The 115,343-nt window shown below is 52.2% G+C and carries 109 protein-coding genes and 2 pseudogenes (2 of these 111 cut by a window edge); 18 read left to right on the forward strand and 93 right to left on the reverse strand.

The features are described from left to right. Positions 1-716 carry the 5' portion of an iron-hydroxamate ABC transporter substrate-binding protein gene (locus tag ET464_RS05890; protein ID WP_129439082.1) on the reverse strand. Its footprint begins 280 nt before the window's first position, so the window shows 716 of its 996 coding nt (coding positions 1-716); the start codon lies at positions 714-716; its stop codon lies off the left edge, out of view. Between the two features lie 146 nt (positions 717-862). Here ET464_RS05890 and ET464_RS05895 point away from each other — a divergent pair, with 146 nt between their 5' ends. Both ET464_RS05895 and msrA read left to right on the forward strand, forming a co-directional pair. After that, positions 863-1,348, forward strand: a complete 486-nt coding sequence (locus ET464_RS05895; RefSeq protein ID WP_129439084.1) for a GAF domain-containing protein — start codon at positions 863-865, stop codon at positions 1,346-1,348. 67 nt (positions 1,349-1,415) lie between these two features. Further along, complete coding sequence (msrA, locus tag ET464_RS05900; RefSeq protein WP_129439086.1) at positions 1,416-1,937, forward strand: peptide-methionine (S)-S-oxide reductase MsrA; 522 nt, start codon at positions 1,416-1,418, stop codon at positions 1,935-1,937. 118 nt (positions 1,938-2,055) lie between these two features. Here msrA and ET464_RS05905 read toward each other — a convergent pair whose 3' ends face one another. Beyond that, a complete protein-coding gene (locus ET464_RS05905; protein ID WP_129439088.1) occupies positions 2,056-2,937 on the reverse strand; it encodes a hypothetical protein in 882 nt (293 codons plus the stop codon). A gap of 164 nt (positions 2,938-3,101) precedes the next feature. Here ET464_RS05905 and cdaS point away from each other — a divergent pair, with 164 nt between their 5' ends. Both cdaS and ET464_RS05915 read left to right on the forward strand, forming a co-directional pair. Then, complete coding sequence (gene cdaS, locus ET464_RS05910) at positions 3,102-3,719, forward strand: sporulation-specific diadenylate cyclase CdaS (RefSeq protein ID WP_129439090.1); 618 nt, start codon at positions 3,102-3,104, stop codon at positions 3,717-3,719. Positions 3,720-3,968: 249 nt separating this feature from the next. Beyond that, positions 3,969-4,439: a C40 family peptidase gene (locus ET464_RS05915; RefSeq protein WP_129439092.1), complete on the forward strand. Its 471-nt coding sequence runs from the start codon at positions 3,969-3,971 to the stop codon at positions 4,437-4,439. A 74-nt stretch (positions 4,440-4,513) separates the two neighbouring features. On the opposite strand, the gene ET464_RS05920 is transcribed toward ET464_RS05915, so the two are convergent. The 6 genes from ET464_RS05920 to ET464_RS05945 all read right to left on the reverse strand — a co-directional run bounded on the left by ET464_RS05920 (position 4,514) and on the right by ET464_RS05945 (position 11,842). Continuing rightward, on the reverse strand, positions 4,514-5,533 hold the full coding sequence (locus ET464_RS05920) for an oxidoreductase (protein ID WP_129439123.1): 1,020 nt from the start codon (positions 5,531-5,533) through the stop codon (positions 4,514-4,516). Between the two features lie 69 nt (positions 5,534-5,602). After that, positions 5,603-6,556, reverse strand: a complete 954-nt coding sequence (locus ET464_RS05925) for a nucleoside hydrolase (protein WP_129439125.1) — start codon at positions 6,554-6,556, stop codon at positions 5,603-5,605. A 120-nt stretch (positions 6,557-6,676) separates the two neighbouring features. Then, positions 6,677-8,392 carry a glycerol-3-phosphate dehydrogenase/oxidase gene (locus tag ET464_RS05930; protein ID WP_129439127.1) on the reverse strand — a complete coding sequence of 572 codons (1,716 nt, stop codon included), beginning with the start codon at positions 8,390-8,392 and terminating at the stop codon, positions 6,677-6,679. A gap of 28 nt (positions 8,393-8,420) precedes the next feature. Continuing rightward, positions 8,421-9,911, reverse strand: a complete 1,491-nt coding sequence (glpK, locus tag ET464_RS05935; protein WP_129439129.1) for a glycerol kinase GlpK — start codon at positions 9,909-9,911, stop codon at positions 8,421-8,423. Continuing rightward, complete coding sequence (locus ET464_RS05940) at positions 9,908-11,011, reverse strand: GNAT family N-acetyltransferase (protein ID WP_165279922.1); 1,104 nt, start codon at positions 11,009-11,011, stop codon at positions 9,908-9,910. Before ET464_RS05940 ends, glpK begins: the two co-directional genes overlap by 4 nt. 147 nt (positions 11,012-11,158) lie before the next feature. Further along, on the reverse strand, positions 11,159-11,842 hold the full coding sequence (locus ET464_RS05945) for a cell wall hydrolase (RefSeq protein ID WP_244226689.1): 684 nt from the start codon (positions 11,840-11,842) through the stop codon (positions 11,159-11,161). Between the two features lie 268 nt (positions 11,843-12,110). On the opposite strand from ET464_RS05945, the gene xerS reads away from it, so the two are divergent. After that, positions 12,111-13,205 carry a tyrosine recombinase XerS gene (gene xerS, locus ET464_RS05950; protein WP_129439133.1) on the forward strand — a complete coding sequence of 365 codons (1,095 nt, stop codon included), beginning with the start codon at positions 12,111-12,113 and terminating at the stop codon, positions 13,203-13,205. Between the two features lie 36 nt (positions 13,206-13,241). Here xerS and ET464_RS05955 read toward each other — a convergent pair whose 3' ends face one another. Continuing rightward, entirely contained in the window at positions 13,242-13,766 is a 525-nt protein-coding gene (locus ET464_RS05955) for an ADP-heptose synthase (protein WP_129439135.1), read from the reverse strand. Positions 13,767-13,894: 128 nt separating this feature from the next. Here ET464_RS05955 and ET464_RS05960 point away from each other — a divergent pair, with 128 nt between their 5' ends. Then, on the forward strand, positions 13,895-14,893 hold the full coding sequence (locus ET464_RS05960; RefSeq protein WP_129439137.1) for a YpdA family putative bacillithiol disulfide reductase: 999 nt from the start codon (positions 13,895-13,897) through the stop codon (positions 14,891-14,893). Positions 14,894-15,067: 174 nt separating this feature from the next. Here ET464_RS05960 and ET464_RS05965 read toward each other — a convergent pair whose 3' ends face one another. The 11 genes from ET464_RS05965 to ET464_RS06010 form a co-directional block, all read right to left on the reverse strand. Then, positions 15,068-16,402 carry a hypothetical protein gene (locus tag ET464_RS05965; protein ID WP_129439139.1) on the reverse strand — a complete coding sequence of 445 codons (1,335 nt, stop codon included), beginning with the start codon at positions 16,400-16,402 and terminating at the stop codon, positions 15,068-15,070. Continuing rightward, entirely contained in the window at positions 16,399-17,544 is a 1,146-nt protein-coding gene (locus ET464_RS05970) for a DUF58 domain-containing protein (protein ID WP_129439141.1), read from the reverse strand. The genes ET464_RS05965 and ET464_RS05970 overlap by 4 nt, the downstream gene beginning before the upstream one ends. Before the next feature lie 3 nt (positions 17,545-17,547). Continuing rightward, complete coding sequence (locus ET464_RS05975; protein WP_129439143.1) at positions 17,548-18,507, reverse strand: AAA family ATPase; 960 nt, start codon at positions 18,505-18,507, stop codon at positions 17,548-17,550. Positions 18,508-18,611: 104 nt separating this feature from the next. After that, on the reverse strand, positions 18,612-19,544 hold the full coding sequence (locus ET464_RS05980) for a polysaccharide deacetylase family protein (protein ID WP_129439145.1): 933 nt from the start codon (positions 19,542-19,544) through the stop codon (positions 18,612-18,614). Between the two features lie 111 nt (positions 19,545-19,655). Next, on the reverse strand, positions 19,656-20,705 hold the full coding sequence (locus ET464_RS05985) for a phosphotransferase (RefSeq protein WP_129439147.1): 1,050 nt from the start codon (positions 20,703-20,705) through the stop codon (positions 19,656-19,658). Continuing rightward, positions 20,702-21,391, reverse strand: coding sequence for an MOSC domain-containing protein (locus ET464_RS05990; protein ID WP_129439149.1), 690 nt, complete (start codon positions 21,389-21,391; stop codon positions 20,702-20,704). The genes ET464_RS05985 and ET464_RS05990 overlap by 4 nt, the downstream gene beginning before the upstream one ends. A 253-nt stretch (positions 21,392-21,644) precedes the next feature. Then, entirely contained in the window at positions 21,645-23,249 is a 1,605-nt protein-coding gene (locus ET464_RS05995; protein ID WP_129439151.1) for an amino acid permease, read from the reverse strand. A 75-nt stretch (positions 23,250-23,324) separates the two neighbouring features. Next, the gene (locus ET464_RS06000) at positions 23,325-23,873 is read right to left on the reverse strand and encodes a response regulator (RefSeq protein WP_165279923.1); all 549 of its coding nucleotides are present in this window, start codon (positions 23,871-23,873) and stop codon (positions 23,325-23,327) included. Between the two features lie 41 nt (positions 23,874-23,914). Next, a complete protein-coding gene (locus ET464_RS20235) occupies positions 23,915-24,250 on the reverse strand; it encodes an RsiV family protein (protein WP_244226691.1) in 336 nt (111 codons plus the stop codon). Continuing rightward, positions 24,247-24,525 (reverse strand): PdaC/SigV domain-containing protein, encoded by a 279-nt coding sequence (locus tag ET464_RS20240; protein WP_244226692.1) that lies wholly within the window; start codon positions 24,523-24,525, stop codon positions 24,247-24,249. Before ET464_RS20240 ends, ET464_RS20235 begins: the two co-directional genes overlap by 4 nt. A gap of 117 nt (positions 24,526-24,642) precedes the next feature. Next, positions 24,643-25,371: a phosphonate ABC transporter ATP-binding protein gene (locus ET464_RS06010; RefSeq protein ID WP_129439155.1), complete on the reverse strand. Its 729-nt coding sequence runs from the start codon at positions 25,369-25,371 to the stop codon at positions 24,643-24,645. Between the two features lie 148 nt (positions 25,372-25,519). Here ET464_RS06010 and ET464_RS06015 point away from each other — a divergent pair, with 148 nt between their 5' ends. The 3 genes from ET464_RS06015 to ET464_RS06020 all read left to right on the forward strand — a co-directional run bounded on the left by ET464_RS06015 (position 25,520) and on the right by ET464_RS06020 (position 26,966). Continuing rightward, positions 25,520-25,744, forward strand: coding sequence for a hypothetical protein (locus ET464_RS06015; RefSeq protein WP_129439157.1), 225 nt, complete (start codon positions 25,520-25,522; stop codon positions 25,742-25,744). Positions 25,745-25,929: 185 nt separating this feature from the next. Further along, on the forward strand, positions 25,930-26,166 hold the full coding sequence (locus ET464_RS19760; RefSeq protein ID WP_165279924.1) for a hypothetical protein: 237 nt from the start codon (positions 25,930-25,932) through the stop codon (positions 26,164-26,166). Positions 26,167-26,228: 62 nt separating this feature from the next. Beyond that, positions 26,229-26,966 carry an HAD family hydrolase gene (locus ET464_RS06020; protein WP_129439159.1) on the forward strand — a complete coding sequence of 246 codons (738 nt, stop codon included), beginning with the start codon at positions 26,229-26,231 and terminating at the stop codon, positions 26,964-26,966. 150 nt (positions 26,967-27,116) lie between these two features. Here ET464_RS06020 and ET464_RS20245 read toward each other — a convergent pair whose 3' ends face one another. The 14 genes from ET464_RS20245 to pdhA form a co-directional block, all read right to left on the reverse strand. After that, a complete protein-coding gene (locus ET464_RS20245; RefSeq protein ID WP_244226693.1) occupies positions 27,117-27,449 on the reverse strand; it encodes a hypothetical protein in 333 nt (110 codons plus the stop codon). Between the two features lie 543 nt (positions 27,450-27,992). Next, on the reverse strand, positions 27,993-28,544 hold the full coding sequence (locus ET464_RS06030; RefSeq protein ID WP_165279925.1) for a hypothetical protein: 552 nt from the start codon (positions 28,542-28,544) through the stop codon (positions 27,993-27,995). Positions 28,545-28,722: 178 nt separating this feature from the next. Next, a complete protein-coding gene (locus ET464_RS06035) occupies positions 28,723-29,265 on the reverse strand; it encodes an HAD-IIIA family hydrolase (RefSeq protein WP_129439162.1) in 543 nt (180 codons plus the stop codon). 328 nt (positions 29,266-29,593) lie between these two features. Continuing rightward, entirely contained in the window at positions 29,594-32,008 is a 2,415-nt protein-coding gene (locus ET464_RS06040; protein WP_129439164.1) for a type IA DNA topoisomerase, read from the reverse strand. A 12-nt stretch (positions 32,009-32,020) separates the two neighbouring features. Beyond that, the gene (locus tag ET464_RS06045) at positions 32,021-33,181 is read right to left on the reverse strand and encodes a glucosaminidase domain-containing protein (protein ID WP_165279926.1); all 1,161 of its coding nucleotides are present in this window, start codon (positions 33,179-33,181) and stop codon (positions 32,021-32,023) included. A gap of 51 nt (positions 33,182-33,232) precedes the next feature. Then, positions 33,233-33,553 carry a hypothetical protein gene (locus ET464_RS06050; protein WP_129439169.1) on the reverse strand — a complete coding sequence of 107 codons (321 nt, stop codon included), beginning with the start codon at positions 33,551-33,553 and terminating at the stop codon, positions 33,233-33,235. A gap of 130 nt (positions 33,554-33,683) precedes the next feature. Beyond that, complete coding sequence (locus tag ET464_RS06055) at positions 33,684-35,171, reverse strand: glutamate synthase subunit beta (protein WP_129439171.1); 1,488 nt, start codon at positions 35,169-35,171, stop codon at positions 33,684-33,686. 251 nt (positions 35,172-35,422) lie between these two features. Continuing rightward, positions 35,423-35,914: a dihydrofolate reductase gene (locus ET464_RS06060; protein WP_244226694.1), complete on the reverse strand. Its 492-nt coding sequence runs from the start codon at positions 35,912-35,914 to the stop codon at positions 35,423-35,425. Positions 35,915-35,949: 35 nt separating this feature from the next. Beyond that, positions 35,950-36,915: a thymidylate synthase gene (locus ET464_RS06065; RefSeq protein ID WP_129439173.1), complete on the reverse strand. Its 966-nt coding sequence runs from the start codon at positions 36,913-36,915 to the stop codon at positions 35,950-35,952. A 66-nt stretch (positions 36,916-36,981) separates the two neighbouring features. Beyond that, positions 36,982-37,467: an acyl-CoA thioesterase gene (locus ET464_RS06070; protein ID WP_129439175.1), complete on the reverse strand. Its 486-nt coding sequence runs from the start codon at positions 37,465-37,467 to the stop codon at positions 36,982-36,984. A gap of 196 nt (positions 37,468-37,663) precedes the next feature. Beyond that, on the reverse strand, positions 37,664-39,079 hold the full coding sequence (lpdA, locus tag ET464_RS06075; RefSeq protein WP_129439176.1) for a dihydrolipoyl dehydrogenase: 1,416 nt from the start codon (positions 39,077-39,079) through the stop codon (positions 37,664-37,666). A 4-nt stretch (positions 39,080-39,083) separates the two neighbouring features. Next, the gene (locus tag ET464_RS06080; RefSeq protein WP_129439178.1) at positions 39,084-40,379 is read right to left on the reverse strand and encodes a dihydrolipoamide acetyltransferase family protein; all 1,296 of its coding nucleotides are present in this window, start codon (positions 40,377-40,379) and stop codon (positions 39,084-39,086) included. A 118-nt stretch (positions 40,380-40,497) separates the two neighbouring features. Further along, the gene (locus tag ET464_RS06085) at positions 40,498-41,475 is read right to left on the reverse strand and encodes an alpha-ketoacid dehydrogenase subunit beta (RefSeq protein ID WP_129439180.1); all 978 of its coding nucleotides are present in this window, start codon (positions 41,473-41,475) and stop codon (positions 40,498-40,500) included. 33 nt (positions 41,476-41,508) lie between these two features. Further along, entirely contained in the window at positions 41,509-42,576 is a 1,068-nt protein-coding gene (pdhA, locus tag ET464_RS06090) for a pyruvate dehydrogenase (acetyl-transferring) E1 component subunit alpha (RefSeq protein WP_129439182.1), read from the reverse strand. A gap of 294 nt (positions 42,577-42,870) precedes the next feature. Here pdhA and ET464_RS06095 point away from each other — a divergent pair, with 294 nt between their 5' ends. Continuing rightward, positions 42,871-43,611, forward strand: coding sequence for an alpha/beta hydrolase (locus tag ET464_RS06095; RefSeq protein WP_129439184.1), 741 nt, complete (start codon positions 42,871-42,873; stop codon positions 43,609-43,611). Positions 43,612-43,737: 126 nt separating this feature from the next. Here ET464_RS06095 and ET464_RS06100 read toward each other — a convergent pair whose 3' ends face one another. Next, a complete protein-coding gene (locus ET464_RS06100; protein WP_129439186.1) occupies positions 43,738-44,214 on the reverse strand; it encodes a low molecular weight protein-tyrosine-phosphatase in 477 nt (158 codons plus the stop codon). Beyond that, a complete protein-coding gene (locus ET464_RS06105) occupies positions 44,211-44,888 on the reverse strand; it encodes a trimeric intracellular cation channel family protein (RefSeq protein WP_129439188.1) in 678 nt (225 codons plus the stop codon). The genes ET464_RS06100 and ET464_RS06105 overlap by 4 nt, the downstream gene beginning before the upstream one ends. Positions 44,889-45,079: 191 nt before the next feature. Between ET464_RS06105 and ET464_RS06110 the strand changes: the two genes are divergently transcribed. Continuing rightward, positions 45,080-45,718, forward strand: a complete 639-nt coding sequence (locus ET464_RS06110) for a thiamine diphosphokinase (protein WP_129439190.1) — start codon at positions 45,080-45,082, stop codon at positions 45,716-45,718. Positions 45,719-45,797: 79 nt separating this feature from the next. Here the strand turns inward: ET464_RS06110 and ET464_RS06115 are convergent, their stop codons facing one another. From ET464_RS06115 to metH, 25 genes and pseudogenes are all read right to left on the reverse strand, one after another. Further along, positions 45,798-47,864 (reverse strand): endonuclease MutS2, encoded by a 2,067-nt coding sequence (locus ET464_RS06115; protein WP_129439193.1) that lies wholly within the window; start codon positions 47,862-47,864, stop codon positions 45,798-45,800. Between the two features lie 487 nt (positions 47,865-48,351). Then, complete coding sequence (locus tag ET464_RS06120) at positions 48,352-49,128, reverse strand: MBL fold metallo-hydrolase (protein ID WP_129439195.1); 777 nt, start codon at positions 49,126-49,128, stop codon at positions 48,352-48,354. Beyond that, the gene (locus ET464_RS06125) at positions 49,125-49,796 is read right to left on the reverse strand and encodes a GNAT family N-acetyltransferase (protein WP_129444138.1); all 672 of its coding nucleotides are present in this window, start codon (positions 49,794-49,796) and stop codon (positions 49,125-49,127) included. Before ET464_RS06125 ends, ET464_RS06120 begins: the two co-directional genes overlap by 4 nt. A gap of 38 nt (positions 49,797-49,834) precedes the next feature. Next, positions 49,835-50,509 (reverse strand): GNAT family N-acetyltransferase, encoded by a 675-nt coding sequence (locus tag ET464_RS06130; protein WP_129439198.1) that lies wholly within the window; start codon positions 50,507-50,509, stop codon positions 49,835-49,837. A gap of 13 nt (positions 50,510-50,522) precedes the next feature. Continuing rightward, positions 50,523-51,383, reverse strand: coding sequence for a carbon-nitrogen hydrolase family protein (locus ET464_RS06135; protein ID WP_129439200.1), 861 nt, complete (start codon positions 51,381-51,383; stop codon positions 50,523-50,525). An 11-nt stretch (positions 51,384-51,394) separates the two neighbouring features. Further along, positions 51,395-52,750 carry a HAMP domain-containing sensor histidine kinase gene (locus ET464_RS06140; RefSeq protein WP_129439202.1) on the reverse strand — a complete coding sequence of 452 codons (1,356 nt, stop codon included), beginning with the start codon at positions 52,748-52,750 and terminating at the stop codon, positions 51,395-51,397. Continuing rightward, positions 52,747-53,445 carry a response regulator transcription factor gene (locus ET464_RS06145; protein ID WP_129439204.1) on the reverse strand — a complete coding sequence of 233 codons (699 nt, stop codon included), beginning with the start codon at positions 53,443-53,445 and terminating at the stop codon, positions 52,747-52,749. The genes ET464_RS06140 and ET464_RS06145 overlap by 4 nt, the downstream gene beginning before the upstream one ends. A gap of 274 nt (positions 53,446-53,719) precedes the next feature. Further along, entirely contained in the window at positions 53,720-55,348 is a 1,629-nt protein-coding gene (locus ET464_RS06150; protein ID WP_129439206.1) for a serine/threonine-protein kinase, read from the reverse strand. Between the two features lie 142 nt (positions 55,349-55,490). Further along, positions 55,491-56,834, reverse strand: a complete 1,344-nt coding sequence (locus ET464_RS06155) for an ABC transporter substrate-binding protein (protein WP_244226695.1) — start codon at positions 56,832-56,834, stop codon at positions 55,491-55,493. A 236-nt stretch (positions 56,835-57,070) separates the two neighbouring features. Next, positions 57,071-58,104 (reverse strand): annotated as a pseudogene (locus ET464_RS06160) (glycoside hydrolase family 88/105 protein). 35 nt (positions 58,105-58,139) lie between these two features. Continuing rightward, a complete protein-coding gene (locus ET464_RS06165; RefSeq protein ID WP_129439208.1) occupies positions 58,140-58,976 on the reverse strand; it encodes a carbohydrate ABC transporter permease in 837 nt (278 codons plus the stop codon). A gap of 1 nt (position 58,977) precedes the next feature. Further along, on the reverse strand, positions 58,978-59,871 hold the full coding sequence (locus ET464_RS06170; RefSeq protein ID WP_129439210.1) for a carbohydrate ABC transporter permease: 894 nt from the start codon (positions 59,869-59,871) through the stop codon (positions 58,978-58,980). A 363-nt stretch (positions 59,872-60,234) separates the two neighbouring features. Then, positions 60,235-61,788 carry a response regulator transcription factor gene (locus tag ET464_RS06175; RefSeq protein ID WP_129439212.1) on the reverse strand — a complete coding sequence of 518 codons (1,554 nt, stop codon included), beginning with the start codon at positions 61,786-61,788 and terminating at the stop codon, positions 60,235-60,237. Further along, complete coding sequence (locus ET464_RS06180) at positions 61,781-63,523, reverse strand: cache domain-containing sensor histidine kinase (RefSeq protein WP_129439214.1); 1,743 nt, start codon at positions 63,521-63,523, stop codon at positions 61,781-61,783. The genes ET464_RS06175 and ET464_RS06180 overlap by 8 nt, the downstream gene beginning before the upstream one ends. A gap of 59 nt (positions 63,524-63,582) precedes the next feature. Further along, positions 63,583-63,786, reverse strand: coding sequence for a hypothetical protein (locus tag ET464_RS20690; RefSeq protein WP_341869755.1), 204 nt, complete (start codon positions 63,784-63,786; stop codon positions 63,583-63,585). A gap of 63 nt (positions 63,787-63,849) precedes the next feature. Next, positions 63,850-63,957, reverse strand: a pseudogene (locus ET464_RS20695) (SAM-dependent methyltransferase); the annotation flags it as partial. Beyond that, positions 63,930-64,598, reverse strand: a complete 669-nt coding sequence (locus ET464_RS06185) for a class I SAM-dependent methyltransferase (RefSeq protein WP_341869756.1) — start codon at positions 64,596-64,598, stop codon at positions 63,930-63,932. The pseudogene ET464_RS20695 and the gene ET464_RS06185, both read right to left, overlap by 28 nt. A gap of 155 nt (positions 64,599-64,753) precedes the next feature. Then, complete coding sequence (locus ET464_RS06190) at positions 64,754-65,104, reverse strand: cyclic-phosphate processing receiver domain-containing protein (RefSeq protein WP_129439216.1); 351 nt, start codon at positions 65,102-65,104, stop codon at positions 64,754-64,756. Further along, positions 65,101-65,934, reverse strand: a complete 834-nt coding sequence (locus tag ET464_RS06195; protein ID WP_129439218.1) for a deoxyribonuclease IV — start codon at positions 65,932-65,934, stop codon at positions 65,101-65,103. The genes ET464_RS06190 and ET464_RS06195 overlap by 4 nt, the downstream gene beginning before the upstream one ends. Before the next feature lie 6 nt (positions 65,935-65,940). Then, positions 65,941-66,753, reverse strand: coding sequence for a bifunctional DNA-formamidopyrimidine glycosylase/DNA-(apurinic or apyrimidinic site) lyase (mutM, locus tag ET464_RS06200; RefSeq protein WP_129439220.1), 813 nt, complete (start codon positions 66,751-66,753; stop codon positions 65,941-65,943). Positions 66,754-66,796: 43 nt separating this feature from the next. Beyond that, positions 66,797-67,612, reverse strand: coding sequence for a TIGR01457 family HAD-type hydrolase (locus ET464_RS06205; protein ID WP_208543902.1), 816 nt, complete (start codon positions 67,610-67,612; stop codon positions 66,797-66,799). Between the two features lie 98 nt (positions 67,613-67,710). After that, positions 67,711-69,147 carry a ribonuclease H-like domain-containing protein gene (locus ET464_RS06210; RefSeq protein WP_129439222.1) on the reverse strand — a complete coding sequence of 479 codons (1,437 nt, stop codon included), beginning with the start codon at positions 69,145-69,147 and terminating at the stop codon, positions 67,711-67,713. After that, complete coding sequence (locus ET464_RS06215; RefSeq protein ID WP_129439224.1) at positions 69,144-71,429, reverse strand: DEAD/DEAH box helicase; 2,286 nt, start codon at positions 71,427-71,429, stop codon at positions 69,144-69,146. The genes ET464_RS06210 and ET464_RS06215 overlap by 4 nt, the downstream gene beginning before the upstream one ends. Positions 71,430-71,675: 246 nt before the next feature. Further along, a complete protein-coding gene (gene rnz / locus ET464_RS06220) occupies positions 71,676-72,602 on the reverse strand; it encodes a ribonuclease Z (RefSeq protein WP_129439226.1) in 927 nt (308 codons plus the stop codon). Between the two features lie 162 nt (positions 72,603-72,764). Next, positions 72,765-76,205: a methionine synthase gene (gene metH, locus ET464_RS06225; protein ID WP_129439228.1), complete on the reverse strand. Its 3,441-nt coding sequence runs from the start codon at positions 76,203-76,205 to the stop codon at positions 72,765-72,767. 142 nt (positions 76,206-76,347) lie between these two features. On the opposite strand from metH, the gene ET464_RS06230 reads away from it, so the two are divergent. Further along, a complete protein-coding gene (locus ET464_RS06230; RefSeq protein WP_129439230.1) occupies positions 76,348-76,890 on the forward strand; it encodes a 1,2-dihydroxy-3-keto-5-methylthiopentene dioxygenase in 543 nt (180 codons plus the stop codon). 106 nt (positions 76,891-76,996) lie between these two features. On the opposite strand, the gene ET464_RS06235 is transcribed toward ET464_RS06230, so the two are convergent. The 4 genes from ET464_RS06235 to ET464_RS06250 form a co-directional block, all read right to left on the reverse strand. Continuing rightward, positions 76,997-77,785, reverse strand: a complete 789-nt coding sequence (locus ET464_RS06235; protein ID WP_129439232.1) for an HAD family hydrolase — start codon at positions 77,783-77,785, stop codon at positions 76,997-76,999. A 33-nt stretch (positions 77,786-77,818) separates the two neighbouring features. After that, on the reverse strand, positions 77,819-78,325 hold the full coding sequence (locus ET464_RS06240) for a hypothetical protein (RefSeq protein WP_244226696.1): 507 nt from the start codon (positions 78,323-78,325) through the stop codon (positions 77,819-77,821). 90 nt (positions 78,326-78,415) lie between these two features. Then, positions 78,416-78,607, reverse strand: a complete 192-nt coding sequence (locus ET464_RS06245) for a DUF896 domain-containing protein (protein ID WP_129439234.1) — start codon at positions 78,605-78,607, stop codon at positions 78,416-78,418. A gap of 215 nt (positions 78,608-78,822) precedes the next feature. Then, positions 78,823-79,353, reverse strand: a complete 531-nt coding sequence (locus ET464_RS06250) for a LysM peptidoglycan-binding domain-containing protein (RefSeq protein WP_165279927.1) — start codon at positions 79,351-79,353, stop codon at positions 78,823-78,825. On the opposite strand from ET464_RS06250, the gene lexA reads away from it, so the two are divergent. Continuing rightward, the gene (gene lexA / locus ET464_RS06255; protein WP_129439238.1) at positions 79,346-79,969 is read left to right on the forward strand and encodes a transcriptional repressor LexA; all 624 of its coding nucleotides are present in this window, start codon (positions 79,346-79,348) and stop codon (positions 79,967-79,969) included. The two genes, ET464_RS06250 and lexA, sit on opposite strands and share 8 nt — an antisense overlap. 274 nt (positions 79,970-80,243) lie before the next feature. Here the strand turns inward: lexA and ET464_RS06260 are convergent, their stop codons facing one another. From ET464_RS06260 to ET464_RS06355, 21 genes are all read right to left on the reverse strand, one after another. Further along, complete coding sequence (locus ET464_RS06260) at positions 80,244-80,651, reverse strand: hypothetical protein (RefSeq protein ID WP_165279928.1); 408 nt, start codon at positions 80,649-80,651, stop codon at positions 80,244-80,246. A 190-nt stretch (positions 80,652-80,841) separates the two neighbouring features. Continuing rightward, a complete protein-coding gene (gene glnA / locus ET464_RS06265) occupies positions 80,842-82,170 on the reverse strand; it encodes a type I glutamate--ammonia ligase (RefSeq protein WP_129439242.1) in 1,329 nt (442 codons plus the stop codon). A gap of 81 nt (positions 82,171-82,251) precedes the next feature. After that, positions 82,252-82,668, reverse strand: coding sequence for a MerR family transcriptional regulator (locus tag ET464_RS06270; RefSeq protein WP_129439244.1), 417 nt, complete (start codon positions 82,666-82,668; stop codon positions 82,252-82,254). Between the two features lie 62 nt (positions 82,669-82,730). Beyond that, positions 82,731-84,023 carry a methionine gamma-lyase family protein gene (locus ET464_RS06275; protein ID WP_129439246.1) on the reverse strand — a complete coding sequence of 431 codons (1,293 nt, stop codon included), beginning with the start codon at positions 84,021-84,023 and terminating at the stop codon, positions 82,731-82,733. 80 nt (positions 84,024-84,103) lie between these two features. Next, positions 84,104-85,390, reverse strand: coding sequence for a GTPase HflX (hflX, locus tag ET464_RS06280; protein WP_129439248.1), 1,287 nt, complete (start codon positions 85,388-85,390; stop codon positions 84,104-84,106). A 53-nt stretch (positions 85,391-85,443) separates the two neighbouring features. Continuing rightward, entirely contained in the window at positions 85,444-86,430 is a 987-nt protein-coding gene (locus ET464_RS06285; RefSeq protein WP_129444146.1) for an AAA family ATPase, read from the reverse strand. Positions 86,431-86,564: 134 nt separating this feature from the next. Beyond that, the gene (locus ET464_RS06290) at positions 86,565-87,230 is read right to left on the reverse strand and encodes a YdcF family protein (protein WP_244226697.1); all 666 of its coding nucleotides are present in this window, start codon (positions 87,228-87,230) and stop codon (positions 86,565-86,567) included. Then, positions 87,227-87,784, reverse strand: coding sequence for a ribonuclease FAU-1 family protein (locus ET464_RS06295; protein WP_129439250.1), 558 nt, complete (start codon positions 87,782-87,784; stop codon positions 87,227-87,229). Before ET464_RS06295 ends, ET464_RS06290 begins: the two co-directional genes overlap by 4 nt. Before the next feature lie 210 nt (positions 87,785-87,994). Beyond that, the gene (locus tag ET464_RS20545) at positions 87,995-89,104 is read right to left on the reverse strand and encodes a penicillin-binding transpeptidase domain-containing protein (protein ID WP_279630120.1); all 1,110 of its coding nucleotides are present in this window, start codon (positions 89,102-89,104) and stop codon (positions 87,995-87,997) included. Positions 89,105-89,115: 11 nt separating this feature from the next. Continuing rightward, positions 89,116-90,564, reverse strand: a complete 1,449-nt coding sequence (locus ET464_RS20550; RefSeq protein ID WP_279630121.1) for a transglycosylase domain-containing protein — start codon at positions 90,562-90,564, stop codon at positions 89,116-89,118. A gap of 165 nt (positions 90,565-90,729) precedes the next feature. Further along, positions 90,730-90,972, reverse strand: coding sequence for an RNA chaperone Hfq (gene hfq / locus ET464_RS06305; protein WP_129439252.1), 243 nt, complete (start codon positions 90,970-90,972; stop codon positions 90,730-90,732). Continuing rightward, entirely contained in the window at positions 90,969-92,003 is a 1,035-nt protein-coding gene (miaA, locus tag ET464_RS06310) for a tRNA (adenosine(37)-N6)-dimethylallyltransferase MiaA (RefSeq protein ID WP_244226698.1), read from the reverse strand. The genes hfq and miaA overlap by 4 nt, the downstream gene beginning before the upstream one ends. After that, positions 91,984-92,775 carry a class I SAM-dependent methyltransferase gene (locus ET464_RS06315; protein ID WP_129439254.1) on the reverse strand — a complete coding sequence of 264 codons (792 nt, stop codon included), beginning with the start codon at positions 92,773-92,775 and terminating at the stop codon, positions 91,984-91,986. The genes miaA and ET464_RS06315 overlap by 20 nt, the downstream gene beginning before the upstream one ends. Further along, a complete protein-coding gene (gene mutL / locus ET464_RS06320; RefSeq protein WP_129439256.1) occupies positions 92,772-94,901 on the reverse strand; it encodes a DNA mismatch repair endonuclease MutL in 2,130 nt (709 codons plus the stop codon). The genes ET464_RS06315 and mutL overlap by 4 nt, the downstream gene beginning before the upstream one ends. Positions 94,902-94,938: 37 nt before the next feature. Continuing rightward, positions 94,939-97,854 (reverse strand): DNA mismatch repair protein MutS, encoded by a 2,916-nt coding sequence (mutS, locus tag ET464_RS06325; protein WP_129439257.1) that lies wholly within the window; start codon positions 97,852-97,854, stop codon positions 94,939-94,941. 188 nt (positions 97,855-98,042) lie between these two features. Continuing rightward, positions 98,043-99,491: a putative amidoligase domain-containing protein gene (locus ET464_RS06330; protein WP_129439259.1), complete on the reverse strand. Its 1,449-nt coding sequence runs from the start codon at positions 99,489-99,491 to the stop codon at positions 98,043-98,045. 227 nt (positions 99,492-99,718) lie between these two features. After that, positions 99,719-100,282: an outer spore coat protein CotE gene (locus ET464_RS06335; RefSeq protein WP_129439261.1), complete on the reverse strand. Its 564-nt coding sequence runs from the start codon at positions 100,280-100,282 to the stop codon at positions 99,719-99,721. Positions 100,283-100,579: 297 nt separating this feature from the next. Beyond that, a complete protein-coding gene (locus ET464_RS06340; protein WP_425271756.1) occupies positions 100,580-101,368 on the reverse strand; it encodes an ABC transporter permease in 789 nt (262 codons plus the stop codon). Positions 101,369-101,447: 79 nt separating this feature from the next. Continuing rightward, positions 101,448-102,266 carry an ABC transporter ATP-binding protein gene (locus ET464_RS06345; protein ID WP_129439265.1) on the reverse strand — a complete coding sequence of 273 codons (819 nt, stop codon included), beginning with the start codon at positions 102,264-102,266 and terminating at the stop codon, positions 101,448-101,450. A 30-nt stretch (positions 102,267-102,296) separates the two neighbouring features. Further along, the gene (locus ET464_RS06350; RefSeq protein ID WP_129439267.1) at positions 102,297-103,304 is read right to left on the reverse strand and encodes an ABC transporter substrate-binding protein; all 1,008 of its coding nucleotides are present in this window, start codon (positions 103,302-103,304) and stop codon (positions 102,297-102,299) included. 155 nt (positions 103,305-103,459) lie between these two features. Next, entirely contained in the window at positions 103,460-104,977 is a 1,518-nt protein-coding gene (locus ET464_RS06355) for a carboxypeptidase M32 (RefSeq protein WP_129439269.1), read from the reverse strand. Between the two features lie 131 nt (positions 104,978-105,108). Here ET464_RS06355 and ET464_RS06360 point away from each other — a divergent pair, with 131 nt between their 5' ends. After that, a complete protein-coding gene (locus ET464_RS06360) occupies positions 105,109-105,444 on the forward strand; it encodes an iron-sulfur cluster biosynthesis family protein (RefSeq protein WP_129439271.1) in 336 nt (111 codons plus the stop codon). A 45-nt stretch (positions 105,445-105,489) separates the two neighbouring features. Then, on the forward strand, positions 105,490-106,062 hold the full coding sequence (locus ET464_RS06365) for a beta-class carbonic anhydrase (RefSeq protein WP_129439273.1): 573 nt from the start codon (positions 105,490-105,492) through the stop codon (positions 106,060-106,062). Positions 106,063-106,103: 41 nt separating this feature from the next. On the opposite strand, the gene ET464_RS06370 is transcribed toward ET464_RS06365, so the two are convergent. Beyond that, a complete protein-coding gene (locus ET464_RS06370; RefSeq protein WP_129439275.1) occupies positions 106,104-106,631 on the reverse strand; it encodes a DUF309 domain-containing protein in 528 nt (175 codons plus the stop codon). Between the two features lie 143 nt (positions 106,632-106,774). Here ET464_RS06370 and ET464_RS06375 point away from each other — a divergent pair, with 143 nt between their 5' ends. Next, the gene (locus ET464_RS06375; RefSeq protein WP_129439277.1) at positions 106,775-107,194 is read left to right on the forward strand and encodes a hypothetical protein; all 420 of its coding nucleotides are present in this window, start codon (positions 106,775-106,777) and stop codon (positions 107,192-107,194) included. Then, positions 107,194-107,472 carry a YxcD family protein gene (locus ET464_RS06380; RefSeq protein ID WP_129439279.1) on the forward strand — a complete coding sequence of 93 codons (279 nt, stop codon included), beginning with the start codon at positions 107,194-107,196 and terminating at the stop codon, positions 107,470-107,472. The genes ET464_RS06375 and ET464_RS06380 overlap by 1 nt, the downstream gene beginning before the upstream one ends. A 168-nt stretch (positions 107,473-107,640) precedes the next feature. Here ET464_RS06380 and ET464_RS06385 read toward each other — a convergent pair whose 3' ends face one another. The 4 genes from ET464_RS06385 to ET464_RS06400 form a co-directional block, all read right to left on the reverse strand. Beyond that, a complete protein-coding gene (locus ET464_RS06385) occupies positions 107,641-108,873 on the reverse strand; it encodes a beta-ketoacyl-[acyl-carrier-protein] synthase family protein (protein WP_129439281.1) in 1,233 nt (410 codons plus the stop codon). Next, positions 108,849-109,280, reverse strand: a complete 432-nt coding sequence (locus ET464_RS06390) for a hypothetical protein (protein ID WP_129439283.1) — start codon at positions 109,278-109,280, stop codon at positions 108,849-108,851. Before ET464_RS06390 ends, ET464_RS06385 begins: the two co-directional genes overlap by 25 nt. A 94-nt stretch (positions 109,281-109,374) precedes the next feature. Next, on the reverse strand, positions 109,375-110,520 hold the full coding sequence (locus ET464_RS06395; RefSeq protein ID WP_129439285.1) for an NAD(P)/FAD-dependent oxidoreductase: 1,146 nt from the start codon (positions 110,518-110,520) through the stop codon (positions 109,375-109,377). Continuing rightward, positions 110,513-111,205: a methyltransferase domain-containing protein gene (locus tag ET464_RS06400; protein WP_165279929.1), complete on the reverse strand. Its 693-nt coding sequence runs from the start codon at positions 111,203-111,205 to the stop codon at positions 110,513-110,515. Before ET464_RS06400 ends, ET464_RS06395 begins: the two co-directional genes overlap by 8 nt. A gap of 181 nt (positions 111,206-111,386) precedes the next feature. Between ET464_RS06400 and ET464_RS06405 the strand changes: the two genes are divergently transcribed. Next, on the forward strand, positions 111,387-113,318 hold the full coding sequence (locus ET464_RS06405) for a glycosyl hydrolase family 18 protein (RefSeq protein WP_244226699.1): 1,932 nt from the start codon (positions 111,387-111,389) through the stop codon (positions 113,316-113,318). A 97-nt stretch (positions 113,319-113,415) separates the two neighbouring features. Here the strand turns inward: ET464_RS06405 and ET464_RS06410 are convergent, their stop codons facing one another. Next, positions 113,416-114,636 carry an S-layer homology domain-containing protein gene (locus ET464_RS06410; RefSeq protein WP_129439289.1) on the reverse strand — a complete coding sequence of 407 codons (1,221 nt, stop codon included), beginning with the start codon at positions 114,634-114,636 and terminating at the stop codon, positions 113,416-113,418. 219 nt (positions 114,637-114,855) lie between these two features. Next, on the reverse strand, positions 114,856-115,343 hold the 3' portion of the coding sequence (locus tag ET464_RS20555; RefSeq protein ID WP_129439291.1) for a S8 family serine peptidase. It continues 3,475 nt past the right edge of the window; the window shows 488 of its 3,963 coding nt (coding positions 3,476-3,963); the start codon falls outside the window, past its right edge — the gene reads right to left on this strand; it ends in the stop codon at positions 114,856-114,858.

Here is a 115,343-nt window from a genome sequence, read left to right on the forward strand (position 1 = left end):
GTAAGCCCAAGGTCTTTATACAGCACTTGTCCGCTCGATTGTTCCTCGCCTACAATATAAAACTGCTTTTGGACAAGCCAGATGGCTGCCGCTTTTTTGCCTGCCGCTTTCTCCTGCAGCTTCTCTTTCACTTCTTCGGCTTTGTTGTCATACTGCGCAAGCAGCTGCTCGGCCTCGTCTTTTTGGCCCAGCAGGTCGCCAATGGTTGTCAGCGCTTTGCGCCAGTCCTTGTTCACTTCGTCGCCCAGCACGTATGTAGGCGCGATTTTGGAATATTGCGCATACAGATCGTTTTGCACTTCGGATTCGTTCGCAATAATAATCAAATCCGGGTTAAAGCTTGCCACTTGCTCTACAGGCAGATCGTAGCTGATCGTAGGCACGCCTTCGAGCGCAAATTGCAAATAATCCTGCTTGCCGTTAGGTACGGACCATTGCGCTACCGGCTTCACATTGAGCGCAACCAGATGATCTTCCAAATAAGAAGCAAGGACGTGCTGCGGATGAGCCGGAATCGTCACCTGATGGCCCATTCCGTCCGTAACGGTACGTTCGGCTGCTTCCGGAGCCGTGCTTTGATTGCCAGCCGGCGATTGACCGGCGGCATTATTGTTGTTGGCCGCGTTGTTGCTGCCGCATGCGGACAAAAGCACCGCAATGGCAAGCACCGCAATAAAGCCATGCCATTTTTTGCGAGTTGTTTTCTTGATGAACATGCTTTTCCTCCTAAATGTCTGTTCTTGCTGCTCAGTACATTAGATGATAATGATTATCACTAACATTGTCAAGCTGTTCATTGACTTCCGTTTCAGAAACCGTTACTTTTAACATGATGAAAAATGGCCAGCGGGGAGGTTGCCTTATGTTTGCAAAAACAACTTATGAAGGAACGCCAGAACAACGATACGATACAGTCATTAAGCAGCTTTCCGCTTTGCTGGAAGGCGAAACCGATCTGACCGCCAATTTGGCTAATGCTTCGGCATTGCTCGGCTCGTTTTTAGAGCAAATCAATTGGGTCGGGTTTTATTTGTGGAAAAACGGCGAGCTGGTGCTCGGCCCATTCCAAGGGCTGCCGGCTTGCGTGCGAATAGCTGAAGGCAAAGGTGTCTGCGGTACAGCTGCAGCCAGCCGTTCAACGATACGGGTTGAAGATGTGCATCTGTTTCCGGGACATATCGCTTGCGACGCCGCATCCCAATCTGAAATCGTAGTGCCGATTATTAAAGACGGGCAGCTGCTTGGCGTCCTTGATATTGACAGCCCGGTCAAAAACCGTTTCTCCGAAACGGATCAGCAATACCTCGAACAATTTGTTCAAGCGCTGCTTCCACATTTATCTGTATAACCGGATTGGTTCATTTTTATTTAGTCATGGCACAAAGAAATAGAAACGGATAGGAGCTGCATCCACAATGGAAAAAGCAACATTCGGCGGGGGCTGCTTCTGGTGCATGGTCACACCGTTCGACGAGCTGCCGGGCATTCACGGCATTGTCTCGGGCTACATGGGCGGTCATAAAGCAAACCCCGCATACGAAGAAGTCAAAACCGGTGAAACCGGCCATATCGAGGTCGTCCAAATTACATTCGACCCGGAGCTGTTCCCTTATGAAAAACTGCTGGAGCTGTATTGGCCGCAAATCGACCCGACAGATGCGGGCGGGCAGTTCCATGACCGGGGCAGCCAGTATACGACCGCTATTTTTTATCATAATGAAAAGCAGCGCGAAGCTGCACTGGCTTCCAAAGCCGAGCTTGAACAAAGCGGCCGCTTCGACAAACCGATCGTAACGGCGATCCGTCCGGCGGAAACCTTCTATCCGGCGGAAGAATACCATCAGGATTATCACAAAAAAAATCCGAAGCATTATAAGGAAGACCGCGAAAAGTCGGGACGCGATGAGTTTATTAAGCACAACTGGGCAACGAACTGACCTTGCTTCCGGTTCGCCGCTTCCGCACATGACCTGGAATTTAAAAAAAAACGACGAGAATCCGATTCAGCCGAATCGGATTCTCGTCGTTTTTTATAGGCGCAGATCCCCGCCAAGTTTAAGAAGCTAGAATACGCTGCTGGAGCAACGCGCCGAGCTGGCTCGCATCCTCCCAAACAATCGGACGGATATGGCTTATGCCGTTAGAAGCTGAGCCGGCCGCACTGCGGTGAACCGTCCATATAACCGGTATATGAAGCCCTTCCGCGTAACCTGCTGTCCAATAGACAGACGGCAGATTCCCGGTCAGCTCCGCAATGACAAGTTTGCTGGAGGATAGATGCAGCTCGGAATCCCCCTCTGCAGACGCCATATCCATCACTTGCGGGGCATAACCGCATTGATGGACTTTCGGCAGAACTTCGCTGGCCCATTCCTGCTCCAATTCATCCGGAAGCAGCACTGTGCAAGGCTTCAGCCTTTTTCCGTTAATCGTCGCTTCCGCCCGCAGTTTGCCTTTATCCGTCAGCGTAAAGGTCGAGCCGGCTCTCTCCAGCAGCCCGCCTTCCTTCAGCTGTTCCACAATATATATCAGTTCCTGCAAATTCATCGAGTACGTAATATTATAGCTTTCCGCTAGTTTATGCATCACAACCGGCGCTGCCTGGCCGTTTGTTTGGCGGTACAAATAATGCAGCAGCTTGTCCCCTTTGTCTTCAACCGTTTGCGGGCATCTTCCGGAATTGACGATCCTATCCCAATCATCCGATGCAAGCTGCACCGGCTGCCCGATATCGGTTAATTCACGGATGTAAGCGGATATAATCGGGAATACCGTCCGCTTGTCGCCATAATCACGCCCGTTATACCAATCGTAATCGTCGCGCAGCAGCGAATAGGAGCCTTCAGGCGCGCAAATGCAGCCCCAATACTCGTCATATTCCCCTCTCGTTTTCACTGGCACGATCCGATCGCAAAACACGCATCTTTTTGTCGGCATGGTCGTATCACCCTTTCGTTCGCCATTGTACCGCAAATAAATGCAGCGGAACGATTAATTAATTCTCATGCTTCCTTTACCTGCTTATGCTGGTCGAATTTGTATAGCGAAGCCTCGCTGCGGAAACAATGACAACGAAATCGATCAATAAAAGGTGGCAAGTTATGATTAATTTGCAGCAGGATTGTGATTTTTCACCCATGAGAGATCAGATCAAAACCAGCCTTCGGAACATTGCGGACGATATCGGCACGCTGTTGACCCAGATGGACTCGGAAAAACATTGCATGCTTTCGACGCTTGAAACGATCCAGCACCATTTTTCACGGATTCAATCCACGGCGGGCACGTTTTATTTGAATTGCTATTTGTCTCCCTACACGTCCAAATTTATGGAGCTTTCCACAACGCTGCAAAACTTATCGGAACGTAAAGTAGGCGCTTTAATCGTCGTGGAGCGCAATGACCCCGTCGAACAGCTGGTCAGGCATGGCGTCAGCATCGGTGCCGCCCTCTCCCATACGCTTCTGGAGTCGATATTTTATCCCGGCAATCCGCTTCATGACGGCGCGGTTCTCGTAAAAGGCGACCGGATCGAAACGGCATCCACCGTGTTGCCTCTATCGAATTCTATCGTCGACAAGCAAAAATTCGGCACAAGACACCGGGCTGCGCTGGGCATGTCAGAATTAAGCGACGCCATTGTACTTATTGTTTCTGAAGAAACAGGCAGCGCGTCATTCGCAGTAGAGGGGCATTTGTACCCGGTTATTCTGCATTAGACCGCCCTTGCGCCGGACATAAGCCGGCTGTCATCCATTAGCCCTGCGCGATGCGCAGGGCTTTGTTGTCGTCGGTGTTTCAACCGAATCACAGGATGAGAACTTTCTCATATGTTTTTAACAATTGGGGTGAAATGCCCATTATATATGATCCTTTGGACTCAGAGGAAACCTTTGGCTGATTAGTAGTATGGTATGGTGTTTTTAAGAGTTTTTACCTACACCAACAGCGAAAGGATGATTCTCACCATGAAACAAAAAAAACTCTTTAAAATGCTGGCAGCCTTGGCACTTACGTGTTTCGTCGCATTTGCATCCATAACGGCCGTATCGGACAAAGCGTTCGCCGCAACGACCAGCCAAAAAAACAAAATCGTATCGACCAGCAAAAAGTTTGTAGGCACTCCTTATAAGTATGGCGCGTCCACGAGCACTACCCGCTATTTTGACTGCTCTTCGTTTACGCAATATGTGTTCAAGCAGCTTGGCGTTAAACTGCCGCGGACATCACTGGCGCAATCGAAAGTAGGCAAATACGTATCGAAATCGAATCTGCAGGTTGGCGATCTGGTCTTCTTCTACTCGCCGGTCCATCATGTCGGCATTTATATCGGCAACGGTAAAATGATCAACACCTACGGTTCGCCGGGCGTAACCATATCCAGTCTTAACTCCAGCACCTGGAAGAAGAATTACAAAACCGCTCGCCGCGTTCTGTAATCGGACAAGCCAATCTTCTTTTACTTACAGCCAAGCCCCCGCCATCTAAGATGGCGGGGGCTTGGCTTCTTTCTTTAAAGGATAGACACAACCACCCGGCCGAGCGAACCGCCGGCCAGCATGCGTGAAGCTGTCTCCTGCGCCTGCTCCAGCGTAATGTCACGGGTGATCAAATCCAGCTGTTCCGCTGACAGCGACCGGCTGATCCGCTGCCATGCTTCCTGTCTTTGCTGCATCGGACAATGAACCGAATCAATGCCAAGCAGCGCAATGTTGCGCAATATGAAAGGGTAAATGGAAGCTTCCACTTTATTGCCGGCAGCCATGCCGCAAGCGGCAACCGCTCCTCCATACCGGATACCGGCCAGCATCGAAGCGAGCGGCTGCCCGCCCGCCGTGTCGATGCCGGCGGCCCAGCGCTCCGAGCCAAGCGGCTTAGCGGCAAGCGCGGTAAATTCCTCCCGGCTGATGATAGAACTGGCGCCAAGCTGATGCAAATAATCCGCTTGCTCCAGCTTTCCGCTTACCGCAGCTACCGAATAACCCGCAGCCGCCAATATTAGAATGGCAAAGCTTCCGACGCCTCCCGTTGCGCCTGTGACAATAATGTCGCCCTGATCCGGACGGATGCCGTGACGCTCGAGGGCGGATACGCACAGCATAGCGGTTAAGCCCGCCGTTCCAACCGTCATGGCATGGCGCATGGACAACCCGGATGGCAAGGCGATCAGATGTTCAGCCGCCATTACTGCATATTCGGCATAACCTCCCCATTGCCGCTCGCCAGCTCCCCAGCCCGTGGCAATCACTTCATCGCCCGGCTGGAATAACGGTGAACCGGAACGGACGACTGTGCCGGCATAGTCGATCCCCGGAACCATCGGGTAGGACCGGATGATCAGCGGGCTGGATTGAAGCGCCATCGCGTCCTTATAATTCATGCTCGAGAAGCTGACGCGAATCAGCACTTCTCCTTCCGGAAGCTCATCTTCCGTTGCTGTACGAAGCTTGGCATGAATGGCTCCAGACTCCTCTTTATCCACAACAAGCGCTTGAAACGGCTCCAGCTTTGGTTGTCCTGCCTGAACGCTCATGTTCTCCATCTCCCTTTTACAAAAAAGGCAGGAGCACTTCTCATTGTGCGTCCTGCCTTTGCAGCGGTTTTACAGCCAAGCAGACAGCATTTGGCCAACGGCCCGGTCGGCGTCCACTTCCATACAAAATTGAACGTCCCGGCCAAGTGAAGCACGTGCGCGGCGGTCCGTTACGATCATGCCGGCAGTAGCGCCGTTTCCGCAGTCGATCGTAGCCTTAAAGGTTTGTATTTGCACAAGGCTCGGGTTAATGGCAACCAGAACAGCCAGCGGGTCATGCAGCGGGCAGGATTCTGCGAAATAGTTGGACTCCCGGTAAAAGTTGAAATAGACCCGCAGCGAATCATGCAAAAACTGAACGAGCTGCTTATGTTCGGCCGGCGCCTGGCGGTCCAGCAAATGCAAATGCTCATAAGTAAGCCGGGTTTTCATCGTAACATCGAGGCCAACCACTGTAAGCGGAACATCGGATTCAAATACGACAGCCGCCGCTTCCGGGTCGCCCCACAAATTCGCTTCGGATACCGGCGTAACGTTGCCCGGCGCAAGTACAGTGCCGCCCATAATGACGACCTTCTTGAACTTGCCGGCAATGGACGGGTCAAGCTGGAGCGCAAGCGCCAAATTCGTCATCCGGCCTACCATAACAAGGGTAATTTCGCCTGGATTTTCATTTGCTTTGCTAACCAGAAATTCCGCTGCTGACATCGCAAGCGGCTGCTGTTCCGATTTTGGAATAATCGCATCGCCGATGCCGTTATGGCCGTGTACGGCAACAACCGGGCCTTCATAATCCCGTTTCAGCGGTCCTGCAGCGCCTTTGGCAACCGGAATTTCATACCCGGGATTGCAAAGTTTAATCAGGCGAAGCGTATTGTCCGTCGCCTGCTCGACATCAGTGTTGCCGAACGTTGTCGTAATGCCTTCCAATTGAATTTCTTTCGCATAAATGGCATACAAAATAGCTAATGCATCATCAATACCCGTATCGGCATCAATAATCATGCGGTGGGTTGCTGTCATGGGTACAAGCCTCCTTCTGTCTTCAGGTCAGTATTATACCAATTGGGCAACCCTTCCTGCAATTCGGTTTCATTTCCGTTTTCATAATCGGTTATACACGCTCGGCAATGTGACGGGTTGTTATTGTTCAGCAGCCGGATGCCGGGCGTAATGCAGTTCATCATCCAGCTCCTTGGCATATTGGGTGCTCATTGCAGCGCTCCAGCCGAATAAACGCTCCATATAGCGATGGACCGGTTCCTTCCATGTTTCTACGCGTTTCCTGTCAAATAACAAATTACCTGTGCGCCGGATCCAGAAATCAGCCGGCTTAACCGCCATCTCATAACGGATGGCATATTCGAGCTCCGCCAGCAGCTTAAGGGGGATGCCCGATTGGACTGCCGATTCTCGGAGCGAATAGGCGAGCCCGAACAGCACGGCTGCATTGGTCCCGTATTTGCGGGCGATTAGCAACGCATCCGCATCCGCCAGACCGGCTTTCACGCCTTCAGCTGCCGCATCGCGAATATAGGCAGCATATCGGCGCGAGCCGCCGACATCCCCGCCGGATATCGGCTGTTTGCGCGTGGAGCAAGCTGCAAGCTTGCGGTTCCAGCCGGCTTCTGCTTCCAGCTGCGACGCAGCCTTATTCACGACGTCCTCGGCCATTTTACGGTAACCGGTCAGCTTGCCGCCGGCAATCGAAATCAAGCCCGTTGCAGATTGGAACACCTCATCCTTGCGTGATATTTCCGAAGGGCTTTTGCCCTCCTGATGTACAAGGGGACGAAGGCCTGCCCAGCCTGACTCCACATCCGATGCCAGCAGCTTAAGGGTTGGAAACATGCCGTTAGCCGCCTCCAGCAAATATCGGATGTCCTCCTCCGCCATTCGCGGAGACGCCATATCCGCCTTATAGTTCGTGTCCGTTGTCCCGATATAGGTTTTGCCCTCGCGCGGGATCGCAAATATCATTCTGCCATCCGGCGTATCGAAGTAGACCGCCTGCTGCAGCGGAAAACGCGACTGATCGAACACCAGATGTACGCCTTTTGTCAAATGTATCGTTTTACCCTGCTTGGAACCGTCCAGCTCGCGCAGCGTATCTACCCACGGTCCGGCGGCATTTACCGTCTTGGCCGCCCGCGCTTCATACCGTTTCCCGCTAAGGCGGTCAATCAAGACAGCGCCGGCAATGTTGCCATTGTCGTACAGAAGGGAATCGGCTTGCATATAAGATAAAGCGGCCGCGCCTTGTTCAACCGCTTTTTTAAGCACTTCTATCGTCAGACGGGCGTCGTCGGTCCGGTATTCGACGTAATACCCCCCGCCGCGCAGCCCTTCCCGCTTCAGCAGAGGCTCCTTCTGCACAGCCGCCTCCGGCTTCAGCATCACTCTGCGCTCCGAACGCTTCACGCCAGCCAAAAAATCGTACACCCGCAGGCCGACCGATGTCATTAGCGGTCCAAAAGTGCCGCCTTTATAAAATGGAAGAAGCATCCACTCCGGCTTCGTCACATGCGGGCCGTTCTCGTAGACGATTGCCCGTTCTTTGCCGACCTCGGCCACAACACCGATTTCCAGCTGCTTCAAATACCGCAAGCCGCCATGCACAAGTTTCGTTGAGCGGCTTGAGGTGCCTGCTGCAAAGTCCTGCATCTCAACGACTAGCGTCCGCAGCCCGCGAAGCTGGGCGTCAAGCGCAATCCCTGCGCCGGTAATGCCCCCGCCGATCACGAGCAGGTCATAGATGCGGCCGGAGGCGAGGCCGTCCAGCCAAGCTTCTCGCTGCCGCAGGTTAAACTCTGCCGATCCGGCTTTACGGTTGCTGCCGGTTTGCTGCCATTCGCCCATACGCTTTACACTCCTTTAGTCCCATCGGTTAACGGAATGCGGCCGCTGCTTTCACCGCTTTGACCCAGCCGGCATACAGCTCCTTGCGCTGCTGCTCCGGCATCGAAGGCCGGAATGTTTTTTCTTTATGCTGAAGCTTGCGGATAACTTCGCAATCCGGCCAGTAGCCGACAGCAAGCCCGGCCAAATAAGCCGCTCCCACCGCTGTCGTTTCTGAAACAGAAGGACGTTCGACCGGAACGTCCAGCAGATCGGCCTGAAATTGCATCAGCAGCCCATTATGCGTCGCGCCTCCGTCTACTTGCAGCGAGCGGAGCTGAAAGCCGGCAGCCGCTTCCATAACATCCAGCACATCTTTGGTCTGATACGCAATGGATTCCAAGGTTGCCCTGACAAAATGCGCTTTCGTTGTGCCGCGCGTCATGCCGAATGCGGCGCCGCGCACTTCGCTGTCCCAATAAGGCGTGCCGAGCCCGACAAATGCCGGAACGACATAAACGCCTTCGGAAGACTGCACGCAGGATGCCAGTTCTTCGCTTTCGGCCGACGTTCCGATCAGTCCAAGACCGTCGCGCAGCCACTGTACCGCTGATCCGGCTACAAATACGCTTCCTTCCAGCGCATATGTTATTTGCCCGTCCAACCCCCATGCAATCGTCGTCAGCAAACCTTGATCCGATCGGATAGGCGCTTCCCCCGTATTCATCAGCATAAAGCAGCCGGTTCCGTATGTGTTTTTGGCTTCGCCTTTGCTGAAGCAGGAATGGCCGAACAAAGCGGACTGCTGGTCGCCTGCAGCCCCGGCAATCGGGATCGAGCCGCCGAACAGCTCCGGCTCGGTATAACCGTACAGCCCGGAAGACGGTTTAACTTCAGGCAGCATGGACGCCGGTATTTGAAGCAGTTCAAGCAGCTCTTCATCCCACCGCAGCTCGAAAATATTGTACAGCAGCGTACGCGAAGCATTCGAATAGTCTGTGGCATGAACCTTGCCGCCGGTCAGCTTCCAAATGAGCCAGCTGTCTACCGTGCCGAACAGCAGCCGGCCCTGCTCGGCCAGCTCCCGCGCTCCATCGATGTGATCCAGAATCCACTTCACCTTGGTGCCCGAAAAATAAGGATCAATTAAAAGTCCGGTACGTTCGCGAATTAACGGCTCATGCCCGCCTGCTTTCAGCTGGCCGCAAATAGCATCGGACTGGCGGGATTGCCACACAATAGCGTGATAGACCGGCCTGCCGGTCACACGGTCCCATACAATTGCCGTTTCCCGTTGGTTGGTAATGCCGATGCCGGCGATTTGCGCTGCTGTCACGCCTTGTTTTCGAATTACCTCCGCTATGGCCGTCTTGGAAGTTTCCCACAGCTGATCCGCATCCTGTTCCACCCAGCCGGGTGACGGAAACAGCCCGTCTACGGACAATTGCACGGAAGCTTGCGGCACTCCAAGCTGATCGAACAAAATCGCGCGCGTGCTTGTAGTTCCCTGATCCAGCGCCAGTACATATGTATCCTTCATCCTTCATGACTCCCCCTGCCTGGTTGTTGTCCGGCCGCAGCTCCGAATGCGCCATAACGAAGCGTATACGCTGCCGCAAGAACGGACCGCTCCAGCAGCTCGCCGGTTATCGAATAGTGAACTGCCTGATCCGATGAAGCTGCCGGGACAACGCCGGCTGCCTCTGCAAAAGAAACCGATTCCAAAATAGCATGCACGATCAAGTCATCTGCAGCGGCATACGTGCCCAGTGTCTCCAAACCGAGTTCCGCCAACCCGTAACAGACAACCGCCCGTATCGCTTCGGCAGCGAACCGGTTCATACCGGTACCGCCAAGCCGGCAGCTGATGGACGCATGCTCCCGTTCCGGCTGCAAACCGTTATAACCGATTACACCAATCAGCACATCCGCAGACTTGACCGTTATTCCCCAATAAAAATCGCGTTTGGCACAAAACTGGCTGCTCCAATTGCTTATTTGCTCGATCGCAGCAGCCTCGTCATCGCCATGCGCTCCCTGCGCTTTCGGCCCGATTCGCATCAGGGCGTCGGCCTGCAGTTTAAGAAGCGCCGCAGCGTCGCTTGCGCGCAGCGGCCGCAAAAGCAGATGACCGGTTTCCAGAACCGGCTGAATCTGATGCCGCCTCATCGCCACAAATTCAAGCATTTGATCCCCAATCATGCTGTAAAAAGCGCCGATCGGATAAAACCCGGCTTTTTCATAAGCCCGTATCGCCCTGCGGTTAAAAGAAGCTACCACCAGCTGGAGTTTGGTTGGACGATACTCCGCATCGACATATCGCATTACCTGGCGGATAAACTCCGGCCCGTGTCCCCGTCCGGTATAATCCGGGCGCAAACCAAAACCGATATCCAGACAATCGTCCCCTGCATAGATGCCAAGCGGATATCCGCCGGGCACTCTTGCGGAGCTTCCGACACAAAAGAACCCCGTCAGTTCGCCGCTATCCGATTCCGCATAATAATAAGCGCCATTCAACAGCTCGGCCTGATCCTCCTCACTGGCCTCCAAACTATATAAATGATAAGGAGGGTCGTATGTCCAGTCCAATATTTGCTTCGCATGAGTGAGGTCCATTGGCCCAAACCGGTATGCCATGCGCTGTCCTCCCTTTTGCGTATAATAAAAAACCATCTTGCCAATGCCTGGCTGCAGCAGCGCCGCTTCCAGCTCTTTCCTATCATTATAACAAAAAAATAGACATGAGCCGTACCCGTTAAGCCGGGAACGTTCATGTCTTATTCGTTATTTCGCAAAAATATGCCTGCCGATTTTGATCGTTTGCTTGCGGGACCATATCCACTTCGAGGTGGCCGTCTGCGGATTAAAATAATAAAGCGCGCCGCCTGTAGGATCTTTGCCCTTCAAAGCTTCAATTGCCGCTTCATAGGCAGCGGAATCCGGCTGCAAATTATATTGCCCGTCATCGACGGCCGTAAACGCGCGCGGCTGCTCGATCACGCCTTCGATTGTTTTGGGAAATCCTTTGGCCTGAACGCGGTTTAATACAACCGCCGCTACTGCAATTTGCCCGAGCATCGGTTCGCCGCGGGATTCAGCATAGATAATGCGCGCAAGCAGATTCAGCTCTCTTTCGCTGACTGCGATCCCGGCGTTGCTTTGTTTCGCCTGCTTCACCACAGCCGTTTGTACGGCTGCATGAACCGGCTTGCTTTTTTTCAGCTTCGTTATTCGTTCCATTTGTTTCTTATATTGTTCATAAGCTTGGCTCGCCAACGACTGGCTGAACGTAATCACCCGTTCATCCAGCGCAGCCTCAACCCAAGTATTGCTGCTCTTATTCAAAAGATGCGTTCCGGCCGGCACCGTAATCGGCGCAGCCTGAATCGTATGCAAAGGCAATCCAAGCGATAATACTAGAACGAATAAGTAGGCTGTACACTTGCGTATAAGCCTGCTTCTCCTCATGGTCGAGTTCAATCTCCTTATCCTGGCGGCAATACAGCTTGTGTTGCACCGCCTCAATTCGTTGGCTGGTCTCGTACCCTCCAAATACTAGATCACATACTAGCACAGTTTCCGGACAGATGTAACCCGAATACAGAAATTACATTTAATTGCTAATTTGCTTGGACATTCAAAATTATGCTTATCCGATTAGCCAATCTGCCTGTTCGTTGGTACAATATAGTAGAAAACAGCCTGAAGAGGCTGCACCATAATGCGGGGTGAGGACATGAACGTAATCAAGATCAAAGACAGGCAGGAGCTGGAGAAAAAGATTCCGTCCATGCCTTGGTATATCGAAAAATTCATCAGCTACAAATTGCCGGATTTATCCCCTTCCTCTTTGCTGGAATATGTGCGGGATTATGAAATTTTTTTAGGCTGGTTATTGGCGGAAGGCTTGTCGGAGGCTAAGTCCATTAGGGAAGTGGAGCTGGTCGAACTGGAAAAGCTCCATATGGATGCCATAGATAATTTCAGAATGTTTCTGGCCACGAACCAGGCGCACAGCAACAGCCGTACGACGATTACGCGCAAGCTGTCGTCGCTGCGGTCGCTGTTCCATTATTTAAGCCAAATTGCCGAGGATGAGGAATTTTATCCGCTGCTTAAACGGAACGTCATGGCGAAGGTCGCCATCAAGCGGACGCATAAGCCGAAGGATACGGCCGCCAAACTCGAAGGCAAGCTGCTTCAGGAGGAAGAAATTACGGAATTTATGGCGTATTTGAAAGACGGCTACAGCCATGATGTCGCCAAAAACAAGCAAGCGATGTACGCGTATAATTTAAATAAAGAGAGAGATACTTGCATCATCAGCTTAATCCTTCATTCCGGCCTGCGTGTGTCGGAGCTTGTCAATTTGAACATTGACGATGTCGATTTAAAAAAAAAGCTGGTCCATGTATACCGGAAAGGCAAAAACGACGACACCTTCAAAACCCCCGTTTATTTCCGTCAGGATGCGGTGGATGACCTGGAAATCTACCTGCAGCTGCGCGATACGCGTTATCACGCGCCGAAACGGGAAAAAGCGCTGTTCCTTGCCATCGCCAACGGAAAAAAAGAAGGCGCGCGCATGACGAAACGGGCGATTCAGGAAATGGTCATCAAATATGCGAAACGTTTCGGCAAACCTTTCTTATCCGTACATAAGCTTCGCCATTCCTTTGCGACCGATTATTATTTGAACAATGATATTTATAAAACGCAAGAACAGCTTGGGCACGCCTCACCGGAAACGACTCAAATCTATGCTCATTTGACGGATAAAACGATGGCGCAAGCGATCGACCGGCGCAAAGAGGCCACAGCCGACATTTAGTCAGCTGCGGCCTCTTCTTCCTATCATCCTGCTGTTTTACGTGATCGACATGTCGTCGGACAATATGCCTTCTTCTACTGCAAACTCAAAATCTTCTATATCGTATACTTGAACCGGCACTCCCGCTTCGACAAGCCGGTCCTCATATTCAAACTGATCGGACAAAAGCGGAATATCCAGCTTCATGCCGGTCAGCAGAAGTTCCGTTTCGATCGGGTCAAACAACTCTCCGTATTGCGCGTTGTCTACCGCATGTACAACGGTAAACTGGATCATATCGCTCAGCAGCAGCGGCGCGCTTTCCCGCCAAGGAACCTGCATCGCTTTTTCGATTTTTTTCCGGTTGAGCGGTTCCTCGAAAAAGGCGATCAGCTCCCCGATTATATGTTTAACGTGGCGGTCATCTTCAGGATCTTCCATAACCGGCGCCCCGCCGTCTCGCATCTCATATAATTCGAGAACAGAGGAGTAAGGCAATACATAATCTACCGGACGGCTAGGAACAAGAAGATGTCCGTACGACGCCACCATCACCGCTTCAATTACAAATCGCCGTCGCATTGAATGTTCCTCCTCCTGCTTTAAAAGGTTTCATCCTATTATACAATATTCAAACTCTTGTACAAGAGAGCCATTAGCCAAATTTGCCACGTTTCGTGTCCCGCTGTACAATAAACGGGATAGGAGGAATGATTCACTTGCAAAGAGAGCAAATCATCATTATTGGGGCAGGACCATGCGGAATCGCCGCTGCCATTGACTTGAAACGTGCCGGATTCGACCCGCTTATTATTGAGAAGCGCAATATTGCGCATTCGATTTCAATGTACCCTACATATATGAATTTTTTCAGCACTCCCGAAAATCTGGAAATCGGCGATATTCCGTTTACAACGGCTAACGAGAAGCCTTCCCGGCTGGAGGCGCTTAATTATTACCGTACTGCCGCGCTCCGCCATGAGCTGCGTGTCCATGCCTTCGTAACCGTTAACGGCATTAAACGGCATGACGGTTACTTTACGCTGGAGAGTACCGACCGGACCGGCAAACAACAAGTGTACGAATGCAATCATGTCATCATTGCAACCGGCTATTTTGACCATCCGAACTATTTGGGCATCCCGGGCGAACAGCTGGACAAAGTGACCCACTTTTTCCGCGAAGCCCATCCGTATACCGGCATGAATGTCGCGATTATCGGCGGCAGCAACTCGGCTATTGACGCCGCGCTTGAGCTGGAGCGCGTAGGCGCTAAAGTCACTATCATATACCGCGGCGAGACGTATTCCAGAAGCATTAAGCCATGGGTGCGCCCAACCATTGAAGCGAAGGTAAACAAAGGCCTTATTCAAATGCGTTTCCAGTCGCAGGTTGCCGCCATCGACGAATGGTCGGTTACCATCAAGCAGCCGGATGGAAATACGGAGAAGCTGGACAACGATTTTGTGCTGGCGCTGACCGGATTCCATCCCGACCGGCAATTTATGATTGATGCGGGAATTATCATTACGGAAGAAGGCTTCCCGTATTTTAACGATGAAACGATGGAGACGAACATTCCGGGCTTGTTTATTGCCGGCGTTGTGGCTTCGCGTTACGAAGCAAACGAAATTTTTATCGAGTCCGGCCGTTTCCACGGGCGAAAAATCGCGCAGTATTTGCAAAACCAAAGCCTAGCGTCCAAGTAGACGAAGCCGGCTTGTTCCGGTTTTGGGGCTGCGGCGGTTCACGGCCATTAAGAGGCCGCGATCCTATAAAAAAGGCTGCTATGAAGCGAAGTGTCCAGCCTGCAGCAAACAAGTCCGGCGCCTTGTTTGCTGCAAGCGGGTTCTCCGCCTCGCTAGCAGCCTTTTTTCCGCTTGTTATTTCTCTTTGTCCAGCAGCGGTTTTAACGGTTCCGTTTCGCTGCGTTCCGGACTCGCTTCACCGTACCGCACCTGCTCGTACAGCTTAAATAACGCGCGTTCCTCCGCTTTCATCGTGCTGCGCCATGCTTCCAGATCAGAAGCCGTTTCTTTGGGCGTCAAATAGGATTTAAACGGATATCCTTTTTTCATATAGCCCCTCAGCCGCAGATTGTACAGCAAGCGGACACGTTCCGCTCCGGACAGGCTATCCCATGCACGGCCTTCGTTCCGTCCGGGCGCCATGCTGCGCAGCTTCTGCTTCAGCTGATCCGACCACTTGGTTAACGACATTAAACTTTCTACCTCATCCTCATACCCTTGATCATCCGCTTCCTTCGCACGCTGCTTTTCCATCAACCGGCTTAAACTTTTGTTCAGCCAGCGGGACACGTAGCGCCCGATATAAAACAAAGCCGCGCAAATTGCCAGGATGACCAGCACCGTACCCGCGATTTTCAGCACATGCTCCAGCACCTGAAGCCAATGCGGAGGTACTGAAGGTTTGTCTTCCGGCAGCTGCGGCTGCATATTATTCGCAGGTTCAGCCGTCGGAGGAGGGGAGTCTCCCGGACGCGACAACCATTGCACGATGCGGTGGACGAGCCGTTTGACCGCATCTTCGATCATTTGTTCCCAGACGCGGAACAAGCCAATTGCTGTAATGATGATGACAATGAATGCCGTTAAATAACGGTTTTGCCGTTTAAACAACCTCATGGCAGTTCCGGACCGTCCGGAGCCGGTATCGCTTTCCCCGTTAACCAGCTGGCCGTTCATCATAAAGAAATAAACGATAACGGATGCAATGCCGGTAACCGTCAGCAGTGATTCGCAGTTTTTCAGCTCGTCCAGCCCGAGGCGCGCAACCTGCGCCGCCATATGGATCAGTATGCCCGCAACCATTACTCCTGATTGGAACGGGTAATCCCCATTGGCAAATCCGGTCAAAAGCCCCCTGTAAGCGGCTATAGCCCCAAACAAAGCGAGCGCAAGCGCAATGTACCCGGATCCGCCTTGAATAAGCAGCAGGGCGTACACATGCAAGACGCCAAGCGCCGCGGCGCCAAACCAGCGCGTCACGCGCCGGCTTGACTTGATATTCATCCCTGCCGCATACCCGACCATGTATACAACGGGCAGTGTAAACAGCCAAACGAACGCGATGATGCGGCTGTCCAATGCGTATAACGCCGCAATGAGCGGTATAGGCAAATAAAACAGCAGCTCGATACAGCCGTGCAAAACCGCTTTACCAAGACGCGGCAACGAATGTTGATCCTGCTTGCTCATGCCGACGCACCGCCTTTATGGCCGCAGGCTGCATCTTCGGAATCAGCCGCTTGTCCATCCTGTTCCAGCAGCCATACGGCAACCGCGTTGCCTGTCCGGCGGATGCGCTGCGCTTCCAGCTCCAGCCGGTCATTCCAATACGAAGAGATGATCAGCACATCGCGGCCGCTGTATCCCCGATCGGCTTCGCGGGCAAGCATGTCCGACATTTGTTCCGTGCGTTCCAGCTCCAGCTTCGCCATCGCATCAAGCAGCGCAAGAAGCTGTCCGCCGCCGCTTCGCGGTTCAATCAGAACGCTGCTGTCCGCAACGGCTTCATCTCCCGCAAACGGCATATTTGCGGCAAAACCGACTTCCATCCCTTGCGCGCATACCGCCTCGGCGGCACCTGCCGCCCATTCGATGCCCTGCTCGATCAAATCGAAATTTTTGACGTCGCGCCACATCTCTTCATGATCTTCTACATTCAAATAAATCATCAGTTTCCGGTCCGCTGTAAAATCGTACTGATGCGACTGCAGCGTACCGGTGCGGGCTGTCGCCTTCCAGTTCACCTGCTTGGGCGTATCTCCAGACCGGTAAGCCCTCGCGCCCGCAATGACAAATGGGTCCTCCACAATCCAGCGCCTTACCGATATTTCGCCCTGCCAGCTGTGAGACGGCAGCTCCGAGACCGGCACCTGGGCCGGAGTCGGATAAACAACCAGCTCGTCCGACAGCTGGATGCGCTTCGACGTCATCTTCATCCCGAACAAATCACCGCCTGTAAGCGTTACCGATTCCAGACGGTAATACCCCCGCTTTGTGCAGCGGATGCGATGCTTGCGTGTAATGCGCGTATAAGGCATCAGCGCAAAAAAGCTTTTATGGTTCTGGTAATGATCGCCGCTGCTTACAACAAAATTATCCTGATGCTGGAACGCCAGCGCCGCCGGCAGCTGCGACTCCACACGAAGCCACGGCAGCGGCAGCCATTTCGCATTGGTCAACCGTTCCACAAGCTCCAGCTGATCCCCTTTAAAACAAGTATGCTTTTGAAACTGCCTCGTATAACTCACTTTGACCAGCCCAAACCGGTTAAACAACCAGCCTTGTATAAAAATAATGACAAGCGCAGCAGCAGCAAACCAAAATACGATCATTGATTAACGCAGCGCCGCATCCGGCTCTGCCGGAACAGCTACATGATTGAGAATAGTCTGAATAATCGCTGCGGCTTGCTGCTGCGTGCGTTGAATGCCTTTCAGCGCCAGACGGTGGGCAAGCACATGCGGCGCCATCGCTTTAATATCATCCGGTGTCACGTAATCCCTGCTCTGCAATATCGCCTGCACCTGAGACGCCCGAAGCAATGCCTGGCTGCCGCGCGGGCTTACGCCGATCAGCACATCATCCCGCTTGCGCGTCTCTTCCACGATTTCCAGCAAATAGCCAAGCACTTCGTCGGTCACTTTGACAGCTCGGTATGCTTGCTGCGCTTCCGCAATTTCCGCCGCTCCGGCAATCGGCAGCAGCTGCTCCAGCGGATCGGTTTCTTTAAACCGCTTCAAGATGTCCACCGATTCTTCCTTCGTCGGATATCCCATCTGCAGCTTAAACAAAAACCGGTCGAGCTGTGCTTCCGGCAGCGGATATGTGCCTTGATGCTCCACCGGGTTTTGCGTGGCGATAACCATAAATGGCCTCTCCAGCGCCGTCGTTTCGCCGTCGATGGAAATTTGGCGCTCCTCCATGCACTCCAGCAAGCTGGATTGGGTGCGCGGCGTCGCCCGGTTAATTTCATCCGCCAGCAGCAAGTTCGTGAACAGCGGGCCAGGCCGGAACTCAAAAGCGCTTTCTTTTTGATTAAAAAAATGAATGCCGCTCAAATCGGAAGGAAGCAAATCCGGCGTAAACTGCACGCGCTTGAACTGAAGCTGCAGCGACCTAGCCACCGACTTCGCAAGCATCGTTTTGCCCGTTCCGGGAACGTCCTCCAGCAGCACATGGCCGGAAGTAATTAATGCGATAAACAGCAAATCTACCGTTTGTTCTTTCCCTACCATAACCTGGCCGACGTTAGCTTTTAACTTGTCAGCCAGCTGTTGAACCGTACGAAACGACATGATGCCAGCTCCTTTGTCGATACATTTGGCGAAAATTGGAATGATTCTATTATATCGGAAACAGGCTCGGATTGAAAATGAATAGATTCATAGCCAGGCCGGCACTAAGCTTTGCCGGCACGCTGCAGCTGCTGCAGCTCCCTCCAGCCGATGACCCGGATGCCTTCGTCAACCAGCGTCTGCCGAATGTCCGGCTCGCGGAAAATTTGCTTTTCCCATCCTCTTTTTTCCGGGGAACCATGGAAAGCAAGCAGTTCTTCCGTCACATAGGACGGATGAATATACAACTCCGTTACACCCGGCTTTATGCCGGCAAGCAGCTGCTTCATGGATTGGCGGAACGACTCGTACGTCTCCTCCTCCTGCTTGCGGAAAGGTAGAGTGACCAAATAATCCAATATAACGACGCCCATCCGCTCTGCATATGCAGCCAGCTGCCGCGCCTGCTCGGCAAGCTCGGGAGGCGCAGCCTGCCCCTGATCGCCGGTTACGAAACGCGGCAGCCGGAACGGCAGCCCGTATTCCGCGCACAATTCAAACACAACGGGCAAGAAGTGCCTGCCTGTTTCAAGTCCGTACAAGCTGCCCATATGATTGTCGGCATGAGTAGGCTGCAGGCCAAGCTGCAATGCCATTTCAATCTGCTTTCTCGCTTCCGCTTTCACTTGCGCAGGATCAGCCTGCAGCTCAAACGTGCGGCAATCTCTCGGGAAATAATTTTGCGGATCAAGCAGCGAAGGGGCTGCTTCCGTATGGCTGACCGGTCCCCACCGGTAAGGTTCCCATTCGCTCGTAAACGTCAAATGAACGCCAACGTCAACCTCTTTGCGCGCCGCGCACCAATCCGCTGCTTCTTTAGCCCAGCTGCACGGCATCATAATGGATGCGCCGCTTACCGTGCCGTCGTCAAGCAGCTCCCCAACCGCTTGGTTCACGGAATGGCATAATCCAAAATCGTCCGCATGAATAATAAGCAGCCGTTCCCCGCTGCCGTAACCAAGCGCTTCCCCCGTTGTCCTTGCACGATAGTTTGCCATACCGGCCACTCCTCACGTTTACAAATAAAAGCGCGTCGGGCTCCGGCGGCAGGTAAGCTGTCTGCCGGCAGCAAGAGCTGCTTGCCGGCAAATAAGCGGTGCCCAGCCGCTTTAGCTGCCTGACAGCAGGCTTACCAATTGCCGCTCATGCCGGTTGATCCAGCTGCATGTACCGCTTGCCCCAAGCACAATGCCCTCCAATACATCCACCGGATCGAGCCCCTCCTGGAAGCGGTTCGTAAAATGCAGCGAAACATCCAGCATCCGGAGCTTGATCAGGCCCGGAATCAGTCCGGCTTCTTCATCTGAAAGCGAGGCAACCGAACGGAACCCGCGGCAATAGAGCTTTATCCGCTCCAGCGCCTCGTCCGCTTGAGCCTGCACAAGATCCCCCATCGTTACGGCCAGCTCCATCGGCCGGATGTCCACCGTGCTGAACTCGAAATCCAGCAGGCCGATAATTTCATCCCCTGCCGCTACTGTATTGTTCATAACCAAATCGCCGTGTATCCAGTGCGGCGGCAACGCTTTGGCCGCTTCACACAGCTTCCCGGCTGCTTCCCGTTCATGCTGCAGCCGGGTTAATGCCTCCACGCCTGCCAATAACTTAGGCGAATACGCCGCCAGCGACTGAAAATCAGTCCCCTCTAACGCTTTATAGGTTTGCGGCAGCAAATAATACGGATCATACAGCGGCCGGCCGTTCACCTGCAGCTCGGCAAATGCCCGGCTTAACTGGCCGGCCGCTTTGCCAAGCGAATACAGCTGGGCATCGTTCCGTACCGTCGGCCTTGATCCCGGTATATACCGGCACAAGGCCGCAAGCGCGCCTCCTGCCGTTGCTGTGACGGTATTTCCATGCCCGTTGGCAACAGGCACCGGAACATAAAGCGGGAACGCCGATTCATTTAAGGCCGTTAATATTTCATGCTCCAATTCCACGACGGCTTGATCGCAATGGTTTTTATAAATGCGGAGCATATACGAGCTGCCGTCTTCACAGGTTACAAGCCGTGTTGTATTATTCATCCCGCTGTCGCGTTCCTCGACCTTGTAACGGCCGCCAAGCGAATAGTAGGACAACGCCGATTCGATTTCGGCTTGCGTAGGGTCCAGCATTATATCCAGATGATGCTGGAGCTTCTTCTCCTGCTGCTTCAATGCTGCGTTCCTCCCAAGCTTTCATTCATAAGCCGGTCCAGCCTTGCGGCCAGCTGCTCGCGCCACGCGGCAGCTAGCTCCTCCATGCCCAGCAGCCGCCGGATGCCATCCCTATCGTTTTTGTCCACGTGCATTATCCGGTTTGCTTCTGCTATCGTTACGGCCGATTCCGGCCGGTGAACGAGCTGCAGACTGTCGCCGGCACGAACAGTTCCTTCTTTCAGCACCCGGAAATAAAAGCCGGTATATCCGGTGTTTGACGCTTCCGCCGGCATTAGCGGATTGCCGTTGCGAATGCCCAGCTTGAAGCACGGAACACGCGGCTGGCTCACCTGCAAAGCAATAGCTGCGCCTTCCCAAATGTCGCCGATGCACACATCGTCTTCGGTCCATTCGGACAAGGTGAAGTTTTCGCCAAACAGCCCGGCTTCGACTTCATGACCGAGATAACGCTCCCAGTAACCGAATCTTTTTTCAAAATAAGCGCACACCGCTTTATCCGGCCCGCCGTGGTGCTTGCGGTCCGCTTGCCCGTCCCCGTCCAGGCCTTCCACATGCAGCTGATGGATGGCTGCGGACTTTTGCTTGAATATAGCCGTTTCCACCTCCTTGGAACCGTGCTTCACTGCAATTGGCTGTCCGATCTGCAATGAAACGATTGTCGTCTCCATACGTCCGCTTGTCATATTAGTTGATTCCTCTCATTTCCCGTGTTTGCTACGTCTTTATTATAAACATTCCCTTTTTCAGCTGGCAAAAAAAGTTTGCATTTCCACGGTTATTTCCTTGAGCAGGCAAAGCATTTTGACACAATCTGTCACATCGCAACGGAAAGCGGTGTCGAAAAGAAAATGTTTGTGTTGAGAATTGCGCTTCCCCGGGAAATAAAAGGACGCGAAATAACCCGTCATTTCCCAAGCTTTTTCGCGGCTTCATCGTTTAAAAACGAAATTTTCGCTCAATTCTGACCGTTTCTTTTCGAATAGTCTTAACCCTGCTTTGCATGGCCGACAAATGGCGATGGCGGACTCTGCGGTCCATCAGCCAAATTAGCGCCCAGCAGACAGCCATGCAGGCTGCCGCAGCTAAACTTAAAGCAACTGCCGCGATTGAAGTAATGGCAACCAGCCAGCCAAATGCCAGCCAGTCTGCCCCTCTCCCCCACCTGCCCAGCTTCCATATCCCGTCCCGGAGCAGCGGATGGTTATTTCCTTCAGCCAGCTTCACCGCAAGCACGATGGCAGCGGATAGGTGAGCGCCCAGCAAAGATACCGCAAGCCAAAAAACAAGCGAACCGGAACCCATCCCTAAACGCGACAGGGCAGCTGCAGTAAACGCCAATACTGCGGACAGCCAGACGGCAGCGTAAGGCGTGTAGCTTCTTTTCCCGACCGCCGCCCAAGTTCGGCTGAACGGAAGCGCCTCGTCGCGCGACATGCTGAATAGGAGCCGCGAGCAGGCCGTCATCGTTTGGAAGCCGCTCAGCCCTAAAGCTGCGGCTGCGATCGCTCCCATAACCGGAGCAAAATGAATAATTCCCCCCGCACCGATCGGGTCCAGAGCGGTTCCCCCCGCACCGGCTGCAAACCAAGGGAGAGTCAGCGCCATTGCGGCCAGCATGCAATACGCCATAATAAAGGTGTAAGCCGGTGCCAAATAAACCGCCCACGGCACCTGTACGCGCGGATTTACCGCCTCTTCTGCAGCATGCGATGCCGCTTCGCCGCCTGTAAATAACTTCTGCAGCAGCAGAGCGCCGCCCGCAGCCGCCCACAAACGGGCGCCGGCTCCGGAATGGGATTCTTGCGCCAGCGGCTGAGCCAATACAAAAGGCGAATAAAAAGCCGGCCATGCCAGCCATACAAGCCCCGCGATCAACACTGCGGCTGCCAATGCTTGCAGCCATACGCCGGCTGCTGACATTGCAGCTGCCCGGCCCCAATGGTTAACGGCCGCCTGTGCAAACGTAACAGCCAGCACTGCAGCCGTCTGAAAGCCGGGCGATCCCGCCAGGCCAAATCGCTGTGACAGCAGGCCGGCAAGCAGCAAGCCCGCCGCTGTATTCGTAAAAGCAAGCATCGCCAAATAGCCGGCTAAATGAAGCAGGCCGGCGTGAAAGCCCCATTTTCTTCCGCCAAGCGCCGATGCCCAGTGATACAGCCCGCCAGATGTCGGAATAGCGGATGCAAGCTCGGCTAACGAAGCATTGACCAATAAAGCGAATAGAGCTAAAATCGGGAGCGCGACGCCGATAACGATCAGCCCGCCCGTTGAAACGGCCGGAAGCGCAAGCAGCAGCACTGCTCCAATGCCGCCCATTACATGAAAGGAATGGCTAAAGACCGCTCCTCCTCTCAGCCCCCGCTTCAGCTGCTGGGCAATGCCAAACCGGTTTAAGTCATATTTATCCTGCACCATCCGGACGTACGGATGCTCTGTTGACTCTTTACCGGCGTGCCTGCGGATATGTCCTTGCGCGGCCATTGCGCCGGACAAGATGAGAAAGCAGACCAGCACAAATAGCGCAAGAACGATTCCAAGCATGGAATCACCTCCTACGCTAATGTATGAAGCCGCCTATTCGACCATTCCATTGTTGCAGCCTGCAGGTTTGTTTTGCTACAACATCTTCTTCTCCTGCTCACTCATGAACAGGCTGTGCAGCTCCTTGACGTCAAAAGGCTTTTGCACGATATGAAGCACGCCAAGCTGCCTGGCGCAGCCGATTTGTTCAGGTTCCGCAAAAGCGGTCATCAAAACGACTCCCGCACGGGTCCCCTGCCCATGCAGCCGCTTAAGCGTCTCCAGCCCGTTCATGCCGGGCATCGACAAATCCAGCAATATGTAATCCAATCGTTTCTGTTCCGCATAATGGAGAGCCGCTTGTCCATCGGCAGCCTCGGCAACGTCCCAACCCAACGAACTGAACCACTCTGCGAGCATATTCCGCAGCGCTTTCTGGTCATCCACTATAAGCAGCGACGGCATCGCTTGGACCGAACGCAAGCCCTCGGCAGCCGTTAGCTCTCCACGATCCCGAACGGGAGAGGCGGCAGTTTCATTCTGGAAGCCGACTGGCCCAGGCTTGTCTTTCACTTGCACGCCAAACGAAATAAAGGACACAGCGGCGATCAGGGAGACAGTTAATAAGATAAGAAAAGCCATCATGATGTCGGTAGACTCCTTTTCGTGCTGTGTCGTTAACGGCATTAATCGTTTACCAGCATCGCACCCAGCGGGCCTTGCTCGTCGATTATATCCTGAATTTCATAGACGGATATCGGAAAATAAATAAATCCATATACATAAGCCGCAAGTTCATAGAGGTTAAAATAAATAACGAGAGAGCGGTCTGCGATATAGAAGCTTTGGTCCGGACGGATCGACTCAAACGGCTCGAGCGTCTCGATTTTCCGCTCCTCGATCTGTTTCTTCACAATGCCCGACAGCTTGGCGACATAATCGCTTCCGGGTTTGAACAGCTGCTCCAGACTGTAGGCCTTCCCTGTCGACACCCTGAATGTAAGCGGCTGCTGCAGCGTCATTCCGTGTGCTCCCCCGTATAAGCGTAATTATAAATCGTCAAGCTCAATATATCTTTTTCGTTTGTTTTGACCTCGTAAAAGCCCTGCATCTCCGCCCTTGGATCGTCAAGCGAGCCTTGGCTGGCTACAAGCTCCTGTGCTGCCTCTCTTATTTGCTGGTTAATGGAATGAATAGCCTGCGGGTTTTTCCCTCCGCTTACATACGGAATCCATAGTTCTGCTTTCGGAAAAGTCGCCTTTGAAGACTGGACGACTACCGGCGATTGAAACGCCATAACAATGTCACCCACCTATTAAATGCAAGATGTTACATTCTATGTTTTGTTTCAAAGGCTCATGACTTTCCTTTCCGCAGCTGCACCATTCAAGCATCATCCGCTTTGCAATGCAGCCTAGCGGAATAGCATTCTTTCTCGTTCGGTCAAACGCCGCCCTCGAACATCAAGCACCAGCTCGCCGCTGCTTAACCCCAGAATCCGGTCTGCAAACCGCTCCGCCCAGTCTCCCTGATGAAGTACTGCGATGACGGTAACTCCCTGCTCCTTGCACAGCCTTTTCAAATCGCCCAGCACCTGATCGGCCGTATGCGGATCAAGCCCGGATACCGGCTCGTCCGCCGCAATGACTTTGGCGCCATGCACCAGCGCCCGCGCGATGGCGATCCGCTGGCGTTCGCCGCCGCTCATTTTATTTACCGGCTGATGGGCTTTGTCCAGCAGCCCAAGCTTCTCGATCATATCCATCGCGCCCATATAATCGTCGCTGCGCAGCATCCCGGTCCACCGCCGCCACGCCGGCGTCTGGGTGACCGAACCGATGCTTACATTTTTCAAACCGGATTTATTCGGAAATAAGTTTGGTTTCTCTTCCAGGTAAGCGATTTCTTTGCGGACCTTAAGCTTCCCGGCAAAACCTTGCTTGAACACATTAACGCCATCTACGATATATTCGCCGCTGTCCCATTTTTCCTGCATGGCCAGACAGCGCAGCAGCATCGACTTGCCGCTCCCGCTTAAACCTTTAACGGCTATAAATTCACCCGCCTCAGCCGTAAAGCTGATATTTTTCAGCACTTGAGGCCCCCCTGGAATACGCTTGGATAGCTGGTTAACTTTAATCATGTTCGCGCTCCTTCTCTTCTCTATAAATCTAGTTTAAATTAAACAAAAAACAGTTTCCACGCGAACAGATGTTTGCTATAATAAAAACAAGAACAAATGTTCTGAATATTATAAAAGCGATATACGCCTGAAGGAGGACGGGATTACCATGAATAAGCGCTGCGAAAATTTTCGTTATATGGAGAAAGGAAGGCCTTGGAGGGATTTGACTTTCAAGTTTTACGCCGATGGCGGACTGACCATTATTGACAACGGAGCAAACGAGGTAATCTCGCCTAACGATCTGAAGGGCGACAGTATGGATTTTTATGTGCGCAGGCGTATTGAATATATAAAAAACAAGCTGGCAGCGTCCATGCAGAAATACGCTTGACGGAAGAGGCTCGCTTCGCATACGTCCTCTTCCGCTAGTTCACGCCTCCTTCTGCATGCAGCCCAGCTGTTGCAGGATGGAGCCGGAAGCCGGGAAACCGCTTATACAGTTCGTGACGGCGGTTGTTAACCCCGTTAACCTTGCCGGCCATCCACAACGCCGCACCTCTGCGGGCTGCAAACACGATGACCGATAACGGTTATGGCAGTTGTTTATTAATGCCGTTAAGGCTTGGCGGACGGTTGGCAAATTTTTTCAGCTTTACGCTTGAAGCTTTTTCATTTATGCTGGAGTCATTTTGCCGGTTGTGTATTTTTTCGCCTTTATTGAATGGCATTTTCATCACCTCCAGTATTATTATGGGATTTTCTGCCGCAAACTATGTGAACGGAATTTCACCCGGCTGGACAAAGCTCCGTTGACTTTACGTCTCCTCATAAGGTAGATTGAGGTTACGACACTAGTCGAAGGAGCCGTGCTTACGATGAAACAGCATATTTTGTTTGACCTGGACGATACATTAATTCACTGCAATAAATATTTTTATATGGTAATCGAGCAGTTTGTGGATCAGATGACAACCTGGTTTGCCGGATACGAGGAAGTAACCCCCGATGCAGTCCGGGACAAACAGACGGAAATCGATATCGCAGGTGTCGCGGTCATGGGATTTAAAAGCGAGCATTTCCCGCAATCTTTTATTGACTGCTACCGGTATTTCTCCGATCTGACCGGCCGCCCACGCTCTGCCGTGGAGGAAGAGCTGCTGTGGAAAACCGGAATCAGTGTTTACGAGCTGGAAACCGAACCTTATCCGCAAATGGAAGAAACGCTTGATAAGCTGGCAAGCGCGGGACACGAACTTCATTTATATACTGGCGGAGAGCTGCTTATTCAGAAGCGTAAAATAACTAATATGCAGCTGGAGCGCTATTTTGACGATCGTATCTATATTAGGCGGCACAAAAATACGGAAGCGCTGGAAGCTATATTATCCGGGGGCGCGTTTGACCGGAGCCATACTTGGATGATCGGCAATTCATTGCGGACAGATGTCGTCCCCGCTTTAACAGCAGGACTGCATGCCATCCATATGCTGGCCAAGTCGGAGTGGCATTACAATATTGTGCCGTTGACGATCGAACCGAAAGGCGCATTTTATACGCTGGAACGGCTTGTAGATGTACCGGATACGATCCGGCAGTATGTGTTGCGAACGTAATATGGCGCAGCTAAATATTAAGTAAGTCCCTAGTGGGGCTGGCTTTCTAATAAACAAAGAAGCTTCTAAACCCGCTTACGTGGTTGTAGAAGCTTCTTTGTTTCCCCCCGATTTTATAATCATTCAGGTCTTCTTTTTGGACTTATTATTTCATATACGCCCATTGCATTCGTGACTGTATTGGCTTACGTCGTGTTCGTTAAAATTCTGGCTAGCGTACTTTAGAACCCAAGCTTTAATTTGACCTGCCACTTCTTCTACATCGTTATCAGTTGTTACAACGGTAGGCATAGCTGGGTCAAATGCTGAATCGGAAATTTCAAATAATTCTTTAGCGAAAATTTTATAATCCTGGATCATCTCATTAGACCAATTTCTCTCTCGCAAGCGTTTTTCTCGAGTCAAATCATCGCAATGTAAGTTGAGCTCATACACATGTTTAAAGTAAGAGTAATCTACGCATTTCTCTACATCCCATGGCATTGCAGTTCCACAAATGATAGAAATTCGACCGCTTTCAGCTATTACGGGCTACTCGAAGCCAAACATTTAATATCTTTGCATCATCAGTAATGCCACATTCCAGTAGGCTATCAATGGTCAAAAACATCTACATTAGGTAGTATTCTTCTTAGTTCAGTCATTACATAAGTTTTACCTGAACCACTTGAACCGGTTACAATAAATAAAGGTAATTTCTTTTCCATTGTAACATTTACTTCATTGTGCACTAAACTTACTCTTCCCAATAGTTTCCTGAAATTTTAGACGTAAAGAAGTTCCATTTGTTGCGTTATCCTCCCGTTAATTAAACTGACGCTGATTTTGTTATCTTCAACTGACTAAATAAATGTCCTTATCGGAAATATTATCAAGTTCTCGTCATTTCATTTTGACAAGAACTTGATAACATAAACAAAAAAAGCCGCATTTATGCGGCTATTAATGTCACTATGTTCTTGTCATCTGACACTGATTGTGTACCGGCTGCACTATTTCATTGTAGCGCTATCGTCTACCGTTAGCTCAATAATTTACACTATAATTCTCTGTTACTCCCCGGTAGTATTTTCCGTCATATACACCGTCCTTCCAAATGATGTTATCTTCGCTTGATAATGCTTCAATATTAAGAATAGATGGATCTAGCTTGTTGATAATAAGGAACCAAAATCGTCCTTGTTCTGTTTGAATAATTTTGGCTTGCTTAACTGAATTCATCTGTCTGATAATCACTTTTTGTATCTGATTATTTGTAATTACTCCCGCAAAAGTCGATATAGAAATATTAGGATCGTTAGTCATTCCCCAAGTAAAACCGTCTCTTGGATTTATCTCTGTATTGGCACTAGGATTCCAATATCCAGTTTTATTTGAGAAGAATGCATGACGGAATCCAGAATTATCTTGAAATAATACAAACATTCCTTCATCCACTTTTTCTTTATAAAGTAATTCAAATGATTCAGGATTTCTTATTTTCTGCAATAACATATTCATCTTTTCTTCACTATTCATAGTGCAGCCCGTTACAATCAGAATAAGAACAATCAATAAAGATATCCTTTTCAGCCGCATCCCCTCCTTGCTTTATTTCAAAAATATACGTTAACGTTGAGATTATTACCATATTTTCACTGAATGTTGATGCTGCTTTATTTTGTATTAATGTTCGTTAGCGTAATGAAGCTGCTGATCACTCAGCAGTTTCTTCTTTGTCGTTTAATTCAACTATTGTTCCCCGTTAGTTGAATAGCTATTTTAATAGCCATTTGACAGCGTCTAATAAATCCTCAGCTATGTGGTCTGGAGCAGCTTCAAGCCATTCATCAAAAAATTGATTATTAAGGTATTTCGCCAAATCCTTCTCGCCAGAACCTGTTTTTACTAATACTTTGGTACATCCTGCCCTTTTGGCAGCAATCATATCGGTCCACCTATCACCAATAACAGCGCAATTCTTTAAATCAAGATCATTGTCTTGTGCTGCCTGAGCAAGCAAAGCTGGTGAGGGCTTACGGCAAGAACAACGATCTTCATGTTGGTGTGGGCATATGTATACTTTATCAAAACCGAATGAGAGAAGTTCGTCCCGGAAGTCATTTATTGAAGCTTCACCACGTGAAATTCCAGGTTGATTGGTAAACGAATAAATGGATACGCCCGCATCCTTAAGTTTATCAATTGACTGTTTTGCAGAAGAAAATAATTTAAAAACACCTGGATAAACAACTTGATCAGAACCACCTATAGTCCCATCTCTATCAATAAAAACAGCTTGTATTTTATACGTTGTCATTTAATTGATCGCCACCATTGAGCAGTTATATTCAAGAAAACTCCCGCCCTTAATAATACCACATATTGGAACTATCCTGCCCGTTAGCTTAATGACTCGAACATTTCGGGGTCACGGATTTGTATAAAAGTTCTTGTCCTAATACAACTTTGTATAGAAGTTCTTTGTCTTGAGCAAATGACAAGAACTTCTATACATCAATTAAAAAAGCCGCAGTATATGCGACTTCCTTTGTATAGATGTTCTTGTCGTCCGACAGTTATTTTGGGGAAGTGATCTTTTGAAGCGATCTTTATTAGAGCTTTCAGCTGATTTGCGTCTGTGCTGCTTAAGTCGTTCCATTAACGGCGGCGGCGATTTGGATGGTGCCTTTAGACCGGTCGGCAAGAACAAGCTTGCCTTTATACGACTCCCCGCCGTTTGGTCTTTTGAAAGTAATCAAACTTGTCTCGCCTTTCTCCACCAGCGATTTTGCCATCGCTGCAGATATGGATTTGCCAAGCTGCTCTTTCCAAATGACAAACGTACAACCTGTCCGGAATGCACTGCAGCCATACCCACGTTTTCCTTCAATAATCGTTCCGCCGCATCCTTGTCGCGGGCAAGCCGCAATTCGCTTTGGCCCGGCTGTTTGCTCGGGTGCAGCTGCTGCTCGCTTGGAGCCAGCGCTCTTTGCAGCTGCTGCGCTGCAAGCTCCGGAACGGAACGATGCTGAACGTACGGACCCTGTTCCCTCTGCGGCACTTGTACCCGGGCTGGCTGTTGCTGCTCGCTGGGAGCCAGCGCCTGCAGCCGTTTGCTTCGCACCTGTTTTTCCGGTGCTTTTGCCGGTTGTGCCTGTCCGTTTTGCGCTACGTTTGCTTCCACGGGACTCCTCCTCAAACGTTCCCGGCATCGCAGGACGCTGAACGCGAACCTTCTCGACGATAAGCGAGGCAAATTGCTTCACCTGCTCCATAAAACGCTCATCGGATGCTTCGCCACGTGAAATTTGATGGAGACGCTGCTCCCATCTTCCCGTCATTGCCGGTGAAGCAAGCAGCTCGACGCCTGCCTCACGAATCAGCTCGATAGCTGCACAGCCTTTGGATGTAATCTCCAGCTTCTTGCCAGCTAAAGATATGTAGCCAACCTGCTTCAGCCGTTCGATCGTAGCCGCACGGGTAGCCGGCGTTCCAAGGCCGGTGTCTTTCATGGCTTCCCTCAGCTCGTCTTCTTCGACGCTTTTGCCTGCGCTCTCCATCGCTTTCAGCAGCGTGCCCTCCGTATAGGCTTTAGGCGGCTGCGTTGCCTTTTCCGTGTAGGACGCATCTTTGCACCATACCGGCTGCTCCGGCGTAACGCGCAGCGGGCCGGTCATTAACTCTTCTTCCTCATCAGGCTCCGCTTCGGCCTTTTTTCGTTTCCCTTTTGTCTTATCAGTGCTTCCTTCAGCCGTTTCCGGGTGAAGCACCACTTTCCAGCCTGGCTCCAGCAGTTCCTTCGCTTTGGTCCGAAACGTTTCATGATCTGCAACGGTTATAACCAAATGATTGTTATACCTGGCTGGCGGATAATAATGAGACAAAAACCGGCGGACAACCATATCGTAAATTTTTTGTTCCTCTTGGCTTAGTCCGGATGCGCGTTTGGGCGTCGGCAATATCGCATGGTGATCCTCAACCTTGGACGGGTTGCATACCGCCTTATTGCCTTTATGGACACGGCTGCGGTCGGCCCCCGCCGCCAGCTCGCTATAGGGCTGTGTCCCTTGCAAAGTGTTCAGTACCTTGCCCATGACGGGAATATTCTCTTCCGTCACATAGTTGGAGTTCGTTCGCGGGTACGTGATGACTTTATGTTTTTCATACAGCGCCTGCGCAATATCTAATGTTTTTTTCGCTGAAAAACCAAACCGGGCATTCGCTTCGCGCTGCAGCAACGTCAAGTCATACAGCCGGAACGGATACTCTTTGCTCTCCGTCACTTCATATTGCGTAATTTGCCCTTGTTTGCCATTCACCTTCTGGGCCAGCGCTTCCGCTTTTGCCGGGTCCGTCAGCCGCTCTCCTTGCCATAAACCGCTATATATGCAGCCCTCCTGCTCAAAAACGGCTCGCACGACATAATACGTCTCCGATTGAAAAGCTTTAATCTCCTGATGCCGGTCATACAGCAGCGCAAGAACCGGAGTTTGCACTCTGCCAACCGATAATAACGCTTTGTGCCGTATCGTAAACGCACGCGAAGCATTCATGCCGATCAGCCAATCCGCTTCACTGCGTGCCTTCGCCGCTTTCGTAAGCGGGGTATAACTATCATCGCTGCGCAGCGCGTCAAACCCTTTGCGGATTGTCTCGGCTGTCAAATCGGATATCCACAACCGGTCGGTCGGCTGGCGGAGCTTTAAATATTGCCGGATATAATGAAAAATAAGCTGGCCTTCACGCCCGGCATCACATGCATTAATTAACCGGTTGCAGCGTTTTGCCAGCTCCCCTATCGTCTTCAGCTGGTCTTTCGTGCGGGCATTCGGCCACAGCTTGAAAGCGCCAGGTATAATAGGCAAATCCTGATCATTCCATTTTTTATAACGAGGATCGTATTGATCAGGCTCCGCTAGTGTTACCAAATGACCGATTGCCCAGCTTATAATATAACGCTCGCCTTCCAAATAGGTGCGCCGATTGACCGCTTTAGGTTCTACAACGGCCGCAATCGTGCGCCCCATGTCCGGCTTTTCTGCAATAATTAACGTCTTCAATTCATCGCCTCGCTAATGGGGCGTTTCTACTTCCTGCTTCAACGCCGCAAATATCGTTCGTACTCCTTTCGACCAGTTCGGATCTTCCGCATATTCGCGGTTAATCCAAGCGAACGGGTCGACGCCTTCCGGGCGTCCTTTGCTTAACCGGACAATCGTGCGTGAGGCAATCTCCGCCGAATCGGTAATATTCGTATTGTATTCCTTCCAGCTATGGAACACATTAAACGGGTTATTGGCAATTTGCTCCGCTTGTTTATGAGTAGCGGGAACAAAACCTTGCTCCTGCCCCGTTATCGCAAATAATAATAAAGGATGAATATCGAATTGCTTCGATACTGCAATAATGGCCGATAAATAAGGCTCTTGTGCTAGAAGAGAGGAACGCTTCGCCAAATAATCCGCCAAGCGCTGCTTATCGACATCTGTATACCGCAGCTCCTGCGGCAAACCGTCTTGTGCGTCAGCCTGCTTGAACTTGTCCAGCGTAACCGGAGGCTGCAGCTTCTCATGGGAAGGCAGCGTTAACGACCAGCCGTAAAAAAGCGAAGCCGCTATTAACAGCAAACAGATGAATCCGTACAAATAAGGGCGAAGTTTCGATGGCGAGCCGGTTTCCTCAGCAAGCGGCGGCACAAGCGACAAACCCGGCAGCGGAATGACATTGGCCTGGGCTGGCAGTTTCACTGCTTCCTCGTCCGCTGCCAGCGGAACAGCCCCTTCTTGCTCCAGCAACAGCTTAAGTTCCGGCCAGCATTGCTGAAAAGTCTGCTCTTCCTCTCTCATCTCCTGCTTATGCATCTGTTCCACAGCCGCGACAAAACAAGGCTTGTCCGCAGCGAGCTGCACTTTGCTAAGCACCCATTCCTGGAAGGGCGCCATGATTGGGCTGCTTTTCCAGTCCAGTTTTAGGCAAACCTGTAATATATGCTCCGAGCGGACCGGGCGCTGCTGCTCCAGCACGACGTTCCGGATCAATTCAGCCGTTATGCGCTTTTTCGTTGCTTCTTCAAAAGAAGGGAGCTGCCTATGAATAATGCGTGCAACCGCATCTGCGACGATTTCCGCCTTCTTCTCCTGCGGCATGGCGGCATATTTCATCTGTACGTAACTGCGTATGTTACGGACATCTGCAGGCGACAAAACATAAGCGTCTTGGGCTTCGGCAGGCATGACGAAATCGCTCCTTTGCGTCATCTCTAACCGATTTTACCACAAGTTTCCTTAGGTTGGGGAGGGCAAATTCTGAATCTCCCGCTGCACATCTTCCCTGTAAATATAGGCTGCAATTTGCTCTTTTTCACTGACCGTAAACTGGTATTCACAATCGCAGCCGATATCCTGAGGTACGATTTGCGCAATATCGCCATGGACCGTGCATATGACAAGCGCCGTAAAATCAATAAGATCATCCGGGGCAGGAGTGGCGGGAGACAATGCAAACCGCAGCTCAACGTCCACCAGCTGTTCATTACGCCGTTCTAAAGAAGCGTAAAACGCTTCGAATTTCAGCTCTGTGATACGGTCTAATCCGTATTTAATCATATCCATACTCCTTGTATAAGTTCTCATCTAACCCATGGTAAAAAAACTTATCCTATACCAGCAGACAAGCCGAAAAAAAGCGCCCGAAGGCGCTTCTTCCTAATACATTATTATATTGGATTTTCACCGCTTAAGGAAGCATCGAAGATCCCATCAAATATTTGTCGACTTCACGTGCAGCCTCGCGGCCTTCATTAATCGCCCATACTACAAGGCTTTGGCCGCGGCGCATATCGCCTGCTGCAAATACTTTGTCCACGTTTGTTGTATATTGGCCGTATCTCGCTTTTACGTTCGAGCGGCGGTCCTGCTCCAGTCCAAGCTGATTGATCAGCGTGTTCTCAGGGCCTTCGAAACCTACAGCGATAAACACCAGATCCGCCGGCCATACTTTTTCCGTGCCTGGAATTTCTCTGTATACTTTACGCCCGTTCTCATCAACGGTACGTTCGATTTGCACTGTATGAAGCTCTTTTACATTGCCGTTGCCGTCACTGACAAATTTCTTCGTCAATACGGAAAACGCACGAGGATCTTCGCCAAACAGCGCTTTTGCTTCTTCATGCGCATAATCGAGCGTATATACGTTCGGGAATTGCGGCCACGGGTTGTTGATCGAATCGCGCGTCAGCGGCGCTTTAGGATGCGTACCGAATTGCGTTACCGATTTGCAGCCGTGGCGAAGCGCTGTTGCGACGCAGTCCGTACCGGTGTCGCCGCCGCCAATAACGATAACGTCTTTGCCTTTAGCCGAAATATAGTTGCCGTCCTCCAGATTGGAGTCCAGATAGCTTTTAATCGTACCGTTCAAATAATCCATCGCCATATGAACGCCGTTCAGCTCGCGTCCTTCGATCTCGACGTCACGAGCTTTGGTCGCTCCGCCGCACAATACAACCGCGTCAAACGTATTCAGCAGTTCTGCCGCCGGAATATCTTTGCCGATTTCTGTATTGGTCACGAATTCAATGCCTTCTGCTGCAAGCAGATCAACGCGGCGCTGTACAACCGCCTTGTCCAGCTTCATCGTTGGAATACCGTACGTAAGCAATCCGCCAATCCGGTCAGCGCGTTCATATACGGTCACCAGATGGCCTGCTTTATTGAGCTGGGCTGCAGTTGCAAGGCCGGCAGGGCCGGAACCGACAACGGCAACACGTTTGCCCGTGCGCATTTTAGGCGGCTGAGGGACAACCCAACCTTCGTCAAAACCGCGGTCAATGATCGCTTGTTCGATTGTCTTAATCGTTACCGAATCGCCGATCAGACCAACCGTACAAGAACCTTCACAAGGCGCTGGACATACGCGGCCGGTAAATTCAGGGAAATTGTTCGTTTTGTGCAGACGGTCAAGCGCTTCTTTCCAAAGACCACGATAAACCAAATTATTCCATTCCGGAATCAGATTGTTAATCGGACAGCCGGAAACCGTACCGGCAAGTTCCATGCCCGTATGGCAATAAGGGGTTCCGCAGTCCATGCAGCGAGCGCCTTGCGTAGCAAGCTGATCGTCTGAAAGATGCTTATGGAATTCTCCCCAATCTTTAATCCGTTCAACGGGATCTCGATCAGCCGGAATCTCTCGTTGGTATTTCATAAATCCAGTTGGTGTAGACATCAGCGTATTTCCTCCATCCGTTTTCCCGCAAACCATATACGAAAATTGTTTTTTATAAAATCATATCTGGAACCGCATAAATATACAACTTAATTCGCTAAGAAAAGTTAAAATATTTGGCGAAAACAATCAAAAAAGCTTTTAAAATATGCTATCATTCCGTTTCAGGTTCGTTAATGGATTATCCGGATAATCATTTGCACTAACCTACATATTGTTCGTATTTTTCAGAAAGTTTCCGTATATCCCTATTATAAACGGATATAGGTTTGAAAGAAATAAACATATGGATTTTTTTCGTCCTGGATGCCTTGCTCGCTGCCGGCGAGCTTCCATTCACTGCTTTTTACCTCCGGGAAAAAAGCATCCGCCCGCTCTACCGCGGTTGCAATCTCGGTTAGCAGAAGTTTGTCTGCATACGGCATAAACAGCTCATAGATTTCCGCCCCGCCGATGACCATCCATTCCTCGTCGGCATGCATGAGCTGGAGCGCTTGTTCTATGCTGCTTACCGTTTCCGCCCCTTCGTACACTACGCCATCCTGCCGGGTCAAAATAACATTTCTCCGGTTGCGAAGCGGCTTACTTCCGAACGATTCAAACGTCTTGCGCCCCATTAATACCGGTTTTCCCGTCGTCATCCGCACAAAATACGCCATATCGGCAGGAAGCCGCCACGGAAGCCCGTTTTCGACGCCGATTGCGTTATGCTGGTCGATGGCTGCAATCATCGTTATAGACACTGCACATCCTCCTTTGCCTACTACTGAGCTAAGTATTAAACGGCCACAGGCGCTTTAATAGACGGATGCGGATCATAATGCTCTACGGCAATATCAGAAACTTCAAAATCAAACACCGACTTGATGTCCTGATTCAATTTCAGCACCGGCAAATTACGCGGTTCGCGTGTTAGCTGCAGCTCGATTTGCTCCAAATGATTCGTGTAAATATGAGCATCCCCAAGCGTATGGACAAAATCCCCCGCCTCAAGTCCGCATTCATGCGCAATTAAATGCGTTAATAACGCATAGCTTGCAATATTAAACGGAACGCCAAGGAAAATATCCCCGCTGCGCTGATATAACTGGCATGACAGCTTGCCTTCGCTCACATAAAACTGGAACATCGTGTGGCATGGCGGCAACGCCATATTGGTAGGCACATCCTCCGGATTCCAGGCGGATACGATTAGCCGGCGAGAATCCGGATTTGTTTTGATCGCATGGATGACATCCCGAAGCTGGTCGATCGAATCGCCGCGGGTTGTACGCCATTCCCGCCATTGCTTGCCGTATACATTGCCCAGCTCGCCATATTTCGCGGCAAAAGCGTCATCGTGAAGCACAAGCTGTTTGAAACGCTCCATCTGCTCTTCATAATGGGCGCGGAACAGCTCGTCCGTCTGCGAACGCAGGCCAAAATCGCTCATGTCCGGGCCATCGTAATCCGGACTTTCCACCCAGCTTTTAAACGCCCATTCGTTCCAAATATTATTGTTGTGCTGCAGCAAATAACGAATATTCGTATCGCCTTTAATAAACCATAACAACTCGCTGACGATCAGCTTAAAAGGCACTCGTTTTGTGGTGAGAAGCGGAAAACCTTCGTTTAAACGAAACCGCATTTGCCGGCCAAACACCGAAACCGTTCCTGTGCCTGTCCGGTCCTCTTTGCGAACGCCGTTCGCCAGCACATCTTTAAGCAGGTTCATGTATTCCCATTCACTGGTTTGAACAGCCATGTTGTACGGTTCCCCCTTTTGTATCTGTTCTTCATCATTTATGGCCAAGTCTTTTTATTTTATCATTTATAAGTCAATCTGTCTGTCCTGTTTTCGCTTTTGCCGCAGCTCATAGCGGGCGCCTGCCGTCTGGAACAGATGCTTCTCCAATTCCGATTCCGGGATAACGGGCGGTACAGCCGACGGTTTACCGTCCTGCATAGCCACAAAAGTAAAAAAACCGGTCACCGTTCTTTTTCGCTCGCCGGTTTGCACATTTTCAGCCATAACCGATACAAACACTTCCATTGAAGTGCGGTGGGTCCACGTCACGAACGCTTCAGCTTCTATTGCCTCACCAACTTGGATCGGTGCAAGAAAGTCAAGCGAATCGGTTGAAGCGGTAACGACTTGCATCCGGGCATGGCGAAGTGCCGCGATGGCAGCTGTCTTATCCATAATTTCCATCAGCTTGCCGCCAAACATCGTTTCATTGTGATTGGCATCCACCGGAAAAATAATTTGTGTTGTAACCGTACGCGAGTCCTTTGCCGGCTTTCCCGCAACCTGCATCTTTAAATGCCTCCTTATTATCGCAAGACATGTCTGTTGTTTCCGCTTATGGAATAACTTATTCGCCCGGACAAAAGAAGTGCAGCTGTTTCGGTGCAGAACCGGCCCGGCTTGGCTGAACGTAAGCAGGCTGAAAACGCAAAAATGCCGTGCAGCATAGACTGCACGGCATTTTTTACAAACCGGTGTACGTATCTTATTTCGATACCGTGTGGATCGGGTGTCCAAGCGCTACTTCCGCAGCGTCCAGAACGATTTCCCCAAGCGTTGGATGCGCATGGATCGTCAGGGCGATATCTTCAAGCGTTGCGCCCATTTCGATGGCCAGGCCAAGCTCGGCAATCATGTTGGAAGCTTCGTTGCCGATAATTTGCGCGCCAAGCACAAGGCCGCTGTCTTTATCGGAAACCAGCTTCACGAAACCTTCCGTTGCATTAAGCGACAAGGCGCGGCCGTTAATTGCAAATGGGAATTTGCCCACTTTAACGTTGTGGCCTTTGTCTTTTGCTTCTTTTTCCGTATAGCCGACGCTAGCGCATTCCGGATCGGAGAAACATACCGCAGGGATACATTTGTAATCCACAACGCTTGGATGTCCGGCAATCGCTTCAGCCGCAACGCGGCCTTCGTACATCGCTTTATGAGCGAGAGCAGGTCCAGCAATAACGTCGCCGATAGCATAAATATGCGGGTTGCTTGTGCGGGTTTGGCTGTCAACCTCGATCAGACCGCGGTCGGACACTTTTACGCCGGCAAGATCAAGACCAAGCTCGCCATCGGTATTCGGACGGCGGCCAACCGTAACAAGCAGGTAGTCTGCCGTTACTTTCTCTTCTTTATCGCCAACTTTGTAAGTGAGCGTTACGTCGTTGTCGGTTTGCTCAGCGCTTTGCGCCATTGCACCGGTAACGATATCTACGTTTGTGCCTTTCAGCTTCTTCACTACGATGGAAGACATGTCTTTGTCAAAGCCAGGCAGGATGGTGTCTCCGCCTTCGATTACAGTTACTTTCGTACCGAACTTGGAATACATTTGACCAAGCTCGATGCCGATATAACCGCCGCCGATAACGATCAGGCTTTTTGGCACTTCAGGCAAGGACAAGGCGCCGGTCGACGAGATGATGCGCCCTTTGAACGGGAATGCTTTCAGCTCGATTGGACGGGAACCGGTAGCGATGATGCAGTTTTTGAAACGGTAACGAGGAGCTTCCTGGTCGTTAAACACACGCGCTTCGTTCTCGTTAATGAACATTACTTCGCCGTTGAAGTATTGCACTTTGTTTGCTTTCAGCAAGGAAGCAACGCCGCCTGTCAGCTTTTTCACGACGCCGTTTTTAAACTCCTGCACTTTGGACCAGTTCACGGTTGCTCCGCTTGCTTCAATGCCAAATGCAGAAGCGTGGCCGATCGACTCGTACTGATGAGCTGCGGAGATGAGTGCTTTCGACGGAATGCAGCCAACGTTCAAGCAAACGCCGCCGACATTTTCTTTATCTACAACAAGCACGTTTTGACCCAGTTGAGCTGCGCGAATCGCAGCTACGTAACCGCCGGGGCCAGCACCAATGACTAAAGTATCGATATCCAGAGAAGCGTCTCCTACTACCATTACCTTACACCTCCATGATGAACAGCTCAGGTTGTGCCAGCAGCTGTTTAATATAGTTCATAAAGTTTTGTGCAGTTGCGCCGTCGATGAGACGGTGGTCAAAGCTGAGCGACAAGGCCATAACCGGAGCCGGAACGACTTCACCGTTCTTCACAACCGGTTTTTCCGAGATGCGGCCGGTCCCGAGGATCGCAACTTCAGGGAAGTTGATAACCGGCGTAAAGAACATGCCGCCTGCGGAACCAATGTTCGAAATCGAAATGGTGCTGCCTTTCAGTTCGTTAGCAGCAAGTTTGCCTTCGCGTCCGCGGACAGCCAGGTCACGAATGGAATCGGCAACCATCCAAATATTTTTGCGGTCCGCATCTTCGATAACCGGAACGATCAGGCCGTTGTCCGTATCGGTTGCGATACCGATGTTGTAATATTTGCGAAGCACGATTTCTTGGTTTGCTTCGTCAAGCGTAGCGTTCATGATCGGGAACTGGCGGCAAGCAGCCACAAGAGCCTTCACGATAAACGGCAGGTAGGTGAGCTTCGCGCCCTTTTTCTCTGCGTATGGTTTATATTTTGCACGCAATGCAACAAGCTCGGTTACGTCCACTTCGTCCATGATCGTAACATGAGGGGCTGTGTATACCGATTTAACCATTGCATTGGCGATCGCTTTGCGGATACCTTTGAACGGAACGCGTTCTTCCGGACGGTAAGGCGTTCCGGCTGCGACAGGAGCCGCTTTTGCTTCAGCCGCTGCAGGAGCTGCCGCAGCTGGCGCAGCCGTTTCAACTGCTGACGGAGCCGCTGCCGGTACAGCGCCGCCTGCGAAGCCGTCAACGTCTTCGCGCGTAATGCGGCCGTTTTTGCCGGAGCCGTTTACTTGCGTCAAGTCGATGTTTTTCTCGCGGGCATATTTGCGAACGCTTGGCGTAGCCAGCACAAGGCTGCCGGACGCTTGAGGCGCTGCGCCAACCGCTGCCGGTGCGGCAGCAGGAGCTGCAGCTTCAGGAGCCGCCGCCTGAGGCGCTTCTTCGGCCGGGGCAGCTTGCTCCGGAATATCGCCTTCCGCTTCGATTACCGCTACCACTTCGCCGACATGGCATACTTGGCCGTCCTTCACGCGGACTTCCAGCACCGTGCCGTTCACCGGACAAGGAACTTCGACAATCGCCTTGTCGTTCTGCACTTCCATAATGACATCTTCGTCCGTTACTTTATCGCCGGGCTTCACATGCACTTTGACGATTTCGCCTTCATGCAAACCTTCGCCCAGCTCAGGGAATAAATAATTAAATTTCGCCACCTGTTACGCACCCTCCTCGAAGTTGCGGTCCAGCCGGGACTAAACAGCGCAAGCAGCAGCCTGCCTTGTTATCCGGCTGTACCGAACTAGTACATTCTTTTAAAAAATTGCGTTCCGATTAAAACTCGAGAACTTTATGGACAGCTGCCGCTACGCGAGCAGGAGTTGGAAGCCATGTATCTTCGATCAGCGCAAACGGATAAACCGTATCCGGGCCGGCAACGCGAAGCACGGGCGCTTCAAGATGCAAAATCGCTTTTTCATTGATTTGCGCAATGACCTCGGCAGCTACGCCGGATGTTTTTTGCGCTTCTTGCACAACAATAGCACGGTTTGTTTTCTTGATCGACTCCACGATGGTGTCGATATCAAGCGGCAGCAAAGTGCGAAGGTCGATAACTTCCGCTTTGATGCCGGATTTTTCAAGCTCTTCCGCAGCCGCAACCGCAGTATGAACCATCATGCCGTAAGCGATGATCGTTACGTCGCTGCCTTCGCGGACAACGTTAGCTTTGCCGATTTCGATCGTGTATTCGCCTTCCGGAACTTCCGCTTTAAATTTACGGTACAAGTTCAAATGCTCCATGAAAAAGACCGGATCGTTGTCGCGAATCGCGGAAATCATCAAGCCTTTAGCATCATACGGATTCGAAGGCACGATAACTTTCATGCCCGGCGTTTGCAAAGCAAGGCCTTCCAGCGAGTCTGTATGCAGCTCGGCTGCTTTTACGCCGCCGCCAAAAGGCGTACGGAATACGATCGGCGCATTGTAGCGGCCGCCGGAACGGTAACGCATGCGCGCTGCTTGTACAAACATTTGGTCGAGCGCTTCATAAATAAAACCTACGAACTGGATTTCCGCAATCGGGCGGAATCCTTGCGTACCCATACCAACCGCAAGACCTGCGATTGCCGATTCTGCAAGCGGCGTATCAAATACGCGCTCTTCGCCGAATTCTTCCTGCAGTCCTTCCGTTACGCGGAATACACCGCCAACTTTACCAACGTCCTCACCGAAGATAAGCACGTTCGGATCTCGTTTCAATTCCACGCGCATTGCGTCGCGGATTGCTTCCAACATATTCATTTGTGCCATGATCGCTTTATCCTCCCTTACCGTCACGAATAATTATTGAAAATCAGCCTTCTGCTCTTCCAGATACGCCGGTGTCGTTTCAAACATCGAGTCGATCAAACCAGGAACCGTCATTTTTTCAGTCGCTTCCGCTTTTTTGATATGCTCGTTGACTGTTGCTTTCGCTTCTTCCTTCACGCGGTCCGTATCTTCTTCCGTCCAAAGGCCTTTTTTCTCCAAATATTTGCCGAAACGAATAAGAGGATCCTTCAGTGCCCATTCCGCTTCTTCGTCTTTCGTCCGGTATTTCGTTGCATCGTCGGACATGGAGTGCGGACGGAAACGGTATGTCAAAATCTCGATCAGCGTAGCGCCTTCGCCGTTGCGTGCGCGTTCGGCAGCATCGGATACCGCTTTGATAACAGCAAGTACGTCCATGCCGTCGACCTGTACGCCTTGAATGCCGGCAGCAACCGCTTTGTGCGCGATCGATTGCGCGCCGGTTTGCTTCTTGAACGGCGTCGTAATTGCATAGCCGTTGTTTTGTACGGCGAAAATAACCGGAAGCTTAAACGCGCCTGCGAAGTTAAGCGCTTCGTAGAAGTCGCCTTCGGAGGAACCGCCGTCGCCTGTATACGTAATGGCAACACGTTTCTCTCCCCGTTTCTTGAACGCCATTGCGATGCCTGTTGCATGCAGCACTTGCGCGCCGATAATGATCTGAGGCATCAGAACGTTGACATCAGCCGGGACTTGGCCGCCATGCTGATGGCCGCGGGAATACAGGAATGCTTGATAAAGCGGAAGACCATGCCATACCAGCTGCGGAATATCACGATAGCCAGGGCATACATAATCGTCTTTATTCAGGGCGTATTCGCTGCCCACCATGGAAGCTTCTTGACCGGATACCGGCGCATAGAAGCCCAGGCGGCCTTGGCGGCCCAGATTAACTGCGCGGTCATCCCAAGCGCGGGTAAATACCATACGGTACATAATTTCTTTTAATTGTTCATCAGATAGTGCCGGCAAAAAATCCGGATTAACAACATCACCATCGAGAGACAATACGGAAAGCGGAGTAACCGGATCCGCATGAACTACATGTGGCTGTTTGCTCATTGTGAACATTCACCTCGATCGATATTATTTGAATATTAGATTCCTCTGTTATAGAATTATTATAAACCTGTTTACCGAAAATGGTCAAAGCAAAAAACAAAAAAACCGCCGTTTTTTCGCTATTTTAGGCTATAACAACCTCGAATTGTATATGTAACAGGATATTCAAAACAGTATAACAGAATGGTACAATAGAACGCTTTCACAGTTTTGACATGCGATTTTATGCGCATTAAGCCTTTCTATTGTTTACCCACATCAAGAGCAATCCATTCAATGGGCGGAGGGAAAACGATGACGGATGAAAGATATTTAAAAAGGACGATTCTAAAAGAAACCATCACAAGCCGTTACTTGCCGGAAGGCGAACGCGCGCTGCGCATTTATTTGCCGCCGGGCTATAATGAATTGTTAAGCTATCCGGTTGTGTATTGCCAGGACGGCGAAGACTTTTTCAACTTCGGACGGATCGCAACGACCGCCAACCAGCTTATTTTAGATGAAGGCGTTGAACCGTTTATTATTGTAGGGATCGAAGTGAACAAAAAAGTAAGAACGGCGGAATATGCCCCGGACGGCGACAGGCATGACGATTACGTCACGTTTTTTGGCGAGGAGCTTGTCCCTTTCATCGAAAATAAATACCCGGTAAGGCGCGATCCCGAATACCGCTTGCTCGCCGGCGACTCGCTGGGCGCAACGGTGTCGTTCCATATTGCGCTTGCTTATCCCGAGCTGTTTACACGCGTGCTGTCGCTTTCCGGCGCTTACTTTGAACGGTCGCTCGAAATCATGGAAATTCCGCGCGATTTGACCTGGCTTCGCATTTACATGATCGTTGGCCTGCAGGAGACGGCTTACGAGACGACGGACCGCGGCGTTTACAACTTTGTCGAGCTGAACCGGAGCGCACGCAAGCTGCTCGAAGGATATGGCGCCGATGTCTACTATGAGGAAAAAGACGGTCAGCATCAATGGGGCTTCTGGCAAAAAGAACTGCCCGCCGCGCTTCTGTATTTTTTGCCGCGGGGCTGACGGGCAGCAAGTCCAGATAAAACAACACGAAAAAACCTTCACAAACCGTTTAGAGCAGCGGCCGTGAAGGTTTTTTTACATTTGAAACCACCGTATTGGCGCATAGCTTCCCTGCTTATTCGCCGTCTAGAGCTTCAGGTCGGCTTTCACTCGAGCAAGAAGCGCCTCGCAGCCTTCTTGCACGAGTGCGTATACTTCGTCAAAATTGCCGGTGTAATACGGGTCGGGAACGTCCGAGACGCCTTTCTCCGGCAGCAGGTCCATAAATTTAAACACTTTCGCATCATCCGTCTGGATGCCGGCCGTTTCTTTTACGTCACGTTCGTTTTTGGAATCCATGCAGACGACATAATCAAATATCTCATAATCGTCCGCTTTAAATTGCCGCGCACGCATTCCCGCATAGGAAATACCAAGACGATCCAGCAGCTTGCGTGTCCCTTCGTGCGGTGGCTTGCCGATATGCCAGTCGCCTGTTCCTGCGGAGTCGATTTCAATTACCCGCTCCAGGCCGGCTTTTTGCACTTCATGGCGAAATACCGCTTCCGCCATCGGAGAACGGCATATATTGCCAAGACAAACAAACAATACGCGAGCTTTCATAAGGTGTCTCCTTTATTTCTTTTCGTTTTGTGCCAAAACGGCGGCAGTTCAGGCGTCCATGCGCCGGTTTTGAGAGAACGCCGCGGAAGCTTCCATTTGAAATAAACGGACAACATCCGCAAAAATGTAATCACAACAAAGAGGAACAATAAATCAAGCGTCGAGTGAAACCAGCCGAGCCATATCGCAAATCCGGCCAGCATCGCCCACACGGCGTAAATTTCATCGCGCAGCACAAGCGGCTTGCGTCCTGCGAGCACATCGCGGATCAGTCCGCCGCCAATGCCTGTCAGCATGGCAGCTACCAGCACGGCGCTTAACGGATGATTCATTCCCGTTGCGTACAGAGCGCCCTGGATCGCAAACGCCGCTAAGCCAATCGCGTCGAAAAAAGCTTCGCTTTTTTTCCAATGCTGAATCCAGGTTGAAGGCAATACAAAAGCGATTGTCATGGCACACATGGCTATGATAAACAAATGTCCCTGGCTCCAAAGTGACGTGACCGGGATGCCGATCAATATATTCCGCACCACACCTCCGCCAAACGCAGTCACCAAACCAAGCACAAACACGCCCAAAATGTCGTATTCCTCTTCCATCGCTACAATCGCGCCGCTCACCGCAAACGCAATCGTGCCGATGATGCTGAATACGGCAAAAATATCGACGTCCACCCTTTCTCCTCCCGTTTCTTCCCGGTTCGCTCCCGGTTATGTCCTTTCCATTGTATCTGCGCCTATACGATATGAAAAGACAATTTTTTCGGAAGTTATGGGTTCGATTAACTGTATTTGCAGTTCCGTTCGCTATATACTGACATTATCTGCAAACTGCGCTAAAGCAGGAATAAAAGGAGAACCATTTCATGCATAAACGTATTGTGATTTGCTCCGGCGGCGAATTGGGCCGCTGGGCGCTACCCTATATCGAGAACTGCAGCTATTTGATCGGCGCGGACAAAGGAGCGCTTTTTTTGGCGGAGCACGGCTTCCGGCCGGATATTGCGCTTGGCGATTTTGACTCGGTGACCGCCGGCCAGCTCGCTCTTATACGGAACAGCAGCAGGAAAGTCGAAGACTGCGATCCGATTGATAAAAACTATACCGATACTGAGCTGGCATTCCGCCATGCGCTGTCGTTAAATCCGGGGGAAATCGTGCTCCTTGGCGCAACGGGAACCCGGCTTGACCATACGCTTGCCAATATGCATTTGCTGGCAGCCGCTCTGCAGCAAGGCACACCGGCCGCCATTATTGACAGGCACAATCATATTTCGCTGACGGACAGCCGGCTAACGTTGAGCCGCAGCGGCTACCGGCAAATCTCGCTGCTTCCGCTGACCATGCGCGTCACCGGCATTACGCTAACCGGTTTTCAATACCCGCTGCATAATGCTGTACTAAACATTGGCCAGTCGCTTGGCATAAGCAATGTACTTGCCGAGGAAACCGGCACGATTCAAGTCTCGGAAGGCATGCTGCTTGTTATTCAAAGCAACGATTAAGGGCAAGCAGCGTACACTCGCTGCTTGCCCTTAATGATGCAGCCTGCATTGCGCAGCCCGGCTCGCCGCTGAACCTGGCTTAAGGCTCCGGCGGGCTTATGATGGACAGCCCTTCGACATGCTTGCGGGACATTAGCTTCCGCGCCTTCCGGTTTTCTTTCGAGTCGAACACAATATCCATATCGTAATCGGCGCCGGGATAAAGCTTCTCTTTGGCAATATAAGGCTTCAGCCGTTTCCGGTTAAAATGCAGCTTTCTCCCTTCGACCTGAACCATCACATTCCCGCGTTCATCCGCCGGCCGGTAAACGATTCCCGCCCGGTTCAGCGGATAAATCCACACGGCGTCCCCTTTCGCAAATTCCGGCGGCTTCCCCCTCGGTGAAGGAGCCGCTTTGCTTCCGCGCTCCGATCTTTCCGCAGCTGAAAGCTTACGCCATCCCGCCGACCCGGCGTGCGGCGCCGCTTCTGCCCCATTAGCGGCTGATGCCGCCGCTCCTTCCGCTTTTGCATCCGGCTGCTCGACGCCTTCGCCCGCTCCCGGGCACTCTGCCGCTGCGCCAAACTTGCCCGCTGCGTCCTTCTCCGCCGTTCCGGCCGCTGTGCCCGGCTTAACGGCTGCGGCAAGCAGCTGCTCCGCCCGGTTCATCAAGCCGGCTGGCAGCCCGACCCGCCGGGCAATAACGAAAGCATGGCTTTCGCCTGCCGCTCCGACTTCCAGCCGGTATAACGGCTGCAGCGTCTCCGGGTCAAATGCCATTCGAGCATTTTGGCAGCCTGGCGTGCGGGAAGCATACGCTTTAATTTCATTAAAATGCGTGGAAGCCGCGGTCAGTGAGCCGCTTGCCAGCAGCTCTTCGAGCAAGGCAACCGATAAAGCGATCCCTTCGGACGGATCGGTGCCGGCGGCCAGCTCATCCAGCAAAAACAGCGAGCGCGGCCCGGCGTTTTCCAGCATCGCCTTTATGGCGGCAAGATGGGACGAGAACGTACTGAGCGACTGCTCCAGGCTTTGCCCGTCGCCGACATCCGCCATCACATGGCGGAATAGCCCCAGCTCCGTCCCTTCCTCCGCAGGAACAAGCAGCCCGGCTTGGGCCATCAGCACCAGCAGACCAATCGTTTTGAGCGCTACCGTTTTGCCGCCGGTATTTGGTCCGGTAATAATAAGCTGGTTCCAGCCGGTGCCAAGCTCGACATGGAGCGGAACGGCTTCTTGCCGCAGCAGCGGATGGCGGCCGCCAACAATCCGGATTTCCGGCTGCGCGGATAATAACGGGCTGATGCCGCCATAAGAACGCCCCAGCTTTCCTCTTGCCATGATGAAATCAAAAGAAGCCATCGCTTCCAAATTGCAGTGCAGCTGCGGCGCGTAACTTTCAGCCAGTCCCGACAGCTCCGACAGGATGACCGTACGCTCCCGCTCCTCGTCCGCCAGCAGCTGCTGCAGCGCGTTCTGCAGCTCGGCAACATCAGCCGGCTCCACGAATAACGTTTGCCCGCTGGACGATTCATCCCATACAGTGCCCGGAACTTGCTTGCGCAGCTCCCGCTTCACCGGGATGACAAGCCGCCCCCGGCGCTTGCTCACCAGCTGCTCCTGCAGCGCCGTTCGATATTTCGTCAGCGTCTGCTCCATCTTCTTCTCAATCCGCTGCTCCGCTGCATAAATATGTCTGCGGATATCGGCCAAATAAGGACTGGCACCATCTGTCAGCCGTCCATACCGGATGCAGCGCACCAGCTCCTCCTTCAAATCACGGCATTCCACCATGGAATCCGCGTAGGATGCGATCGTAGGCGCCGTTAACCGTTTGCTGTCCATATATTTCTTCATCTGCGCGACCGATGACAGCCAGACCGCCAGCTGCTCCAATTCCGTTTCCGCATAAATACGCCCTTTGCCGAGCAGCGCCATAAACGAGTCGATCCCTTCCATTGCGGATAGCGGTATGCTGGCGCCTGCGGCGAGCAATGCCGCCGCTTCCTTAGTTTCCTGCTGCCAGATCCGCACCCGCTTCAGCTCGTCGCTTGGCTGATGACGTTCAGCCAGATCCCTGCCGGCCGGCGACACGGTGTACTCCAGCAGTTTCTCCATCACCCGGTTAAATTCCAATTGCTTAAATGCCGATTCCATTCCATTCATGCGATAACCCTCGCTTTCATTTCATATGCGATGCGTTTGGCTTAAAAAGCCGTCAAATAAAAAAACAGGAACAGAACGCATATGCGCTCCATTCCTGTTTCGAGGCGGCAGAGTCAGTCCGTTTCGCGCAACGGCCCAGATGTCTGTGCCATTCCCGGGGAAATGGCGGACACTGGTCCATAAACGCAAAAAAACCGTGCTGCAAGAGCACGGTGTACTGTTCCGCTGCCATAGTTGTTCAGGCGGGGAGTCCACATGTTCTTAACTCAAGGACCCAGACCATTAGACAGGCGCATCAAATCAAGCTGCTGCTTGAACAAAACAGGAGCAAGCTGATCCAAAGCCGCAAAGCTAATGTCCGGCATATCCAATTAGGAGTTAAGAACACCCGTAATCATAAAAATTTGTCCCCTTTCCAAAACAAACAAAATCTGCCTTAATCATAAAAGAAAGCCATGCCCGCTGTCAAGGCGGCATGGCTCCCGGTTTAAATAAACAGCTGCATCCCGGTTTCGGCAAAAGCCGAATGCTCAGGCAGCTCATATTCGCGCCGCAGGTCAATATCATGCGACATATGTGTAAAAACCGTGCGCTTCGGCTGCCAAATCCGCAGCAGCCCGGCAGCTTCCGTCACATCATAAACCGATCTTGTATCATACGGAAACTCTTCCTTATAAAAACTTGTCCCCAATACCAGCAGATCAAGCCCGTACAGCGGCTTCTGCTGTTCTTCGGTCAAGCCAATCGCATCCGAGCAATAGGCCCACGCTTTGCCTGTTGCCGCGTTGTCGAACCGGTACGCGTAAGCGTAGCCGTTTTTCCCATGGTTCACGCGCCAGCATGACGTTACCCAATCGCCAAATTGCACCGGCGTATCAATCGCGTGAAAATGAATTTGCCGCTGCAGCCACGGAAAACGGTCGGCAATTTCCTTGATGACCTCAGACGGCGCATACGCTTCGCCGGATTTGCCGAGCCATCGGCATGCATCCGCCCATTCCACCAAACCGCCGATATGGTCAAAATGTGCATGTGTGATCAATATGCGGTCCACGATCCGCAGTCCTGCCGCTTCCATCTGTCTTCCCCAGTCCGGACCACAGTCAATCATCATCGTGCCGGCGTTGTCATCGTCGATTTGCACAAGCGATCGGTAACGCCGGTTCCGGTTCCCGCTGCGGGCCTCCTCGCAAACCGGGCAATCGCAGTACACACGCGGTACGCCCATCGAATCGCCCGTCCCACGGAACGTAATAGCTGTCATAGCGGAAGCAAACCTACCTGTTCACGGCTGCGAAGCGCCTCTATCATCTCAAGCCAAGCTTGCGGTTTGTTTGGAAGCGCGGAATAATACGTCGTCAAAAACTGCACGATGAGCTGCGCGGGAAGAGAGGCGCGTTCATCATCTGCCGGCAGGAAGCATAAATCAAGCCCTTCAACCGCCTGGCCTTCATGATCCCATGAAGGATGGACATACCCGAAGTCAAGCCGCTTGTAACCCATATGGGACAATACTTCCCGCCGCACCAGCGGGTTCATCGGCGTTACGCCGCCAAACTCGTGGATGGAGGCAAGGTACGGATCGTAAATTTCAGCAAACATGCCCAGCCGCTCCGTGCCCGATTCTTTTGCCAGCCTTGCCAGATCCCGTTCCCGGTTCACCATCAGGAAACGCCCGATGCCCATCGACGGCCGGCCAATGATCGTGAAGTCCGTCATGGCCACCTTCATATCCGGGTAATAGCGGTATTCCGTAGAGCCTACCACTTCATCCCCGTGAACGGCGGCATATACATGAATACCCGGATCTTCCAGCGGTTCCTTCCATAATTCATACGCCAGCACTTCTTCCGGCGGAAAGATCGTTTGCAGAAGCTGGTGCAGCTTAGCAAAATAAGGATCTTCAATTGACTTAATTCGATGATATTGCAGCATAACTGTCAGTCTCTCCCCTCTCTCCTATTATCCGTCTAAGCTTCCGGCTGCTCCAGGAACGGATTGCGCCATTCCATTAATGCCGCGTTGCCAAGCGATTCTTCATCGTCCAAGTAATTGGAGGCGACGCCGATTGGCATCCGTCCGCAGCGAAGCAGGAACGTCAGGACCGGATCTCGCAGCTCTCCCAATACCGCTTTCTCCAAATATTGCTTTGGCGTAAGCGATTCGGCATGTATATGGTAACCCGGCATTCGTCCTGCGCCAAGCAGCCGCTTCAGGTTCAAAAAAACAACCGTTTCGTACATCGACTGCATCAGCCATTTGCCGATGCCGGCTTTCCGGAATGCCGGGGATACGCATAAGTCAGCGACATACAGCGTATCTCCTTCCGGATTATGGTTGCGGATATAACCGTTATCCGTAATCGTCTCCCAGGTGTGGGAATGCCCGTAGTCGTCCAGATTGACGATAAGTCCGGTCATCGAACCGATAATCCGGCCTTCCGTTTCCACACATAATGCGCCGGCCGGAAAATGATCGAGATGCTTCGCCAGCTGCTCTTCGTTCCACAGCAGTTCCTCCGGATAAGGAGGAGGAAAGCTTTCTTGCTGGAGCGCGATCATGCCGGCATAATCCTGTTTCGTATAATTGCGGATGATTACCGGAAGCGGCTTGCCGTCCAGAAAAACAATCATCTTTTTGTACATGGCTGCAGCCTCCTTACGCCCAATCCGTATACAAATCTGTTCGGCGGTCCCGCCAAGTCGTTACGGAACCGGCTGAACGGACGTCTTCCAGCAGTTGCAAATCCAGGTCGGCCACAACAAGCATATCGTCGTTTATAACCCCTTCGGCCAATATCCCTCCCGGTGGAAACGGAATATCGTTAGGCGTAATAACAGCAGCCTGCCCGTAGTTCGCCCGCATAAAATCAACGCGGCGAAGCGCGCCGACGGTGCCGGTCGTCACGATATACACCTGATTCTCAACCGCCCTGGCGTGGCAGCAATAGCGCACGCGGTGGAAGCCGTGCCGGTCATCGGTGCACGATGGGCAAAAAATGACGTCCGCGCCTTTTGCCCGCGCCATCCGGACGATTTCCGGAAATTCAATATCGTAGCAGGTGAGCATTGCAATGGTGCCGTATTTCGTTTCAAACACAGCCAGTCCGTCGCCGGGCGCCATGCTCCATTCCGTTACTTCGGTTGGCGTTAAGTGGATTTTGGCCTGCTTGTCGATTTTCCCGTCCGGATGGAACAAGAACGCCGTATTTTGCCGTCTGCCTCCGCCCGCGTCAACGACATGCGTGCCTCCGATTATATAAACGCCGTATTCCGCCGCTAGGCCTTGGAACAACGCCGTATAATCGTCCGTAAACGCCGGAAGCTGCTCAATTGGCAGCGGACGCCCATCCGCACCCCCGATCGACAGCAGCTGGGTCGTCATAAATTCAGGAAATAATACAAATTCCGTTCCGTATTCGGAAGCGTTGCGGACATAATGTGTCACTTGAGCGGCAAATTGCTCAAAGGACGTAATGTCTTCCAAATGATATTGGACGGCAGCAACCCGGTATTTCAAGCTCTTTCCCCCTACCGTTTTTGTCTAAATTGAATGGTGATCGTCGTGCCGACATCCGGCAAGCTGTACACATCAATTTTGCCTTCATGAAGATCCACGATCCGTTTTGCAATCGACAGCCCAAGGCCAACGCCTCCCGTAGCGCGGGCTCGGGCGCCGTCCACGCGGAAAAAGCGCTCAAACAAGTTCGGAATATCCGCTTCCGGAATGCCGATCCCTTTATCTTTCACTTCAATCTGAACGATGTTTTTAATTTGCAGCACCGTTACATCGATCGGCTCTTTACTGTATTTGATCGCATTATCCAACAAGATGACGAGCAACTGGCGGATTTTGTTTTTGTCCGCATACATGCGCACCACTTTGGCAGAAGCCTTCACCCGGATCGGTCGCTGGAACGTGGTCTGCAGCATATTGGCCGTTTCGTCCAGCATTTGGACGACGTCGAATTGCTCCTGGTTCAGCCAGTCCTCCTGCTCCGCTTCGGCAAGCGTCAGCATCGACTTGATCAGGCTTTGCAGGCGCGAGGTTTCTTTATCAATCGCTTCGATCGCTTCGTTGCGCACATTCTCATCATCGCGTCCCCAGCGCTTCAGCATTGCCGTGTAGCTGCTGATAACGGTAAGCGGCGTCTTCAGCTCATGGGAGGCATCCGCCACAAAATGCTTTTGCCCTTCAAATGTACGATCCAGCCGGTCGACCATCTGGTTAAACGCGCGGACAAGCTGCTGAAGCTCGGGCGATTCCTCAGAATTGGTATTTTCAATTTTGCGGAGCTTGCCGCTCCGGTCAATCTCGCGGATCGTTGAAACCATCTGCTGAATAGGAGCCGTCAGCCTGGAAGTAAACCAGTATGTACCGAATATAGCAAACAAGATTGCGCCAACCGTCGTCACTGTAAGCGCCGCAACCAAAATTTGCAGGTAGCTGTCCAGCTCGTTCAACACGCGGTTGATTTCAAGCATTGCAACGACATCGTGCCCCTCATAAAGCGGCACCTGCATGCTTAATATCCGCTCGCCGCCTTTGCTGATCATCCCGGTATTATGCTGGGATTGAAACTGGGCGGGCAGATCCAGGAGCACCGGATCGGAGCCGGTAATATTCGCGACTTTCCCGTCCGGCAGCACAATCCGGATCAGCTCATTGACGTTGTAATATTCCTTAAGCAGATCGGGGTCGCTAAGGCTGCTGCCCTTTTGGATGTTCGGATTTTCCAAGATGAGATTGATTTTATTGGTCAGCACCCGTTCTTCGCTGTCCGTCGTAATTTTAATCACATAAAAATAAACAAATATATTAAACAAAATAAGAATAAAGATTAACCAAAAAATGGTGAAGAGGGTAAACCTTTTACGCAGTGTCATGCATCCGGCTCCTTAATCATATAACCGACGCCGCGCACCGTATGGATAAGCTTATGCCGGTATCCTTTGTCCAGCTTTTGCCGCAAATACCGGATGTACACGTCGACCAGATTCGTTTCGCCTATAAAATCGTATCCCCACACATCGGACAAAATGTCTTCGCGCGATTTCTCTTCGTTTTTATGCTCGACCAAGTAGACGAGCAGCTCAAATTCTCGCGGCGTCAGCTCGATGACAATATCTTTGCGGAACACTTTGCGCGTCCGGAGCTCGATCGTCAAGTCGCCTACTTTAATGACATCATTGCCTTCCGCTTCGCGCGGGTTTTGCTGGAATATACGTAAAATATTGCGGACGCGGGCGAGCAGCTCCTCCATCGCAAACGGTTTTGTAATATAATCGTTGGCCCCGTGCTCGAAGCCGCTAACTTTATCCGGCACGGTATCCCTTGCCGTCAGCAAAATAACCGGCACCGGATTGCCTGCCTGGCGCAGCCGCCTAAGCACTTCAATTCCGTTCAGCTCGGGCAGCATGACATCCAGCAGCACAAGCTCCCATTCGCCTGAAGCCGCCATCTCGTAGCCTGTCCGGCCGTCCGCCGCTGTGCCTACATGATATCCTTCATGTTCCAATTCCAATTGTAAAATGCGGGAAATTCCCGCCTCATCTTCAACCACTAATATGTTTTGATTCATCCTTGTTTGTCACCTGCTCTTCCAGTATTGCAAAATAGGTGCATTATTTTCATCATAAAGAACGTTGTATGGAAAAGCAAGCAAGCCGGCCTGCTTCACGCAGTCCGGCTGAGACGATTTGTCCGGCATGGAGCCGGGGTGGTAAAACACTTGCTTTCGCCGCTCTTTTCCGTAACGGGCACACCCCTATTTTGCGTTCGGCTCCGCATTCGGGACAGACAGACTGTTCCCTGCAGCTGCGCCTAATGTACATGTTTCGCTGCCGGCTCCAATTTTAAGTCCGTTCAGCTCTGCTTCTGACGGTGCTGCCCTTCTTCGCGCCAAGCTCCTTGGACAGAAAATGCCATAAAGGAGCTAACGCTTTGTCAGCAGCCCGGCGGATAGCGGAATTGTCTGTACACCATCCGCCGGCCCATATCGCCTCAAGCACCGCTGCCGTATCCAGCTGCGGGAAAACTATCGGGTCCGGCAGCATTTGCTGCCATTCCTTGCGCCCGCGGAATGATGTGTCCTTGTTTGCCGCCCATAACGTGCGCAGTCCGGCTTGAGCACGACTCCCGGCAAGCCGTTCCAGCAGACTTAGCTTCCTCGCTTCCCATCGGGACACAAACGGATCGGCTGCAATAACGATCAATGATGCCTCCTGCAGCCAACCGGCCACTTCATGCCCCGAATGATCCCATGCGCCGGATACATCCACAACCGTTACATCAGACGGCAATCGTGCGATTTCCCGTTCAAAAGCATGCAGTCTCGGCGGCTCGTTCCGGGGAACGGCGGGCTGCAGCATATGCCAATGCACCCGATCGGCGCCTTGAAGCAAACGATATCGCTCGTCCGCCATGCCGGCATGCTCCGGCTGCCGTCGCTTGGCAGCAATCGAACCGCCCCGCGGATCCAGAAGCGAATGCCATTCCGGGCGTACGCCGGGAAATTCAGCCGCCGCCACTTGCAAACCTTGCCGCGCCAGCAGCTTCGCAATGGAAATGGCCATAAAGGTCGCTCCAGCTCCTTCCGACAAACCCAGCACCGCTATCGTACAAGCTTTCCCGCTCCGCCGGACCGTATGTTCCGATGCCGCAATCGAATCGGCAGTATACACGGGAACAAAGGCGCGAAGCGCATCCAGCACCTGTTCCATAGAGCTGTATCTATGATAAGGATCCTTTGCAAGCATACGGTCCAGCACACGGACAAATGCGCGCGGAACATCCGGGCCAAAAGGCCGGTTAACCGCCACCCGGTTCGTGACACCCCCCGATAACATATAAAATAGAAGAGCGCCAAGTCCATATACGTCAGTCCATTCGCCGCTCTGCCCGCCGCCGCTTTGCTCAGGCGCTGCAAATCCGGGTGTCCCGAGCAGAACCGTATCCTGTTCCGCTCCGGGCTTGTAGAGCCTGGCAATGCCAAAGTCAATCAGCTTCACCAAACCGCGTTCATCGATCATGACATTGGAAGGTTTCAAATCACGGTGAATAATTGGCGGCGATTGCCGGTGCAAATAAGAAAGAGCGGAACAAAGCTGCATGCCGATCGCAGCCGCCTCTTCAAACCGGATGCCCGCTCCTCGATCGGCTACCAGCTGCCGGACGGTTTGCCCGGATACAAAATCCATCACAAACCATTCCACCCCTTGCTCATCCGGCGGCGCGTAATCTACAATTGACGGTAAATTCGGATGGCTGAGCTTCATAAGCACCTGGGCTTCTTCCGATGATCTTTGCCGGTCTTCCGCCGCCGCTTTAATGGCTTTCAAAGCGCGAAGCTTGCGTTCCAGCTTCATATCTTCCGCTGCATATACAACGCCCATTCCCCCGCTGCCAAGCAGCCGCACAATCCGGTAACGGCCGCCTGCTACCGTCCCCGGCTCCCAATGGGGCAAACTATCCTTGCTGTACACGATACGATCCGCCTCCCTTGTCCGGATTTAACAAAAAAATCCCGGCCCTGCGCATGCCTGCGCCGGACCGGGATTCTTTCCCGTTAAACCTGCCTTTGGTAATAAATTACCATATCCAATTGCGGCAGACAAGCGGGGAGTGTTATTTATTTTTGGACAAGATGGAGGTTGCATCGGCTCTAAAGCTTTTTGCTGCATCCTCTACCGAAATTTGATTATATTCCAGCTGCTCGCTAAGCGTCTTCAGCTTGTCGATGATCTCTGCCGATCCAACCGGATCTACAGGGTCCATTGGCGAGCTGTGCTGCTCCGACCACGATACATAATCAAATACTTGCTGCTGTGCAGGCGACAGAAGCGGTTTGATCGCTTCTTGTACAGTCGATGATACCGGCACGCCGCGTTCGCCCAAAATCAATTTGTTTGCTTCCACGTCATTCACCCAGAAGTTAATGAATTTCGCCGCTTCAGACTTCACTTTCGAGCTTTCGGCAATCGAGAAGAACATACTTGGCTTCAAATACAATCCTTTCTCCATGTCCGGTCCAACCATTGGCGCAATCTCCATCGGCTTGTTGACCGCCTTTTGCAGCGCGTCATATTGGTTTGACCATTGCCATACGCCAATTTGCTGCCCTTTTACTGTAAAGCCGTCCTCTACGCCTTTAATTTGGGCTTTTACGTCAGCGGAAGGAGCAGCGCCGGACTTCGTCACATCAGCGATGCGTCCGAAATAATCGACAAACAGGCTGTCGTCATCATAACCAAGGCCGTTGCCGTCGGCATTATATAAGGTAGCGCCTTTTGTGCGAAGGTAATAGGCAAAGAAAATTTCCGGGCGGAAGCCGTCGTCGATGTAAATGCCGGCTTGTTTGGCTTTAGCCGCCATATTGACATAGTCATCCCAAGTCCAGTTATCCGGAATGCTGTCGATGCCCGCTTTATTCAGCGTTTCAGGCACGTATTGGAAACCAAGCGAGTTGACGCCAAGGTTCATGCCATAGTTGCCGCTTCCGTATTCGCCGGCTTTCAGCGCGTTGTCACTAATATTCGATACATCAATTTCTTTGCCGAAAAACGGAGTTAAATCAGCAAGCTGTTTTTTGCCTGCGTATTGCGAATAGTAGCTCGTATCAATCTGAATAATGTCCGGGAGTTCCCCTGCTGCTGCTTGCGGGGCAATTTTTTTCCAGTAATCGTCATAATTCGCGTATTCCACTTCGATTGTTACGTTTTTATGCTGCGCTTCGTACATGTCGACCACTTTTTTCGTATACTCGTGGCGTGTGTCGCCGCCCCACCATGCAAGGCGGATCGTCACAGGTTTGCCGCTGTCCGAGTCCGTGCTTGCGCTTGCACTTGCACCTGCATTCGAACTGCTGCTTGCAGTACTGCCGGCATTATTGCCATTGTTACCGCCGCATGCTGCGACAAATACAAGTGCCGTCGCGGCCATGAGGGTAAGCATCTTTTTCTTATGTTTCATGTCATACTCCCCTTTCGATCAAATCTGGCTTGGATTGGTTATGTTTACATGCTTTATTATAAAGTGTTGTAACCGCTTACGGTATTAAAAAATCCGCTTTTTTTGTTAAAAAAACCGTCCTGTGCCGGAACGGTATTATGTTTTCCATGATTTAACTTGTATAACACAATTAAAACCTCTATATTGTTCAAATAAATCATAAACAATACAAAGGTTTTAATAATTAATTGTTATTATTAGGAAAATGTTCTGTTTTTCGATTTCACAAGCTCCGCCAAAAAGGCCAGCGCCAATCCTTGCCCCCAGCCTTGAACTCTTTTGTGGCCGGTGTTTTTGTAGCCATCCTTATCAAACATGACGGCTGTACCTGCGGAAACGTTCAATACAGCGCCATCTTCCGTAATTTGGGTTAATATTCCTGTAATCGACTTATTGATGTATTTATTATACAACGAGCCGAATGCAAACAATCCTGTTGCAATACCTGCAGATCCCGAAGTTTCCAAATAAGAGGTTGGATCATCCAATACGGTATGCCACAAGCCTTCATCCGACTGGAGGCGCACCAGCGTGCTCAGTTGGTCGCGAAGCGAACCTTCAATAATCATATAAGCCGGGTGAGCGACATGCACCTCCCGCAGCGCTTTCGCCATCGTTAACGCCGCCCACGAATTGCCGCGCGCCCAAAAAACGCCGGACATATGATTTTTGGCGATATTGTCCCAGCCGTGGTAATACAGATTCGTCACCGGATCCTGCAGGCATTCCTCGTGACCGTGATATTGGCGGATACCGTCTTCCATATATTCCTTGTTGCCGAGAAGCTTGCCCATACGGACCAGGAAATAACCGGCCATCATCATCGTATCGACCCATGCCTGCTCAGGGAACACGTACTCTTCAGAGTTGACCGTATGCTGGAAGATGCCGTCGCCGAAGCGGACAGCTTCATGCCGCAAATATTCGGCCATTTGGATCGCGATATTCAAATAGGTTTCGTCTTCCGTCGCTTTGTATAACGTAATCAGGCAGTGGCCGACCGATACGCCGTTTACGGACAGCTTAGGCAAGCCGTCCTCCAGCTTCTCGTCCACCCACGCTTTCAGCTTATCCATATAGGTCTTGTTGCCGGTTGCCTCGTAAGCTTCCGAAACACCGTAAAAAGCTACTCCCCCGGCCAATCCCATGTAAAATCCATCCGGAATGTCCGGTCTACCACCCGGTCAATCACCTTTAAAATTTCGTTCTCATCAAATTGCAATTGCGGCATCTGCATCGTCTCCTCCATGAACGTATTGATGATTACTATTTCAAACCGCTTGTGCTAATCCCTTCCACAATGTACTTCTGGAATAAGAAAAAGACGAGAAGCACCGGCAGCAAGCTGACAATCGACATCGCGAACATAGCGCCCCAGTTCGATAATCCTTCGCTGTCGAGGAACATTTTGAGACCTAGCGATACCGTATAGGAGCTTGGTTTATTCAAATAAAGCAGCGGCCCCATCAGATCTTCCCAGCGCCAGTAGAACGAGAAGATCGCGGCTGTCGCCAGCGAAGGAACGATAAGCGGAATAATAATCCGGAAAAACAAACCGAATTTGCCTACCCCGTCAATTGTAGCCGCTTCGTCCAGCTCGCGCGGAATGGAACGGATAAATTGCACCATCAAAAAGATGAAAAACGGGATACCGAAAAATTGCGGCACAACAATCGGCTTAATGGAACCTAACCAGTGCAGCTTGGAAAACAAAATGTATTGCGGCACAAGCACAACGTCATGCGGCAGCATAAGGGTAACCATCATAATGCCAAACCACACGCCGCGGCCGACAAACTTCAGCCTGGCAAAGCCGAAGGCAATAAAAGCCGAGGACAACACGGCGCCGATCGTCGAGATAATTACGATCTCCAGCGAATTATAAATATAATGGCCAAAGCTGATATCGGATGCGCCGCTCCAGCCCAGCTTATAATTTTCCCATACCCATGGATGCGGGATGAGCGATGTAGAGGTCGTGAAGATCGTGCTGCTTTTTTTAAAGGAGCTTACAAGCAGCCAGATTACCGGATACACCATCACAATCGCAAGCAAACCGACAAATAGATGATAGACAGGCCATTTTGTTTTTTTCCAAACCATATTAGCGGCCTCCTTCCGATTCGTAATGGACCCAAAGCCGCGAGGTAGCAAATACAACAGCCGTCAGCAAACCGACAATGATAAGCATGATCCAGGCCATTGCGGAAGCAAAGCCCATATCGAAGTAAACAAACGCCTGCTTAAACAAATAAAGTGAGTATAGCAGCGTGCCGTCCAGCGGACCGCCTTCGCCTTTCGAAATAATGTAAGCTGGAACAAACGTCATAAAGGCGCTGATCAGCTGCATCACGAGGTTAAACAAAATAATCGGCGTCAGCATCGGAATCGTAATGCTGAAAAACCGCCGGAAAAACCCGGCTCCATCTACACTGGAAGCTTCATACAGCTCGCTTGGGATGTTTTTTAACCCTGCCAGAAAGATGAGCATCGAGGAGCCGAACTGCCATACCGACAACGAGATCAGCATAAACAACGCTGCGGAAGGATTGCCGAAAAACCGGATCGGCTCGAAACCTAAAGCTGTGATCAGCCCATTGACAATACCGTTGTCGCCGAATACGTTGCGCCACATGATGGAAACCGCTACGCTTCCGCCAATAATCGACGGCAAATAATAAACGGTGCGGTAGATGCCTACCGCCTTCGTAGCGGTATTCAATATCATCGCTACAAACAAAGCGAATATAAGGCGTAAAGGTACGCCAATAAACACATAAATTAACGTCACTTTCAAAGAGTGGACATAACGTTTATCCTGGAACATCGATGTGAAATTATCTGCGCCCGACCATTGCGGAGTTGTCAGCAAATCATAGTCGGTGAATGAGAAATACAACGATGAAATCGCAGGATATAAAGTGAAAATTAAAAATCCGATAACGAAGGGCGCTATAAACGTGTACCCGATGAGATTGTTTTTCAGCGATAGCTTCATAGTCTCCAGCTCCTGTGTGAAGTTTGTTGTCCCCTGTCCCTCAAGGAACGCTTCAAGCTTGTACCGAATGGCAAGACAGCGTTTTCATTGCTGCGCAATAAAAAAGCGGTACTTATCGGACTAACGGGGTTCAAGTTCGGATCAGCGCTCATTTGTTTTACCTACCTTTCACGTCTAGGCTGCGGCATCTGGTATACCCTTCATCCATAATGGTAAAGGAATCCGGAGACAGCCGGAATTTAAAAAACCGCTTATTTTGTTAAAAAAACAGAGAAAGGCCTGCTCGTCAGAGCAGGCCTTTCTCAAACTATATGCTGTCGTTCATTTTTATCCGATGAAATATGGATGGATCATGTCCGGTTGTTACTTTGGCGCTTTACGGTACTCCGACGGCGTCTGGCCGGTGTATTTTTTAAACACCTGGCTGAAATATTGCGGATTATCGCCGAATCCAAGCTGCTCGGCAAGCTCAAATACTTTGACGTCTTCCGCCGCTTCGATAAGCTGAACCGCCTTCTCAATCCGCTGGCGCATGACAAAGTTGGAAAATTTCTCGCCGGTTTCTTTCTTGAACAGTTTGCCCAGGTAATCCGCATTCATATATAAAGTTTCGCTGGCGACCCAGTTGAGCGACAACAGCTCGTCGCCTATATTTTCGTTCACTACCTCTATCATCCGCTCGATAATGGAGGAATGTTTCGTTTTTTGCGTTTGGTGGTTAGCTGCCGCCACCGCTTTCGCAATATCGGTGACAAATTGCTGCGAGGCTTTAAGCGTATGCTGTTCGTCCAGCTTGGTTATAAGCTGCATGTACCGCCCCATCTCCTCCGGCCGGCTCTGCCGGGCAATTGTGATGAGCAGCGTCATGAGATAGGACCTGGTCATAACCGCGTCCATCCGGCTCCCGGCAAGCTCCTGGAAAAACAGCTCCAGCTCCTGCCCTGCCCCGTCCCAATTGCCCGATTTCAGATGCAAAGCCAGTTTCTCGTCATCATAATCCATAGCCGGAGCAGATTCGACATGCGCGATGTCTTTTTTCGATATAATGGTGCCTTCCCCGAAGTAAAAACGGTAATCCAAACATTCCATCGTTTCCCGGTACATAAACCGGGCATCCGTAATGAGGGAAGGGGCGCTTACTGCGATCGTCGAATCCTGCTTGTAGAAACGGATAAACGTCTCTTTAATAAGCTGCAGCTTCTCGAACAGCCACTCCTGCCGGTATGATTCCTTGAGCAGCAACAGCGCCTGCCCGCCGATGGTTGTGCCGAGCAGCACAATGGACTTGCCGAGCAAATCCTCCGCTATGTTTTTGATCGCAAACAGATGCTCATATTCGTATTCGCCTTCCGGCTGAAACAAGATGAGCTGCACCTGCTCTTTTTCGACCTCAATGCGGAATAGCCTCCGGTAGTCGTCCCAATCGCGTTGCCCGTATGTTTTATTCGTGACCAGCTCCTTCAGAAACTGCTCCTTGGCGTGAGGAAGCACCTTCGCCAGCTCCTGCTGCAGCCCTTGCATGAACTGCTCGCGGTGGCGTTTCCCCTCTAAGCCGGTTATCAATTCCTGCAGCGCTTCCAAAATGACATTCTCGTTGCAGGGCTTGAGCAAATAATGCTTGACGCCGTATTGCATCGCTTTGCGGGCATAATCAAATTCGCTGAAGCCGGATAACAAAATAAAACCCGTCCCCGGAAACAGCTCATACGCTTTCTCGACAAGCTGGAGCCCGTCCATGCCGGGCATTTTTATATCGGAAATGACGATGTCCGGCTTCAGCTTTTCCATCAGATCAAGCGCTTCAATTCCGTTTCTTGCCGTGCCCGCCAGCTCGGCGCCTTGCGACTGCCAGTTCACCATCGTCGATATGCCTTCCAGAATAATGCGCTCATCATCTACCAGCAATATTCTATACATGCTCATCCCTCACCTCATACGGCAAAACAAGCGTTACTTTGGTGCCTTGGCCGGGATCGCTTTCGATTTCCAAGCCGTATTCTTCGCCGTATAAAATTTTTATGCGCTCTTCAATGTTTTGCAGACCAAGCCCTGTGCCTTTTGGTTTTACAATTCCTTGCCGCAGCTTATTTACAAACTCCTTCTCCATGCCGGGACCGTTATCCTCCACGCTGATACGCAGCTTGTTTGCCGTAACAGCGGCAGCAAGCCGGATCGTGCAAGGCTCGATCATTTGCTCCAGTGCGTAGTTGATCGCATTTTCCACAAGCGGCTGGACCGATAGTTTCGGTATGCTGCAATAGTGCAGGTGAGAAGGCACATCGATATGGAAATCCAGCCTTTCTTCAAACCGGAACCGTTGAATCGTAATATAAGGATTGATAATTTCCAGTTCCCGGCTTAACGATATGACGGGGTCTCGCGTATTAATCGACAAGCGCAGCAAAGCGCCAAGCGACTCCACCATTTGCGAAATACGGGTCTGATTGCTCATTTTGGCCGACCAGTTGATCGTCTCCAATGTATTGTACAAAAAATGCGGATTAATTTGCGCCTGCAGCGCTTTAAATTGCGTATCCTTGATAGCCAGCTGCTTCACGTAATTTTCCTGGATCAGCTCGTTGATGCGTTCCACCATAATGCGGAAATTACGCTGCATTTGGCCAACCTCGTCCATCGGCAAAGCGCTGTTCTCCTCATCCTGGTAATCGAAATGGCCAAGCTGCACCCGTTTCATCTTGAGAGACAGCTTCTCTAACGGCACCGTAATCCTTCTCGAAATCTGATAAGCGAGCAGAACAGCCGCAACAAACAGCAAACCGTAAATAAGAATGACCGTGCTTTTCATACGGACCGTCGTATAAAAGATTTGATCATAAGGCGTCACGGTATAATACGTCCAGTCCGTATAAGCGGAAGACAGGTACGTGATAAAATACGATTTTCCGCCGTCGCGAATAATTTTATAGCCCTGCTGCTCCTTCTCCAGTGCCGTAAGCGTTTCCAATTTGATGTCCGTTTCCTGCTCCGGATATACGACTTCGTCGTCTTTCAAAATAATAAACTGAGAATCTTCATTATCCAACCCTTTGGCATAGTCGGAGAACAGCCGGCTCACATCAACGCGGATGGCCAATATGCCAAGCGTCTCCAAAGAAAGCTCCTCATACCTCCGAATATTTCTTGTAGCTGTAAGCGTACTGTCATTGTCATCCGGCGGAACCCATGTAATGCCGCCTTTATTTGCAACCGCTTCCCATTTCAGCCGCTGGAGCCGGGCCTGGTTTAAAGTAACAGGACGTGTGCCAACCGCATATTCCTTATCGTTGACGTCATACAGCTGCATCGACAAGACGTATTTATCCAGTGCGCCTAACTCCACCATCCGTTCGCGAATTTTCGTAAACGCCACATAACTCACATAATCCGTATCAGCCGTCCGAATATTCCACAAATGAGCTTGAATATCCGGGTCTGTCACAACGGAAAAGGAGAGAGTTGAAATTTTTTTCAGCTCGTTCTCCATCCCCATTGATGAGATGCTCAGCGCTTTGGACGATTCCTTATACATCACGCTGTCATACGTGCCAAACGCATATTGCAAAATAAAGTTGGTGATAAGCCCCAAACCGCCCATTAAGGCAGCAATTAACACGAAAATTTTATATTTGATCCGCATATTCGAAAATAGCATCCGGCTTGACCTCACAGTTGACCTCTCCTCTACAGACGGTCTGTTGCAGCAGCTGCGGCCTAATTTCTTTTGATCAAAAACAATGTAATCTCTTCGCGGTTATGAACGAGCTGCTTTGCCCGCTCCACTTTAAAAACAGTCTCCAGCTTCGCGATCACATCTCTAATCGTTTGCAAAGGCTTACGGTGCATCAGCTTAATCGTTATAACGGCCGATGCTTGAGGAGCAAGCGCCTCTTCAAGGCCAAGCACCAGCTTGACCATCTGCATAGGGCTCCAGCTCATGTCGCAAACAAGCAGATCGAATGATCCCGCTTGAAACTGCACATCCGCCGCATTGCGCTTCAAATAAGTAAGACGCGGATGTTTTTGGATTGATTCATGCAGTTCGGCCGGATCAATCGCCGTTACATGAAGTCCCCGTTCCAGCAGCAGCGAAGTCCAGCCCCCGGCGCCGCGCCGATATCAAGCGCAGAACGATAGGCCGACAAATCAAGGCCAAATACCCGCTCCGCCTCCAGCAGTTTAAACTTAGCCCGGGATATTTGCCCTTCTTCTTTCTGGAAACGGATCGCGCCTCCCGGCCAGTCCGACAGCATTTCCTCCGGTGTGCCGACCCCGATATACATTCTGCTATCCGCCGCATAAATAGCGATGATGTTGTCCGGCTGCTGCCGCACGATTTCCGCTCCGGCCGCCGTAAGGATTTCATCCACAATCGTTCTTGAATCGGCAGGCGAATAAGGATAACTTGTTTTGGCGCTTTTGCGCACATGAACAGCTGCCTTCCGCCCTGCCAAGCTGCCGGCCAAGTTCTGGACCGCTTTTGTCAAACTTGCCAAATCACTTTCATTGCCTTCAAGCTCCAATACTTCATCTACAGGCTGAATATGCCTTAAAAAAATCGGCGGATTCGCCGCGATCAGCCCGGCCAGCTGCTGCTTGTCCAGCGTGGTTTCAACAAGAAACACTTCCCCTGCCGCAAGCTGCGTGAAAGACCCGCCCCCCATCAGGCGCCTGAGCTCTTCTATCGCATACGGCGAGTAACCGTGATTAGCCGTGCCAATTAAACGCATTCACATTTCCTCCATCAAATAACAAAAATGCGCCTTGCCAAAGCAAGCAACGCATTATTATTGTAACATAAAATTCAAGCCGCCCAATAGCAGGAAATATAAGCGGCTATAATAAAAAACCTTGCAGCCGCTAACCGGCCGCAAGGTTTGTGCCTTTAGGAATGGGAATCAGCCGCATTTTGCGCAATTTGCAGCAGCAGCGAATCCGGCATCATATGATTGGACAGCCCCATATCGAGAGGGGCCGTTTCGGACAACATCGCATACATTTGCATTTTGCCATGCGTGCTGGAAGAATGCATATACACATGCTGCGGGTATTTGCCTGTCTCCACGATATATCTGGCGACCTCAAGGCCGGTTGGCTGGCCCCAGCCTAAATCAAAATCAAGCGATAAGATGCCGATTGGCTCCGAATCAATCAGCAGCTTGCATTCCTCGGCATTCCGGGCAAGGACAAACCCCTTCGGGCAGGCGCGGAAGTCGTCCAAATAGACATGAATCATAGCTGATTCCTCCATTTGCGCATTATATTTAATTGCTCCTCATAAGACCCGCCATCATCAGGAGACGTTTCCAATATAAAAGGCACGTTCATAAGCTCCGGCGCTGAAATAAGCCACTGCAAGCCGGCTTCTCCGATATGCCCTTGCAGCAGCCTGGCGTGTCTGTCCTTTTTTTGCCCGCAAGGATACAGGCTGTCGTTGAAATGGACGGCTGCAACCTGCTCCAGTACGCCCAGCTTTCGCGCTTTATCCGCCCATTCGGCTGAAACTTCGCCGCGCCATACGCCGCTCGCAAACAGATGGCAGCTGTCCAGGCAAAAGGCAAGTTTCTCCGGATAGCTGCTCAAACGGCGGATTTGCGCCAGCTCCTCCATGGTTGTGCCCATAAAGGTATGCTCGCCCGACTGCACTTCAATCAGCAGCTTTGCTTTTCCATTCCATGCTGCCGCTACGCGATTCAAGCAAGCAATAATATGTTGATAGCCGGTTAACGGCTCTGTGCCTTTATATACGCCAAAATGGACGACGATGCCGATCGAACCGCAGCTTTCCGCGATGTCCAGATCGTTCAGCAGAGACAATACCGTCCGGTCCTGCTGTTCTTCCGTATCGGCGGCCAGATTGGTAGGGTACGGCGTATGGGCCACCGTTACGATTTTGTGCTTCTCGCATAGAGCTGCGCATTCCAGCGCGTCTTTCCGGTCAAAACGTTTAACCGTCAGGCTCCGGGGATTTTTCGGAAAATATTGAAACGCCGTTAATCCGGCTGCTGCCGCTTCCCGGGCAGCTTTCGCATAACCGCCTTTAATGCTGACGTGGTAACCTAACATGCCCTGCTATTCCTTCTGGCAGGACGGGCACACGAAAGCTTTGCGCGATGCCACTTCGATCTGCTCGATTGTGCTTCCGCACCGGCGGCAGCTTTCTCCAGCCCGGTCATACACTTGGCACAACTCATCGTAGCCGCCTGTTAACGTATCGGCAGCGGTGAAAGGCTGATCCATGTAGCCGCCCCTTGCTATCGCTTCCTTTAACACACTATGCATGGATGTATGTAAACGTTCCCAATCGCCGGATTCCAGCGTTGGAATTTTGGCATCCGGCCGGATGGAGGCCGCATAAACGATTTCATCCGCATAACAGTTGCCGATGCCCGACAACACCTGCTGGTCTACAAGGGATGCTTTTAACGTTCCGCGTTTTTTGGCAAACAGATCGGCAAACTTAGCCGCATTCAGCCGCTTATCGAACGGATCGGGACCAAGCTTTGCCAGCGCGCCTTCCAGCTCCTTTACGGAAAGCAGATGCAAATGGCCCAGCCGCAGCCCGATAAAATACAGATTCCCGTGCTCAAAGCGGATTGTCACTTGTATCGTTCTGTCCGGCTTCTCTTCCTCCGATCCAAAAAACATGGACCCGCCAAGCATGAGATGAAGCTCCAGCCGCTTCCCGTTATCCAGATGGAATATCAAATGTTTGCCGCGCCGTTCCACATACCAGATTGTGCGGCCAACAAGCATTTGCTGAAATTCGTCCGGGCTTACGTTAATTGATTTATCCCGCGTTACTTCCGTTCCTGTAATGACTGCCCCGGCAATTTGCTCGTTCAGCAGTTTACGATACGTTTCCATTTCCGGCAATTCCGGCATTCCGACTCATTCCTTCCTGTCCCTGTCGCTTTGCTTCATACTCTTATAGCCCGATACGCGATAAAATATACGATTGCAGCTCATCCAGGCTGCCGCATATCAAATCCGGCTTACAGCCTGCCAGTTTGGCATAATGCTCATAGTTATCTCTGGTCGTCAAACCGGTTAATACAAGTGCCGTTCCGCATCCGGCTGCGATACCGGCGGCAATATCCGTCGCCATGTTGTCGCCGATGACCCAAATACCGCCCGGCTCCATCCCGAGCTGCTGCAGTGCATAATCCATCAATATCGACGAAGGCTTCCCGATGACGACCGGAACTTGTCCCGAAGCGGCCTCGATCATCGCGCCGATCGAACCGGCACCCGGCTGCAAGCCGGATTCGCCCGGCAGCAATAAATCGGGATTGGTCATTACCGATACTGCGCCAGCCCGAATGAATCGGACTGCCGCAGCCACGCGGCTGTAGCTCAGCTCGCGGTCGATCCCCTGCACGACAAAATCCGGCTGCTCCTCTTCCGTCAGCCGCAGTCCCGCTTCCGCCACAGCCTGTTTAAGACCGGCTTCTCCGACAACATACACCGATGCTCCCGGTTTCCGCTGCGCGATATACTGGGCAGCCGCTAAAGATGAAGTGCACACCTCATCCGGCTGCGCCTCGATCCCCATGCCATTTAATCTTGCTGCAACCTCCTCCGGAGAAACGGAGGAATTGTTCGTCACGAACCGGAAAGGCAGCCGGTTGGCCCGCAGCGCAGCCAACAGCCGGTCCGCACCTTCAATCCGTTTGGATCCGTGATATAACGTTCCGTCCAAGTCTATCAAAAAACCGCGCATCGCGGTTGGTTTCAATGGCATACCTGCACTCCCCTATATTGCCCGTGCCCGAAGCATCGCCCGATCCAGCCGGTTCACGCTGCCGTTAGCCGCAGCCTTCCGTTTAACGCCGACCATCGCTAACGTTGCGCCGCCGCTTTGCGGTGAAGCCGGTCCAGCCGCCTGCGCAGCGCATCAAGCTCGGCTCTTCGCTTCGGATTCATCCGGCCGGCCAACGGATGGCTAACCGCCAGTTCCAGCGCTTCTTTCGTGTAATAAATGGCAAGCTCTATATTTTTAATCTTATGCTCGTAATACATCGCCAGCTCGACATAAGCTTCCTGCTGATTCGCTCCGAACGCAGATTGCGCGTCAATAGCCTTCTGCCACAATAACACAGCACGGCTCCAATTTCCAGCTTTCTTGTCTCTTGCCGCCAGCAGCAGCAGTGCCGAATAAGCAGTCCTGCCGCTCATCCCGGCAGCTGCGCTGAACATCCGTTCCGCCTGCTGCCGGGCACCCATCCGCTCCAGCCATAAGCCCGTCCGGACCAGTTCTTCCGGCTCTGACGGAAGCGGCAGCTTGGCTGCACGCTCATCGCCCAGCAAATAACCAAACCGGACTGCCAGACAGGCAAGCGACAGCATATCAATTTCATTGTGCCGGAAGACGCCTTCCAGCGGCCCGGGCTTGCCGTCCGCCAAAAACTGAAAATAAAGCTGCGGCGCCAGCAAGCCCGGCACATCGTCTTGCCTTGCAATGCCAAGCCGCGACTCCTCCACATAGCTCAGCTTGCAGGAAGGAAGCGTATTGCGCCAAATGCTCCTCGCCGGATGCAAAAAATCAAGATGGAGCGGCTGCCAGGTCCGATTCCGAAAGCCGTTTAGGATGAACCGGTTTTGCAGCACCGGCCAGTCAAAAGTTCGTCCATTGTACGTTGCGAGGAAACGAAAGCGGCTGACCAGCCCGTCTAAATAATCCAGCATCGCCCGCTCTTCAGCAGGATGGCGGATAAGCGCCTGCTCGATTGTAAACTGCCCGGCTCCCGCATAACCAAGCCCGATCATAAACGGAACATTGCCCGCTCCTACGCCAAGGCCGGTTGTTTCCAGGTCGAGAAACAAGATGTGCTTATCGTCTACCGGCTCGCCGGGATGAAAAGCGGACAAATGGGCGGCTGCATCCGCCAGCTCAGCCAAATGATGCGTACCATGCCGATAATCGGCGGCATAGGTGACGCGGCGCAGCAAAAAGCTTCCCATTTCGTTATGGATCAGCTTTACACCGAGCTTCGCCCATTCCGGGCCAAGCTCGTCCTCTTCTTTCTCCTGCGACGGCGGCGGAGAAGGCTGCGCCCCCGCTCTGGCCGGATTTGCTGCTGCGGAGGGCGTTAGTCCAGGTGCTGCAACAGCAGCCTCGGCCGAACAAACTTCGCCTGCGCCCGACTCAGGCGAAGCAGGGATAACGGCGGCAGCTGATGCTTCCGTTATCCCCTTCTCCGCGGCCGCGGCCGTCTCAGCCGGCAGTGCGGAAGCATCCCCGCGCAGACGGCTCATTCGTTCACGCAAGCCGCTCATAATGCGCCGCCTGTTCGCTCAAGCAGCGACAACGCCTGCTGCTTGCCAAGCAAACCAACTTCTTCAATCGGCCCAACACAAGCCGGGCAACCGCTTAGGCAGGTGCAGGAGCGAATCACTTGGGCTGCTTGGCGCAGAAGCTCGTCATGAACTTCATACAGCCGCTCGCTCAGCCCGATTCCTCCCGGATACCGGTCGTAGAAGTAGATTGTCGGCTTTTGCGTATGGACCGCTTTCACCTGCGGCACGACGCGGATGTCGAACGGGTCGCACATCAAATAAAGCGGCGCGATATGAACCAGCACGTTGGCAATGCCAAGCAGCGCAAACTGCATTTCGTTTTTGCTTTTGCCTTCTGCCGCCTCATCACTGAACGAAAACCAGTAGCTGCTTGTATGGAGTTCCTCCTCCGGCAGATGGATCGGGCCGGAGCCGATATTTTCATGCGTGCGCAGCCGAATTTTTTTAAAGATAGTAGGCTTCGAATTGACGGTCACTTCTCCATATTGCCGGAGCAGTTCGCCGGATTCCGCTTCTTTGTCGACATGCAGCACCTTCAGCTCCACAGCCAGATTGGCATCCGTGTAATAATCCACGTTGACTTCCCGCACGTATGCTTTTTTCTCAGGGTAATCCAGCTTCTCAACCTGGTACTGCACCCCTTCGTGGATATAGATGGCTTCCTCATGAATAAGAGTCGGAGCGCCAAACCGGTCAACCTCGCCAAGTACCCGGCTGCCGTTGGTGATATCAATAATGACGAAATTTTCCTGCGCAGCGGAGCGGAGCGAAATATTGTGGGCCGGGAACGACTGCTCCATCCAAAACCAGCGGTCGCCCGCGCGGTGCAGCACCTTCTCCTCCACCAGAAATTCCATCATATCTTCCAGCCGTTCTCCGCCAAACGTTTCTCCCGCTTCGAACGGCAGCTCGTATGCCGCGCATTTGACATGGTCAATCAGTATAAGCAAATTATCAGGATGAATAAGGGCGCGTTCCGCCGGCCGGTTAAAAAAGAAATCCGGATTCTGAATAATGTATTGATCGAGCGGATTGCTGCTCGCAACGAGGAACGTCACCGAGCTTTCCTGCCTTCTCCCTGCCCGACCCGCCTGCTGCCACGTGCTCGCAACCGTTCCCGGATAGCCGTTCAGCACGCATGCCTGCAGCTGGCCGATGTCAATGCCAAGCTCCAGCGCGTTCGTGCTGACAACGCCGCGGATTTGGCCGCTGCGCAGCCCGCGTTCGATTTCCCGGCGCAGCTTGGGCAAATAACCGCCCCGGTAGCCGCGGATCGTCGGCGCATCCAGTTTGTCCTTGATCAGCTCCTGCAAATAGGTAAGCAGCAGTTCGACCCGTACTCGGCTGCGGGCAAACACGATTGTCTGCACGCCCTGCTGCAGCAGCATCGCCGCCAGCTTGCGGGTTTCAAGGACACTGCTGCGCCGAATGCCCAGCTGCTTATTGACAACAGGGGGATTATAGAAAATAAAATGTTTTTCCCCCATTGGAGCCCCATTGTCGTTGATCAGCACAACCTTGTCTCCGATCAGTCTCTCCGCGTGCTCTCCCGGATTATCTATGGTTGCCGAAGCGCAAATAAATTGCGGATTGGAACCGTAAAACCGGCAGATCCGCTTCAGCCTGCGCACCACATTGGCGACATGGCTTCCGAATACGCCGCGATACGAATGCAGCTCGTCGATAACGATATATTTCAAGTTCTCGAACAGCTTGACCCATTTGGTATGATGCGGCAAAATTGCCGAGTGCAGCATGTCCGGATTCGTGACGACAATATGTCCCGCATTGCGGATCACTTGCCGTACTGACGGAGCCGTATCCCCGTCGTATGTATGCGTCTTAAGATCAACATCCATTAAATCGGCCAGCTCCTGCAGCTCGGCCACCTGGTCCTGGGCCAGCGCTTTCGTCGGAAATAAATACAACGCCCGGCCTTCCCCGTTCTCCAGCAGCGATTGCAGAACCGGCAAGTTGTAGCACATCGTTTTGCCGGATGCCGTTGGCGTTACCGCCACAATGTGGCTGCCGTTTCTTACGGCGGCATAGCTTGAGCTTTGGTGTGTATATAAACGATTAATCCCCTTGGTGGCAAGCGCTTCTTTCAGCTTTGGATGCAAATCATCCGGCGTAGCGGCGGTTTGCGCTTCTTTGGCTTCAATCGTTCTCCAATGCGTTATATTATCCATAACGGCTTGATCCTGCTTCAGCAGCTGGAGCCACTCCTCGAGCCCGGAGGTTTTCCCCGTCCAGCGATTCATAACCGTCCTCTCCTTTGTTCCATGCATAATGCCTGTTTACTGTCCATTCTACAGAATACATGTTCGCACCGCAATTGGTTTATTTTCCTTATATTTGCGTCATACCCATTCGGCCCGGCAGCTGAAAGGCCCTCCCCGTTCAGTACGGGAAGGGCCTTATGATTTGCTTTTATGTATAGGTTCAGTCCAGTACATGATACAGCTTATCAGCAGTCGCGCTGTAAACGCCGCTTTCGCTTCCGAAGGTTAATGAACGCATGGGATATGAATATGCATCATATCAAATGCAGCAGCGGATGCGGGAAAAACCGTCTTCGCTTCATCTTCCAGCGCCGGCATATCCTCTCCCCGAAATCGGGAGCTGAAGTGGGTCATTACCAGTTGACGGGCGCCGGCTTCTTTGGCCGCCTGCGCAGCCTGCAGCGTTGTGGAATGCCCGTAATCGTATGCTTTTTCCTCCTGGCCTTCGGCAAACGTGGCCTCATGCACCAGCAAATCAGCTCCTGCAGCAAGCTTAACCGCGTTATCGCATGGCCGCGTATCGCCAAGTATCGTCACCACGCGGCCCTTCACTGGCGCGCCAACTACATCAGATGAACGGATAAGGGTGCCGTCCGGCAGCTCCACATCACGGCCGTTTTTCAGCTGGCCATATAAAGGTCCGCTTGGCACGCCGAGCCGCTTCAGCTTCTCGCCGTCCAGCTTGCCGGGGCGGTCCTGCTCCGTAACACGGTAGCCGAAACATTCAATCCGGTGGTCAAGCAGCGCGGCCTCAACCTTGTATTGCTCGTCTTCATAAACGATGCCTTCCGAAATTTCCGTAATGATCAGCTCATATTCAAGCCGGGAACCGCTTATTTCCAGCGCTGTTGTGACAAGCTGTTTAATGCCCGGCGGGCCAAACAGCTTCAGCGGCTCCTTCGTTTCAAAATATGACCGGCTGCTGAGCAGGCCAGGCAAGCCAAATGTATGGTCGCCGTGTAAATGCGTAACAAATAGCATCGTCAGCTTGCTCAGCTTCAGCGGCGAATGCAGCAGCTGGTGCTGCGTCCCTTCCCCGGCGTCAAACATCCATATTTCACATCTTGGATCCGGCAGCTTCAGCGCAATGGACGTCACGTTGCGTTCTTTTGTCGGACGGCCCGCCGCAGTGCCTAAAAACCATAAATCCATCGTTCCACCACCTCATTATGTAGCATATCCATCTTTCCGCTTATACTCACGAGCGGCTATACCGGATCGCTGAATGGAAAAGGAAGAGCATCCCGCTTGCCGCAGGACGCTCCTTTTCCTTTACGTTATGCCGCACGGCACTGCTTGTCTGCCAGCCGTTTGTTAAGCTTTATCCACATTAAAGTATTGCGCTTGCGGATGGGAGAAGACCATAGCCGATACCGATGCCTCGGGTTCCATCATAAAGCCTTCCGTCAGCTCAACGCCGATGTCTTCCGGTTTCATCAGCTCAAACAATGGGCCTTGATCCTCGAGATTCGGGCAGGCCGGGTAGCCAAACGATACACGGATGCCTTGATAACGGGCGCCAAAACGCTGCTTCATCGTCATTTCCGGCGGGTCCGGATATCCCCAAGCATCACGCATCATATGATGAATACGCTCCGCCATGCCCTCGGCCACTTCCAGCGCAACCGCCTGCAAGGCGTGCGAGCGCAAATAATCGCCTTGATCCTTCCATTCGTTCGCCAGTTCGCGAACCCCTTGGCCGGCTGTTACAACGAGGAATCCGACATAATCCATAATACCGCTCTCCACCGGCTTCAAATAATCCGCCAGGCACAAATACGGCTCGACCTGCTGGCGCGGGAAGCTGAACCGCTTGATCACTTCACCCGGATGCTGTGGATCATAGATAAGAATATCATTGCCCGAAGACTGCGCCGGGAAAAACCGGTACATGCCATGCGCCTGCAAGATGCCGGTCGCTGCCGCTTCCTTCAGGATAGAATTCACCGTTTCCTTCAAATGAACGGCCTTGTCGTTGCCTTCCTTCAGCAGCTGCTCGACATTGCCCTTCAACCCAAGATGGTGGCCAAGCAGCATTTGCATGTTGACATAAGGCTCAACTTGCGGAATCGGGACGTTGCGCAGCACGTGGCGTTCCAAATCCGGCGGAATGTAGACCGGATTATCCTGTGCAATGCTGGAGCGGACCGCACGCGTCAGCACCGGCAGCTCCTTTTTCGCTTCTTCCTCAACCGGACCTTGCGCCTTCCATTCGGCAAGCTCGGTTTCAAGCGTTTGCCTATGTTCAGGATTCATCAGCTTGTTTGCAATATCCAGGCCGTCCATCGCATCTTTGGCATACATGACCAGCCCGTCATACTCCGGGCCAATCCGGTTTTTGGTAAATTTGCGCGTCAGCGCAGCTCCGCCGACCATAATCGGCGCATCAATGCCGGCATTGCGCAAGTCTTGCGCCGTTACGACCATCTGCTGGGCGGATTTGACGAGCAGGCCGGACAAGCCGATAATGTCGGCTTTTTCTTTCCGGTAAGCTTCGATGAGCTGCTCCGGCGGCACTTTTATGCCCAGATTGACGATTTCGTAACCATTGTTGGACAATATAATTTCGACCAGGTTTTTGCCGATGTCATGCACGTCGCCTTTGACCGTTGCCAGCATAATTTTACCTTTGACCGACGATTCGTTTTTCTCCATAAACTGTTCCAGGTGCGCGACAGACGCCTTCATAACTTCGGCGCTTTGCAGCACCTCAGCGACAATGAGCTCGTTGTTGTTGAAGAGGCGGCCAACCTCCTCCATCCCTTTCATAAGCGGCCCGTTAATAATATCTAGCGCGGAATATTTTTGCAGCGCCAAATCCAGGTCAGGAATAAGTCCTTCTTTGGTGCCTTCCACCACATAAGAAGCAAGCCTCTCTTCCAGCGAAAGATTCGTTGCTTTCTCTTTTTTGGCCACCTTCTTATCGCGGAAAGCCGCTACGAAGGCTGCAAGTGTCTCGTCGTTCGTATCGTACAGGAGCGCTTCGGACAGACGGCGTTCCTCTTCCGGAATGGAAGCGTAACGCTCCAGCTTTTCCGTATTGACAATCGCATAATCAAGCCCCGCTTTTGTGCATTCGTACAAAAAGACCGAATTCAACACTTCACGGCCCGCTTCCGGCAATCCGAACGAAATGTTGCTGATCCCGAGAATGGTCTGGCACTCTGGCAGCCGTTCTTTAATGAGGCGAATGCCTTCAATCGTTTCCTTCGCGGAACCGATATATTGCTCGTCGCCTGTTCCGACCGGGAATACTAGCGGGTCAAAAATGATATCTTCGGCGTTCATGCCGTATTTGTTCACAAGCAGATCATGCGAACGCAACGCAACTTCCAGCTTATCTTCCCGCGTAATCGCTTGGCCGCGTTCGTCAATCGTGCCGACGACTGCCGCCGCGCCATATTTATGGATAAGCGGCACAACCTTCTCGAACTTCTCTTCGCCGTCCTCGAGGTTGATCGAGTTAATGATCGCCTTGCCCTGCGAATATTTCAGAGACAACTCAATCACTTTGGCATCCGTCGTATCAATAACAAGCGGAACCTTCACTTTTTTGACGACCAGCTCTAAAAACTTCCGCATATCTTCCGCTTCTTCGCGGTCCGGGTCCTGCAAACAGACGTCAATGACATGCGCACCGTTTTTCACTTGCGCACGGGCAATCTCAGCCGCTTCCTCATATTTGCCTTCGGCAATGAGCCGCTTGAATTTGCGGGAGCCAAGCACATTTGTCCGCTCGCCGACCATATATGGACGGTTCTCCGATTCAATATAAACAGCATCAATACCCGATACAGCCGGGGGATGAATGCCCGCTGTTTTACGCGGCGCATATTTCGCCATCGTTTCGGCTAAAGCGCGAATATGTGCAGGTGTCGTACCGCAGCAGCCGCCGGCAATATTCAGCCAGCCCTGCTGGGCGAAAGCTTCCATTTTCCGGGCAAGCGATTCCGGCGATTCATGATAATGCCCGTTTTCATCCGGCAAGCCTGCATTCGGGTAGCAGCTAATCGCCGACCGGGAAATTTCGCTTAATGTACGGATGTGATCGCGCATAAATTCCGGTCCTGTTGCGCAGTTTAAGCCGATCGAAATCGGCTGCAGATGCTCCAGCGAAATATATAATGAATCAATAGGCTGGCCGGCCAGCGTTGTTCCCATCGGCTCAATCGTGCCCGAGATCATGATTGGCAGCACTTTACCCGTTGCAGCAAACGCATTGCGGATGCCGATGCTGCCTGCTTTCACATTCAGCGTATCCTGCGAAGTTTCCAGCAGCAATGCATCCACATCGCCTTCAATCAATGCAACGGCCTGCTCGAAGTAGCTGTCGACCAGCTCATCGAAGGTTACACCGCCCGTTACGGACAAGGTTTTGGTCGTAGGTCCAAGCGCACCCGCTACATAACGGGGTTTATCCGGTGTTGAATATTTATCCGCCGCATCACGGGCCAGTTTGGCCGCTGCCAGGTTAATTTCCCGGGCTTTTTCCGGAATATCGTATTCAGCCAAGACGACGCTAGTCGCACCAAACGTATTGGTTTCCAAAATATCGGCGCCGGCCTCCAAATATTGCTCATGTATGCTTTGAATGACATCCGGCCTTGTCAGCACGAGAATTTCATTACAACCGTCCAGTTCTTCTCCGCCGAAGTCCGTTTCCGTCAACCCAGCCTGCTGGATCATCGTTCCCATTGCGCCATCCAAAATCAAAATGCGTTGCTTCATCAACTGCTGTAACGTAGGTTTTGACAATGTGTACACCCTTCCGCGAAATCATTGAAATATAGTTTAACAGAATAAACTTGACGTGAAAAGGTAAACCGTCGACAATAAGTTTAGGATGGCGTATAATAAACGCAATCAGTTAAATCCTATTGGAAAAGAGGGAATAAAGTTGGCACAAATTCGGATCCGAAACACCAACGAACGCATTGAGAACGAAGCTGACGTAAAAGCTTTTCTTGACCAACAAGAAGTCCTTTACGAACATTGGGATATGAGCAAACTTCCCGCTGAACTGCATGATAAATTTGTACTTAGCGATGATGAGAAACAGCAAGTATTGAATACATTTGACAGCGAGATTAAAGATTTGGCAAGCCGCCGCGGCTACCAAATTTGGGATCTCATTACGTTGTCCGATGCTACGCCTAATTTGGACGACCTGCTGCAAAAATTTGAAGCGGTTCATACCCATTCCGAAGACGAAATCCGCGCGATTACAGCTGGTAAAGGCATCTTTATCATTAAAGGCGCCGGCGATACAGGTTACTTTGATGTTGAGCTTGAAGCAGGCGACGTTATTTCCGTTCCGGAAAGCAAACCGCATTTCTTCACGCTGATGGAAAACCGCAAAATCGTTGCCGTTCGCCTCTTTATCGAAAAAGAAGGCTGGGTTGCTTCGCCGTATGACGACCCTGAGTTTGTAAAAGCGTAATAACTTCGCACACATAAAAAACGCTCTTGATCCGGAAGGATCAGAGCGTTTTTTCATGTGTGCTGTCCATGGCGGGCTTCTTCGTAATCAGAATTCAGCCAGCCAGTTATCTGTCGAGTAATGTAAACAACTCTTCCAAATGTTTAATTTCATAGGTAGGTTTAATTTCCGTATCGGCTTTCATGCCGTGGCGGTTAATCCATACGGAAGGAATACCTACGGAATTTGCCCCTTTAATATCGGTCGTCAGCTTATCGCCAACCATAATTGCTTCATCGGCCTGCACGCCAAGTTTACCAAGCGCATGATGGAAAATGGCCGAAGACGGTTTACCTTCTCCGAAATCCCCCGAGATGATAATGTGGTCGAAATAGGCAAGCAGTCCGTCAACGCCGTTCAGCTTCTCTTTTTGCAAATCCGGGGAACCATTTGTTAAAAGCAGCAGTTTATATTTGCCCTTCAAGGCGTCGAGAACACGGAATGTTTCTTCATAAACGATCGGACGCAAACGTCTTTCCGCCGGGAATTGCTCGGCCAGGCGTGCGCCAAGCGCCGCATCGTCAACACCGATAGCTTTCAAGCCGCGTGTCCATGCTTCTTTGCGGTATTCCGGCGCAAGACGTTCAAGCTTGCGGAACTCATCTTGTTCGCCTTCCTTGAATTGCGCCCACAACGCCTCAAACGGATTAATGCCAATCATTTGCGTAAAAGGGAATGTCTCAAACGATTGATACAGCTCTCTCGCTTCTGCCCGGACAGCCTCCTCAAGCTTCTCGGGATCCACGCCGGCAACAGCGGCTGCCGCCTCGCAAGTTGCGGCAAAAGCTTCACGCACGCTGCGTTCATCCCATAGCAAAGTATCGTCCAAGTCAAATAAAACTGCTTGTTTAGCCATCTCTCTGCAACTCTCCCATGATAATCGTTATATTTATTTTTCTATAAGATTAATGTGGTTCACTTTGGCAAATTCCTTCAACCGCTCAGCTATTACAGCCGTCGGATAACGGTTGAGCAGCCGGTTAAACATCCAGTTTGCTCCTTTGACCTGTTCAATCAAAATCGAACCGTCCTGAACGGTAATGCTTTTAATGCCGGAAGCGTTAATCCGTTTATCGCCGGTCATCCGTCTCGTCTGCACGTAATCTTTGCCGATCTTCAAATAAGGGCGGCGCAGGAAGAAGACAAGCGCCATCACAATGTATGCGGCAACCGTAATCCATTCGATCGTCCTGAACGTTACACCGGATATTAAAGATGTAATCAAGTAAATCCCGATAAAGAACAGCAGAAATACAGGAAGGATAATACTGCGGCCGTAATAGCGGTCAGATTTATCTCCGCCGGTAACAACTTGTTCTTTCCCCTGTTTTTTTCGTTGATTGTTTAGCTGCGTCATATTTTTACGAACTTTTCGTTCCCACGAACGTGATGACAATGGACATCCCCCTACATATTATATATTCGGCTGCATTTCCGCGGCGGCTTAACGGTTACATCCGGTACCCGCTGCCATCCACGGTTAACGTTATCCGCGTTTGGACTGATCATCCGCATCATCCACAATTTCGATCGCATCCAGCTGTTGTCTGAAGTTGCGGCGGAAGTTTTCCAAATACCGTTTTCTAAGCTCGTCCCGTTCCGCCAGTTCGGCTTCATTTAAGCCAACGGTTTTGTGCTTGCGCGACAGCTCATTGATTCTGGCAATAACCTGCTCCATCCTCTCGCTCCCCTCCGTGTTGTATGTGTTTTCTTTGTCCTTCTCTATTCATACGAGCGGAAAAGATTCTACCTTCTATTTTGGCTTTTTCAGCGGCTGCTTGTCAAGGAGCCTGCCTGCCCCGGCGAATAGGAAAAAAAGCTCTAAGATGCCATTTCGACGGCAGCATCTTAGAGCTTTAAAGATAGTAGGCAACAAATGAACAACTGCTCCTCTTAACGGACGGGGATAATAATTGTTTGCCCCGGATGGATCAGCGCCGAATCCAAGTTGTTCCGTTTCTCGATGTCAAAAATTAACCGGCGGACATCCTCCTGCCCATTCACGTATTCATTAGCAATATCCCAAAGCGTATCGCCGCTGCTGACCAAAACAACGGTCTCGCCGGCAGTGGCCTGCTCAGGCGTCTCCGTCGCAGCGCTTGTAGCCATCAGCAAAAAGCTGGAAAACAACACGGCAGCCACAATAACGGTCACGGCTATTTTAATCAGATGACGACGCACAAAAGTGATTGCTGGCGTCGGCTTCTTGCCCGATTGATCTTGATGGATTGTACGATAAAACGATGGATTCATCATCATATTCAGCACCCCAAACATTTGTTCTGTTTGTAGAATATCACGAACAAGTGTTTGCGTCAACGGAAAGATGCGAACTTTTGTACTCAAGAACTTATGTTTGTACGAACTCCGGTTCTGTGCTATACTTTTCTTCAAACTTACTAATGGAGTGATCTCATTGTCCAAACTTTCCAACCGCCAACAAGCGATTCTTGAATTTATCAAGAATGAGGTTCGGGATAAAGGATACCCGCCATCCGTCCGTGAAATTGGCGAAGCGGTCGGCTTAGCATCAAGCTCAACCGTTCATGGGCATTTGGATCGGTTGGAGAAGAAAGGACTTATCCGACGCGACCCCACCAAGCCGCGCGCGATTGAAATATTGGATCAGGACAATGATCTTGTTTCCGCATTGCGCACCCCTGTTGCCCAAGTGCCGATTGTCGGTAAAGTAACAGCAGGCGTACCGATTACCGCTACGGAAAACATTGAAGAATATTTTCCGCTCCCTTCGCATTTTGTCGGCGATAATGACGTGTTTATATTAAATGTTATTGGCGAAAGCATGATCGAAGCCGGCATTCATAATGGCGATTATGTTATCGTCCGCCAGCAAAGCACCGCGACGAACGGTGACATCGTCGTAGCGATGACCGAAGACGACGAAGCAACGGTTAAGACGTTCTATAAGGAAAAGGATCATATTCGACTGCAGCCGCAAAACTCGACGATGAGTCCGATTCTGCTCAAAAACGTTACGATTCTTGGCAAAGTAATTGGACTTTTCCGCGATATCCATTAATCCGCCGGCGTGTACGGCTACATAACCAGTGAAAAGCCCCGAACGCAGCTTGTTTGCCGCTTCGGGGGCTTTTTCCTTTTTTACTGCTCTTACACGATAAAGACGTAATGATCTCGTTTTATGGTTTCAGTCCGGATCATTCTCCCTATCACGTACGCTGCCGTTCAAAATAACCCCAAAAAAATACAGTACCGGCAAGAAATATATCCCCGCCGATACTGTCTGTGATATTCAAACTCGCATCGTTTATGCCATAAGGCTTAACATCCATTCATTATACCGCTATTTGAGGAGGTTCTGGCTCCGGTTCGACATTTACTACTTGCTGCTGCTGTTGCTGCTGTGAATCAATTTGCTCTTGCATTTGCTGCAGCTGCTGTTGCTGCTGCTGGATATGGGTTTGGACAAGAGTGAACAATTGAAGCTGGATTTGTTGGTGAGATAGCTCGAAGCTTTGAATCTGAGACTGCACTTGAGTCTGAAACTGCAATTGCTCTTGCAGTTGTGCGCTAAACTGATTTTGCAACTGCTGTTGGGCTTGCAATTGAGCCTGCAGCTGCGCTTGAGCCTGCTGAATGGTTTGCAAAATCGCAAACTGAAGCGTTCTGCTTGGTTTCGTGCATGTTTTCACAACTTTTCGCTGAGTTTTCTTCTTGCCATGTTTTACAGCACAGCCCGCCATATCCGTTATACACTTCCTTCTTTTATATTCAGACATCCCTTTATAAATATGAAAAAAAAGAAGATTCGGACATGGCTGATGACAGGGGGTTATAGCATAGTTTAGTAGTTGAACAAGCCGATACAAGGTTTCGAATGCCTGCCAAATCAAAAAAACCCTTTGGCGCTTAAAGCGCCAAAGAGTTTCCCTCTTAATACAACGTCAGATACTGATCGCGTTCCCATTGGTGAACTTGAGTGCGATACATATCCCACTCGATTTCTTTCAGCTCATAGAAGTGCGCAAGCGCATGATCGCCAAGCGCATCGCAAATCACTTCGTCGCGCAGCAGTTCATCCAGCGACTCTTTCAAGTCAGCCGGCAAGCTTGCAATGCCGGAATCGAGCAGTTCTTCCTGTGTCATGATGTATATGTTCCGGTCAACCGGTTCCGGAAGCGGAAGCTGATTCTCGATACCGTCAAGGCCCGCTTTCAGCATAACCGCCAGCGCCAGGTACGGATTGGCAGCCGGGTCCGGATTACGCACTTCAATGCGGGTGCTGAGACCGCGGGACGCCGGAATGCGAATCATCGGCGAACGGTTGCTTGCCGACCAAGCAACGTAGCTAGGCGCTTCATAACCTGGAACAAGCCGCTTATAGGAGTTGATTGTCGGGTTCGTAATGGCCGCCATCGCTCTTGCATGGCGCAATACGCCGGCCATATAATAACGGGCTGTTTCGCTTAAGCCCAGTTTATCCGATTCATCGTAAAATACGTTCGTATTGCCTTTGAACAGCGATTGGTGGCAGTGCATGCCGGAGCCGTTTACCCCAAACAGCGGTTTTGGCATAAATGTAGCATGCAGTCCATGTTGTCTTGCGATTGTTTTTACAACCAGCTTAAACGTTTGGATCTGGTCTGCCGCACGAATGGCGTCGGCATATTTGAAGTCGATTTCATGCTGGCCCGGAGCCACTTCGTGATGGGAAGCTTCGATTTCAAAGCCCATTTCTTCCAGCGTCAATACGATTTCACGGCGGCAGTTCTCGCCGAGATCCATAGGTGCAAGGTCAAAATATCCGCCTTGGTCGTTCAATTCCGTTGTCGGTTCGCCGCGGTCATCCGTTTTGAACAGGAAAAATTCAGGTTCCGGACCAACGTTCATCGCCGTATATCCCATATCGTTAGCTTCCTTCAGCACACGCTTCAGAATACCGCGCGGATCGCCTGCAAAAGGAGTGCCGTCCGGCATATATACGTCGCAAATAAGACGGGCTACACGGTCTTGCGATACCCAAGGGAATACGACCCAAGTGTCCAAATCCGGATACAAATACATATCCGATTCTTCAATCCGTACGTAACCTTCGATGGAAGATCCGTCAAACATCATTTTATTGTCTAACGCTTTATCCAACTGGCTGATCGGAATTTCAACGTTTTTAATAGTACCGAGCAAGTCCGTAAATTGAAGCCGAATGAAACGAACGTTTTGTTCCTCCGCGATTCGTTTAATATCCTCTTTGCTGTAACCCATTTCATCATCTCCTTAGTGTTGATCATCACATTACGATTGCGAAATTCTCAGGTTTGTATTCAGGGACTATTCACGAAACGATTAACGCTTGTTGTTGAGGAAGCGCGTCAGCTGGCCCTGAATAAGCGATGCTTGGCCCGGGCGCTGTTTTTCCAAAAGCTGCTGCTTCAGCATCCGATGCAGCTGGGCATCGGACAATTCGCGGCGTTTCACCTCGGATTGCTCGCTTACGACTGTAGCCTCTTCCGATTCTTTCGAAACCGGATACATGACTTGCTTAATACCTGCAATATTGACGCCTTTCTCAATCAATGATTTGATTTCGAGCAGCCGCTCAACATCATTAAATGAAAACAATCGTTGATTACCGGATGTTCTGGCCGGAACAATCAGCTCATGCTGCTCATAATAACGGATTTGGCGTGCTGTCAGATCCGTCAGTTTCATGACGATGCCGATCGGAAACAGCGCCATATTGCGGCGAATATCATCACCCATGTCGCATCAACCTTCCAGTCAAACTTATTATATGTTCATTGTAACCCCCTACCATTAACATGTCAATCTGTGTGAGGTTTAATTACAACTAACTCTCGTTTGACAAGCTGAAACAATGCTGTAAGCATACCGTATTTCGCATGCGCGTAAGTAAGCCCACCCTGCATGTAAGCGATATACGGCTCGCGGACCGGCGCATCGGCAGATAACTCCAAGCTGCCACCTTGAATAAACGTACCTGCCGCCATGATGACAGGATGTTCGTAACCCGGCATGTCCCAAGGCTCCGGCACAACATGCGCATCTACCGCTGCTGCCTGCTGAATGCCTTGTACGAAAGCGATCAAATGGTCCGGACCGCCAAAGCGGACCGCCTGAATCAAATCAGTGCGCGGCGCATCCCAGCGCGGATGCGTCTCGAACCCGAGCTTCTCGAATAATGCCGCTGCCACAATACTGCCTTTGACAGCTTGTCCCACCAAATGGGGAGCCAGGAACAAGCCTTGATACATGGAACGAAGCGTACCGAGCATAGCCCCTACTTCCCCGCCGATGCCGGGCGCCGTCAGCCGGTAAGCGGCGGCTTCCACCGCCTTCGCAGTCCCTGCAATATAACCGCCGGTTTCCGCAAGTCCGCCGCCGGGATTTTTAATTAATGAGCCGGCCATCAGGTCGACACCAACCTCGGTTGGTTCGGCCAGTTCCGTGAACTCGCCGTAGCAGTTGTCGACAAACACCAGCACATCCGGCTTGATCGCTTTTACTTTGGCAACCATCTCGCCAATCTGGGCTACCGTAAAAGAAGCCCGCCAGCTGTAGCCCCGCGAACGCTGGATACCGATAACCTTCGTGTTCCGGTGAATGGCCGCTTCAATGCCGGCCCAGTCCAGATCGCCACCCTCCAGCAGCGGAACTTCCCTGTACGTCACTCCCCAATCCTGAAGAGAACCTGTTCCGTCGCCAGGTTTGCCGATCACTTTATGAAGCGTATCGTAGGGCGTCCCCGTTATGTACAACAGCTCGTCCCCCGGACGAAGCACGCCAAAAAGGGCGGTGCCGATCGTATGCGTGCCGGAAACAAAATGCGGTCTGACCAGCGCCGCTTCTGCTCCAAACACATCCGCATACACTTCATCCAGCACCTCCCGGCCCCGGTCATTATACCCGTAACCCGTCGAACCTGAGAAATGAAAATCGCTTACCTGATGTTTCTGAAACGAACGGATTACTTTCCACTGATTCCGTTCAGCCACGTAATCCCGGTGCCGTAGCTGCTCCTGTGCCAGTTCTTCCGCTTCGTTCGCCAGCTTCTCCAGCTTATCCCATATGCCTTGATCCTCATGCTGCCATTTCATTGAATACTTGCCTCTCCCTCTATATCTTCTGGTACCGCCGCTTCATTCACATCCGGCAGCGTCAGCGTCTGCTAATCCGATTACTGCCTGAACGGGTGAAGCCGGCTTCCGTGCAGCGCGTACTCCTGCTTGCTTAACTGAATCGTAAGCAGCAGCTTGTCTTCCTCTGTTTCCTGCCGGATCACCTCACCGCTCCTGTAAGCAAGCGAAATGAGATCGCCGCGTTCCGCCGGAATCGCAAAAACAGCCTGTTCTCCCGACAGCCGATCTTGAATCGCCTGCCGCAGCAGCGCCAGATCATTTGGATCATAGGCGCTGATGACAAGCGCGTTGCCGTGCGGAATGAACTGCTTGCGGGTTTCCTCGTCCCACAGATCTTTTTTATTATACACATTTATTCGCATGCCGCTATCCGCGCCTAGCTCGCCGAGGATCTGCTCCACGGTTGCGATCTGTTCTTCCCGTACCGGAGAGCTGCCGTCGATAACATGCAATATCAGATTGGCTTCCAGCACTTCCTCTAAGGTCGCCCGAAAAGCGGCGACCAGCTCATGCGGCAGCTGCTGGATGAATCCAACCGTATCCGTCAGAACCACTTCCCTGCCATTCGGCAGCTCGAGCAGCCGCGATGTCGGGTCCAGCGTTGCAAACAGCTGGTTCTCCACATACACATCCGCTTGCGTCAGTTCGCGGAGCAAAGTGGATTTGCCCGCGTTCGTATAACCGGCAAGCGCAACTTGAATTACGCCCGTCTTGCGCCTGCGCTCGCGGTGCAGCTTCCGGTGGCGGACGACCTCCTCCAGCTGCTGCTTTAAATCGGATATCCGGCCGCGGATATGCCTGCGGTCCGTCTCGAGTTTTGACTCACCGGGGCCGCGTGTACCGATCCCGCCTCCGAGGCGGGATAAGTTTTTGCCATGGCCCGACAAGCGCGGGAGCAAATAATTGAGCTGGGCCAGCTCGACTTGAATAATGCCCTCCCGCGTCTTGGCGCGCTGCGCAAAAATATCGAGAATCAGCTGCGTCCGGTCGACAATTTTTAAATCCAGCGCTTCTTCCAAATTGCGGACCTGGGCGCCGGAAAGCTCTTGGTCAAAAATGGCCGTTGTGGCCCCCAGTTCATCCGCCAGCAGTTTGACTTCCTCAACCTTGCCTTTGCCGATAAACCACTTTGAATCCGGCGTATCTTTATTTTGCATCACGGTTGTCAGCACTTCCACACCGGCCGTTTCCGTCAGCTGAATAAGCTCATCCAGCGATTGTTCGGCGGTGACGGCCAGCTTCCTCTCCAATTCGGGAGTAACCAGGCTGATCAAAATTGCTTTTTCGGGAATGGCATGGTTCGTTTCGTACATGTTGTCTTTCATCCGCTGCTCCTTATATAGCTTCACCGGCTCCGAATATGTCTGAACACCCAGCTTTACACGCCTTTGGCATCCCACTTCAAATCCTCCGGCTTAATGGTCATCAGCTCCTGCTTCGGGGGTACGCCGCTTGCATATTGCGTCAGCAGCCTTACCGCCTGATGGCGGATCGATTTCTCAATGACGTTGCGCACATACCGCGCATTGCTGAATGAAAATAAATCGTTCATTTTTTCCTGCATCAAATGCTGCCTTAATTTGAATATGGCCTGCGGCATTAAATAATAATCGCGGTCTTTTGCCATCAACTCGGAAATTTGAATCAACTGGTCAATCGAGTAGTCCGGAAAATCAATTTGAATCGGGAAACGGGAAGGCAGCCCGGGATTCGTCTGCAAAAATTGTTCAATTTCAAGCGGGTATCCCGCCAATATAAGTATAAATTGATTCCGGTTGTCTTCCATTGCTTTTACAAGCGTGTCGATGGCTTCTTTGCCGAAATCCTTTTCTCCGCCGCGGGCCAGGCTGTAGGCTTCATCAATGAATAAAACGCCGCCCAGCGCTTTGCGCACCAGATCGCGCGTTTTTTGCGCCGTATGTCCGATGTATTCGCCGACCAGATCGGCGCGCTCTACCTCAATCAAATGCCCTTTAGATAACACGCCCATCTTTTGGAACAGCTTGGCGATGATACGGGCTATTGTTGTTTTGCCGGTTCCCGGGTTGCCGCGGAAAATCATATGGTATACCTGTGATCCGCCGTGTAAGCCGGCTTCCGAACGCATCCGGCTTATATAAAGCAAAGCGTATATTTCATACACTAGAGCCTTTACATTGTCCATCCCGATCATCGGATCCAGTTCTTTCTGAATATCTGCAAACTGGTCTGTAGAAGGAAGCGGCTTAACCGCCGGGAGCGGCTCATTCTCAATGGCATGCGCTTGCGCGGAAGCTTGCGCCGAATCTTGGCTTCTAAGCACAACATTAATTTGACGGGACGGTCTTGTACCGTTTTTCGCTCCCGAGATGGAGTGTCCGTTCATCTGTTGCATCACCTATCCTTCGCACCGTCATAATGGCGGCTGCCCTTTCTGTACGCCTGTCAGGTTAGCAGGGCATATCCCGCACTACAAGTGTATTCTATCGGATTCGGTCATATTAACAGTTTTGAACGGATTCAATCCGCCTTCAAATGCACCGTCATTAACAGCTTGTCCAGCTCCCACTTCGTAAATGCGAGAACTTCTCGTGATTCATTTTTCACGGGGCTTAGCACCTCGGTATGGAAAGCAGCTGTCGTTGTTTGCGGATAATGCAGATAATGGGCAATATCCGACGCTCTGGCCGCATGATAATCATGTGTAATGAGCAATAAGCTGTTCAACTGGTAAGCTTCCACAATCGGTTTGGAGTAAAGCAAGTTCTCGTACGTGCTTCGCGCTTTCAGCTCCAGCAGCAGCTTGTCCTCAGGAACGCCAAGCGCTGCCAAATAATTGCGCATGCCTTCCGCTTCGGTCAGCTTCGAGCCGTTGCCATCCAGCCCGCCGGTTAAAATGAGCTTATGCACTTTACCGCTTTCCAAAAGCTCATACGCGTAATCAAGCCTTTCCTTCAGCGCCGGGCTTGGCACATCATCCCACAGGGCTGCCCCTAATACGATACCTGCGTCAGCAGGAGGAATTTCTTTATTGTAATCATAACCGTTGATTCGATACAGCAAATAGCCTGTCCATACAACACCAATGACGATAAACCAGGCCGCAGCACGAAACAGGAGCAGCCGCGCCTTGCCGTCTTGCTTTCGCTTGCGCGCGCTGCTCCTTTTGTTTGTTTCCGCCATCATGATTCGCTTACCTCGCCGGTGCGCTCAAGCAATGTTTTGCGATGCTTCAGGCTCATCGTGAAATACCTGAATCTGCCGCCTTTGATGCTGGACAGCAGCCTGCCTGCCGTCTTGCGGGCCATCGCCGCTTCCTTGCCGGTCACATCGCCTATAGCTACCGCCTCTTCCAGCTCATCTTCATCCAGCAGGAAAACCTCTCCTGACGGGAGCACAACCACATCCAAATACAAATCGTCGAACCACGGCACCTGCTGGTCGGTTAAACCTTGCGTTTTGCAGACGTCAATATACCATTGAACCACGCGGCCTTTGTCATCAAACATCGTGGTCACCACAAAATGCTCGCCTCTCGGGAAATGCTGCATCCACAAATAACCCCGGTCCGCGACGCAAAGCCGTCGTCCGTTATATTCTTTCCATAGCGGCTCCCGCAGCTCGTGAATCCGATAGAAGGTAACCAGCCCTCTAAACTCATCGCTGTCCATGGACATGCAAGAAAAACTTTTGCGCAATATTCTCCGCCAGTTGGCGCGGTCAGAAAATTTTCGTTTCATACGGAACGTACCTTTCCGCTGAGATAGCCTCCTTAAGAGGGCGTACAAGCTCAATCTTCAATCAGTAATTTTCCTTCTTATATTAGTATTCTCTTTACAGAAAAGATTACCATAAGTTAGGGGCTATCTCCAGCAAACTTGTAAAATAAACCAAGCCGATATGCATATAGACGCTGTCCCGTTGCAGGGACAGCGTCTATATATTGCCTATTACGGATTGGTGCCAGACCCGTTCGAGCCGGAGGAATCTCCGCTCCGGTCGCCTCGCCCATTGCCGTTACCGTTGCCATTTCCTTGACCGTTCCCATTGCCGTTGCCCGCATCAGGAGGCGCAACCGCCCCTTGATCCGTGCCGCCGTTTGGCTGTTGGCCCGGATTGCCGCCAGGATTAGCTGGCGGCGCCGTTTCCGCAGGTGGCGGGGTTGGCTGCCCGCCATTATTAGGCGGTGTCTGCGGATTGCCAGGCTCCGCAGACGGAGGGGTCGTTTCGGCCGGCGGTTCGGTTTCAGCCGGCGGTTCAGATGGCGGGATGCTCGGGAAGTCGATTTCCGCTTCCGGTATTTCGACCGTAACCGTTGCCGAAGGATCTGTCACCGTGTTGGTCGCCGTGTTCACCGCAACGACGTAATACTCATAAGTGAGCCCAAGCGATATGCTTGGATCTTCTGCTTCCGTTGTCGTCAAGCCATCCAGGTAAAGGGTGAAATCCGGATCCGACTCCTGTTTGCGGAAAACTTGGTAAGTGACGCCTTCCGCCTCAACCGGATTCCAGGAAAGCTTCACTTTCATTTCATCTGCAGCAAATTCTGCTTTAAAACCGTTTACGGCCGCCATTGGCGTTTCCGTTGGTTCTACCGGCGCTTCTACCTTCGCAAAGCTGCCGGCAGGCATGCCTTTCATCGCTTTCTCCATTACGTTGGAAAACATCGCTGCAGCCTGGTGGCTGCTTTTCTTGAGCACATGCTGTTTATCTGTCTTGTCATAGCCCATCCAGACGGCTGCGGTCCATTGCGGCGTATAGCCGACGAACCAAGCATCACGGTTTGCGCTTGACTTGAAGTCCGGAATGCCGTGCTGTGTCGTACCGGTTTTGCCGGCAACCGGACGGTCCATTCGGGCTTCAGCCCCCGTACCGCCTGGAGACACAACGGCTTGCAGCATTTCCGTCATTTGGGCCGCCGTTGATTCCTTCATCACTTGTTTGCCAGCCTGGTTTTTATATTTGTAGACGGCGTTTTTCGCCCGATTATCAATCCGGATAATCGCATGCGCGTCCACCGTTTTGCCGTCATTGGCAAAAGCGCTGTAAGCCGTCGCCATCTGGAGCGGAGTTACCCTTCCGTCAAGCCGCCCAAAGCGATGGAAAGGTTTTTGTCCTGATCCGTCAATTCAATGCCCAGCTTATTTGCAAACTTGATGCCGGTGTTGAGGCCAATCGTGTTCAGCATCCAAACCGCCGGCAAGTTGCGCGATTCTTTCACAGCTTCAATCATTGTAATCGGCGTCGTTCCTTTGGAATCGCTAGGGCAATACGAGCCAAAACATTTTTTATCATTGGCCAGCACGGTTTGAGGCGTATAATCTCCCGTTTCCAGCGCAGGGCCATAAGCGACAATCGGTTTAAAGGAAGAACCCGGCTGGCGTTTGACAAGCGCACGGTTCAGCCCTTTGCGGACGTAATCGCGGCCGCCTGCAATCGCCTGAATGGCACCGTCCGAGTGGTCCATAATGACCATCGCCCCTTGCACCTTCTGGTCATCGACGCTTTTTTCAAAGTTGGAATCATCGGCGAACTCGGCTTCAACTGCCCGTTGCGCTTGCTGATTCAATGTCGTATAAATCGAGTAACCGCCGATCCGGAGTTCTTCCTCCGTCATATTCGGCATAACCTGCAGCGCTTCATCCACCACATAATCAATAAAAGCGAGATATTGCTGCTTTTTGCTTTGCTCAATGTTAGCCGGCGGCTCATAATCAACAGCTTTTGCCTGCTCCATTTCGCTTTCGGTAATAATGCCCTGCTGATACATCAGCTGCAGCACAACGCCGCGGCGTTCCTTCGATAAATCCGGATTGCTGATCGGGTTGTATTTGCTCGGCCCTTTCGGCATGCCCGCGAGTGTCGCAATTTCCCACAAATCCAAATCTTTAAGATCCTTGTCAAAATAAAGCTTGGCGGCCGCCTTGATGCCGTACACCCCTTGGCCCAAATAAATCCGGTTCAAATACATCGTCAAAATTTCTTCTTTGGTCATTTTGTTTTCCAACGCAACGGCTATCGAAGCTTCCGTCGCTTTACGGAAAAAGTTTTTATCCGATGTCAGGAACATATTTTTGGCGAGCTGCTGGGTAATGGTACTGCCGCCTTCCACTGCGCTTCGAGCTATAACGTCCTTCACAAGCGCGCGGCCGACCCCGATCAGATCAATGCCGGAATGTTCATAAAAGCGCTGATCCTCCGTCGCCACAACCGCCTGCATGAGAAGTTTCGGAATTTCCGAATACTCCGCGCTGTCGCGGTTGTTTTGCTGGTCGGCAAGCTGGCCCACTTCCTGGCCGTTCATATCGTAAATAATTGTTGGTTCCCCTAATACAAATTTGTCCGCGTTCTCAGACAAAATGCGTTCACCGTTTAATATAATGAGCAGATAGCCGATAATCCCGCAAACAATCGCTATAACGACCGTAAAAAACAAGCCAAAAAACCACTTTCGCGACGATCGCTTCTTTTTCTTTTTCGTGCTGTTCGCCCTTCTGCTGTTTGGTTTGTCTGAAACCATTGATGCTTCCCTCCTGTGACTCCTGTTTCTCCTGCTTACTTCACAGCATGTTGTTATTTTATCCCTCGAAAAGCAAGAACAACCCGCCGGGAGCGGGTTGTTCTTGCCATTCCGCTATCTAATTAACGATCTTCCGATCAACAAGGTTTCACTTCGGGGTTAAACTTAAGACTCTTGGTTCGTCAAATCTTGCGAAAGCGATACGTTACGCTGCGGCGTAAACGTCGAGATCGCATGCTTGTATACCATTTGCTGGCGGCCGTCGCTGTCGATAATAATGGTGAAATTATCAAAAGCTTTGATCGTGCCGCGGATTTGGAACCCGTTCATTAGAAAAACCGTAACCGGAATATTATCTTTGCGCAGTTGGTTCAAGAACGTATCTTGAATATTGATGGATTTATTCATTGGACGTTACCCCCGTCTAAAAAAGATTGATTAGAAGTATATTCAAGATGGACTTGAAACTTTCCTTCTAGTATATCATGAATAGCAGCTAAATTGTTGCTAAAATTCTCCCCCATGTCAATCCAATGAATGTTTTCCATATGTCTGAACCAGGAGAGCTGGCGCTTCGCGAATCTTCTTGTATCCCGTTTCAATAACGTCACTGCAGCTTCAAGCGTACACTCACCATTCAAATAAGCGGCGATTTCTTTATAACCCAAGCCTTGCATCGCAACCGCATGGGGCGGCGTCCCGCTTTGAAGCAGCTGCCTCACCTCTTCGACAAGCCCTTGTTCCATCATCAGGTCAATGCGCTGCTCGATTCTTTGGTACAGCTCGGCGCGGTCGAGGGATAAGCCTATTATACATAATTCGTAAGGAGATTCCCGTTTTTGACCTTCCTGCTGCGAAGAGAACGTTTCACCGGTCAGATGATAAACTTCCAGCGCCCGGATGACCCGCCGCACATCGTTAGGGTGGAGCCGCTCCGCCGATTTCGGATCGATCTGCTTAAGCCGTTCGTGCAAAGCTTCGGCGCCATGTTCATCTGCAATCCGCTGCATATGCTGGCGGAATTGTTCATCCGAGCCGTTGTCCGCGAACTGGTAGCCGTAACATACCGATTCTACATATAACCCGGTGCCGCCCACAATAAAAGGAAGTTTGCCTCTGGACGCAATGTCAGCGATAGCTTCCGTGCACCGCAGCTGGAAATCCGCCGCGGAAAACGGGGTGTCCGGGTCGCATATATCAATCAGGTGATGGCGGATACCTTGCTGCTCTTCCGTCGTTATTTTCGCCGTGCCAATATCCATGCCGCGGTATACCTGCATGGAATCGCCGCTAATAATTTCCGCGTTCCATGCTTTTGCAATTTCGATGCTAAGCTTCGTCTTGCCGACCGCGGTTGGCCCAATCAGAACGAGCAGGGGAGGTTTGCCTCCCTCCATTGTAATGGACGGAAGAGCGGTATCATTTGTTGCTGTCAACATCTATCACTCCATAAGCTATTTTCGACGTATTCGCATGCTTCTTCTCAAACCCAAGCCGTTCGAATTCGCCGCTGTCGCGGTGTTCCTTCATCACAACCGTTTTTCGGGCGACCCGCTTCGCTTCCGCTACCGCCTCCTCCGCCAGCGCGCCTACATTGGCAAGCCCGCGCAGCGGCTGCAAAGCGCTCGATTCATGGATCGGTTCACGGAACATCGGATCAAAATATACAATATCTACGCTATTATCCGGCAGCGAACACAAATAAGAAAGATGGCCGGTGTTCACCATCCGGATCCGCCTCATCGCTTCATCCACATCCGGCAGGCTCGACTCATAGCTTGCAAGCCCGTCCCGGACAACCACATACAACGCCTCTTCGCTTTCCAGCGCTGTTACTGCCCCTTCAGTACCAACCGCGTACGAGAAAACGAGCGAGTCAGCCGCGAGGCCAGCGGTGCAATCCAGCACTTTATCACCAGATTCGCAGCGCGATATCGTAATAAGCGGATCTTTTTCTCCGGCGCGCAGCCGTTTGACCCGGACATAGGCCATGCTGGGATGAAAATATAGCGGAGGCGCTTGCGGCCCGGCATAATAATACCGCAGCTCACGATCGGTTACAACAAGCAGCCGTTCATCCCGCTGCTGCTCGGCCAGCTTGCCGAGCGTCCGGTTGCGGCGCGGCACAAACGGGATGTCCAGCTCCTTCGATAACAACTGCGCTTTCGCATACATTTCCGGCTTTGGGCGATCCGTGGTCGTTACAATCATGACATCACCCGCTTAAACATTTTTTCAAGCTGGTAGTTGGACAAATGGACAATAATCGGCCGTCCGTGCGGACAAGTATAAGGCTGGCTGCAATTCGATAATCTGGCGATCAAAGCTTCGCCCTCTTCCCGCGTTTTGCGGTCGTTTGCTTTGATGGAGGCTTTGCAGGAGCACATAATCGCCGCTTGCTCGCGCAGCTTGGCAATATCAATTGATTTCCGTTCAGCAATGACCAGCTCCGCCATTTCTTCAATGATGGCTTTCTCTTCGCCTTGCGGGAACCATTCCGGATAAGCACGCACCAGGAAGGTCTGGGCGCCAAACGGCTCGATCTCGACTCCCGCCTCCGCGAACAAGTCCAGCCGGTCCTGCAGCTGCAACGCTTCGCCCGGCGTAAATTCCAGTGTCAGCGGAATAAGCAGCTGCTGGCTCGCCTTGGCCGGGTTGCCGAATTTATGAAAATAATATTCGTAGTTAATCCGCTCATGCGCAGCATGCTGGTCAATCAAATAAAGGCCGTCCTCTGCCTCCGCTATCATATACGTGCCGTGCATTTGACCGATCCATGACAGCTCGGGAAAACGTTCCTTCGCCTGCTGCTCTTCAGCTGCGGCCGGTTTCCACGGCTTCGCCGGGTTAAACGGCGCATTCGCCCGCACACCGCCGGCCGTATCAACGGCAGCGGATGCGGCAGCCGCTTCGCTATAGGCAGCAGCCGGCTGCCCGTCATCGGCCAACCCCGTATCTTCCGGCTGGACGCTTCCTGCAGCATAAAGACCCGCCGGCTCCCGCATTTCACCGGCTGATGAAAGCTGATGTCCGCTTGCAGCCAAAGCGGGCTTTGGCTGCCCGGAGCCGGATGCCTGGCTTCCTTCATAGCGCGGCGGGGCATACAGCCTCTCAGCAGCATCTTTTGGCACATAAGGCTCGGATGACGCGCGCCCTGCAAACGGAGCCGAATGTCCGGAAGTCCTTTGCGGCGGCCGGCTGGCCGGAGCCGCAGCATCGCTTCCGGCATAGGCAGCCTGGCCGCTGCCGGAAGCAGGAGGCTCCTGCCGGTGGAATGAGATCGCATCCTGCACATAGAGCGGACCCGATCGGGCAGGTTTGGCTGCCGATTCCGGACCGGGAATATACCGTTCGCTCCGGAGCGCCGCACGAACAGCCTGCTCAACAAGCTCTTTCAATTCCGCTTCCTTGCTGAATCGGACTTCCATCTTGGAAGGATGGACGTTGACATCAAGCAGACTGGGGTGCATGCCCAGCTCCAGCACAACTAACGGAAACCGGTTGATCGGCAGCAGCGTATGATAAGCTTGTACAATCGCCTGGTTCAATACGAAACTGCGGATATAACGGCCATTGACGATCGTTGTCATGCCGTTCCGGTTCGCCCGCGTCATCTCCGGCTTGGAAATATAGCCGCGCATCTCGTAATCAGGCGTTTCCGCCTCGACCGGCAGCATTGATTTGGCTGCACTGCTGCCGTAAACGGCGGCAATAACTTGCAGGCGGTCTCCAGTGCCAAGCGTCCGGAGCAGCGTATTGCCGTTATGCGTCAGCGTAAAAGCGATGCCGGGATGCGCGAGCGCAATCCGGTTTACATAATCGGATATATGCCCCAGCTCGGTTTGGATCGATTTCATATATTTCAAACGGGCAGGCGTATTGTAAAACAAATCTTTCACCAGCATATCCGTTCCTTGCGGCGCATTGGCCGGTTCATTGGCCGTCACGGCGCCGCCTTCTATGACAACCCGCCTGCCAAGACCGGTTGATTCCTGAGAGGAAACTGTCGTTAACCGTGATACCGCGGCAATACTCGGCAGCGCCTCGCCTCGAAAACCTAAGCTTGCAATGCGGAACAAATCGCTTGCGGAGCTGATTTTGCTGGTGGCATGGCGTTGAAAAGCCGTCTCGATATCGTCTGCTTCAATGCCGGAGCCGTTATCCGTCACCCGGATGGACGCCAGCCCGCCTTCCTCGATAACGATATCGATCGCCGTGCTTCCGGCGTCAACCGCATTTTCAACAAGCTCCTTCACGACGGAAGACGGCCGTTCCACCACTTCGCCCGCCGCGATCTGATTCGCCAGCTGATCGTCCAGCACGCGAATTTTCCCCATTTGTATCAGCCCCTTTCGCAAGCATTCTGCCTGCAAACTAATCTTTGAATTTCCGTTTCATATCGTTCAGCCATTGCATCGCTTCAAGCGGCGTCATATTAAACAAATCCAGCTTGCGCAGCTGCTCGGCAAGCTGCTCCGCTTTCGGATCGGATGCTTTCCGTTTCCCGGTGTCCGCCTGCACAGCGGCCTCGGCAAAAATTGAAAGCTGCACGGGCGCTTCCAGCGGCTCAAAGCCGCCGCCTGCAATTTCTTTCGCATTCGTTGGGTGCAGCTCCCGATCCCCAGCGAACGGATTCGAACCTCCGGCGGATGCGGCAGATGGCTGCCCTCCGGCAATCCGGTTCGTTTCTGCGTCAGCAGAAACAGGCAATTCGCGCCGGACAGCAGCAGGCGCTTCAAGTCCAGCTGCCGCTTCGCGCAAGGCTTCCGCCGGCATTGCCGTACGGCTTTCATTTGCCTCTGCCCCGCGTAAGTCTGCCGCTGCAGCCGTCTCGCGGACCGTCTCCACAGCCTCAGGCTGTTTCAGCGCGAATCCGGCACCCGTACGTTTCTCCTCCGGCTGCTGCTCCAGCCCGTCCAGCAGCTCATAAGCCCGGCCGATGACTGATTCCGGCAGGCCGGCAAGCCGCGCGCAATAAATGCCGTAGCTGGTGCTCGCCGCACCTGGGATCAGCTTGCGGAGGAACGTCACGTGATCGCCGCTTTCTTCAACGGCCATGCAGGCGTTCGCGAGCGAAGGAAGCGACTCCTCCAAATGCGACAGCTCGTGAAAATGCGTTGAAACGAGCGCTTTGCATCCGATATGATGATGCACAAACTCAATGACGGCTTGCGCAATGGCCATGCCTTCCGAGGTTGAAGTGCCTCGGCCAAGCTCGTCAATTATGACCAAGCTGTCACGCGTCGCTTTTTCCGTCATAATCTGGATATCCTTCATCTCGACCATAAACGTACTTTGGCCGCCGATCAGATCATCCGCCGCGCCAATACGCGTAAAGATCCGGTCGACCAGCGGCACCTCGGCTCCTTTGGCCGGAACAAAACAGCCGATCTGCGCCATAATGACGATAAGCGCTACTTGGCGCATATACGTGCTTTTGCCCGCCATATTCGGCCCGGTAATAAGCAGCATCGAATGGTCTTCCTGTGTCAGCGAAGCGCTGTTCGTAATAAACGGAGCGCCCTCCATCACGGATTCGACAACCGGATGACGGCCCTCTTCAATTTTCAGATTGTAGCCTTCTGTAATGGAAGGCTTGGCATACCGCCGTTCGGCGCTGACCAGCGCCAGCGACTGGTACACGTCCAGTGCGGCAATCGTCTCAGCCAGCTTCTGCAGCCGGCTCAGATGAAGCGCAACATGGTCGCGCAGCTCCAGAAACTTCTCATATTCGAGATCAACCATCTTCTCTTCGGCTTCCAGTATGAGCCGCTCTTTCTCTTTCAGCTCCGGCGTGACGAACCGCTCGGCGCTGGCGAGCGTTTGCTTGCGCTCGTACCTGCCTTCCGGCAGCATAGGAAGGTTCGCTTTCGTCACTTCCAAATAATAGCCAAACACTTTGTTGTAGCCGATTTTCAGCGACTTGATTCCTGTCGCTTCGCGTTCCTGGCGTTCCAGCTCCGCCAGCCACCGCTTGCCGTTGGTGCTCGCCTCTCTCAGCTGATCCAGATACGGATCGCAGCCGCCCCGGATCAGCCCGCCTTCCCTGACGGAAACCGGCGGCTCGTCCACGATAACGGCATCAATCGCCTCCGCAATGTCGGCGCATGTATCCAAGCCGCGCACAAGTGCGGCGAGCGTTGCCGAACCGGACGAGGCGGAGAGCGCAGCCAGCTGAGGCACACGCAGCAGCGAGTTTTTGAGCGCATTCATGTCACGTCCGTTGGCGCTGCCGAATGCAACCCTGCCGACCAAACGCTCCAGGTCGTATATTTCTTTCAGCTCGGTGCGAATGTCTTCACGCAATATTAAATTGCGGTACAGCGTATCGACCGCTTCAAGCCTTGCTTCAATCGCTGCGGCATTCAGCAGCGGTTTATCGATCCAGCGGCGCAGAAGGCGCGCGCCCATGGAGGTCTGCGTACGGTCGAGCAGCGACAGCAGCGATCCTTTTTTGCTGCGGTCACGAACCGTTTCCGTCAGTTCCAGATTACGGCGCGTGTAATTATCCAGCACCATGTATTGGTTCGTTTCATAGGTGCGTACCGTACGAACATGGTGCAAGGAGCGTTTCTGCGTCTCGTCCAAATACCCCGTCAGCAGGCTTACCGCCGCCAGCCGCTCGGCAGCGAGGCCCGCAAGCTGCTCATGGCCGAACTGCCCGGCAAGCTTGTCCGCCGGCGCCGGTTCTCTTGGCGTCAGCAGCACCGGACGGCCGGCTGCCGCCACAAGCGGCTGCAGCTCCGCCAGGAGCGGCGCCTCGCCGACCATTTCCGAAGGCTCATAAACGTTGATTTCGTCGAGCAGCGCCTCCAAAGTCGGCACGACGGAAGTGACATACAGCTCGCCCGTCGACAGATCGCAAGCAGCGATGCCGTAAAATCTGGCGCCGTATCCTGCAACCGATACGATAAAGTTGTTGCTTTTATCCGCCAGCGATTTGGATTCCATAACCGTACCCGGCGTAATGACGCGGACAATCTCCCGTCTGACGACGCCTTTAGCTGCGGAAGGGTCCTCCACCTGCTCGCAAATGGCAACCTTGTACCCTTTTTCCACCAAACGCGCTATGTAATTGTCGGCCGAGTGGTAAGGAACGCCGCACATCGGAATTTTTTCCGCCATGCCGCCATCCCTGCCGGTCAACGTAATTTCAAGCTCACGTGCCGCTGCAACGGCATCTTCAAAAAACATCTCGTAAAAATCGCCCAGCCGAAAAAACAGGAACGCATCCTTTGCCTGCTCTTTGACGGACAAATATTGCTGTATCATCGGGGTATATCCAGCCATGCTGCCCCTCCTATCCGTTTACTAGAAAATGAAACATTACCGTTTCATTATAACAAGGGCTATTGCCGGACGCCACAGTGCGGAAGGATGCGGAAGCTGCGGACATGATCCCGGATGAGGCGCAGCCTGTTCAAGCAGCCGGGATCATCCGGCGCAATCCAAAAAAAGCGCATTCGCCCTTCGGGCGGTTAACCCAAGGGCGGAATGCGCCATTTGAACCGGATATCCTGGCTTTCATCCCATACCGCCCCTTTGCGGGCGGCATCGAGCAGCGGCTCGATATAAGCCGCATATTGTCCGTAGCTTTCCGTCGCTGCCATCTCGGCGGCCAGGCCGTCGAGGCAACCAAGCAGCTCGGCCCGGTCCCCTTCGTAATAAGCGGCAATAAACCGTTCGTCCATCGACGGCAAATACGATAAATTCCACGCCTCCTTGGCGCAAAGCAGCGATAAAGCAAAAGCTCCCTTCGCTGCGGCAGGAGAAACAAGCCAGCTGGGCAGCGTGCGGTATTCGAAGCCGTGCGGCTGCAGCCGGAAATCGCCAAGTGCTCCGTATCGCGGCCTTCTGCCCCTGCCGGAAGGATCCTCCACCATCGCCAAAATAAACGCCGTATAGCTGTCCAGCAAATGAAGCAGCTTGGATGTAAGCGGCACGCCGCTGAAGTGGATATGCCCGCCCAGCGCGATCCCCCGCGCAGGCATCGCCCCTGCCGCCCAGCGAAGCGAATAGTCGCTGCCGATCCGCTTCGCTGCGCGGAGCAGCAGCAGCCTGACATTAGCGGCCAGCGCATTCGGATTGTCCGCCGGGTCAGGGCGCAGCTCCGCAACCGGATACAACAATCTTCGCCCTACGCGCAGCACATCCGTTCCGGCCGCCGCTCCCGTGCTTTCCCCCAGGAAACGGGCAGCCGACGCGACTTTGCCGTCCGGCCGCAGCAGCAGAAACTCGGGATCGGCCCCGATAAGCAGCGGCGGTTTCTCTTCTTCATATTCCTGGCTTCGGACGGTATGCAGCCATCCCGCAAAACGCTGGAGGCTCGCTTGCCGCAGCTGGATGTCCTCCATGGCATGTACAGCCCGGACTGATGTTTTGCCGTCCATGCCCAGCGCCACCTCAACTTCGCCTACATCAAGCCCAAGCACATAAAGCGCCCGGACAGCGGTCCGTACAACACGCCGGACAGCGGCATCCTGCGGCCATAACGACCCGGGTGCCGCTTGCGCGCTCCCGGATTTGCTTAACGGATTCGTGCCGCTGACCGGATTGCCGGAGCTGTCCAGCCTGATCATTTCAATCGGGTCCAAATGCACGACCCGGATCAAATAGAGACGAACGTATCCGCGCTCTTGTTGCATAAGCCCGGAACGCTGCCATATGAGCTGCTGCGTCTCCTGCGGCATCAATGCGGCCGCCGCGGATCTGCTGTTAAGTATCCAAGCGCCCGGAAAGCGCTGCTCATCAACCGCCTTATGTTCCGACAGCGAAAAAACGGCGTCGCCCGGCCCCACCTCCGACCAATGCCCATACCGCCTGAACGGCGAATCGGCGCGAGCTCGCGAAGCCGGCTTTGCGCCGTTCCCCGGCATGACATGCTCCAAACGATCATAATCGCCATACCACAGCCACGTTTCCGACATCGTACGTCACCTGTTTCTCGTCATACCGGCCAAATGTTACGGAAGAGGGAACGAGCGGCACGGCAAGCGCCCCGTTTGTTCCCTCTCGCCGCATATAGTTTAGGCGGGTGGCCGCCATCTGCTCCCGGACCACTCGTTCCGGAGAGCCCATCAACAAAGAAGAGGGCTCACGCCCTCAAATCTGCCGATTGCTCAGCATATCATACTCTTACAAAAGAGCGTTTCGATTACAGCTCGTCGTCCAGAAGATCTGGGTCGAGATCTTCATAGTCTCCGTCGCCGAGACCGAATTCGAATTCTTTGCCGTCCAGACCGTCGATGCCGCCTGGAACAACCGCTACGCAAACTTTGGTTTCGGCAACCATTTCAACTGCGTATTCCCGTTCTACCCGAACGACAACATCCGTACCGTTCGATGAAGTATTGGCCTCGATGCAGTTTGGCTCCTGCAGGCATTCAGCCGTTACTTCCTCTGTAGAGCTTCTATGCTTCGGATCCAGGTACGACAGCGGGATATGCTCTACATAATGTACGGATTCCTTTGCTACGTCTGTTTGCGAATTTTTACTGTACGAATACCAAATGTTGATATCGTAAGTACCGATAACCTCGATGCCGTCGCCCGAACGAACCGCTTCATATTGATGGTTAATTATCCATGCGCCCAAAATGCTTGTTGGTACATGAGGCGGCGTTACGGTATGGGTTACAGTGGAAAACTTACGACCTTTGCCGCAGACAGCTTTCGTAATTATTTCTCTGTACTGAAGCTGTTTATCTGCAATAGTCATTGATTTAACCTCCTCCATACAATCATTCAATTAAAGTGTATGCAGGACATTCGTCTAGGGTGACTGTTTCTTTTCCCGCGCCGCTACGATTTTTTTGCCCTTACTATTTTATGGCAATCGCTCGGTCAACATGACTTTTAGTTTTGTCATGCAGGCAAAAGCCGCGCAAAACGCGGAAATAAAGCAGTTTTCCCGCAGGATGTCCGGTATGCTTCAAGCGGTGAACGGCTAATCCGGCAAACATCGCAAGAAGCCGTCCGGCCGTTTGGCACAAATAAGATAGGAAAGAAACAGAGATTAACGGTCTTTCCAGCCGGCGGTCAGCTTCCGCTCCAGGTAAGCTACCAGTTGGTACATAATCGTTGCCACAACGGCAATGACGACAAGCGTGGATAATACAAGTGTGAAATTGAACACCTGGAAGCCGTAAATGATCAAATAACCAAGGCCTGATTTCGCAACCAGAAACTCGCCGACGATTACGCCGACCCAAGCCATGCCTACGTTTACTTTTAACGCCGAGATAATAACAGGGAAAGATGCCGGCAATATGACAAACCGGAACAGCTGATAACGCGATGCGCCAAACAGCTTCACCACTTTGATGTGGCCGGGGTCTACTTCGCGGAATTGATTATAAATGTTAAGTGTTGTAATTATGACGGTAACGGATAAAGTAACGGCGACAATGGATAGAAATCCCGGGCCAAGCAGGACGATAAACAACGGGCCAAGCGCAACTTTAGGCAAACTGTTCAGCACAACCAGATAAGGATCGAGCACTCGGGATAAAAAAGGCACCCACCACAAAAGCGCGGCCAGCAAGGTTCCAAATAAGGTGCCAAGCACAAATCCTACGATCGTTTCGCCTACTGTAACCCCGATATGCGGCCATACCGTGCCGTCTGCCATCGAGGTCCACAGCTGGCGGGCGACTTTCGTCGGGTAGCTGAACAGAAGCGGATCGACCCACCGGTTCCGGCCGGCAAGTTCCCAAGCAACGATAAAAACGGCAAGGATTATAAATTGAAGCGAGGCGGCGGCCGAAGCAATCCGTTTGGCACGTTTCAAATGGCTGCGGTGCAGCTGGCCAAGCCAGGCGCTCCGGTCTTCTTGAACACCGGATACGGCGGCTGCCTCATCTGCTTCGGTCTTCTCATTCCGGTTACTCACGGGAGCTTCCTCCCTTCCGGTCTTCGCCTGCTGCCGGCAGATCGGCATCGACCTGCTCCAGCTCCGCCCAAAGACGGTCGAATATTTCCTGAAATCCCGGAAGGCGCCTGGCTTCCAGCGGTCCGGCACTGCTCAGCGCCTCCGGAACGACAAGCTCGAATCGGATGCGGCCCGGATTGCGGGCAAGCACAATGACCCGGTCGCTCATCGCTGCCGCTTCCGCCAAATCATGCGTCACCAGCACTGCTGTTTTGCCGCGCCGGCGCAGCGTATCATGCACAAGCTGCTCCAGCTGCAGCTTAATATGCATATCGAGCGCGGAGAACGGTTCATCCAGCAGCATTACATCTGGATCTGCAGCCAGCATCCGCGCCAGCGCTACCCGCTGCCTCATGCCGCCGGACAGCTCGTGGGGATACCTTTTTCCCGCTCCGGGCAATCCTAATTCCTCCAGCAGCCCGTCGATCCTTGCGGGCCGCACATCATAACCGGCAATTTCAAGGCCAATGGCCACATTGTCGTAGATGGTCCGCCATGGAAACAAATAATCCTGCTGAAGCATGTAACCGACTTTCATCGAAGGGCCGGTCACCCGCGCTCCGTTCAGCAGCGCTCTCCCGCTTGTCGGCACGAGCAGGCCGGCGAGCAGGCTGAGCGCCGTTGTTTTGCCGCAGCCGCTAGGTCCAACGAGACTGACGAATTCGCCTTGGCCCACCGACAGATTGAAGTTCTCGAGCACGAGATGCGCGCCTTGATCGCCCACATAAACATGAGACACTTGTTCGAGACGGAGCACTGATTGATCCGTCATCTTATCACCTTCTTTCAGCGACAATCCGGATTATTTCGCAGATTGTATCGCTTGTTCGGCAAACGAATTGTCTACAATCGTATCATGAGCCGTGCGTTCCTTGATTTGGCCGGCCATAGACATAATATCAAGCAGGTTGTTCCATTCTTCGTCGTCAATAATCGGGTCTGTCGCAAAGGAACCCTGCTGCTTGTAACGGTCGATGGAGCTGATCAGAATGTCCCGGTCAACGTCATTAAAATAGGATTTGACCGTGTCGGCCGTTTCCTCCGCGCTATGACTGTTCACCCACTGCTGAGCTTTATAGATGGCATTCGTAAACGATTGGACCGCTTTTTTATTTTTGTTCATAAAGCTTTGCTTCGTCATAAACACGGTGTACGGCAAATGGCCGCTTTCCACGCCAAATGAAGCAATGACATGCCCGGTGCCTTCCTTCTCGAAAACGGAAGCCGTCGGCTCAAACAGCTGAACATAATCGCCTGTACCGGAAGCAAAAGCGGGGGCAACGTTAGCAAAATCAATGTTTTGAATAAGGTTCAAATCATTATGAGGGTCAATGCCGTGTTTTTTCAGCGTGAATTCACCCGCCATTTGCGGCATGCCGCCAACGCGCTGGCCTAAAAAGGTCGAGCCTTTAAGCGAATTCCAGTCAAAATTGTCGACGGCGTCTCTCGAGACAAGAAACGTGCCGTCGGTTTGCGTCAGTTGAGCGAAGTTGATGACCGGGTCATCCGCGCCTTGCTGGTACACATAAATCGACGTTTCTGAACCAACAAGCGCCACATCAATGGAATTCGACAGCAGCGCCGTCATCGTTTTGTCGCCGCCGGCTGTTGTTTGCAGCTTGACATCCAAACCTTCTTCTTTAAAAAAGCCTTTTTCCAATGCCACATACTCCGGTGCGTAAAACAATGATCTTGTTACCTCGCCAAGCTGGATCGTTGTTGTGTCCGATTGTTTGCCGCAGCCGGCAATAATCGCAACCGAAGCGATGACGACACCCAGCAGCACCCTCATCCACCCTGTCCTGCTCATGCAGATACCTCCCTCTGAAAATGCACAATTTGATGTACGATAGCCTATGCGTTCAAACCTGACTTGGTGAAAAAGCCTACGCCTGCGCACAGTTCCGGACAGCAAAAAAAAACGCGCGCCGACAGGGCGCGCGTTCCAAGCAGGTCAAGTCCTGCTTACAGCTTGTAAATATCCGAATATTTGTCCGTCAAGTAGCGGACCAGGTATCCGGAATCAAGCGGCTTGCCGGTAACGCCTTGGATAAGCTCCGATGGCGTTTTCAGCTTGCCGTGTTGATAGATTTTCTCGGAAAGCCACTGCTTGATCGGCAGCAAATTTCCTTCTTCCACCAGATTCCAGAACCCTTCGATCTCCTGCTCCATCGTAGCGGCAAACTGGGCGGCATACATATTGCCGAGGGAATAGGAAGGGAAATAGCCGAACAGGCCGCCGGACCAGTGAACATCCTGCAATACGCCTTGTGCGTTGTTCGGAGGCTCGATGCCTAAATATTGCTTATACTTCTCGTTCCAGATCGCCGGCAAATCAGCCGCTTTAACGCCTTCATTAAAGATCAGCTTCTCGATCTCATACCGGATAATAATATGGAGGTTATAAGTCAGCTCATCAGCTTCAATCCGGATCAAGGACGGCTCCACTACGTTAATTGCACGGTAAAAGTCTTCGGCTGACACGTTCAGCTGACCGGGGAAAAACGACTGCAGCTCCCGATAATAGCGGTGCCAGAAAGGCTTGCTCCGGCCAACGACATTTTCCCAGAAACGCGACTGGGATTCATGAATGCCCATTGATGTGCCGCCGCTAAGCGTCGTGCCTGTCAGCTCGGCCCGAATATTTTGTTCATACAGCGCATGGCCTCCCTCATGCAGCGAGCTGAACAGGGCGCTGGCTATATCCTCTTCATAATAATGGGTCGTAATACGCACATCGCCTGGATTCAGCCCCGTCGCAAACGGGTGTACACTTTCATCTACGCGACCTTTATCAAAGCTGAAGCCCATTTGCTTCAATATGTAGTTGCCAAGCTCCTTTTGTCCCGCAATCGCAAACTTTTGCTGCAAAAACGAAGTATCCGGCTGATGCGGCGAAGCGGCAATTGCGCTTGCAAGCGGCACAAGCTGGTCGCGAAGCCCGCCGAATACACGGTCAAGCTCAGCGGTCGTAAGGCCCGGTTCATACAAATCAAGCAGCGTATCATAGCGGGTGCCTTTGGCGGCGCCCCATAAGTCGATAAATTGCTGCTGATACGAAATGATTTTGTCTAAATATGGCTCAAAGCTTGCAAAATCGTCGTTGTCTTTGCATTCTTCCCATTTCGATTCCGATTGCGAGGCCAGCACAACATACTCCTGATACAGCTTCGCCGGTATTTTAGCATTACGATCGTATTCCTTGCGCGTTTCCTTCACAAGTTTCTGCTCGATTTCGGAAAGCTGCGCGAACGCCTCCGGCTGCTCCAGCTCGGCAAGCTGCTCTCCAAGCTCTGCAGAGGTTTGATAGCGGAACATGTCGGCCGACAAATGGCCGATCGCCTCGGAGCGGGCCTCCATCCCTCCGCGCGGAGCGCCTGTGCGCAAATCCCAATAAAGCACGCCTAAAGCTTCCTCGTAGCTCTTAATCTTTCGAATCGTTTCCAGAAATTTCGGAAGCGCCTGCACGGTTGATGTAGTCATATGAATCCGCCCTTCTATCGTAGACTAGGCTTACCTATTCAGCCTGTAATCTTGATATTAACGGGTGATAAACGTATAATCAACTTTAATCTAAAGTGAATGTGCGGGAATGGAAAAGGAGACGATTACATATGCGAATACAGTTTACTCCTTCTGCGGTCAACAAGCTGAAGCCTTATTTGGACGGCTCCGGCCTGCAGTTGAAATTTCTGCACGATACTGAAGGATGCGGTTGCGTCGTTAGCGGAGTGCCGGCGCTGGAGCTTATTCGGGAGCATGGAGCCGATGACCGGCTGGCACACGGAGAGCCGTTTGATTTCTGGTATGAACCGCGCCATGAAATCTATTATGAGCCCGTTATGACCATCGACTTTAATCCGGCGAAAGGGATCTTTTCGTTGAAAAGCGACAGCCAGATTTATTCGGTGAATGTCAAACTGGCACATCCTCCTGCGGAAACCGCTTAATATCGGGTTTGCGATCATTTTATTCATACGGAAAGAAGGTATAACATGAGCAACTTGGAGCAAATTTTGAAACACAACGAGGAATTTGTTGAAGGCAAAGGGTACGAGCAGTATTTAACGGATAAATTTCCGGACCGCAAAATGGTCGTCGTTACTTGTATGGACACGCGCTTGACCGAACTGCTGCCGAAAGCGATGAACCTGAAAAACGGCGACGCCAAAATTATTAAAAACGCAGGCGGCCTGATTACCCAGCCGTTCGGCAACATTGCGCGCAGCGTACTTGTTGCGATCTATGAGCTTCAAGCTTATGAAGTATTTGTCGTCGGGCATCACGGCTGCGGCATGAACGGCTTGGACCCGGAACGCGTCGTCGGCAATATGGTGAAGCGCGGCGTGCCGCAAGAAACGATTACGACGCTGCAAAACAGCGGCCTCGATATGATGCGCTGGCTCGCCGGCATTGAAGATGTGCGCAAAAGCGTCGAAAACAGCGTCAAAATTTTGCGGAACCATCCGCTTCTCCCGGCAGGCATTCCGATTCACGGGCTGGTCATCGACCCGGAAACGGGCAAGCTGGAACTGGTAACGGAAGGTTCGGACGAAAAACAAGTTTAAACCCGGACGAATAAGAAAAAAACGCAGCAATGCGGCTTCCATTAAGCCTGCTTGCTGCGTTTTTTTGCAATTGCCGCTTCCCTTGCCGCTATGACATCGCTGCGGTCACGAAGCTTATGGCGGTGAATTAGCGCCTCGCTGTTCATATCGCTTGGCTTGCCCCAAACAAGGCCGCGGGCTGAGCATAACGCTTCGCAAGCCAGCAGCAGCTCATGGTCCGCAATGCTGAAGCACAAATCCTGGAAAACCTCCATTGCGCCTGATTCCAGCCGTTCAGCCCGTGCTTTCAGCTGTGCGAGCAGCGGCGGTCCGTCAATGCCCGCTTCCTGCAAAAGCTGCGGATTCAAGCGGCTTAATGCCTGCAAATACATCTTCCCGGCGCCGGCCGCATTGCCTCTCCGCTCATGGTAACTTCCGACAGCGACTTGAATAAGCCCGACCCATAAACGGGACAGATGGTCTCCCGGATGCTCCTTCCAATATTCCTCCAGAAGCTCATGGCATTCAAAATAATCCCGGGTAGCATGAAATTCAACTAAATAAGCAATATAAGATGAAGGATATTGCAATGTTATTCTTCCCCTTCGTTACGCCATACTGTGGCATTATAATCAGCCGCTCCAATTAAAAAAATGAAACCTGCTATCCTCCTAGACGTAAACCTATACAAGCACAATTAAAATACACCAGATCAAAAAAGGAGTCAAAGCAAATGAAAAAAAGTATGCTGCTCATGATCGCCTTCACGCTTTTCTTCACATTGGGGTTAGCAAATGCAGTGGATGCCAAGCCGCGGGGCGGGATGAAATCTCCCCGTCAAAGCTTTACACAAACGCCTAGCAAGTCGGACAGCTCGCACCAGTCGACACCGGGCTCCGGCACCAAAACTACAACCGGCACCGCCGGCACCGCTGCAAAAACCGGAACAACCGGCGGCGGTTTTTTGAAAGGCATGATGATCGGCGGCCTGGCCGGCATGCTGTTCGGAAGCATGCTTGGTTCCGGCGCCTTCGCCCAAATGTTCGGTTTGATCATTAACTTGATCGCTATCTTTGCCGTGATCGCTATTATTCGTGCCGTGTTCGCCTACTTCCGCAATAAACGGACACCGGATCAACGGAGACCGTATTAATGCGTATTTACACCGATGAGATCATTAATGCGATTTGCCTTCATATCGCTGACCGCAAAGGTGTACAACCTACCGATGTCGAAGCTCAGCTTTCCTGGGAAGAGGAATACGGTTTTACCGCAGAGGTATGGGTCAGCGGCCGCAGCCAATATTTAATAGAAGCGAATCTGATCGAAGCGATCGTGCAATATATGTACAAGCAATATAATAAACGCGTATTTCCCGAAGATATTACCATTGATGCGGAAGACGATTTCTGGGCCGATATACGCGAATAAAAACAAACAAAACCTCACTGCAAGCAGAAGCTTGCAGTGAGGTTTTGTGCTTCCGGCAGCAAGTCTGCCGCTATTGCCGGACCGGCAATGATCGCAGGCAGTATGACTATGACTGCTTGCATGCTTGCTTGCCGGAACGGCAATGACGCCATGCGGGATGCCGCGAGCCTACGCTCTGCGGAATGCCAGCACTGCGTTTACGCCGCCAAAGCCGTACGAATTCGAGATGGCTGCATCCGGCCTCTCCGGCCGCGCAGAGCCGGAGACGAGATCAATTTCCGCCTCCGGGTCGGGCTCCGTCAAGTTTGTAGTAGGCGGCAGCCAGCCGTTGTACATGGACAGCAAAGTAATAGCCGCCTCAATCGCGCCGGAAGCGCCAAGCGGATGGCCGTACAGCCCTTTCGTGCCGCTGACGGCAACAGGGCGGTCGCCGAACACTTGGCGGATGACGCGCGATTCCGTTACATCGTTCAGCAGCGTTGAAGAGCCATGCGCGTTAATGTAGCCGATATCGTCCGGCGACATATCCGCCGAAGCCAAAGCAAGGCGCACCGCACGGGCGGCCTGGCTGCCGCTGGGCAGCGGAGCACTCATATGAAAAGCGTCATTCGTCAAGCCAAAGCCTGCCACTTCGCCGTAAATGCGCGCCCCTCTGGCACGGGCATGGCGTTCCGACTCCATGACGAGAACCGACGCTCCTTCGCCCATCACAAAGCCGTCGCGGTTTTTATCAAACGGGCGGCTGGCGCTGTCCGGCATCTCATTGCGCGTAGACATCGCCCTCAGCATATCGAAGGCGCCGAATGAAAGCGGCGCAAGCGGCGCCTCCGCCCCGCCGGCGATCACAACATCCGCTTCTCCGCGGCGGATCGCCTGCATTCCTCTGCCGATTGCCACCGCTCCCGATGCACAGGACATCGCGTTTGTTTCATTCGGGCCTGTAAAGCCAAACTCCATTGCCATATTGCAGGAGGAAGCTCCGCCAAATACTGAAAATCCAAGCGTTGGCGAAACGGAGCGGTAACCTCCGCTGTAATAATTGCCGCATTGCTCTTCGGCATATGAGATGCCGCCAAGCGCGCTCCCCATAAAGATGCCTACACGTTCCGGTTCGATGGACGTTGGCAGGAAAGCCGCGTCGCGCATAGCCAGCATACCGGCCGAAACGGCAAGCTGGGAATAACGGTCCATCCGGTGCGCCCTTTTCTTATCCATGTATTGCAGCGGATCAAAATCTTCGATTTGAGCTGCTATTTGGCTCCGAAGCCCTTCCGGCACAAACCGGTTAATCGCTTTCACTGCACTTTTGCCGGTTTGTACGCCATCCCACAGCTGCTTCACCCCCGTTCCAATTGGTGTTACCGCCCCGATTCCGGTTACAACGACCCGCTGGTCTGCCATATGCCAGTTCCCTCCTTCTGATGATGAGCCTGTTTGATTTGCCGCGCCAGCCCCGCGAGGGTCTGGTCCGCGATATGATGGACAAAGATCCGGCCGATGCCATTAGCCGCAAGCCTTCTCAGCAGCGGCGGCTTCATCCACTGATGAATGATGCTCACCTTTACTCCGCCGTCTGTTTCCTGGAAACGCCACTCCACATCCATGCCTTTCGTAACGCCTTTGATATGCCGGTAACGGATGACCGGAAGCGTACGGTTCACTTCCATCGTGCTTACCCACCATACCGGCCAGCGCAAGTTTCGGAATGCACGCACAGCCGCCATCTCCACGATCCCGCCGTCTTCGCCGCTGCCTTGGCGGAAAGCCGTCCTCCGGTAATGCGATAGCCGCTCCGGCCATAACTCCACTCTTGCAGCCAGCTCGACGGCTTCGGCAAGCGGACATGAAAAAATTTTTTCATTATAAGTAAACAGGTTGAATCTTCTCCTTCTTGTCCAAAAGTCAGCAATCGCCTATCCAAGAGGCAAGCTTGCCGCTTAAACGCGGCGATGATACAAGTCCCCGGATAGCGGAATGCCACAGGTACGGATTGCGGCTTCCCCACTCAATTAGCCGCTGCAGCCTGAGACCCGGGGCAAACGCCGCTTGCCGCTCCCGCTCGTATTGCTGCAGCGGCTGCCTGAAGCCGCCGGCAAGCGCTTCCATGATCCGGAGCGCAGCCATTTCGGCGCTTCGGACAGCCCGGTAAATCCCTTGGCCCGTTAGCGGGTCATAATAACCCGCGGCATCGCCAACAAGCACCAGCCCCGGTACAGCAGCCGCTTTCACCGGCCGGTCAAACGGCCCGCTGGCGAGCACTTCGCCCTCGATTTTGGCGTGCGCCAGCTTGGCTGCAAGCCTTGGGGAGCGGCTGGCAGCCTGCAGCATAAACGCCGCCTTGTCGCGGGCGGCGGCTGCCGCAGTGCGGCCGGGCATGGCGACAGTCATATTCGCCAGCCCGCCGCCAAGCGGCGCAACGCCAATGACGAGCTGCGGCTCCACATGCAGCTCTACCCGGTCGGCCAGCCCTTCCGCATGGCCGACCCGCGCGGTAAAAGCGGCCTTGCGCAGTTTGCCGGCAGCGCCAAGCCCGGCACTCCGGGCGGCGGCGGAGCGCAAGCCGTCCGCGCCGACCACAAGCCGCGCCTGCAGTGCGAACGGCGCGCCTATATGGGTGAACCGGCCGTATACGCCGGTTACCCGGTCTTGTTCATCGCGCAGCAAGCCGTCTACTCTGGCGCGCTCCTCGAGTACGGCGCCAGCCTCGCAGGCAGTGCGGACAAGCCGCTCGTCAAGCAGCTCCCGCCGGCAGCATACGCCGTACCTCCCGGCGGGAAACGATGCCTGCAGCTCTATTTTCCCGCTGCCGAGGCTCCAGCCTCTTACTATGCTGCCTTCCCATGTTCCGCCTGTTTGCAGCAGCTGCTGCACAGGTACTCCGGCCCTGGCCAAAGCAGCAACGGCCCCGGGATTCAGCGATTCTCCGCATGGCTTTCGCTTCGGGAAAACACCGGCTTCCAGCAGCCGGACGCGGCAGCCTTGCTCCGCCAGCAGCTTTGCTGTCATGCTTCCTGCCGGTCCTGCGCCGATAATTATAACGTCATCCATGACCGACTAACGCCAGCCGGAACGGAAAATGTTTATGTACTGAAGCGCCGGCAATGCCAGCCTGCCTAAGCAGTTCCCGCGCCTCGGAAGCCGTATAGGAGCGGCGGACTGACAAAGGCCCGTCATGCCTGGTGACGGGGCTTCGCCAGACTAGCCCTGCCAGCAGCTTCGCCGACCAATACGCCAGGCGCCTCCGTTCCAGATCGGTGACGATCCATCCGATGCTGGCGACACGGTTCATTTCCGACAGCAGCTTCACCGACTGCTGCTCGTCGAGATGATGCAAAGCAAGGTTGCAAATTGCAATATGAAAGCTGTTATCGTCGTATGGAAGCGCCGTTCCGTCCGCTTCCGACACTTCAATTTCCGGGTAGCCGGACGTACGTTTGGCCGCAAGGGCAATCATTTGCGGATGGATATCCACACAGGAGATCGAGACATGGCGCCCGCGAAGGCCGCGCCAGTTCAGCAGGGCAACGGGGATATCGGCAAGCCCGGTTGCCACATCCAGCACCCGGACCTTGCCCCCGTCAACTTTCGCAACCATTTTTTCCATATGGGCATATAATGCCGGATTGCCGCCCAAATAGCGGTTCACATGCCATACTTCGCGCAAACTGCGCTCCAGCTCCGGCAGTTCCAGCTCGGCTTCATCCAGCCATTCTTTGGCATATTCCCTCTTCACACACATTTCGCCCTCTTTCATTTCACATTCCATTTTCCTTTATTGTTATTGTTTTCCTTTTATTTTATCCAGCAAAGCAAAAAAAGAAGTAAAACCGATTTATGAACTATTTTTCATCAAAATATAGCGCAACCCCGGCGCCTTTCCCGGCGTTTAACTGTTTATTAACGGGAGGAGTGTGATGGAACGTTTTATGCCGCCGCAACTACAGAAAATACTGATCGCCCTGCTCATGATCCCGCTTCTTGGGACTGCCGCTCCGACGCTTCATGCAGCCGCATCTGCGGCAACCAATTACCGCGTATACCAGAACGACAAGCCGCTTAAGGAGTTTGCAGCCGAGCAGCAGGCCATCGCTTATGCCAAAGGGTATGCCTACAGCCATGTGGAGCAAATTACGGGACGAGCCTGGGTGTGGGACAACTTTCCGCGCTACAAAATTTATCAGGCGGGAACTTCGAAGACGGCTTGGGAATACCGCACTTATTCGGAGGCGTTGGCCGCCGCAAGCAAAATGTCCTACGTACATATAAGAGATTTGCAGCAGCCGGGATGGGTTTATAATTCTTATCCGCACTTCCAGCTGTATCAAGGCACAAACACGAAAAACAGCTGGGGATTCGCTACGCTTGCGGCCGCCAAGCAGGAAGCGAAAAAATGGGGCAATGCCCACATTATCGACCTGGATTCGAATACGTGGGTATGGGATAACTTGACAGCACAGCAAAAAACCGCCCAGCGTGCAGGCAGCAAAAACTTTGTGATCGTTAAAGAAAACATTTCTGGCGCATCGGACAGCTATTCGTTTTTGTACGATGCCATCCAAGCTGCGAATGCATCCGGTTCAGCCAATGTATATGATACGTCCACAGGCAAAGTTGTCTTCTCCTCGTATCCGACCTATGACGTGCTGCAAAACGGCAAGCCGATCCAATCGCTGATCAGCTTGACGAAAGCTGTTGCTTACGCCCAATATTACGCCAACAGCGAAGTGGTCCATAACGGCGAAACATGGTGGACCAACATCCCTTACTTGACCGTCCTCCAGAACGGCAAAAAAATTAACGCCTTCTCTACCCGCGAGGCCGCTGTGAGCTATGCAAAAGGTTACGCTAACAGCGCCATTCAGACCGCTGACGGGCGCATGATTTGGAGCAATGCCAAATCGCTTGTATATTTAGGCTGGAACGGCGAAGTGGCGAACCAGACCGTACTGGCGCAGGCTTCCGCTACGCAAAGCTTGTCCATTGATTCGCCGACATGGTTCCAGCTCGCCGCTTCTGACGGCAGCCTGACGGATACATCGGATGGTTCCGTCGCCAAACAGCTGAAGGACAGCGGCATTCAAGTAACTCCGCTGGTCCATAACCAGTTCGACAAGGCGATGACGACCGCATTTTTAAAAAATAAAGCGGCGCAGACGAGCTTTATTAACGCACTGACGGCCAAGCTAGTATCGCTTGGCGTGTACGGTGTCAATCTCGATTTTGAAAATATGGCTGGCAGCGACCGCGCCGCTTTCACGGCCTTTGTCTCTTCTCTTGCCAAAGCGGTGCATGACAAAGGGCTGAAGCTGTCGATTGATTTGCCGCGCGGCGACAAAAGCTGGAACGCCCAAACGGCCATCGACCAGCAGGCGCTGTCGGGGCTTGTGGATACCGTCATTATTATGGCTTATGACGAGCACTGGAGCGGCAGCGATACCCCCGGTTCAGTAGCCGGCCTTGCGTGGACCGAGGAAGGGATCAAGCAGTATCTCGCTTACGGGGTTCCGCGCAGCAAGCTGATGCTTGGCATTCCTTTTTATGTGCGGGAATGGCAGCTGGACGGCAGCGGCAAGCTGATCAGCAACCGCGCGGTGCTGATGAAAGATGTGAGCACTTTGATTGCTTCCACCGGAGCCTCCGGCATTCAGGACCCTGTATCCGGCCAAACGAAATATACGTATAAGAAAAACGGCTATACGTATATGTTTTGGGCCGAAACGCCGGAAACGACTGCAGCTCGCATCAATTTAGCCAAAAAATACGATCTGGCAGGCGTAGCCGCCTGGCGGCTCGGTTACGAGCAGCCTGATTTGTGGACGATGATGCTTCGCATGAAGCAGTCTTGATAATTAGATGAAAAAAAAGGGGGGCGGAATGCCTCCCTTTTTTTTATGTCCTTGCTGCGGTTCCAGGATTGATGCAACAAACAGGCAGCCCCCTTGCCTAAAGCAGAGCGGCCAGCCGGTTGAGCAGAACCGCAATTTCGGCGCGGGTTGCATATTGTTGAGGAGCCAGCTTGTCGGCCGATACCCCCTTCATCAACTGCAAGCTGTACAACAGCTGCAAATCATCCGTTGCCCAATAGGAATCCGGCACATCGGTAAAAGGCCACTGGCTTGCTGACGGGCTGCCTGCCATGCCCGATGCCTTCAGCACGCGTGCGATAATGGCAGCTATTTCCGCTCTTGTAACCGGCGCATCCGGCTGAAATACATTTTGGCCGTTGACGGTTGTTCCTTGTACTAAGCCATAATGGGCTGCTGTTTCAATATAGTCATAATACCAAGCGGTTTTGCTGACATCCGGGAACGCCGGCGTTTGCTGCTGCACCATATCCAGGTGAAGGGCTACGACCGCTGTTTTTGTAAGCTCCGCTCTCGTCATATTGCGCGACGGCTCGAAGGAACCGGCTGCTGTGCCTTGCATTACTTTTCCTACCGACAAAGCGGCTATGGCATCCGACGCCCATGTGATCGAATGAATAGCTTCGAAATCACGGTACGCCTGCAAAGCCTGCTCTGCCGTTACGGTTGTTCCTTTGGCGGATGGGGCATCGCCTATGTTTTCTTTGTGCTCGTCCGCTGCCGCCGAACCGCTGCCTGCTGCTGAAATATGGACAACGGGGCTGTTTATCGTATGTATGATATTAACGCCGGGGTTATTTTCTTTGATGATAAGCGATTTGGCCAAAATCAGCTTGGCGTCGCCTTCTTTCAGCGCTTTAAAGCTTACCGTTCCGACTTTGCCGTAACCTGCAAACAGCAAGCTCCCCTTTTTGGCCGTGATTTGCGATATGGTGATATTGCCTGCAGCAGCGTCAAACTGATTGGCGAGCGTCATCGGGCTGGCCGCCTGCTGGAACACATTAGGCTGCAGCGGTACGGACGCTGCCGGAATAACAGGCTGCAGCAGCTCCGGATTATAACTTAGCCGAATTTCGTAACCTTCGATATCGCTGTAATCGCCTGTAAAACCTTGGAGCCATATGGCAGCTTCAAATGTATCGCCGGTTTTGACGCCTGCAGATGAGACTGCTATGCGCACATCCGGAAGCTTCGCCGATTTGTCCGCCGCGTTCGCTTGACTGCCGCCAGCAACAATTGTATAGGTAAGCTGCAGCGCCATGCATGCAAGCAGCGCCTTTGCCATCCACTGTTTTTTCATTGACCTATCCCCTGTCTTTTATGGATGGAAGAGGATAGACTTTTCGCCTATCCTCTTTCCAGCCACAGTTAGTCTGTAGCACGGAAGTTGCATCCTAGCTTATCTAGTTGCAGCTTCAAGGTACCCTGAAGCTGCTGCCTCACTTTACCAGGTGCAGCTTCAGGGTGCCCTGAAGCTGTTGCCTCACTTTATCAGGTGCAGCTTCAGGGTTCCAAAAAGTTACAGCTCGAAATTGTCCAAAATAAAGGAAACGTCCAGCAAATCAACCTCATTGTCGCGGTTAATGTCCGCTGCGCTGGTTTTAGCCGAAGGCCATGCCGCACCTTTTATTTTGCCGAATTCTTTGGCAGTCAGCTGCAGGTCAACGAGGTCAACCTTGCCGTCGCCGTTCACATCGCCGGCAACGAGAGGGCCAAAGTTATGGGTTGTGTCGCCGTTTACCGTCACCGAATCGGTTTCAGATACATGGCCAGGAACCACAACACGTACGGTGTATGTGCCTTCCGGAACACTAATCGTATACGTTCCGTCAGCAGCAACTCTTCCTACACCTGCAACGCTGCCGTCCTGATCCAGCGCTTCAACCGTTACCTTATGAGTGCCGTCAGTGCCGTCATACCAGGTTGTGCTGTAGTCAATACCATCGCCGAACGCTTCGGCAGTAATTTGGCCGGAGATCGTGTAGTCCGGAGCGGTTGGCGTTTCAG

It is taken from the genome of Paenibacillus protaetiae (genome assembly GCF_004135365.1).
Taxonomy (GTDB): domain Bacteria; phylum Bacillota; class Bacilli; order Paenibacillales; family Paenibacillaceae; genus Paenibacillus_AP; species Paenibacillus_AP protaetiae.

What these genes read in the sequence shown, in the direction of transcription:
- ET464_RS05895 (WP_129439084.1), top strand. Translation starts at nt 863, where the DNA reads ATGTTTGCAAAAACAACTTATGAAGGAACGCCAGAACAACGATACGAT.
- msrA (WP_129439086.1), top strand. Translation starts at nt 1,416, where the DNA reads ATGGAAAAAGCAACATTCGGCGGGGGCTGCTTCTGGTGCATGGTCACA.
- ET464_RS05905 (WP_129439088.1), bottom strand. Translation starts at nt 2,937, where the DNA reads ATGCCGACAAAAAGATGCGTGTTTTGCGATCGGATCGTGCCAGTGAAA.
- cdaS (WP_129439090.1), top strand. Translation starts at nt 3,102, where the DNA reads ATGATTAATTTGCAGCAGGATTGTGATTTTTCACCCATGAGAGATCAG.
- ET464_RS05915 (WP_129439092.1), top strand. Translation starts at nt 3,969, where the DNA reads ATGAAACAAAAAAAACTCTTTAAAATGCTGGCAGCCTTGGCACTTACG.
- ET464_RS05920 (WP_129439123.1), bottom strand. Translation starts at nt 5,533, where the DNA reads ATGAGCGTTCAGGCAGGACAACCAAAGCTGGAGCCGTTTCAAGCGCTT.
- ET464_RS05925 (WP_129439125.1), bottom strand. Translation starts at nt 6,556, where the DNA reads ATGACAGCAACCCACCGCATGATTATTGATGCCGATACGGGTATTGAT.
- ET464_RS05930 (WP_129439127.1), bottom strand. Translation starts at nt 8,392, where the DNA reads ATGGGCGAATGGCAGCAAACCGGCAGCAACCGTAAAGCCGGATCGGCA.
- glpK (WP_129439129.1), bottom strand. Translation starts at nt 9,911, where the DNA reads ATGAAGGATACATATGTACTGGCGCTGGATCAGGGAACTACAAGCACG.
- ET464_RS05940 (WP_165279922.1), bottom strand. Translation starts at nt 11,011, where the DNA reads ATGGCATACCGGTTTGGGCCAATGGACCTCACTCATGCGAAGCAAATA.
- ET464_RS05945 (WP_244226689.1), bottom strand. Translation starts at nt 11,842, where the DNA reads ATGAGGAGAAGCAGGCTTATACGCAAGTGTACAGCCTACTTATTCGTT.
- xerS (WP_129439133.1), top strand. Translation starts at nt 12,111, where the DNA reads ATGAACGTAATCAAGATCAAAGACAGGCAGGAGCTGGAGAAAAAGATT.
- ET464_RS05955 (WP_129439135.1), bottom strand. Translation starts at nt 13,766, where the DNA reads ATGCGACGGCGATTTGTAATTGAAGCGGTGATGGTGGCGTCGTACGGA.
- ET464_RS05960 (WP_129439137.1), top strand. Translation starts at nt 13,895, where the DNA reads ATGATTCACTTGCAAAGAGAGCAAATCATCATTATTGGGGCAGGACCA.
- ET464_RS05965 (WP_129439139.1), bottom strand. Translation starts at nt 16,402, where the DNA reads ATGAGCAAGCAGGATCAACATTCGTTGCCGCGTCTTGGTAAAGCGGTT.
- ET464_RS05970 (WP_129439141.1), bottom strand. Translation starts at nt 17,544, where the DNA reads ATGATCGTATTTTGGTTTGCTGCTGCTGCGCTTGTCATTATTTTTATA.
- ET464_RS05975 (WP_129439143.1), bottom strand. Translation starts at nt 18,507, where the DNA reads ATGTCGTTTCGTACGGTTCAACAGCTGGCTGACAAGTTAAAAGCTAAC.
- ET464_RS05980 (WP_129439145.1), bottom strand. Translation starts at nt 19,544, where the DNA reads ATGGCAAACTATCGTGCAAGGACAACGGGGGAAGCGCTTGGTTACGGC.
- ET464_RS05990 (WP_129439149.1), bottom strand. Translation starts at nt 21,391, where the DNA reads ATGACAAGCGGACGTATGGAGACGACAATCGTTTCATTGCAGATCGGA.
- ET464_RS05995 (WP_129439151.1), bottom strand. Translation starts at nt 23,249, where the DNA reads ATGCTTGGAATCGTTCTTGCGCTATTTGTGCTGGTCTGCTTTCTCATC.
- ET464_RS06000 (WP_165279923.1), bottom strand. Translation starts at nt 23,873, where the DNA reads ATGATGGCTTTTCTTATCTTATTAACTGTCTCCCTGATCGCCGCTGTG.
- ET464_RS20235 (WP_244226691.1), bottom strand. Translation starts at nt 24,250, where the DNA reads ATGACGCTGCAGCAGCCGCTTACATTCAGGGTGTCGACAGGGAAGGCC.
- ET464_RS20240 (WP_244226692.1), bottom strand. Translation starts at nt 24,525, where the DNA reads ATGGCGTTTCAATCGCCGGTAGTCGTCCAGTCTTCAAAGGCGACTTTT.
- ET464_RS06010 (WP_129439155.1), bottom strand. Translation starts at nt 25,371, where the DNA reads ATGATTAAAGTTAACCAGCTATCCAAGCGTATTCCAGGGGGGCCTCAA.
- ET464_RS06015 (WP_129439157.1), top strand. Translation starts at nt 25,520, where the DNA reads ATGAATAAGCGCTGCGAAAATTTTCGTTATATGGAGAAAGGAAGGCCT.
- ET464_RS19760 (WP_165279924.1), top strand. Translation starts at nt 25,930, where the DNA reads ATGACCGATAACGGTTATGGCAGTTGTTTATTAATGCCGTTAAGGCTT.
- ET464_RS06020 (WP_129439159.1), top strand. Translation starts at nt 26,229, where the DNA reads ATGAAACAGCATATTTTGTTTGACCTGGACGATACATTAATTCACTGC.
- ET464_RS20245 (WP_244226693.1), bottom strand. Translation starts at nt 27,449, where the DNA reads ATGCCATGGGATGTAGAGAAATGCGTAGATTACTCTTACTTTAAACAT.
- ET464_RS06030 (WP_165279925.1), bottom strand. Translation starts at nt 28,544, where the DNA reads ATGCGGCTGAAAAGGATATCTTTATTGATTGTTCTTATTCTGATTGTA.
- ET464_RS06035 (WP_129439162.1), bottom strand. Translation starts at nt 29,265, where the DNA reads ATGACAACGTATAAAATACAAGCTGTTTTTATTGATAGAGATGGGACT.
- ET464_RS06045 (WP_165279926.1), bottom strand. Translation starts at nt 33,181, where the DNA reads ATGCCTGCCGAAGCCCAAGACGCTTATGTTTTGTCGCCTGCAGATGTC.
- ET464_RS06050 (WP_129439169.1), bottom strand. Translation starts at nt 33,553, where the DNA reads ATGATTAAATACGGATTAGACCGTATCACAGAGCTGAAATTCGAAGCG.
- ET464_RS06055 (WP_129439171.1), bottom strand. Translation starts at nt 35,171, where the DNA reads ATGTCTACACCAACTGGATTTATGAAATACCAACGAGAGATTCCGGCT.
- ET464_RS06065 (WP_129439173.1), bottom strand. Translation starts at nt 36,915, where the DNA reads ATGGCTGTTCAAACCAGTGAATGGGAATACATGAACCTGCTTAAAGAT.
- ET464_RS06070 (WP_129439175.1), bottom strand. Translation starts at nt 37,467, where the DNA reads ATGCAGGTTGCGGGAAAGCCGGCAAAGGACTCGCGTACGGTTACAACA.
- lpdA (WP_129439176.1), bottom strand. Translation starts at nt 39,079, where the DNA reads ATGGTAGTAGGAGACGCTTCTCTGGATATCGATACTTTAGTCATTGGT.
- ET464_RS06085 (WP_129439180.1), bottom strand. Translation starts at nt 41,475, where the DNA reads ATGGCACAAATGAATATGTTGGAAGCAATCCGCGACGCAATGCGCGTG.
- pdhA (WP_129439182.1), bottom strand. Translation starts at nt 42,576, where the DNA reads ATGAGCAAACAGCCACATGTAGTTCATGCGGATCCGGTTACTCCGCTT.
- ET464_RS06095 (WP_129439184.1), top strand. Translation starts at nt 42,871, where the DNA reads ATGACGGATGAAAGATATTTAAAAAGGACGATTCTAAAAGAAACCATC.
- ET464_RS06100 (WP_129439186.1), bottom strand. Translation starts at nt 44,214, where the DNA reads ATGAAAGCTCGCGTATTGTTTGTTTGTCTTGGCAATATATGCCGTTCT.
- ET464_RS06110 (WP_129439190.1), top strand. Translation starts at nt 45,080, where the DNA reads ATGCATAAACGTATTGTGATTTGCTCCGGCGGCGAATTGGGCCGCTGG.
- ET464_RS06115 (WP_129439193.1), bottom strand. Translation starts at nt 47,864, where the DNA reads ATGAATGGAATGGAATCGGCATTTAAGCAATTGGAATTTAACCGGGTG.
- ET464_RS06120 (WP_129439195.1), bottom strand. Translation starts at nt 49,128, where the DNA reads ATGACAGCTATTACGTTCCGTGGGACGGGCGATTCGATGGGCGTACCG.
- ET464_RS06130 (WP_129439198.1), bottom strand. Translation starts at nt 50,509, where the DNA reads ATGTACAAAAAGATGATTGTTTTTCTGGACGGCAAGCCGCTTCCGGTA.
- ET464_RS06140 (WP_129439202.1), bottom strand. Translation starts at nt 52,750, where the DNA reads ATGACACTGCGTAAAAGGTTTACCCTCTTCACCATTTTTTGGTTAATC.
- ET464_RS06145 (WP_129439204.1), bottom strand. Translation starts at nt 53,445, where the DNA reads ATGAATCAAAACATATTAGTGGTTGAAGATGAGGCGGGAATTTCCCGC.
- ET464_RS06155 (WP_244226695.1), bottom strand. Translation starts at nt 56,834, where the DNA reads ATGAAACATAAGAAAAAGATGCTTACCCTCATGGCCGCGACGGCACTT.
- ET464_RS06165 (WP_129439208.1), bottom strand. Translation starts at nt 58,976, where the DNA reads ATGGTTTGGAAAAAAACAAAATGGCCTGTCTATCATCTATTTGTCGGT.
- ET464_RS06170 (WP_129439210.1), bottom strand. Translation starts at nt 59,871, where the DNA reads ATGAAGCTATCGCTGAAAAACAATCTCATCGGGTACACGTTTATAGCG.
- ET464_RS06175 (WP_129439212.1), bottom strand. Translation starts at nt 61,788, where the DNA reads ATGTATAGAATATTGCTGGTAGATGATGAGCGCATTATTCTGGAAGGC.
- ET464_RS06180 (WP_129439214.1), bottom strand. Translation starts at nt 63,523, where the DNA reads ATGCTATTTTCGAATATGCGGATCAAATATAAAATTTTCGTGTTAATT.
- ET464_RS20690 (WP_341869755.1), bottom strand. Translation starts at nt 63,786, where the DNA reads ATGGTCAAGCTGGTGCTTGGCCTTGAAGAGGCGCTTGCTCCTCAAGCA.
- ET464_RS06185 (WP_341869756.1), bottom strand. Translation starts at nt 64,598, where the DNA reads ATGCGTTTAATTGGCACGGCTAATCACGGTTACTCGCCGTATGCGATA.
- ET464_RS06190 (WP_129439216.1), bottom strand. Translation starts at nt 65,104, where the DNA reads ATGATTCATGTCTATTTGGACGACTTCCGCGCCTGCCCGAAGGGGTTT.
- ET464_RS06195 (WP_129439218.1), bottom strand. Translation starts at nt 65,934, where the DNA reads ATGTTAGGTTACCACGTCAGCATTAAAGGCGGTTATGCGAAAGCTGCC.
- mutM (WP_129439220.1), bottom strand. Translation starts at nt 66,753, where the DNA reads ATGCCGGAATTGCCGGAAATGGAAACGTATCGTAAACTGCTGAACGAG.
- ET464_RS06205 (WP_208543902.1), bottom strand. Translation starts at nt 67,612, where the DNA reads ATGCCATTGAAACCAACCGCGATGCGCGGTTTTTTGATAGACTTGGAC.
- ET464_RS06210 (WP_129439222.1), bottom strand. Translation starts at nt 69,147, where the DNA reads ATGAGCGGCTTGCGTGAACGAATGAGCCGTCTGCGCGGGGATGCTTCC.
- ET464_RS06215 (WP_129439224.1), bottom strand. Translation starts at nt 71,429, where the DNA reads ATGAATCGCTGGACGGGGAAAACCTCCGGGCTCGAGGAGTGGCTCCAG.
- rnz (WP_129439226.1), bottom strand. Translation starts at nt 72,602, where the DNA reads ATGGATTTATGGTTTTTAGGCACTGCGGCGGGCCGTCCGACAAAAGAA.
- ET464_RS06235 (WP_129439232.1), bottom strand. Translation starts at nt 77,785, where the DNA reads ATGGCTAAACAAGCAGTTTTATTTGACTTGGACGATACTTTGCTATGG.
- ET464_RS06245 (WP_129439234.1), bottom strand. Translation starts at nt 78,607, where the DNA reads ATGGAGCAGGTTATTGCCAGAATCAATGAGCTGTCGCGCAAGCACAAA.
- ET464_RS06260 (WP_165279928.1), bottom strand. Translation starts at nt 80,651, where the DNA reads ATGGCGGGCTGTGCTGTAAAACATGGCAAGAAGAAAACTCAGCGAAAA.
- glnA (WP_129439242.1), bottom strand. Translation starts at nt 82,170, where the DNA reads ATGGGTTACAGCAAAGAGGATATTAAACGAATCGCGGAGGAACAAAAC.
- ET464_RS06270 (WP_129439244.1), bottom strand. Translation starts at nt 82,668, where the DNA reads ATGGGTGATGATATTCGCCGCAATATGGCGCTGTTTCCGATCGGCATC.
- ET464_RS06275 (WP_129439246.1), bottom strand. Translation starts at nt 84,023, where the DNA reads ATGAAATGGCAGCATGAGGATCAAGGCATATGGGATAAGCTGGAGAAG.
- hflX (WP_129439248.1), bottom strand. Translation starts at nt 85,390, where the DNA reads ATGAAAGACAACATGTACGAAACGAACCATGCCATTCCCGAAAAAGCA.
- ET464_RS06285 (WP_129444146.1), bottom strand. Translation starts at nt 86,430, where the DNA reads ATGAACGGACACTCCATCTCGGGAGCGAAAAACGGTACAAGACCGTCC.
- ET464_RS06290 (WP_244226697.1), bottom strand. Translation starts at nt 87,230, where the DNA reads ATGATGGCGGAAACAAACAAAAGGAGCAGCGCGCGCAAGCGAAAGCAA.
- ET464_RS06295 (WP_129439250.1), bottom strand. Translation starts at nt 87,784, where the DNA reads ATGAAACGAAAATTTTCTGACCGCGCCAACTGGCGGAGAATATTGCGC.
- ET464_RS20545 (WP_279630120.1), bottom strand. Translation starts at nt 89,104, where the DNA reads ATGGCGACGGCTTACAGCGCTTTTGCCAATGACGGCAAAACGGTGGAC.
- ET464_RS20550 (WP_279630121.1), bottom strand. Translation starts at nt 90,564, where the DNA reads ATGGTTTCAGACAAACCAAACAGCAGAAGGGCGAACAGCACGAAAAAG.
- hfq (WP_129439252.1), bottom strand. Translation starts at nt 90,972, where the DNA reads ATGAATAAATCCATCAATATTCAAGATACGTTCTTGAACCAACTGCGC.
- miaA (WP_244226698.1), bottom strand. Translation starts at nt 92,003, where the DNA reads ATGTTGACAGCAACAAATGATACCGCTCTTCCGTCCATTACAATGGAG.
- ET464_RS06315 (WP_129439254.1), bottom strand. Translation starts at nt 92,775, where the DNA reads ATGATTGTAACGACCACGGATCGCCCAAAGCCGGAAATGTATGCGAAA.
- mutL (WP_129439256.1), bottom strand. Translation starts at nt 94,901, where the DNA reads ATGGGGAAAATTCGCGTGCTGGACGATCAGCTGGCGAATCAGATCGCG.
- mutS (WP_129439257.1), bottom strand. Translation starts at nt 97,854, where the DNA reads ATGGCTGGATATACCCCGATGATACAGCAATATTTGTCCGTCAAAGAG.
- ET464_RS06330 (WP_129439259.1), bottom strand. Translation starts at nt 99,491, where the DNA reads ATGTCGGAAACGTGGCTGTGGTATGGCGATTATGATCGTTTGGAGCAT.
- ET464_RS06335 (WP_129439261.1), bottom strand. Translation starts at nt 100,282, where the DNA reads ATGACTATTGCAGATAAACAGCTTCAGTACAGAGAAATAATTACGAAA.
- ET464_RS06345 (WP_129439265.1), bottom strand. Translation starts at nt 102,266, where the DNA reads ATGACGGATCAATCAGTGCTCCGTCTCGAACAAGTGTCTCATGTTTAT.
- ET464_RS06350 (WP_129439267.1), bottom strand. Translation starts at nt 103,304, where the DNA reads ATGAGCAGGACAGGGTGGATGAGGGTGCTGCTGGGTGTCGTCATCGCT.
- ET464_RS06355 (WP_129439269.1), bottom strand. Translation starts at nt 104,977, where the DNA reads ATGACTACATCAACCGTGCAGGCGCTTCCGAAATTTCTGGAAACGATT.
- ET464_RS06360 (WP_129439271.1), top strand. Translation starts at nt 105,109, where the DNA reads ATGCGAATACAGTTTACTCCTTCTGCGGTCAACAAGCTGAAGCCTTAT.
- ET464_RS06365 (WP_129439273.1), top strand. Translation starts at nt 105,490, where the DNA reads ATGAGCAACTTGGAGCAAATTTTGAAACACAACGAGGAATTTGTTGAA.
- ET464_RS06375 (WP_129439277.1), top strand. Translation starts at nt 106,775, where the DNA reads ATGAAAAAAAGTATGCTGCTCATGATCGCCTTCACGCTTTTCTTCACA.
- ET464_RS06380 (WP_129439279.1), top strand. Translation starts at nt 107,194, where the DNA reads ATGCGTATTTACACCGATGAGATCATTAATGCGATTTGCCTTCATATC.
- ET464_RS06385 (WP_129439281.1), bottom strand. Translation starts at nt 108,873, where the DNA reads ATGGCAGACCAGCGGGTCGTTGTAACCGGAATCGGGGCGGTAACACCA.
- ET464_RS06395 (WP_129439285.1), bottom strand. Translation starts at nt 110,520, where the DNA reads ATGGATGACGTTATAATTATCGGCGCAGGACCGGCAGGAAGCATGACA.
- ET464_RS06405 (WP_244226699.1), top strand. Translation starts at nt 111,387, where the DNA reads ATGGAACGTTTTATGCCGCCGCAACTACAGAAAATACTGATCGCCCTG.
- ET464_RS06410 (WP_129439289.1), bottom strand. Translation starts at nt 114,636, where the DNA reads ATGAAAAAACAGTGGATGGCAAAGGCGCTGCTTGCATGCATGGCGCTG.